A 115,343-nucleotide genomic window follows, 5' to 3' on the forward strand; every position below is an offset into this window, starting at 1 on the left:
TACGATGCGTTAAACGCCTATTCGATGAAGATGACCCGTGACGCCGAATATGACCTGGTGCACGAGATGGAAGCCAGCCTGATGGAGCTGATGTCCTCCAGCCTGAAACAGCGCCTGACGGCCGAGCCGGTCCGTTTTGTCTATCAGCGCGATATGCCGGACGCCATGGTGGAGATGCTGCGCGAGAAACTGACCATTTCGCGCTATGACTCCATCGTGCCGGGCGGTCGTTACCACAACTTTAAAGACTTTATTGGCTTCCCGAACGTCGGCAAAGCCAATCTGGTGAACAAGCCGCTGCCGCGCCTGCGCCATCTGTGGTTCGATAAATTCCGCAACGGATTCGACGCCATTCGCGAACGCGACGTGCTGCTTTACTATCCGTACCACACCTTCGAGCACGTGCTGGAGCTGCTGCGTCAGGCCTCGTTCGACCCGAGCGTGCTGGCGATCAAAATCAACATCTACCGCGTGGCAAAAGATTCCCGCATCATCGACGCGATGATCCATGCGGCGCACAACGCCAAAAAGGTCACCGTGGTGGTTGAGCTGCAGGCGCGCTTCGACGAAGAGGCCAACATTCACTGGGCGCGCCGTCTGACGGAAGCCGGTGTGCACGTCATCTTCTCCGCGCCGGGTCTGAAAATTCACGCCAAGCTGTTCCTGATTTCCCGTAAAGAGGGCGACGATGTAGTGCGTTATGCCCACATCGGTACCGGGAACTTTAACGAGAAAACGGCGCGAATTTATACCGACTACTCGCTCTTAACCGCCGACGCCCGCATCACTAACGAAGTGCGCCGGGTCTTTAACTTTATCGAAAACCCGTACCGTCCGGTGAGCTTTGACTATCTGCTGGTCTCGCCGCAGAACTCGCGCCGCCTGCTGTACGATATGATCGATAAAGAGATCGCCAATGCCCAGAAAGGGCTGTCGTCCGGCATCACGCTGAAGCTTAACAACCTGGTCGACAAAGGGCTGGTGGACAGGCTGTATGCAGCGTCCAGCTCCGGCGTGCCGGTTAACCTGCTGATCCGCGGCATGTGCTCGCTGATCCCGGAACTGGAAGGCATCAGCGACAATATTCGTGTGATCAGCATTGTTGACCGTTACCTGGAACACGATCGGATCTATATTTTTGATAATGCGGGTGATAAACAGGTCTATCTCTCTTCGGCAGACTGGATGACGCGCAATATTGACTACCGTATTGAAGTCGCGGCACCGCTGCTGGATCCGCGCCTGAAGCAGCAGATCCTCGACATCATCGAGATTCTGTTCAGCGATACCGTGAAAGCACGCTATATCGACAAAGAACTCAGTAACCGCTATGTACCGCGCGGCAACCGCCGCAAAGTGCGGTCGCAACTGGCGATTTACGACTATATCAAATCACTCGAGCAACCCGATTAACCTATGCCGATAAATGATAAGACCCCACGCCCGCAGGAATTCGCCGCGGTCGACCTTGGCTCTAACAGTTTCCACATGGTCATCGCCCGTGAGGTGGATGGCGCGCTGCAGATCATCGGTCGTCTGAAGCAGCGCGTACACCTGGCGGATGGTCTTGATGAACGCAGCATGCTCAGCGAAGAGGCGATGGAGCGCGGGTTAAACTGCCTGTCGCTGTTTGCTGAACGCCTGCAGGGCTTCTCGCCTTCCAGCGTGTGCATCGTGGGCACTCACACCCTGCGCCAGGCCCTGAACGCCCCGGAGTTCCTCAAGCGGGCCGAAAAAGTGATCCCCTACCCGATTGAGATCATCTCCGGTAACGAGGAAGCACGTCTGATTTTCATGGGCGTTGAGCACACCCAGCCGGAAAAAGGGCGCAAGCTGGTTATCGATATCGGCGGTGGCTCAACGGAGCTGGTGATCGGCGAAGACTTTGAGCCGCGCCTGGTGGAAAGCCGCCGAATGGGCTGCGTCAGCTTCGCGCAGATGTATTTCCCGGGCGGCACCATCACCCGCGAGAACTTCCAGCGCGCGCGTATGGCGGCTGTCCAGAAGCTGGAAAATCTGGCCTGGCAGTACCGTATTCAGGGCTGGAACGTGGCGCTGGGCGCGTCGGGCACCATCAAGGCGGCGCATGAAGTGCTGCTGGCGATGGGTGAAAAAGACGGGTTTATCACGCCCGAACGCCTGACGTTGCTGACCGAAGAAGTGCTGAAGCATAAAAGTTTTGACGCCTTAAGCCTGCCGGGTCTTTCCGACGAGCGTAAAGCGGTATTCGTGCCGGGGCTGGCTATTCTCTGCGGCGTGTTTGATGCCCTCGCCATAAAAGAGCTGCGTCTGTCGGACGGTGCGCTGCGTGAAGGCGTGCTGTATGAGATGGAAGGCCGCTTCCGCCATCAGGATATTCGCAGCCGCACCGCGCAAAGTCTCGCCAACCAGTACAACATCGACCGTGAACAGGCGAAGCGCGTGCTGGACACCACGGTGCAGATGTACGAACAGTGGCAGGAGCAGAATCCGAAGCTCGCGCACCCGCAGCTTGCCGCGCTGTTGAAATGGGCCGCGATGCTGCACGAGGTGGGGCTGAACATCAACCACAGTGGGATGCACCGCCATTCGGCCTATATTCTGCAAAACAGCGATCTGCCTGGCTTCAACCAGGAGCAGCAAACCATGATGGCGACCCTGGTGCGTTATCACCGCAAAGCCATCAAGCTTGACGACCTGCCGCGCTTTACGCTGTTCAAGAAAAAACAGTTCCTGCCGCTTATTCAGCTGCTGCGCCTGGGCGTGCTGCTCAATAACCAGCGTCAGGCCACCACCACGCCGCCCACGCTGAAGCTTAAAACCGACGACCATCACTGGACGCTGAGCTTCCCGCACGACTGGTTCAGCCAGAACGCGCTGGTCCTGCTGGATCTGGAAAAAGAGCAGCAGTACTGGGAAGCGGTCACCGGCTGGCTGCTCAAAATTGAAGAAGAGAGCGCCGACGTCGCCGCGTAACGGCTCAGGCGTCCGCGGTGGACGCCTCTGCTTCCAGCAGTGACTCAAGCGGTGCCGGTCTGCCAATCAGATAACCCTGCACATAATCGATGCCTAGCGCGTGAACCGCGCTACGTATCTCTTCGCTTTCGACATACTCCGCCACCACCAGCATCTTTTTCATACGCGCCAGATGGCAGATAGACGCCACAATCTGATAATCCAGGCTGTTGTTGACGATATTGCGAATAAAGCTGCCGTCAATCTTGAGAATATCCGCGTCCACGCTTTTCAGCCGCGCATAGCTCGCATAGCCGGTGCCAAAATCATCAATTGCAATACGTACCCCCATTTTCTGCAGCTGCCGGAGGATGTGTAGCGCCTGTTCCGCATTGCAAAAAGTGCTGCACTCCGTCACTTCAAAGATTAGCTGCCACGGCTCAATGGCGTATTTCGCCAGCAGGCGATTCACCTCAAGCGGAAACTGCACCCGACACACGGTCGACGGGGCAAGATTAATGGCAAAGCGCTGGCCGGGCAGTCTTTCGCGATGCGCGGCGAGAAAGCGCAGGGTGTGCTCCAGCACCCACAAATCTACCCGGGAAGAGAGACCAAACTCCTGCGCGACGGGCAGGAACTGGTCGGGGGAGATCAATAGCCCGTTGATATCCGGCATCCGGAGCAGGACTTCGTGATAGCAATCGCCACGCATGCCGCGAACGGGTTGAACCAGCAGGGTGAATTCGTCGTTATCAAGCGCCTTTTGCAGGCGGCTCATCATCGCGACTTTATCCTTCAGGCTGCGCTGCAAATGGACGGCCCCACGCTGCTGAAGGTTTTCCGGATGGTTGGAGGAGAGCGACAGGTCGGCAACCACGCCCAGCTCGCCCAGCACCAGATAAAGATGGTTAACCGGGGACCGGACATAGCAATAGCTCACGCCCACCTGCGGCTGCAGCGGCATGCCGTCCCAGACAAAGCGGAACTGCTTGATATGCTCGTCCAGGGCTTCAATCCGCTGCTGGTGCGATTCCGCGTTGAGCCGTACCGCCAGGTCATACCCGGTCAGGTGATACACCAGCTCATTGGGCTGGAGAATGCCATTCACCCACTGCGCCAGCTGCTGCTTGTACTGAATCCGCAGCAACACGCCGTAATTTCGGCCCAGAATTTCCAGCTCCGGAATGCGCAGCAGGCAGAGCGCCGACCACGGGTTTTTCGCCAGATCGCGCGACAGCGCCCGCAGGTTAGGCATATGGACGACCGGGTCGAGCAGCGCCAGCCTGCGGGAGCGTTTGTTCGCCGCGCGCTGCCGGGTCGCCAGCATCGACATATAAATCACCACGAACGAGAAGACTAGGTAACTGGAAGAGGTGATCGCCAGCTGAATGTCATACCCCGGGTTCACCGGGATATAGCGGTAAAAATAGTGAATAGACACCAGCAGTATCGGCGTCCAGATAAGCGAAATCAGCTTATAGCCAAAACGCATCGCGCCCCAGAGCATCACCGGCATCAGCAGGGAAAGAGTGTAGTTGGTGGTGAAAATGGAGCTGTTCTCATTCATCGGAATCAGCAGCAGCGAAAGCAGCCCGCCAAGCGCGATAGCCCACACCAGCAACTCAACGACCGTCACCTTTTTGTCTATCTCGGAACGGATCTGCGAGAGAAGGCTTTTGATATAGCGCGGATGTCGAAGCAGGCGGATCAGCAGATAGCTCAGCGGCACGCCCGTCAGGCCGCTGACCAGCAGCGTCTGATAGTTGATGAGCGTGCGAATATTGAGGGGGTTTAATCCCGCAAGGCTCTGGCGGCTCTCATACACGCCTAAATACACCGCAAACTGAAACAGCACCAGAAATAGCGTCGCGGGGCAGAACGCCTGCCAGAAGATGCGCTGCGCCATCAGCCGCACGTCGCCGTACGCGGTCATATTCCGTCTGGGCGCAAACACCCGGTAGCCACCCCAGCTGAGCACTAAAGGGACGACAAAATGGAGGATCCCCGCGACGGTTTCAAACATACCGACCGACGGGTAATAGCGGATAAACAGCGACAATACGATCCCGGGCAGCGCTTCCAGGCCAAAGAACATCATCAGCGAAAGCAAAAATGAGAGGGGTAAATAATAGAGTGCCGCAATGCCGTCGCCCAGCTGCGTGAATGTATTCGCGATGCTCAGCACGGGAAGTAAAACCACCGGCAAAATAAGCGGCAATGCCCACCAGCGGTTTTCATTTTTTTTCAGGAAAGCCAGAATGTTCATAGATGCCCGGTTAAACCCCTTTCGCTCCAGAGGGAAAATAAAGACAGGCATCCAACCTGACGTACGCGCCGCCCGGCGGCGTGCGGGGCGAACAGTATGGAGGAAGGATTTTAAATAACAGGGCCGGGAAGCCGTTGACTTAAATCAAACTACTTTACGCAAATAACTTTTCGCGGCGTTTTTTTGAAATTATTTTCTTCATATTATCAATATGGTAAATGCATTAATTAATTTCAATAACATTAATCAATGTAAACATTGACGGTTATTTACACACAGCAGAATTGACCCCGCCTTCCCGCTGTGCCTTAATATCCTTGTCGCCCAAAAGGGCTTATCCAGGAAAAACAGAGTGAGTCAGGTCACGCGTATGCGCAAACGACATCAATTTAATACCCGAATGACCCGCATCATACTGCTTATCAGCTTCCTGTTTTTCTTTGGCCGCTTCGTTTACTCTTCAATTGGCGCCTGGTACCACCATCAGGACAAAACCCAGTCGCAGCAATCCAGCCTGACCGTCGACACCGCTGACCGCTAAACAGCCGTAGGATGTTGCACGAGCCGAATAATGGCCGCAATCCCTTTGCTGAGGATTTTATCCTGTCGCATTACCACCGCCAGCTGCCGCTGCAGCATGGGCGTAAGCGACATCACGCATAGCCCTTCGCGATCGGCATCCTGTTCGACCGCCATTCGCGGCACAATACTGTAGCCCAGCCCCGCGCGAACCATGCGTTTGATCGCCTCGATGCTGCCAAGCTGCATCACCGGTGCGATCGCTAATCCATTAGCCGCAAACCAGCCATCGATCAGCGCCCGGGTACCGCTGCCTGATTCAAAGGCAATCAGCGGCTGAGCGTGCAGCGCCTCCGGGGTAAAATCCCTGAAAGCATCCTGCTGCTCCCGCGACGCGATAAAAACAAACTCTTCGTCCATTACCGGCATGACGTCCAGCGCTCTGCCGCTCACCGGCAGCGTCACCAGCCCCATATCGAGCCGGTTCTCTTCGATGGCCCTGACGATGTCGAGGGTGTTGCCCGTCGTCACCCCCACGCTCAGGAGCGGATAGTCTCGCCGCAGCTTCTCCAGCAGCGGCGGCAGAAGATGGATGCAGGCCGTTGCCCCCGTGCCAAGCGTAATGGTGCCGCTCACATCGTGGCTGAATGCGCTCACGGACCGGATGGCGTCATCCACCGCCAGCTGAATACGCTCCCCATGCGCCAGCAACGCCTGCCCGGCAGCCGTAGCCTTAATCCCTCGCCCGGTCCGCTCCACCAGCCGCGTTTGCAGAAACTGCTCCAGCTGACGTATTTGCAGGCTGACGGCAGGCTGGGAAATACCCAGCGCATCCGCTGCCGCTGAAAAGCTGCCGCGCTGGATCACCAGACGGAAGGTGGCGAGATAGCCCAGATTAAGCGTTGTCATTCAAAGTTTCTCTTATACCGCGCATAAGGTTGCTGCCCTGTCAGCACAATAGCGCGCGAGTTATGCTCAGGACAACTGCATAACGGAATGAAAAACAATGGAAACACCCGCCCTGCCACGCCGCCTCGCCCTCACGGCGGGATGTAATCAGCTCATCAACTGGGGGATCTCGTTTTATATGCCCGGCACCTTTGCGTTGGCGATTTCAGCCGACCGGGGATGGTCATCACCGCAGATTTACCTCGGCCTGACGCTGGCAATGCTGGTGATGGCGGCGGTTTCTCCGTTTGTCGCCCGCCTGCTGGCACGCTTTGGCGGTCAGACGGTGGTGATGAGCGGCACGTTGCTGATCGCCGCAAGCTGCGCAGGGATGGCCTATACCCAGACGCTTTTTGGCTGGTACTGCGCCTGGCTGATCGGCGGCGTAGGGATGCGCCTGTCGCTGTACGACGCGCTGTTCGCCGCGCTGGTAAACCTCTACGGGCAGCAGGCGCGAAGAACAATCTCACGCGTCACGCTGGCGGGCGGGCTGGCCTCCGCCGTTTTCTGGCCGCTGGGCGATGCTCTGCTTCAGGTCATGAGCTGGCAGGAAGCGCTGCGCGTCTACGCGCTCTTCGGCCTGCTGAGCGCGATGCTGATTCGAACGCTTCCCCGGCAGCGGCTGACGGTGACGACAAAGGTCACCGCGCCGCCGCTGAACAACGAGCGGCGTAACGGCTGGCTTTATGCCGCCTTCATTGCCCTCATCACCTTTGTCTCTAACGGCACGTCCACCCATCTGCCGGAGTTTATTGCCCACTTTGGCCTGCCGGTCGCCATCGGCATGCTGTGGGGAGTCGGCCAGACGGGCGCCCGCTCGCTGGAAGTGCTGGCGGGTGCCCGCTTAACCCCCTTCAAACTCACGCTTTTTACCGCGCTCGCCATGCCGCTCTGCTTTCTTCTGGGGATGAGCAGCGCCCTGTTTGCGTGGTGTGCAGCCGGGTTTGTGCTGGGCTACGGCGCCATCAACGGGCTGGTCACCATCGTAAAAGCCACCCTGCCGCTGGAGCTGTTTAGCACCGAAAGCTATGCCCGCCGCACGGGCATGCTGCTTATCCCCGGCCAGCTGATGGCGGCAGCCTCACCGTTTGCCTATGCGTGGCTGAATAAAACGCTGGGGATCGCAGGTGCAATGTGGGTATCAACGGGATTGACGCTGGTGATTGCCGGGCTGGCGATAGCGATTGTGCGTCGTCCAGGCAGGCAAACCGTATCGCACTGTATCCAGAGCGCCACGCTGACAAACGGGTACAAAACGCCGCCTCCGGCAAATATCTCCGATACATAAAAATGGTTTTCTTTCCCTGTCGTCATTCACAACCGATGAGGAGAGAACCCATGATTCGTCGCTATGCACTTTTCCCCCTGCTGTTCCTGGCCTCTGTAGCCCATGCCCGGACCATGCCGCTGGATAACCTGAGCGCCGCGGACGTTAACGGCCCCGCCGCCGTTGCGCCGCTGGCGCAGCCGCAGCCGCCCGCAAAGCTGATAGTCGATCCGCCGCTTGCCGGGCCGCTGAGCAAAGGCGCGGTGTTTATCCAGTACCGTGCCGAAAACCTGCGCATCGAACCGGTATTCGGCCCCGAGGCGCTCAAGGTCACGCCGCGCATCGGGCACATTCACGTGGTGGTGGATGACGCGCCGTGGCACTGGGCTGACGCCAGCGGAGAGCCGGTGATCCTCGTGGGGCTACCCGCCGGTAAACACAAGGTGACGATTATTCTGGCCGACCCGACGCACAAGCCGCTCGACCACAAAACCGTTGAATTCACCGTCCCGCCCCACGCGACGGTCCACCACTTTTAAGGAGTCTGAAGATGAAAGCACTGTCTGTAGTGACGGCAGGCCTGCTGGCGGTTTCCGCCAGCGCCTTTGCGCAGAGTAAAACCAGCGTCGTGCTGGTGCACGGCGCGTTTGCCGACGGCAGCAGCTGGAATAAGGTGATTACCCTGTTGCAGAAGCAGCACGCCGAGGTCATTGCCGTCCAGCTCCCGCTCACGTCGCTTAAGGATGACGTTGCGGCCACGCGGCGGGCCATCGCCCGCGCCCAGGGTGACGTGGTGCTGGTGGGCCACTCCTGGGGCGGCACCGTGATTAGCGAGGCGGGCAACGATGCGCGGGTAAAATCGCTGGTGTACGTGGCGGCGTTCGCGCCGGATTCCGGCCAGTCGACTGCGGATCTGGCAGGAAGCTATCCTGCCCCGCCGGGCAGCGCGGGCATTGCTAAAACGGCGGACGGCTATTTATACCTGCCGACAGGAGCTGTCAGAAAGGACTTCGCGCCTGACGTGAAGCCAGACACTCAAAACACCATTGCAGCCACGCAGGGGCCAATTAAGGCCGAGGCGTTTGGTGAAAAGGTCGCCCACGCGGCGTGGCATGATAAACCGAGCTGGTATGTGGTCAGCAAGAATGATCGAATGATCAACCCCGATCTTGAACGGGCGATGGCGAAGACGATCCATGCGAAAACCGCCGAGGTGGCGGCAAGCCACGTGTCGATGGTGAGCCAGCCGCAGATCGTCGCCCGGACGATTGAGCAGGCGATAAGCGGTAATTAACCGGAGTGACTCATTCGATCTTCTGCACTTCCGTATCCACCGGCAGCAGCGCAGTGCCGTCATGCGCTGCTGGCGCCATAAAGGGAACCGGCCTGCCCGTCCGCCTGTCGACCAGCAGCGAGTGACGCTCGCCCTGTGAAAACAGATTTTGCTCTCCCCACTGACGCAGCGCCACGATCACGGGGAAAAGACGTTCGCCTTTGTCGGTCAGAACATATTCCTGATAAGCCGTGCCGTCCGATGCCCCCTGTAACGTCAGGATTTCCGCCTCAACCAGCTTGCGAAGCCGGTCAGAAAGGATGTTGCGCGCCACCCCAAGGCTGCGCTGAAAATCCCCGAAGCGCGTCATGCCGTCAAACGCATTACGCACAATAAGAAGCGACCAGCGATCCCCGAGCAGGCCAACGCTGCGGGCAACGGGACAATATTCCTCTTTTACCGTATTTCGGGACATCACCTGTTTTCCTCGCAAAGGCCACCCTATAACTAGTTGCATTTTAAAACTGCATAGCCTAGCATTCAACCAGTTTCATTTTGAAACCAGGTTATCACAGGCGAGGATTTTGAATATGTCACTGACGTCAGCCCTTCCTTCAGCCGACATGCCGCGCAGCATGGTCTGGCTGTTCGCCACCGCCAGCGGCCTAAGCGTGGCAAACGTCTATTACGCCCAGCCTTTGCTTGACGCGCTGGCGAACGATTTCGGCATCAGCCATGCGGCCGTGGGTGGCGTGGTGACCGCGACACAAATTGGCTGCGCGCTGGCTCTTTTGCTTGTCGTTCCTCTGGGTGACAAAGTGGATCGTCGACGACTCATGGCAGTACAGCTGATTGCTCTGGTGGTGGCGCTGGTTTCCGTCAGCATGGCACAGTCCTCTTCAGCTCTGCTGATCGGTATGCTTGCGACAGGTATGTTGGGCACGGCCATGACGCAGGGGCTGATCGCCTACGCCGCCAGCGCCGCGTCGCCCCATGAACAGGGACGCGTTGTCGGCGCGGCACAGGGCGGCGTGTTCACAGGTTTGCTGCTCGCTCGCGTCTTTGCCGGTGGCATCAGCGATATCGCGGGCTGGCGCGGGGTTTATCTTTGTGCTGCCGCGCTGATGCTCATGATTGCGTTACCGCTGTGGTGGCGACTCCCCACCCTGTCAGCCGTCACTGCCACGATGAGCTATCCGCGCCTGATTGGCTCAATGCTCACGCTGCTGCGGCAGGAAAAAGTGCTGCAGATACGCGGCGTGCTGGCGCTGCTGATGTTTGCATCGTTCAACATTTTCTGGAGCGCGCTGGTGCTGCCGCTGAGCGCACCGCCGTTTAACTTTTCGCATACAGCGATTGGCGCGTTTGGACTGGCTGGCGCGGTGGGCGCGCTGGCGGCTGGCCGGGCAGGACGCTGGGCCGATCGGGGATATGCCCAACGCACCAGCGCGGCGGCGCTGAGTATCTTACTGTTAGCCTGGTGGCCCTTGTCGCTGATGGACCGTTCACTCGGGATCTTGCTTATCGGCATCATACTGCTCGACTTGGGCGGTCAGGCGCTGCACGTCACTAATCAGAGCATGATTTTCCGCACCCGTCCCGAGGCGCACAGCCGGCTGGTCGGGCTTTACATGCTGTTTTATGCCGTCGGCAGCGGGCTCGGTGCGCTCGGCACAACGATGACGTATGCCTGTGCCGGCTGGCCGGGCGTCTGCCTGCTTGGCGCCTCGGTCAGCCTGCTGGCGCTGGTGTTCTGGTGGCTAACCCGCGCTAGCCACCGCTGTCCGGGGGATAATCCCGATTAATCCACGCGTGGTCCTCTTCCCAGGTGAACATCCATTTGCGCACCGGGCCGGCCATCACGTTGAGGTAGTAGCTGTCATACCCGGCCATCGTCGCCACCGGGTGGTAGCCCTTCGGCACCATCACCACGTCACGGTTATAGACCGCCATACACTCATCCAGCGTTCTGTCGTCGGTGTAGACGCGCTGCATGCAGAACCCCTGCTCCGGGTTGAGGCGATGGTAGTAGGTCTCCTCCAGATAGGTCTCCTGCGGCGGGTTATCCGTGTCGTGCTTGTGGCTCGGATACGAGCTGGTGCAGCCCTCACTGGTCCACACCTCCACCACCAGCAGGCTGTCGGCGGGCCTGTCTTCCGGCAAAATATTATGCACGTAGCGCTGGTTATGACCTTTGCCGCGCGCTTCACCGTCGATATCCTGCGGCGCAATCAGCCGCGTCGGATACGTGCCTTTGCCCGGCGCGGCGCAGACCGCCAGCTCCAGCGTCGTCAGCGCCTTCACCTGCACCGTCTCCTGCGGGGTGACGTACACCGCCCACGGCTTAATGCGCTCGAAGGGGCTCATCCGCTCGCCGATATCGTTAAACTGCGCGGAAGGCGTGCTGATGGAGGCCCGCCCGGCGACCAGCACCAGGCAGCGCTCTTCGCTGACGGCGGGCAGCGTCAGCGTCTGCCCCTCCTGCAGCTCATACGCCTCAAAGCCGACGTAGCCCCACCCTGCGCTTTCCGGTGTAACACACTGGGTGCGCCCCTCCGCGTTCGGCTGTTGCCAGCGTGATAACAGACGTGACATGTTCCCTCCTCAAATCAGTCCGGCGTCGCGCGCCAGGCGGCTCAGGTTGTTATACCCCAGACGGGCGTAGGTCAGCGGATGGGCAATCGCCGGATCCTGCTCGGCCTCGACCACCAGCCAGCCGTGATAATCCTGCGCCTTCAGCAGCCGCATAATAGGTGGGTAATCGACGCAGCCGTCGCCCGGCACGGTAAACACGCCGCTCAGCACCGCATCGAGGAAGCTGGTTTTGCGGTTTTTCACGTCCGCCAGCACGTCGGCGCGCACGTCTTTGCAGTGAACGTGGTTGATGCGCGACGCCCAGCGCTGCGCCACCGCCAGCGGATCGGCCCCGGCAAAGGTCAGATGGCCGGTATCCAGCAGCAGTCCGACCGCCTCGCCGGTGTGGATCATCAGGTTGTCCACGTCCTCGGCGGACTCAATCACGGTGCCCATATGGTGATGGTAGGCAATCTGCACGCCCTGCTGCTGCGTATAGCGGGCAAATTCGGTGAGCTTCTCGCCGTACTCCTTCCAGCGCTCCTGCGGGAAGCGCGGGCGCAGATGCACCGGGGTCTGCTGCTCGCCGTGAATGCAGCCGCTCACTTCCGCAAACACCAGCACCTTCGCCCCCAGCTCGCGCAGCAGCGTCAGGTGCGGCTGCACGGCGGCGATCTCCTCCTCCACGCTGCGCTCCAGCAGGCGGCCAGAGTACCAGCCTGAGACCAGCTGCAGGTCGTGACGCTGCAGGATGGGGCCAAGCAGGCGCGCTTCGCGCGGGAATTTATTGCCCAGCTCGAAGCCGGCAAAACCGGCCTCTTTACCTTCGCTCAGACAGGTTTCCAGCGAGGTTTCCGCGCCGAGAGAAGGCAGATCGTCGTTCGTCCACGTCAGCGGGTTAATGCCTAATTGCACACTCATTGTCGTCTCCATTATGCGTGTCCGCGCTCGCGCCACCAGGCGATAAGCTGCAGGTAGTTGTCCCGGATGCGCGCCACCAGCTGCGCATCGTCAATATCGTGCTTCAGCCACGCGCGGGAGGCATCGCCAAACAGCGTGCGCCCCACGGCGAAGCCTTTCACTACCGTCTGCCCCGCTGCGGCTTTGAAGTCGGCGCGCAGCTGTTCCGCCGGGGCGTCCAGGCCGAGGATCACCACCCCGCGGCAGTGCGGGTCCCGGCGTTCGATAATCTCGCTCAGCGCCGTCCAGCCGTCGGCGGAGAGCGGCGGCAGCTTCCACCAGTCCGGGTAAATGCCGAGGTTGTAGAAGCGGGAGATGGCGCGCAGGTAGAGCTCGTCGCTGCGCGGCATGGTCGCAGGTAGGATCACCTCCAGCAGCAGCTCGTGCCCGGAACGGCAGCAGGCGTGGTACACCTCGGCGATTTTCTGCTCCTGCTCCAGGCGCAGGCCGTGGGCATCTTCCGGGTGGAAAAAGACCAGGCACTTCACCACGTGCTCCTGCGGCCAGCTGATAAGCTGGGTGCCGATGTTGCCGTGCTCCATCTCCAGCGGCCGGGAACCCGGCAGCTCGATGGGACGACCAATCCACCACCCTTCCCCGGTGATCGCGTTCAGCGCGTCCTGACCAAAGGTGCCGTCGCACAGAAGACCGGCTTTGCCTTCCAGCCCGGCGCGGCTCGCCGCCTCGCGGCTGGCCTGCAGGATCAGCTGCTTCAGCGCCGGAATGCGCTTAAGCGACGCGCCGCACTGCATCGCCATATCCTCAAGCTGGCTGCGGTGGTCGAAGGCCATCACGCACAGCTCCGGCCATTCGCGGCGGCGAGTGGTCACCCGGTGGAGATGGTTAAGACGCGGGTCGAGATCCGGGCGCGGCACGTTCGCGGCGCGGGAAAGATAGTCATCCAGCTCGATTTTGCTCGGCATCGCCGGGGCGCAGCCGTGGCGCGAAACCACCAGCGCGCCGCAGGCGTTGGCGTAGCGGCACGCCTGCTCCCAGCCTTCGTCGTTCAGGTAGCCGCGCAGCAGGCCGGACATAAATGCGTCCCCCGCCCCGAGGACGTTCAGCACCTCCACGCGCACGCCGGTCACCGTCAGGCCGTCGTCCAGCCGGGGCGGAATGGCGTCGGTATAGACCGAGCAGCCGAGCGCGCCGCGTTTGCAGACCAGCGCAGCGTCACTGACGGCGCGCACCTGCTCCAGCGCCTGGAGGGTATCCGTGCTGCCGCCCGCAATGTGAAACTCCTCTTCGGTGCCGACAATGACGTCGAAGAGGTGCAGAACCTCCTGCAGCTCGCGGGTGACCTTCTCGGCGGCGATAAAACGCGTTTCGCCGTCGCCTAAGGAGGTGAGCCCCCACAGCACCGGACGATAGTCGATGTCCAGCACCGTGCGCACGCCGTGACGGCGGGCATAGCCCAGCGCCGTCAGCACCGCCTCGCGGGTCTGCGGATGAGAAAGGTGAGTCCCGGTGATGGCAAGACAACGTGCGGAGGCAATGTAGCTTTCGTCCACATCGCTGGCGGTAATCGCCATATCCGCGCAGTTATCGCGATAAAAAATCAGTGGAAAGGTGTCCCGGTCTTTAATGCCGAGGAGCACCAGCGCCGTAAGTCGTTGTTTATCGGTAATCAGATGGCTGGTATCGCAGCCCACCTGGTTGAGCTCTTCCCGCAGGAAGCGGCCCATATGTTCATCGCCGACGCGCGCCAGCATCGACGAACGTAAACCCTGACGCGCGGTGCCGTACGCCACGTTACCCGACGACCCGCCGAGATATTTGGCGAAGCTCGACGCGTCCTCCAGACGGGCACCAATCTGCTGACTGTAGAGGTCTACCGCCACGCGGCCCATGCATATCACATCAAACTGCTTTTCCACGTTGATACCTCATCAGACAATGTCGTTCACGTTCAGCCAGCGGCCTTCCCGGTGCGAGAGCGCAATCGCGTCCAGCACGCGCGACACCTTCCAGCCCTCTTCGAAGTCCGGCCACATCGGCGCGTCGGCGGCAATCCCGTCCACCAGGTCGCGCACCTCCACCGTTTTTTGATCGTTAAAGCCAATCCCGTGGCCCGCGCCCATGCAGAACGCGGCGTAGTCCGGGTGCGCCGGGCCGACGAGCAGCGTGCGGAACCCCTGACGGTTCACAGGATCGTCATGCAGATAGAGCTTCAGCTCGGCCATGCGCTCCTGGGTGAAGCTGATGGCGCCTTTCGTCCCGGTGATGACGTACGAGAGCCCCATCTTGCGTCCGCAGGCAACGCGGGAGGTTTCAATCACGCCCTGCGCCCCGCCCGCGAAACGCACCATCGCGTGGGCCTGATCCTCGTTTTCAACGGCAATCATCTCAGACGATCCGGCCTTCGCCGGTCGCGCCGGGACCACGATCTTCAGATCGCCGCAGACCTGCTCGATATCCCCGACCAGGTACTGGGCCATGTTGACGATATGCGCCGCGAGGTCGCCCAGCGCCCCCAGCCCGGCGGTCTCTTTGAAGCAGTGCCAGTGAATGGGCGAAAGCGGGTCGGCCATATAGTCTTCGTTGTGGGTGCCGTAGAAGTGGATCACCTCGCCAATCTCGCCTCGCGCGATAATCTCCTTCGCCAGCTGCGCCGTCGGGTTCTTCATGTAGTTGAACCCCACCAGCGTTTTCACTCCTGCCCGCTGTGCAGCCTCAACCATTTCACGCGCGTCGTGGGCGTTCAGCGCCAGCGGCTTTTCCGAGTACACATGCTTGCCGTGGCGGATCGCCTCCAGCGCCATCTCCTTATGCAGATGGTTGGGGGAACAAATATCCACCACGTCAATGGCCGGGTCGGCCACCAGCGCCCGCCAGTCCCCGGTGGAGCGGTTGAAGCCAAACGCCTGCGCGCGCGCTGCCGCCAGCTCCGGCGTGACTTCCGCCACCATCTCGCGCACCAGCCTGCCGCGCAGGTTGAACACCGTCGGGGCCTGGGCATAGGCGATAGCGTGCGCCTTGCCGATATACCCGGTGCCAATTAATCCAATACGAACCTCTTTCATCGTGATCCTCACAGTGCGCCGCGACGGCTTTTGGCATAGGTATCGAATGCCACCGCCAGAACGATAATTAATCCGGTGATAATCTGCTGGTAGTAGGCCGAGACGTTCATCAGCACCAGGCCGTTAATCAGAATGCCCATGATGATGGAGCCGATAATGGTGCCGCCGATGCGCCCGTAGCCGCCCATCAGCGAGGTGCCGCCGATCACCACCGAGGCGATGACGCGCAGCTCAAAGGAGATCCCGGCTACCGCCTCGGCGCTCCCCAGACGCGCGCTCAGGATGAAGCCCGCCAGCCCGGCCAGACAGCCGATCAGCACGTAGACGCTGACCAGCACGCGCTTCACGTTGACCCCCGCCAGTCGCGCCGCCTCCGGGTTGCCGCCGATGGCGTAGACGAAGCGTCCCCAGCGGGTTTTATGCAGCGCCAGATAGCCGCCGACGGCGACGATGGCGAAGATCCAGATAGGAATAGAGATGCCGAGCAGCTCCCCGCGTCCCCACCAGCGGTAGCCCTGATCGAAACCGGCGATCGGCGCGCCGTCGTTAATCACCAGCGTCAGGCCGCGCCAGATTGTCATCCCGCCGAGGGTGACGATGAACGGCGGCAGGCGCAGGCGGGTGACGCCCAGGCCGTGCAGGAAGCCAATCGCCGTGCCCATCGCCAGACAAATCCCCAGCCCAATCAGCCAGCTCATGCCGCCCCAGGCGTTCGGGTCGACGGTGGTGAAGTTGTCGCCTTTGATCACGTACGCCGCGGTCATGGCGCACACCGCCAGAATGGAGCCCACGGAGAGGTCGATCCCGGCGGTGAGAATGACGAAGGTCATCCCCACGGCCATGATCCCGTAGATGGACACTTCGGTCAGGATGTTGAAAATATTGCGTTCAGAGAAAAAGTTGCTGTTCTGCGACTGGAAGAAGATCAGCAGCAGGATCATGAAAATCAGCACCCCGAAGCGCTCGAAGAAGGCGATGGGATCGATGCGTCCGGCGCGTTTGACCGGGGCCTGCGTTTTAGAAATCATCTGCGTCATGAGAAACTCCGTTATGCCGCGTTCAGGGCGTTGTGGTTGATGGCCATCATCGTCATCAGCCGTTCTTCGTTGGCATCGTCGCCGTGGATCTCGCCGGTCACCCGGCCTTCGCTGAGGGTGATGATCCGGTCAGACACCGCCATCACCTCAGGCAGATCGGAGGAGATCACGATCACCGCCACGCCCTTTTTCGCCATGTCAAACAGCACCTGGTGCACTTCCGATTTGGTCCCCACGTCGATGCCGCGCGTCGGCTCATCGACGATCAGCACCCGCGGGTTGAGCGCCATGCAGCGCGCGAGGATCACCTTTTGCTGGTTGCCGCCGGAGAGCTTGCGCACCTCCTGCGCGCTGTTGACCATTTTGATCTGCAGCGCCTTGCGGTAGGACTCAATCAGATCGTCCTCTTTGCGGGTGTTCACGAACCAGCACCACTGCAGCAGCGAGGAGAGACAGGAGAGCGACAGGTTGTCGCGGATCGACAGCCCCAGCACCGCCCCCTCTTTTTTGCGATCTTCCGGCACCAGCGCCACGCCCTGGTCGAGGGCATACAGCGGGTCGCGCGGCTGGTACGGCACGCCGTCCAGCTCAAAGCTCCCGGAGGTAAACGCGTCTGCGCCAAACAGGCAGCGCGCCACCTCGGTACGTCCCGCGCCCACCAGCCCGGCAATGCCCAGAACTTCCCCGGCGTGGACGTGGAAGCTGATGTCGTGCAGGGCGATGCCGTGCGGATCCAGCGGCGGCTTTTCGCGGCTCAGCCCCTTCACCGCCAGGCGGACGGGTTTGTCTTCATGATGCGTTTCGCTGGCCGGACGGCGGTTAAAGGCCACGTCGCGCCCGACCATCAGGCGGATCAGCTGTTCGACGTTGGTCTCCGCCACCGCGCCGGTGCCGGTAAAGCGGCCGTCCTGGAAAACGGTGAAGCGATCGCAGAGCTGGAAAACTTCGTGCAGACGGTGGGTAACGTAAATAATGCTCACGCCGCGGTTTTTAAGCTCCCGCACCACGCGGTGCAGGCTTTCCACCTCGCTGTCGCTCAGCGCGGCGGAAGGTTCGTCCATAATGATTAACCGGGCGTTGAGGGTCAGCGCCCGGGCGATCTCCACCATCTGCTGCTGGGCGACGCTCAGGCGGGCGACAGGCGTGGTCGGCGCAACGTTCAGCTGGAGGTAATCGAGAATGACCTGCGCCTCCTGGTTGACCGCCCTTTCGTCGACGATCAGGTTGCGCCTGCGCGGCTCGCGACCGAGAAACATGTTTTCCGCGACGGTCATGTTGGGCAGCAGGTTGAATTCCTGATAGATGGTGATAATGCCCTTGTTCTGGCGCGCCACCGGGGAGTCGTCCACCGGCAGCGTTTCGCCGTTGAACCAGATATCCCCGCGCGTTTGCGGCTGCGCGCCCGCGAGCGCCTTCAGCAGCGTGGATTTTCCCGCCCCGTTTTCCCCCAGCAGGGCGTGAATTTCGCCGCTGCCAACGGTCAGCTGAGCGCTGCTCAGCGCCCAGACGCCGGAAAAGCTTTTTGCCAGGTCGGTCACTTTCAGTAAGGGTTGCGACATCAGTCTGCTCCTCCTCATGATGAGCCGCCAGAGGCGGCTCGGGACATATTAGTTACCGGCCTCACCGATACGCTCAGCCTGCTGCAGGTTCTCTTTGGTGATCAGCGTCGGCGGGTAGTCGGCCCCGGTGATGGCTTTCTTCTCGCGCACGTTGGCCACCAGCTGGCTCATCGCCGTCTGCACCGCAAAGCCCGGGCGCTGATCCGCCGTTACCGCCAGCCAGCCGTCGCGCACGCGGGCCAGCGCTTCCGGCACCGCATCAAACCCGGTCACGAGGATTTCGCCCGGCTTCACGCCCTGGCTCTGCAGCGCTTCAATCGCGCCCAGCGCCATATCGTCGTTGGCGGAGAGGATCACCTGCGGGCGCTTCGGCAGCGAAGGCAGAACGCTTTCAACGATGCGCATTCCTTCAGAACGCATCCAGTTGCCGGTCTGATCGGCGACGATCTTGTACTTATCCCCGCCCGCCTTCAGGCTGTCGCGGATCCCTTTGGTGCGTTCAATGTTGGAAGAGGAGCCCGGCTGACCGGTGAGGAGAATGATGTCCGCGCCGTCGGGGAATTTGGTTTTAACGAAGTCGCCAACCGCCTGGCCGCCCTTGTAGTTGTTGGCGCCAAAGTGCGGCACTTTCTTCTGGCTGTCGACGGAGCGGTCAAGAGTGACGATCGGCAGCTTTGCATCCTGAATTTCATCCACAGCGCTGGAGACCGCGTTGACGTCGTTCGGGGAGACGATAAAGCCCTGCGCCCCGCGGGTGATGGCGTTTTCCAGGTCAGCCACCTGCTTCGGCGAGCTGCCCTGCCCGTCCAGCACCTGAAGCTTCACGCCCATCTCTTTTGCGGCTTTCACCGCCGTGCGCTGCATGTGAACTTCAAACGGCATGGCCAGGTTTGGCGTACTGAAAACGATTTGCTCGTTTTCGGCGAGGGCGGCCCCGGACGTCATGGCGATGAGGGCGGCTACGATCAGTTTTTTCATTATTATGTCTCTCTGTGTAGGGTTGTTGTGTTTAGAGGACGATCTCGCGCTGGCTGCGCAATGACTCCAGCGCTTTATCCGCAAGGTACAGCGCACGTTCACCATCATCGCCGCTGCAGTCAGGCACCGCTTCGCCGCGCAGGACCGCAACAAAGTGTTCCCATTCCGCGGCGTAAGCGGATTTGTAGCGCTGCAGGAAGAAGTGTTCCGGCAGCGCGCTGGTGCAGCCCTGTTTGCCGTAGTGCTGCACCTGGTTTTCCAGAATGTTGCCCGCGCACAGCAGCCCTTCGGAGCCGTGCAGCTCCAGGCGCTGGTCGTAGCCGTAAGATGAACGGCGGCTGTTGACGATGGTCGCCATCGCGCCGGAGGCATATTTCAGAACGATAAACGCGGTATCGATATCTCCCGCCTCGCCAATCGCCGGATCCACCAGGTTGCTGCCCTGGGCATACACCGACACCGGCTCTTCGCCCATGATGAAGCGCGCCATGTCAAAGTCGTGAATGGTCATATCGCGGAACATGCCGCCGGAGACGCGCACATACTCCGCAGGCGGCGGAGACGGGTCGCGAGAGATGATCAGCAGCGATTCCGGTTTGCCGATGCGCCCGGCCTGCGCGTCGGTTTTCACGCGGCGAAACTGCGGGTCAAAGCGGCGGTTAAAGCCGATGAACAGCGGCACGTCGTACTCTTTGACCACCTTCAGGCAGTCGCGCACGCGGGCGAGGTCGAGGTGTACCGGCTTTTCGCAGAAGATGGCCTTGCCGTGGCGGGCGGCCATTTCAATCAGGTACGCGTGGGTATCGGTGGCGGAGGCGATCAGCACGGCGTGAACGTTAGGGTCGGTCATCGCCTCGTTCAGGCTCTGCTGGCGGGCCTGATACTGCGCGGCGAGACGGGTGGCAAATTCCTGATTCGGGTCAACCACGGACCAGAGCGTGGTCGCGCCGTGGCTGGCGATGTTAGCTGCATGTACCTGGCCAATTCGGCCAGCGCCCAGTAAAGCAATGTTAAACATAACGGCTCCCGGTGTTGGTGAATGCTGTGAACTAACGACCCTATAAATAAAACATTTATTTCATTTTTATAAATAGTGAAAATTATGTTTTTGAGTGCGGGTTAACACTTTTGAGATGAATGAGATAAATTTTGTTATCAATCTCACAACATGAGTGGGCATGCGGCAACTCCCATCACCCCGGCCCTCTCCCTCAGGGAGAGGGAGTAAAAAACCGCACCGATCCGTCCCCTCTCCCTGTGGGAGAGGGTTAGGGTGAGGGGAAAACAAAAATGAAATGAAAATTTCGTTACGGCAGGAAAACTTAATACTGACGGGCTTTTTTCACCTGCGCCTGCGTTTGCTCAGCGGCCTCACGCACGGCAGACGACGCCGCCACCTGCGCATCACCGGTTCGCCACCAGGAGGCGTAGTCGTGAGTCATGGTCTTCGGCAATACCTTGATGTCCAGCAGCGTCGGGCCGGGATGCGCCCGCGACGCCTCCAGCGCCGCCAGCAGGCTTTGCTCATCGTTCACCCGCCACGCGCGGCAGCCGTAGCTTTCCGCGTTTTGCGCAAAGTCGACCTTCACCAGCGGCCCGTCGAGACGCCCGGTTTCCGGGTTGCGGTGGCGGTTTTCGGTGCCAAAGCTGCCCATGCCGTGCCCCATCTGCAGGTTATTAATGCAGCCGAAGCTGGCGTTATCAAATAGCAGAACGGTGACCTTAATGCCCTCCTGAACGGCGGTTTGCAGCTCGGAGTGCAGCATCATGTAGGAGCCATCCCCCACCATGGCGTACACCGGCTGCTCGGGTCTGGCGAGCTTCGCGCCGATGGCCGCCGCAATCTCGTAGCCCATGCAGGAGTAGCCGTACTCCAGGTGATAGCTGTCCGGCGTTTTAACCTGCCAGAGGCGCTGTAAATCCCCCGGCAGCGAACCGGCCGCGCCCACCACGATGGCGTTATCTTCAATATGCTGGTTGATCAGCCCCAGCACCCGCGTCTGGGTCAGGCGGGTGTTGAGCGTCTCGCCGTATTCCGCCAGCTGCGCATCCAGGTGCCCCGCCACTTCGGGCGCGTCGTCAGGACACCACTGGCGATCCCACAGGCGGCGGCACTCGTCGCGCCAGGCAGACTTCGCCTGAGCGATCGCCTCTCCCCAGCCGCTGCGGTAATCCCCGAGCGCGTGGGTCAAGGCCTGGAGCCCGGTTTGGGCATCGGCAATCAGCGCGGTGGCGTCCAGCTTCAGGGCATCAAACTCGGCCACGTTCAGCAGCAGGAATTCGACGTCCGGGTGGGAAAAGAGCGCCTTGGAGCCGGTGGTAAAGTCGGTAAGGCGCGTGCCGATGCCAATCACTAAATCGGCCTGCGGCGCGAGCTGGTTGGCGGCCATTCCGCCCGTCACCCCTATGCCGCCCAGGTTAAGTGGGTGGTCACTTACCAGCGCTCCCTTTCCGGCCTGGGTTTCGGCAAACGGCAGCCGCAGCGTTTCGACAAATTCGCGAAACGCCTCATGCGCGCCGGAATAGCGCACGCCGCCGCCGCACACCACCAGCGGACGACGCTTGCGGGCGATCAGCGCCCGCGCCTGCGCCAGACGCTGCGGATCGGGCGGACGGCGTTCGATGTGATGCACGCGACGCGCGAAGAAGCTCAGCGGGTAGTCCCAGGCCTCTCCCTGCACGTCCTGCGGCAGGCAGATGGTCACCGCGCCGGTATTGGCGGGGTCAGTGAGCGTTCGCATCGCGCTTAGCATGGCGCTCATCAGCTGCTCGGGGCGGTTAATCCGGTCCCAGTAGCGGGAGACCGGACGGAAGCAGTCGTTGGTGCTGATGCTGAGATCGTGATACTGCTCGATCTGCTGCAGCACCGGGTCCGGCTGGCGGCTGGCGTAGATATCGCCCGGCAGCAGCAGGAGCGGGATGCGGTTCGCCGTGGCGGTGGCCGCCGCCGTGACCATATTGGCGGCGCCCGGCCCGACGGAGGAGGTGACGGCAAAAATGCGCTGACGGCGGTGCTGTTTGGCGAATCCCGTCGCCATATGGGCAATGCCCTGCTCGTTGCAGCCCTGCATCACCTGCAGATGGCCCGGATCCTGCTCCAGCGCCTGGCCAATGCCCAGCACGTTGCCGTGCCCAAAGATGGTGGCGACACCCTCCACGAAGGGCGTTTCATCGCCATCCACGCTGACGTACTGTTGATTCAGGAACCGGACCAGCGCCTGGGCCATGGTCATACGTTCGGTTTGCATAAAATCTCCTGTCAGCCCAGCGTCGGCATGGAGAACGCAGCGCCTGTCTCCTGCTGCATTTCCGGCCAGCGCGCGGTGATGGTTTTCATTCGGGTGTAGAAGCGCACGCCGTCGCTGCCGTGAACGTTGAGCGCGCCAAAGATGGAACGTTTCCAGCCGCCGAAGCTGTGGAATGCCATCGGCACCGGGATCGGCACGTTGACGCCCACCATGCCCGCCTGCACCTCTTCGCAGAAGCGGCGCGCGCAGCCGCCGTCGCGGGTGAAGATCGCTGAACCATTACCATATTCATGGCGGTTAATCAGATCCACCGCGCTGGCGTAATCTGCTACGCGCACCACAGAAAGCACCGGGCCAAAAATCTCTTCTTTATAGATGGTCATCTCCGGGGTGACGTTATCGAACAGCGTCGGCCCGACGAAGTAGCCCTGCTCGTGGCCCTTCACGCTGAAGCCGCGACCGTCCACGCGAAGTTTCGCTCCCTGCGCTTCCCCGCTGTCGATGTAGCCCAGCACCTTGCTGCGGTGCGCGGAGGAGATGAGCGGCCCCATTTCGTTTTCCGGCGACTGGTCCAGGCCCGGTCCGACGCGCAGCGCGGCAATCTGTTTCTCCAGCCGGGCGCAGAGGTCATCGGCGGTTTTATCCCCCACCGCCAGCACCACCGAGAGCGCCATGCAGCGTTCGCCCGCCGCGCCGTAGGCCGCGCCCATGATGGCGTTAGTCGCCATCTCCATGTCGGCATCCGGCATGAGAATGCAGTGGTTTTTCGCGCCGCCCAGCGCCTGGCAGCGCTTTCCGTGGGCGGACGCGGTCTGGTAAATGTATTCCGCAATCGGCGTGGAGCCGACAAAGCTCACCGCCTGCACGCGTGGGTCGGTCAGGAGCACGTCAACGGACTCCTTATCGCCCTGCACCACGTTGAACACGCCCTCCGGCAGGCCGGCCTCTTTCAGCAGCTGCGCCAGCGCGAGCGCCAGAGAAGGATCTTTTTCCGACGGCTTCAGCACGAAGGTGTTGCCAGTCGCCAGCGCAATCGGGAACATCCACATCGGCACCATCGCCGGGAAGTTAAACGGGGCGATCCCGGCGCAGACGCCGAGCGGCTGCATCAGCGAGTGGCTGTCGACGCCGGTACCGACGTTCGCAGAGTGTTCACCCTTTTGCAGATGTGGGATGCCGCAGGCAAATTCTACTACTTCCAGGCCGCGGGTCAGTTCGCCCACCGCATCGGAGAAGACCTTGCCGTGCTCTTCGCTGATGATGCGGGCCAGTCGCTCCATGTTCTCTTCCAGCAGCGCCTTGAAGCGGAACATCACGCGCGCGCGCTTAAGCGGAGCATGGCGCGCCCACGCCGGAAACGCCTGCTGCGCGGCGGCAATCGCCTGCTCCGTTTCCTGCGCCGTACTCATCACCACCTGGCGGATCTGCTCGCCGGTGGCCGGGTTGAAGATCGCCTGAACGCGCTGGCCTGAACCGGTGACACATTCGCCGTGAATAAAATTCGCTACCGTCTCCATCCTTAACCTCTCGCTGTTGATACGTGACTGTTAACTGAACACTGTGTACTGAACACTATATATGAAACAAATATTCCATTTTAATTTGAAATAAAATAAATGATGATTATTGTGATCAAGGATGGATTTTTATGTTAACAGCCAACAACACTGACGCAGCGTGCGCTATTAAGGGATTTCGGGCGAGGAAATGACTGAAGTTTCTGTTTCATTTTTGCTGCCAGATGGATGGCCGACATTTAAAAGACGCGGTTTTGCGTTTAGAATCATAAGACTGTATTTGGGGGATAACATGACGACAGCAACCAGCCTGAACGAACTGCAGCAGCAAATCCGCGATCGCTACGATAGCCTGAGCAAGAGGCTGCAGCAGGTCTCCCGCTACGTGCTGGATAACACCAACAGCGTGGCCTTTGATACGGTTGCCGTCATTGCCGAGCGCGCCGACGTGCCGCCCTCGACGCTGATCCGCTTTGCCAACGCCTTTGACTTCACCGGCTTCAACGAAATGAAACAGCTGTTTCGCATGAACCTGGTGGAGGAGACCGCCAGCTACAGCGACCGCGCCCGGCTGTTCCGCGAGATGGAGAGCGAGGCCGTGCCGGAAACGCCGCTCGATATTCTGCAGGAGTTCGCCCGCTCGAACGCGCAGGCGCTCCAGCAGCTGGCCGCCCGCGCCGAACCGGAAATGCTGGAGCGCGCGGTACAGCTGCTGGCCGACGCCGACACCATCTACATCGCCGGACTGCGCCGCTCCTTCAGCGTCGCGGCCTACCTCACCTACGCCCTGAGCCACCTGGAGTGCCGCCCTATCCTGCTCGACGGCATGGGCGGGATGCTGCGCGAGCAGATCAGCCGCATTAAGGCGCGCGACATTGTGGTGTCGATCAGCTTCTCGCCGTACGCGGAAGAGACGGTGATGGTCAGCGAAACCGCCGCCAGCGTCGGCGCGCGGCAGATTGTGATTACGGACAGCCAGATCAGCCCGCTGGCGACGTTCAGCGATCTCTGCTTTGTGGTGAAAGAGGCGCAGGTTGATGCGTTTCGGTCACAGTCGGCAACGCTGTGCCTGGTGCAGTCGCTGGTGGTGGCGCTGGCGTATCGCCGGGATAACAGCGGAAAATAGTTCACGCCTCCGGCCCGGCACGCCGGGCCGCAGACTTTACGTTATTTTTTATATTCTTTTATTTTTGATAAATGTTCGAGCTTCTTTCGTTTCCACCATAAAGATAGCAATGAAGATGCCTCGTCATCAGTCTTATCCATAATGACTGGCTGATTGATAGACATGATGCTTAATGCCGAGGTAAATATAATCAATAAGCACACCGCAGCATTACCTTCATTATACCATGACCTTGTAAAGATCCCCGTGAGGTACAACCCGTAGCAACTACCAAGGAAAAGCATAGCATTAAGTAATAATGCAATAATTCGCCACTTTCCTAATAAATATAATTTAGCTTCAAAATATTCCATAGAGACTCCATGTTATTGGGGAACCAGATGCATCAGGCCACAATAATGTTTGGCTGAATTCTTATCTAGGAACTCTGCTCTACTTTACGCAGGAGGCGCAGGAAATGCATTCCTGTATCTAAATAACTTTGCATATTGCCTATCCACTTTAGCCCGGCTTTGTTGATTACCGGTGAATGCAATGGCAGCACTCATGAGGTAGATAAATCATCCGTCTAAGTAATCACCGCCAGCGCCATAAGGCTGCGGGAGAACTTATTTTATTCTTAATCGTTCTGGTACAGCATTATTCATTGTGACCAGAGCGTGACGCTTAGCAGGACATCCGAAAGCTAGCTCACTCAGTGACAACGGTGTGGTGGATAATCGATTCCACCGTTCGGCGGCCTGCAGCGCTGAAAACGCTTGAATGCAATTTTCCATCCCCGGCAGAAACCAAAGCGCTTGATGCTGACAAACGTATATTTTGAACATGAAGGATGATAGCGACAGCGCCGTCTGACGCTGTCTGGTGCATGTTTGCGGTAAAGCAGTATCAGCCAGAAACTCAGACTACGCAGCACAGTTACACCTCTTTCCTGAAGGTAATAACATAGTACTGCATAAATTTGACCTTACTGCCGCCAAAACAGCCCGGTCGTTCTTCAATACCGATAGTATCAACTCGCTGAAATTCCCAGCCCTGCGCTGCCCACTCGTTGACCACGTCCTCAAGGTATTGCGCAGCAATACCGATTTTGTTGTCTTTAGCCCTGACTGAAATGTTGGGTGGAACCTGGACCATTTTGTACTGAAACATTAGATTAACCTTGTTGTTCACGGTGGCTGATTATTCGCTCTGCCAGGAATAGCGACAGAGGCGTTAAATGCCGCTGGACATTTATTATTTGCATAAGCTGGCTCTGTGCACAGTGATTGCTTTACTTAACTCTTCGCACATCTGCTGTAGTACCTTCAACCTGCATTTTGTAACCTGTTCCGCTATTGTAAATTAATGCCTCCGGTCTGTATGAATACTTGTATTCATAGTGGTAGGTGCATTGCTTCCACACCTGCCCGTTAGTGAGAGTGTAAACGGTTTCGCCTTCCCATCCTTTAAATTCGCCATCAATTCGTGATTGGATGACATCAGTGATTTGTCTGACTGGTACAACTTTGTCTTTCCCATCTATCTGCAGATAAAACCGCCCATTCGCTCGTAAGAGATTGACATCAGGTCGATAGGCATAATGATACCAGTACATGTATTGCGCCTGTATCCAGTATGTCCCGTCAACAAACCTGAATAAAACCTCGTCATCAAACCCTTCGAAATCACCATCGATTTTTGTTTTGCGTACAAGTTCATATGTGCTCATGGTCATTCTCCATTGGATATAACTTTTTCACTACTACAAGCTACTCCTTTATTTGTGGTGATATCAACCGCAAATAGGAGCATGGTCTAAATATTTCGGTAAAATATTCATGACACGAATATTTTATTTTTTAAACATATTTCTTGTGAATTTTTTATGATGGAATTCGAGGCGCGTCAAATAAATTCTGGTTAGTCCGTTACGATTATTACAAACCTGGCTTATATTGCTACCAGGCAGGGCTAACAGGAAACAGGGCGATGGGTTTAATTAGAAAACTACGCAGTATTTTAGGACATCAATCTGGCAAGAGAGAACCTTCATCTACGTATGAACGCAACACGGAACTGGAGGGTAAATGGCTTACCGTGGATCACCCTTACTTCTTCGGTCACGCAAATATTTCGCCGGATAAGCGCTGGGTGGTGGGCTGCGATGATTCGGATGGTGGCAGCCTTGGAGGCCACAGGATGAAGGGCAATGGCCGTGTCATTCTTGTCGATTACCCCTCTGACAGGATTGTGTATGAGCTAAAATGTTTTGCACGCCCTGTCGATGCCGCTGTTTCTGATTCCGGTAGTTTCATAGTCCACGATTGTGGTTTCGGTAGTGCACTTAGCGGGGATGTCATCGCTATCAACACCAGCGGTGATGAAATCTACCGTCGGCATTACTGCGCCAATATCTTTAATATTGGTTTGTCCCAATGTGGCCGGTACGCAGCTGTCCAGACAGCAAATGCAGATAATAAAGACAGTAATATTTTGGAGGTTCTCGATCTTCAAAAAAGACAGCAAATGTTTACAGTTCGCCCCGTCGGGACCTGGGCAGATTGCTATTTATTCGATACAAACGCTGACGGAGAGTTATGCCAACTACGCGTCAATCTGCGTGATCTTGGATACTTCCGTTATTCCACCGCTGGTGAGTTCCTTGATGCTGAATCACTACAGATAGCCCAGTTGGACAAAGGTGATTACACCACAAAGATTATGGCCGCGCAGGAGTTGCTTAAGACGGATACCACCGAGGAAAGCGCCAGGAAAGCTCTGAGCGTCGCTGATACAGCTCTTACGCAGGGAGCCCGAGAACGATATGACTGGGGAGCGCTAGCTCACAGGATCAGAGGGGAGTCGTTTGAATCGCTTGGGCAGTTATCTGACGCTTTGGAAGCCTATGAACAGGCACTTGCAATGAATCCTAAAGTGGGTGTATTGCGCCGGGCAACCACTCTGCGTAAAAAACTTTCTGCAAAGAAATAAAACGCCCTCCTAATACGGTGCAAGTAAAATAAGTAAAGATGATGAGACGAAATGGCACGAAACCGTGATCATTTTAGCCAGCGCACAAAAACCGAACTGGCTCTTCGGGTCAGCTATCATTATTCAAAATGTAAATGTCCAACTATATGTACAAAAAAGCCCGCAGTTACGCGGGCTAAGAGTACTTTACTGTTTTTACGCGCTGGCTATTGCCAGTCGTTAAATCATTCCCACTCAATCGTAGCCGGTGGCTTACCGCTGATGTCATACACAACGCGGGAAATACCGTTCACTTCGTTGATGATGCGGTTAGACACGCGCCCTAAGAAGTCATACGGCAGGTGCGCCCAGTGCGCGGTCATGAAGTCGATGGTTTCCACCGCACGCAGGGAGACAACCCAGTCGTACTTACGGCCATCGCCCATCACGCCGACGGAGCGAACCGGCAGGAACACGGTGAACGCCTGGCTTACCTTGTTGTACAGGTCAGCTTTGTGCAGCTCTTCGATGAAGATCGCGTCCGCGCGACGCAGCAGGTCGCAGTACTCTTTCTTCACTTCGCCCAGCACGCGCACGCCCAGACCCGGACCCGGGAACGGGTGACGGTAGAGCATGTCGTACGGCAGACCCAGTTCCAGACCGATCTTACGCACTTCGTCTTTGAACAGCTCGCGCAGCGGTTCAACCAGGCCCATCTTCATCTCTTTCGGCAGGCCGCCCACGTTGTGGTGAGATTTGATGACGTGTGCTTTACCGGTTGCGGAGGCCGCAGACTCGATCACGTCAGGGTAGATGGTGCCCTGCGCCAGCCACTTCACGTCTTCCAGCTTCAGCGCCTCTTCGTCGAACACTTCCACGAACACGCGGCCGATGATTTTACGTTTGGCTTCCGGATCGTTCTCGCCTTTCAGCGCATCCAGGAAGCGTTGCTCGCCTTCCACGTGAACGATGTTCAGACCGAAGTGGTCGCCGAACATGTCCATGACCTGCTGGGCTTCGTTCAGACGCAGCAGACCGTTGTCCACGAAGACGCAGGTCAGGTTTTTGCCGATGGCGCGGTGCAGCAGCATCGCGGTCACGGAGGAGTCCACGCCGCCGGAGAGGCCGAGGATCACTTTGTCATCGCCAACCTGCTGGCGGATACGCTCAACGGCGTCGTCGATGATTTTTGCCGGGGTCCACAGGGCTTCACACTGGCAGATGTCACGCACGAAGCGCTCCAGCATGCGCATACCCTGACGGGTGTGGGTCACTTCCGGGTGGAACTGCACGCCGTAGAAGCGTTTTTCTTCGTTCGCCATGATGGCAAACGGGCAGCTTTCTGTGCTGGCAACGGTCACGAAGTCAGACGGGATGGCGGTGACTTTGTCGCCGTGGCTCATCCACACGTCCAGCAGCGGTTTGCCGTCTGCGGTCAGGGAGTCTTCGATACCGCGCACCAGCGCGCTGTCGGTGACGACTTCTACCTGTGCGTAGCCAAACTCGCGCTCGTTAGAGCCTTCTACGTGGCCGCCCAGCTGCATTGCCATGGTCTGCATACCGTAGCAAACGCCGAATACCGGCACGCCAGCTTCGAACACATACTGCGGCGCGCGCGGGCTGTTCTCTTCGGTGGTACTTTCCGGGCCGCCGGACAGGATGATGCCGCTTGGATTGAATTCGCGAATCTGTGCTTCCGTGACATCCCACGCCCACAGCTCACAGTAAACGCCCAGTTCACGTACGCGACGCGCCACCAGCTGAGTGTACTGAGAACCGAAGTCCAGGATGAGAATGCGATGTTTATGAATGTTTTCCGTCATTGACGCTAATTCCGAGGCAAGTGAAACAAAAACAGAGCGCCCGGCAGAAGCCGGGCGCGGAAACTTATCAGGAGCCCAGACGGTAGTTCGGGGACTCTTTGGTGATCGTCACGTCGTGAACGTGGCTCTCCTGGATACCCGCACCGCTGATGCGTACGAATTCCGCTTTAGTACGCAGCAGGTCAATGGTACCACAGCCGGTCAGACCCATACAGGAGCGCAGGCCGCCCATCTGCTGGTGAATGATCTCCTTCAGACGGCCTTTATAGGCAACGCGACCTTCGATACCTTCCGGTACCAGTTTGTCTGCGGCGTTATCGGTCTGGAAGTAACGGTCGGAGGAACCTTTGGACATCGCGCCCAGGGAGCCCATACCGCGGTAAGATTTGTAAGAACGGCCCTGGTAGAGTTCGATTTCACCCGGGGATTCTTCGGTACCGGCCAGCATGGAGCCTACCATTACGGCAGCTGCGCCCGCGGCGATCGCTTTGGCGATGTCGCCTGAGAAGCGGATACCGCCGTCAGCGATAACCGGAATACCGGTGCCTTCCAGCGCTTCAACCGCGTCAGACACGGCGGTGATCTGCGGAACGCCCACGCCGGTGACGATACGGGTAGTACAGATAGAGCCAGGGCCGATACCCACTTTCACCGCGCTGCAGCCAGCGTCAGCCAGCGCACGAGCGCCTGCGCCAGTGGCCACGTTACCGCCGATGATCTGCAGATCAGGGTATTTGGCACGGGTGTCGCGAATACGTTGCAGAACGCCTTCGGAGTGGCCGTGAGAGGAGTCAATCAGCAGGACGTCAACGCCCGCAGCAACCAGCGCGTCAACGCGCTCTTCGTTACCGGCACCGGCGCCAACCGCAGCGCCAACGCGCAGACGGCCATGCTCGTCTTTACAGGCGTTAGGCTTACGTTCTGCTTTCTGGAAATCTTTAACGGTGATCATGCCGCGCAGGTGGAAGCTGCCGTCAACAACCAGCGCTTTTTCAACGCGTTTTTCGTGCATTTTTGCCAGCACCACGTCGCGGGTTTCACCTTCGCGAACGGTGACCAGACGCTCTTTTGGCGTCATGTAGACGCTGACAGGCTGGTTCAGGTCAGTCACGAAACGCACGTCACGACCGGTGATGATGCCAACCAGTTCGTTCTCTTCGGTCACAACCGGGTAACCGGCGAAACCGTTACGTTCGGTCAGGGCTTTCACTTCGTGCAGCGTGGTGGTTGGCAGAACGGTCTGTGGGTCAGACACGATGCCGGATTCATGTTTCTTCACGCGGCGAACTTCTTCTGCCTGACGTTCGATAGACATGTTTTTGTGAATAAAGCCAATGCCACCTTCCTGTGCCAGGGCGATAGCCAGGCGCGCTTCAGTCACGGTGTCCATTGCCGCAGAGAGCATAGGAATGTTCAGGCGAATGGTTTTCGTCAACTGCGTGCTGAGATCGGCAGTATTCGGCAGAACAGTGGAGTGAGCGGGAACGAGGAGGACGTCGTCAAACGTCAGTGCTTCTTTAGCGATACGTAGCATGGGCAATATCTCTGACCTGGGTGGTTAAATATTGCCGTGGCATTATACAGAGCGTAACCGATTGCATCTACACTTTTTTATAAAAAAGCTTGCGATTGCCTCTCAGCAGGTTACTATCGACTGAATAACTTGCTGATTTAGAATTTGATCCCGCTCACATGTTATCCTCTCAATCTCCCTCAATTTATACCGTCAGCCGCCTGAATCAGACGGTGCGTTTGCTGCTTGAGCAGGAAATGGGGCAGGTCTGGATCAGCGGTGAGATCTCTAACTTCACGCAGCCGTCCTCCGGTCACTGGTACTTTACCTTAAAAGACGACACCGCCCAGGTGCGCTGCGCGATGTTCCGCAACAGCAACCGTCGCGTGACGTTTCGTCCTCAGCACGGCCAGCAGGTTCTGGTTCGCGCCAATATCACTCTGTATGAGCCGCGCGGCGATTATCAGATCATCGTCGAGAGCATGCAGCCTGCGGGCGAAGGCCTGCTGCAGCAGAAGTATGAACAGCTAAAAGCCCGGCTCTCTGCCGAGGGGCTGTTCGACCAGCAGTATAAAAAACCGCTGCCCTCCCCTGCCCACTGCGTTGGGGTGATCACCTCGAAAACCGGTGCGGCACTGCACGATATTTTGCACGTGCTGAAGCGTCGCGACCCTTCCCTGCCCGTCATCATCTACCCGACCGCCGTTCAGGGTGACGATGCGCCGGGCCAGATAGTTCGCGCCATTGAGCTGGCGAACGCCCGTCAGGAGTGCGACGTATTAATCGTCGGGCGCGGCGGCGGCTCGCTGGAAGACTTGTGGAGCTTTAACGACGAGCGCGTGGCGCGGGCAATCTTTGCAAGCCTTATCCCCGTGGTGAGCGCCGTCGGCCACGAAACTGACGTAACGATAGCCGATTTTGTCGCGGACCTGCGCGCGCCTACGCCGTCCGCGGCGGCGGAAGTGGTCAGCCGCAACCAGCTGGAGCTGCTGCGTCAGATTCAGAACGGCCAGCAGCGCCTTGAGATGGCGATGGACTACTTCCTTGCCAACCGTACCCGCCGCTTTACCCAGCTTCATCATCGTCTTCAGCAGCAGCACCCGCAGCTGCGTCTGGCGCGTCAGCAGACCGTGCTGGAGCGCCTGCGTCAGCGCATGAACGTTGCAGTGGACGCGCAGCTTAAGCGCGCGGTATCGCGCCAGCAGCGCGTGACGCAGCGCCTGAACCAGCAGAACCCGCAGCCGAAAATTTATCGCACGCAAACGCGGATCCAGCAGCTGGAGTATCGTCTGGCGGAGACAATCCGGGCGCGGCTGAGCGCCACCCGCGAACGTTTTGGCAATACGGTGACCCATCTTGAAGCGGTCAGCCCCCTCTCCACGCTGGCGCGCGGCTATAGCGTGACGACGGCGACGGACGGCAAAGTGCTGAAGCAGACCAAACAGGTGAATACCGGCGATGTGCTGACGACGCGTCTTTCCGACGGCTGGGTAGAAAGCGAAGTGAAATCAATTAAACCGGTGAAAAAAACGCGTCAGCGTAAAACCGGATAATTCCTCGCCGGTTACTTACTATACTGCTGCTATTCCCTTTTTTAATAAGGAGAGCAGCATGCCCCATCTTCATAGCGTTATTCCACCTTATATTCTTCGTCGTATTATCGAAAGCGGTTCCGAGCCGCAGCAGCGCTGTGCCCGTCAGACCTTAACCCACGTCCAGACGCTGATGGCCCACATGCCCGGCAAACCCGCCGCGCCGCACGTGAATAAAGCCGGACAGCTGGAGCGCGATATTTACGACGCGAAGCAAACCCAGGAGCTGCCGGGTACCCAGGTGCGTTACGAAGGCCAGCCATCGAACGGCGATGTGGCGGTGGATGAAGCCTACGATTATTTAGGTATTACCCATGATTTCTTCTGGAAAGAATATCAGCGCGATTCGCTCGATAATAAAGGGCTTATTTTGACCGGCACCGTTCACTATGGCCGGGAATATCAGAACGCCTTCTGGAACGGTCAGCAGATGGTATTTGGCGACGGCGACGGGGAAATATTTAACCGCTTTACCATCGCCATCGACGTGGTGGCGCACGAGCTGAGCCACGGCGTGACCGAGACCGAAGCCGGGCTTATCTATTTTGAACAGTCGGGCGCGCTGAACGAGTCTCTGTCGGACGTGTTTGGCTCGCTGGTTAAACAGTACCATCTGAAGCAAACCGCAGATAAGGCTGACTGGCTCATTGGTGAAGGGTTGTTGGCGAAAGGGATTAACGGCAAAGGGCTGCGCTCAATGTCTGAACCCGGCACCGCCTATGACGATCCCCTGCTCGGCAAAGACCCGCAGCCTGCGCACATGAAAGACTTCATTAAAACGCGCGAGGATAACGGCGGCGTGCACCTGAACTCCGGCATCCCCAACCGGGCATTTTATCTGGCCGCTACGGCGATCGGCGGCTACGCCTGGGAAAAAGCGGGTTATGCCTGGTACGACACGGTTTGCGATCGCAAACTGGCGCAGGATGCGGATTTTGAGGCCTTCGCAAAGCTGACGATCGCGCACGGAGAGAAACGCTCCGGCAGCGACGCTGGTGCGGCCATTAAACAAGCCTGGGAACAGGTGGGAGTGTTGTAAATGCAGGTTCCGGAACTGACGGATGACGCCGTGGTTGAGCTGGCCCGGGAAGGCGGCGTCGCTTTTATTCCCAAGCTGAGCGGACAGCGCACCATCGCGCTCTCCTCGCTCAATGAGGCCCAGCGCCAGCGCCTGGTGAGCATCCTGGAGCAGGCTTTTCCACGCGGTCTGCCGCCGGGGCAAGCCTCTTCACCCGGCAGCGGCGACCAGCGCTATTTCCGCATCCAGATTATCTGGACCGGGCAAAATCAGGCGCACTACGCCGATATCATCGTGCTGGTACCCGAGCAGGAAGCCCCCGAGTCGCTGGTCGAGCTGTGGCAGAAAGGCGAAGGCTGCGTCTGCGATTAACCTTCGGCCCGAACAAACTCCACGCGTTTTTTAGAGATAAGACCGTGGCCGTTCTGGCAGAAATAGTCCACCGCACCGCAGGCTTTTAATACCTGGAGCGGCTGATGGCACTCCGGGCAGCGGGCTTCAAGCGCAATATCTTTATTACAGCTGTCGCAGTGCGCTACCCCGTTCTGGGGCTCCAGCGGTGCCTGGCATTCCGGGCAGGTAATCGACATATTCTCTCCTGTTGGGTTTTACCGGGACAGGATAACTGCCCCGGTAGGCTGAACATTATCAGGCTTCAGCTGCCGGTTTAGTCTGCGCATTTTCCAGCATGCGGCGCACCGGAACAATAAGGACGATCAGTACCGCGGCACAAATCAGCAGCGCGATGGAGCAGCGAGCAAAGAGATCCGGCAGCATATCCAGCTGGTCGGCCTTCACGTGACCGCCAATCAGGCCCGCCGCCAGGTTACCCAGCGCGCTGGCGCAGAACCACAGCCCCATCATCTGGCCGCGCATTCTTTCCGGCGCAAGCAGCGTCATGGTCGCCAGGCCAATCGGACTCAGGCACAGTTCGCCGAGCGTCAGCATCAGGATGCTGCCCACCAGCCAGAACGGCGACACGCCCGCTCCACCGCTGCTCAGCACGTTCTGTGCCGCCAGCATCATCAGGCCAAAGCCTGCCGCCGCGCACAGAATACCAATAACAAACTTGGTGATGCTGCTCGGGCGAATGTTTTTGCTCGCGAGCTTCGGCCATGCCCAGCTAAACACCGGTGCCAGCAGGATGATGAACAGGGCGTTGATTGACTGGAACCACACCGCCGGGATTTCAAAATCACCAATCATGCGGTTAGTGTAGTCGTTGGCAAACAGGTTGAACGAGGTTGGCTTCTGCTCAAACGCGGACCAGAAGAACGCCGCTGAAATCAGCAGAATAAAGCAGACCAACAGCCTGGCGCGCTCTTTACGGTTCAGCCCCGCAAAGACAAACAGATAAATAAAGTAGAGGGCAACGGACGCCGCAATCACGTAGACCAGCACGCTGGCTACCGCGACCGGGTTAATCACAATCACGCCCTGCGCAATCAGCGTCACGATCGTTGCCACGCCTGCCGCCAGTGCCAGCAGCCAAACGCCCACGCCGTTACGCTTCACCACCGGGCTGTTCCAGGTAGAGTCGAGGCCGACTTCGCCGTCATAGCGTTTCATTGCCGGAACGGCAAACACGCGGAAGATAATCAGCGCCACCAGCATCCCGATACCGCCTATACCAAAGCCCCAGTGCCAGCCGTGGGTTTTGATCAGCCAGCCGGAAATCAGCGGCGCGATAAACGAGCCCATGTTGATGCCCATATAGAACAGCGAGAAACCGCCGTCACGACGCGCGTCGCCTTTTTTATACAGGGTGCCGACCATCACCGAGATACAGGTTTTGAACAGCCCGGAGCCAAGCACGATGAACATAAGGCCGATAAAGAACAGGTTGTTCCCCATCACCGCAGAGAGCGCGATCGACAGGTGGCCGAGCGCAATCAGGATCGAACCGTACCAGACGGCTCTCTGCTGACCGAGCCAGTTATCGGCCAGCCACCCACCCGGCAGCGCGGCCAGGTACATGGTACCGGCAAAGATGCCGACAATCGCCGAGGCGTTTTCACGCGCCAGGCCCATCCCGCCGTCATAGACGGTGGCGGCCATAAACAGGATCAGTAACGGACGAATGCCGTAAAACGAGAAGCGCTCCCACATCTCGGTGAAGAACAGGGAACCGAGCGGATACGGATGGCCGAAGAACGTTCGGCTCTCTTTTTGATTAACAGTGGATTGCATAATTCTCCCGAAAGGTATGTCGTCGTGCTTGTAAACACCAGCAGGTACGCCGGCCAGTTACGTATCTGGCCGATTTTTTACATGCGGCGAAAAGTTAGTTAACCATTTGATAACCAGGCGCTAGTTTTGTCTAGTACCAGACCCTGGACTTTAAGATGAAAATTCGACGATTGTCTACTTTCTTAGATTTAAACTTGGTTAAAAGTGAATAGTGATTGACTTCACACAGAGAAAACCGGCGGTATGATTTGGCAAAAAAAAGCCCGCGATAAACGCGGGCTTTCGTGAGGCAGGTAAAGATTATTTGCTTTTCTTAATGTGCTTAATCAAGCGCTTACGCTTACGCATCTGGTTTGGCGTCAGGGTGTTGCGCTTGTTGGCAAACGGGTTTTCCCCTTCCTTGAACTGGATACGGATAGGCGTGCCCATTACGTCCAGCGATTTACGGAAGTAGTTCATCAGATAGCGCTTGTAGGAATCCGGCAGGTCTTTCACCTGGTTGCCGTGAATTACTACGATTGGCGGGTTGTAACCACCGGCGTGGGCATATTTCAGCTTCACGCGACGGCCGCGCACCAGCGGCGGCTGATGGTCTTCAGCAGCCATATTCATGATGCGGGTCAGCATCGCGGTGCTCTGACGACGGGTGGAGCTGTCGTACGCTTCACGCACGGATTCGAACAGGTTACCCACCCCGCTGCCGTGCAGCGCAGAGATAAAGTGCACGCGGGCGAAGTCGATAAAGCCCAGACGGAAGTCGAGGGTCTCTTTCACCTGCTCGCGCACTTCATTGCTCAGGCCATCCCACTTGTTGACCACGATAACCAGTGAGCGCCCACTATTGAGGATAAAGCCGAGCAGAGAGAGATCCTGATCGGAGATACCTTCGCGTGCGTCGATGACCAGCAGCACTACGTTGGCATCTTCGATCGCCTGCAGGGTTTTGATAACGGAGAATTTTTCCACCACATCGGTGATTTTCCCGCGCTTACGCACCCCGGCGGTGTCGATGAGGACATACTCGCGCTCGTCGCGCTGCATAGGAATGTAGATACTGTCACGGGTGGTGCCCGGCATGTCGTAAACGACCACGCGCTCTTCACCCAGAATACGGTTAGTAAGCGTAGACTTACCTACGTTTGGACGACCCACGATGGCCAGCTTGATCGGCAGATCCTGCGGGTTGAAGTCGTCTTCAGGCTCTTCTTCGCCCTCTTCTCCGTCTTCAAACTGCGCCCAGTATTCAGCGTCTTCGTCCACTTCTTCCGGCGGGTTTACTTCGTCAACCCACGGCAGCAGAACGGTTTCCAGCAGGCTGGTGACGCCACGGCCATGCGATGCCGCAATCGGGTAGATTTCACCCAGACCCAGAGACCAGAAATCCGCGACGGCCTGATCGGCATCGATGCCGTCAGTTTTGTTCGCCACCAGGAAGGTCGGCTTTTCGCGTGAACGCAGGTGTTTGGCAATAGCGGAGTCCGCCGGCATCAGGCCAGCGCGCGCATCCACCATAAACAGCACCACATCCGCCTCTTCAATCGCTAGCAGCGACTGTTCCGCCATGCGGGTTTCAACGCCGTCTTCTGTGCCGTCAATACCACCGGTATCAATACAGATGAACTCGCGTCCTTCCACCTCTGCACGACCGTACTTACGGTCACGCGTCAGCCCCGGGAAATCCGCAACCAGCGCATCACGGGTGCGTGTTAAACGGTTAAAAAGAGTGGATTTTCCAACGTTAGGGCGCCCGACAAGCGCGACCACAGGTACCATGTTTGAAGCCTCATAAAATTCAAAATAACGTCGCTTTCGCGGCGTTTTTAAAAATGTCAAAACGGCTCCTGAGTGAACAGGAGCCGTTTAGTATACTACAACCGCCGGGTAATTAACGCGTGATCGCGTACAGCGTGCCGTCTTTTGCCTGAATCAGCAGTTTGCCGTCGGCCACAACCGGATCGGTCAGGAAGCCAGAGCTGTCGACTTTTTGCTGTGCAACAAAGCGGCCGTTATCCGGATCGATCCAGTGCATATACCCTTCGCTGTCGCCAACCACCAGGCTACCGTTGTACAGCGCAGGCGAGGTCAGCAGACGGTGCAGCAGATCGCTTTGCGTCCACAGCGTCACGCCGCCTTCGGTGCTCAGCGCCAGCAGACGGTCGTTCTGATCAACCATATAGATGCGGTTGCCCTCAACGATGAAATCGTTCACAGAGCCCAGCTCACGTTTCCACATGATCTGGCCGCTGCGCAGATCCAGCGCGGTCAGGTTGCCGTTATAGGCCAGCGCGTAAACCACACCGTTAACGATGACCGGCGTTGTGTCTACGTCGCTCAGACGGTCAATTTCCGTTGAGCCGGTGGCCTGAGAGATACGCTGCTGCCAGATCATCTGACCCTGCTGCATCAGCACGGCGCTCACGCGACCGTTGTCACCGCCCACAATGGCAGCACCAAATGCGGTAGCCGGTGCTGATTCACCGCGCAGAGAGAGCGCAGGCATATCCAGGTTAACGGTCCATTTCACCAGACCGTCAGCTTCGTTCAGCGCCTGCAGCTGGCCGTTGCTGGTATGAATCAGCACCAGACCGTCGCTCACCACCGGACGAGACAGGGATTCACCCGCTACGGTTGTTTGCCAGGCAATAGAGCCGTCGCTGCTGTTCAGCGCATAAACCTGCGCTTTTTCGCTGCCCACGTAAACATGGCCACCGGCAACGGTCAGACCGCCAGAGAGCAGTGCAGGTTTACGGGAGAACCAGCCGTCTTTTTCCGCCAGGTTAACGGACCATACTTCTTTCCCGTCATCGACGTTCACCGCTTTCACGGTACCTTTGCGGTCAGCGGCATAGACAACGCTGTCTGCATACGCAGGATGAAGGTTGGAATAGAAATCACCAATCCCATTGCCCACGGAGACATCCCACGCGGTGGATGGGGTAAACTGGTTTTCAACCGTCGGCAGTGGGGACATTTTCACAACGTCTTCTTCGCCACTGAACAGTGAACAACCACTCAATAACGTAACAGAAAGCAGTCCTGGCAGAAGTAATTTACGCAATTGCATCGGGTCCCTCTCAGACGGACAAATTATTTATTTTCATCTGCATCATTTCGCTCAGCGCAGGTGAAGCATTGCTCTCGACGCCAGCTTGCCACGCTTTACGCGCGCCCGCTTTGTCACCTTTGCTCAGCAGTGCTTCACCGCGCAGATCGGCAACGATGGCAGCAAAACCTTCGCCTTTGATGGTATCGAGCGTTTTCAGCGCATCGTCAGCTTTTTTCTGCTGAACCTGAATACGTGCCAGGCGCAGATTGATCACCGCTTTCAGGTTCTCATCGCTTGCCGCAGCAAGGCTCTGAGAGAGCTGTGCAGCGGCTTTATCCAGTTCGTTCTTATCAACGTACTGCTGAGCCACTTCCAGCGCAGCCAGTGCACCGTAGGTGTTTTTGTTGTCAGCCGCAAATTTTTCTGCCGCCGTCAGCGTTTGCGGCTGATCGGCACGAATTGCGCTCACGGTATTTTCATAGGACAGGGACGCGCCGCGCGCGGAATCTGCCTGATGATTGTTCCAGTAACGCCAGCCCACCAGCGCACCGACACCTAAAATAACCCCAACAACCAGCGCTTTGCCGTTTTCAACAAAGAAGCGCTTAATCGCGTCGACCTGATCGTGTTCGTTCTCGTAAATTTCCACGCAGTCCTTCTCCTTAGCCCAATAGAGTGCGCAAGTGCGCCGCAACGCCGTCCTGCGTTACCGTTGTCTGCTCACCAGAGCGCAGGTCCTTCACCACCACTTCGCCGTTAGCCACTTCGGACTCGCCCAGCACCAGTGCAATACTTGCGCCCCACTTATCGGCACGAGCAAACTGTTTTTTAAAGTTGCCGCCGCCATGGTTGGTCATCAGCTTAACGCCCGGCAGCGCATCGCGCACGCGTTCGGCAAGCTGCATCGCCGCAGACTGCGTTTCCGCGCCTGAAGCCACCAGGTATATATCGACAACGGAATCTGCTTTAAATTCCGGATTAACTGCCTGAACCAGCAAAACAAGTCGCTCAAGGCCCATCGCGAAGCCAACAGCAGGGGCTGCGCGACCGCCAAGCTGCTCAACCAGACCGTCATAACGGCCGCCCGCACATACGGTGCCCTGAGAACCGAGGCTGGTGGTCACCCACTCAAACACGGTGCGGTTGTAGTAGTCCAGACCGCGCACCAGGCGCTGATTCACGGTATAGGCGATGCCTGCCGCTTCAAGCAGCTTGCACAGGCCCGCGAAGTGTTCGCGAGATTCTTCATCCAGGTAGTCACCGAGCGCAGGCGCATCGTTCAGCAGTGCCTGAACATCCGCGTTTTTGGAATCCAGAACGCGCAGCGGGTTACTGTACATGCGACGTTTGCAGTCTTCGTCCAGCTTCTCTTTATGCTGTTCCAGGAACGCAACCAGCGCATCGCGGTAGTTAGCGCGAGCTTCCAGAGAACCGATAGAGTTCAGCTCAAGGGAAACGTGATCGGCGATACCGAGCGCACGCCACCAGCGGGCGGTCAGCATAATCAGTTCGGCGTCGATGTCCGGGCCCTGCAGACCAAAGACTTCCACACCCAGCTGATTGAACTGGCGATAACGACCTTTCTGAGGACGTTCGTGGCGGAACATCGGGCCGATATACCACAGGCGCTGCTCCTGATTGTACAGAAGACCATGTTCGATGCCGGCGCGTACGCAGCCCGCCGTACCTTCCGGACGCAGGGTCAGGCTGTCGCCGTTGCGGTCCTCAAAGGTGTACATCTCTTTTTCAACCACGTCGGTGACTTCACCGATCGCGCGTTTGAATAACGGGGTCTGCTCTACAATCGGCAAACGGATTTCGCTGTAACCGTAGCTGCCGAGCACCTGCTTCAGTGTGCCTTCAATGCGCTGCCAGATGGCGGTTTCGCCAGGCAGATAATCGTTCATGCCGCGGATGGCTTGAATGTTTTTTGCCACGTTTATTCTCTTTCTATATACAAAAAAAACCCAAAGAATGGGTTCAATCATACATGGGAAGCGGCACGCTTCCCATCACGTTATTTTTCAACCTGCTGAACGCTGATACGCTGTGTTTCGTCCATCATGGCGGCTTTGGCGCGGATGCGGGCTTCAAGCTGGTCGATCATGTCGCTATTATCCAGACGATCTTTACGAACGCCATCTTCATAGAGACCACTTTTCTTGTTACCGCCGGTTACGCCCAGGGTTGACACCAGTGCTTCACCCGGACCGTTTACCACGCAGCCGATGATGGAGACGTCCATCGGGGTGATAATGTCTTCCAGACGCTGCTCCAGGGCATTCACCGTCCCGATCACATCAAACTCCTGACGCGAGCAGGTTGGGCAGGCAATGAAGTTGATCCCACGCGCGCGAATGCGCAGCGACTTCAGGATATCGAAACCGACTTTGATCTCTTCGACCGGATCGGCCGCCAGCGAGACGCGCAGGGTGTCACCGATCCCTTCAGAGAGCAGCAGCCCCAGACCGATCGCAGATTTTACAGAGCCGCTGCGCAGGCCGCCCGCTTCGGTTATCCCGAGGTGCAGAGGCTGGTCGATCTGTTTTGCCAGCAGACGATAAGACTCCACCGCCAGGAACACGTCGGACGCTTTTACGCTGACTTTGAACTGATCGAAGTTAAGACGATCGAGATGATCGACATGACGCATCGCGGATTCGAGCAGCGCCTGTGGCGTCGGCTCGCCGTATTTTTCCTGCAGGTCTTTTTCCAGGGAACCGGCGTTAACGCCGATACGGATAGGAATATTTTTATCGCGGGCGCAGTCCACTACCATGCGGATACGCTCTTCGTTACCGATGTTGCCCGGGTTAATGCGCAGGCAATCGACGCCGTATTCGGCCACTTTCAGTGCGATGCGGTAGTCGAAGTGGATATCAGCCACCAGCGGAACGCTGACCTGCTGTTTGATCAGTTTGAACGCCTCAGCGGCATCCATGGTCGGGACGGAGACGCGAACAATGTCCGCGCCTACACGTTCTAATGCTTTGATTTGATTGACCGTCGCTTCTACATCGGTAGTGCGCGTGTTGGTCATCGACTGAACGGCGATAGGTGCCCCATCGCCGATTGGCACATTCCCAACGTAAATCCGTTTCGATTTTCTACGTTGAATCGGAGCCTGGTTATGCATGAAAAATCTCCCGCGTTGCCCGTCTGTTACTGTGCTGCTGATTGTTCGGCATTAACGGTAAGACGTGCAACCTGGTTAGTTCTGATAAAGCGGCTCAGGTCGACAGGTTTTCCTTGATACTGGATCTGTACCGCTGCCGGAGCGCCGATTTTAAGTTTATAGGGAGCCTGGCCGGTTAGGTTTAACGTGCCATCTTTACGCTGCAGGCCGCTGAACAGTTTTTTACCTGTCGCGTCAGTCACTTCCAGCCAGCAGTCGGCGCTGAAGTTCATCACCAGCGCGTTGGGATCGGCTGCTGTTGCCGTACCCGCCGGGTTGGTTGGCAGAGACGCTGCGCTATTGTCTGCAGGCTGAGTAGCCGCAGGCACGTTCGCTGCAGTATCAACATTCGCCTGAGAAGGGGCAACAACCGCATTTTGATCCTGAGCCTGCGGCGCAGCGGTGTTAGCCGTTGCTGACGGAGCCTGTGCTGCATCGGTCGCCGACGCGTCTGGCGCTGCGGTCTGTGGCTCGCTTGAGGACGCTGCACCGTCGGTATTCAGCGGCACGTTCTGGGCATTCTCACTTCCGGCCTGGTTGAGTTCAGCAGAGGATTGATCGGCCATGGTGGTGATCTCTTCCTGCTGGGCTTTGTGGTTTTGCCACCACCATGCGCCCGTCAGGCCAATCACCACAAACAGCACCAGCCAGGTAAAGCTCATCAGCCAGCCATCGCGTTTTTTACGACGTTTCCCCAGGGAGAAGGTCTGCATCGGCGCAACTTTTGCTGCACGGACCGGTGCCTGCTTCTCCATCATTGGCAGTAATTCATTTTCGGGGATATGGACCAGTTTTGCGTAAGAGCGGATATAACCGCGCAAGAACGTTGAAGCCAGATCGGCAGGCGCCTTATCTTCTTCAATATCGCGAACCGTGGAAACCTTCAGGCACAAGCGTTCCGCAACGGCTTGCTGGCTGAGTCCGAGTTGTTCACGGGCGTTGCGAAGACGAACGCCAGTGGAAAGTGCTTCATGTTGGTCGTGAGTGGCTTCAGTATTCATTCGCTACAACTACTGGTACGTGAAAAATAAGGGTTCAGGTGCCGGTGAGTCACAATGCCACCCGCACCGCGAAACTTCTGGTCAGTTAACCTTGAACAGAGAGTATAAGACTGTCAGCCCGGAGATGACAGTACAGCCCTGCCCGTACGGCTAAACTGTTGTTACGTCGTTACATACTGCCCGAAAGTCGGATGAAACGCACCGTAATTATTGTTCAGTCATAACGAATCTGACTGATTATTCAGTAAGACCAGGCTTCACGGCGCAGATAATGCGCCGTGAGTGCATAATAATCAAACAGCTTTAACCGCGATCGTCTCGCCCTGCATGCGTTTACGCAGGGTACGTTTGGTACGGTCAATAACATCACCTGCCAGCTGTCCGCATGCTGCATCAATGTCATCACCACGGGTTTTACGCACGATGGTGGTGAAACCATACTCCATCAGCACCTTGGAGAAACGGTCGATACGGCTGTTCGAGCTACGGCCATACGGCGCGCCCGGGAACGGGTTCCATGGGATCAGGTTGATTTTGCATGGCGTATCTTTCAGCAGTTCAGCCAGCTGATGCGCATGTTCGGTACCGTCGTTGACGTGGTCAAGCATCACGTACTCGATTGTGACGCGGCCCTGGTTGGCGTTGGATTTCTCCAGATAGCGACGCACCGCAGCGAGGAAGGTTTCGATATTGTACTTTTTGTTGATCGGCACAATTTCGTCACGAATTTCGTCGTTTGGTGCATGCAGGGAGATCGCCAGCGCAACGTCAATCATGTCGCCCAGCTTGTCCAGCGCAGGCACAACGCCTGAGGTAGACAGCGTTACGCGACGCTTGGACAGACCAAAACCGAAGTCATCCAGCATGATTTCCATCGCCGGAACGACGTTGGTCAGGTTCAGCAGCGGCTCACCCATCCCCATCATCACCACGTTGGTGATAGGACGCGTACCGGTTACTTTTGCCGCACCGACGATTTTCGCGGCACGCCAGACCTGGCCGATAATTTCTGACACCCGCAGGTTACGGTTAAAGCCTTGCTGCGCGGTTGAGCAGAATTTGCACTCCAGCGCACAACCTACCTGAGAGGAGACACACAGCGTGGCGCGGTCTTCTTCCGGGATGTAGACGGTCTCAACGCGCTGATCGCCGACCGCAATCGCCCATTTGATGGTGCCATCCGCTGAGCGCTGCTCTTCCACCACTTCCGGTGCGCGGATTTCAGCCACTTCCTTGAGCTTGTTGCGCAGGACCTTGTTGATGTCAGTCATGTCATCAAAATTGTCGCTGCAGTAATGGTACATCCACTTCATGACCTGATCGGCACGAAACGGCTTTTCGCCCATCTCTTTAAAGAACTCGCGCATCTGCTGACGGTTCAGATCCAGCAGGTTGATTTTTCCATTTTTATTGGGAACCGCAGGAATGGCGACTTCGGAGGTATTCACTAATTCAGACATAATATTTTCCGGCCTCGTTGTTACACGTTATGGCCCATGGAGGGTTGAATAGAAACGCCCCGGAAAGCAGTCTGCTCGTCCGGGGCGTTGCATTGTACAAAGTCTGGCGCAGGGATGCCACGTCTGGACGCGGCATTTACGAAAATAATGTGTAAACGAAACCGTTAAATTAACGGGTGCGTGGACACACTTCGCCTTCTGCGAAGAAGAAAGCGATTTCGCGTGCAGCAGATTCAACAGAGTCAGAACCGTGGGTACCGTTCTCGGTGAAGCTGTCCGCATAGTCAGCGCGCAGAGTACCTGCCAGCGCGTTGTCCGGGTTGGTTGCGCCCAGCAGGTCACGGTGACGCTGTACTGCGTTTTCGCCTTCCAGCACGGATACCACGATTGGACCGGAGGTCATGAACTCAACCAGGCCGTCAAAGAATGGGCGACCTTCGTGCTCAGCGTAGAAACCGCGAGCCTGCTCAACGGTCAGGTGCAGCATTTTGGTGCCAACAATTTTGAACCCTGCAGATTCAAAGCGAGCGAAGATGCTGCCAATAACGTTTTTTGCCACCGCGTTTGGTTTGATGATGGAAAAAGTACGTTCAATAGCCATGATAACCTCTGTCAATGTTCTGTTGTTTTGCATACCTGAGTATGGTGTGGCGCGGATTATAATGAGCAATAGCGCCATTGCCTATGGATTCAGGTAACATTTTTTTAAAATAAGACGAGTTTTAGCAACAGCTCACATCAGAAAGCTATTTTCAGGTCACTGCAGCGTAAAATTCACCGTCGCGACCTGACCGGTCTCATCCATAACGAGCAACTGATAATCGCCCGATTTATCAAGCTGTAATGTGTAAACTCTTCCCTTCACATTCAGCGGTTCACCGTTCAAAAACCACCAGCGCTCGCCGCTATTGCCGGTCGCCTGAAGCGGCAGCGAAACGCGGGATTCGCCCGGCAGACGTTTGATGACGGCCCCTTCACGCACGCCTGTCAGGATGAGTGGCGCAGGTGCGTCCTGCGACAGCGGAGGACAGGTGGTTGAGGAAGGAGGGACCCGTACCGCGCGACGCTCGGTCGCCGGCAGCCACGGCTCCAGCGGCAGCGGCCAGACATCCAGGACTTTTTCAGTTGCATCAGGGCAATCTGCCGCCACGCGTTTACCCGTTTTATCCAGCCAGACCGGGAAACGAATGCCGCGTATCCCTTCCTGTTCGGGCAATAGCAGCGTGGGCGGTTCACTCCCTTCCAGCAGCCAGGTCGACAGGCGACGCCGACAGTTTTCACTTCCTTCCGGCAGCGACTGGCCGCCCGGCCAGCAGATCACGCCCCGCCCGACGCTCTCCGGACGCGGGTCGCGCGGCAGGCGGGCTTCGTCTACCGTTGAGCGTGACTGAAGCAGGTTATTGACCTGATTTAAGAGTGGAACTGCGCTGGCGAAACCAAATTGCCCCGCTACGGGCGTGCCGTCCGGTCGTCCTGTCCAGATGCCTATTACGTAGCGGGCATTCAGACCAATGGCCCATGCATCACGGTAGCCGTAGCTGGTGCCGGTTTTCCACGCCAGCGGCGCGATCTGCGGTAACGCATTATCCGGGAGCGGCTGCGCCTCGTTCGCCAGAATACGGCGAATAATCCACGCCGAGCCTTGCGACAGCAGCGGACGTTCAATGAGCGGATCGCCCGGCTGTAACCGCAGCCTTCCCGCCTTACCGTGTCGGGCAAACGCGCTGTAGGCCGCTGTGATATCCGCCAGCCGGGCGCCTGCCCCGCCGAGGATCAGGGACAGATTCGGCTGCGCCCCGGCAGGCAGGATCAGCGGCAAGCCTGCGTTGCTCAGCATCCCGGCAAAACGTTTTGGCCCGTAGGCTTCCAGTACCTGTACCGCGGGAAGGTTGAGGGAGCGCACCAGCGCTTCACTCATGCTGACCGGTCCGTGGAACCCACTGTCAAAATTCCCGGGGCGATAATCACCGGTTTTTCTGGGAACGTCCTGGAGCAGCGAGGCGGGATGGATCAGGCCATCATCCAGCGCCATACCGTAAATAAAGGGCTTTAACACCGATCCGGGGGATCGGATCGCATTGACCATATCCACGTGGCTAAAACGCGTGTCATCGTTAATATCCACCGAGCCGACCCAGCCGCGCACTTTCATATCGGTGTGATCCACGACGATCATCGCCAGCGAGCTGCGTGCCGGCAGGCGAGATTTCCAGTTCATCGCCAGCTCTTCCAGCTGCCGCTGCAGTCCGGCATCCAGCGTGGTGACAATTTTTGCGTCGCGGCTTTTGCCGAGCATCATGCGCGCAAAGAGCGGCGCCAGCTGCGGCATCTGTCGGGGCGCCAGCCATACCGATTCTTCCCGTGATTCTTTGACCTGCTTCGCGGACCAGACGCCCTGCGTTACCATGCGGTCGAGCACTTTGTTGCGCGCCGCTTCTGCCCGTTCAGGCCATCGGTCCGGACGCAAGCGGCTGGGTGCCTGCGGCAGTACCGCCAGCAGCGCCGCTTCGGAATAGCTGAGCTGCGACGGCGGTTTGCCGAGATAGGTCCAGCTTGCCGCCCCGACGCCCTGCAGCGTGCCGCCAAACGGAGCGCGGTTGAGGTAAAGGGTGAGAATGTCGCGTTTGGAAAGATGCCACTCCAGCTGCATCGCCCGCCAGAGTTGACGAACTTTGCCGCCAAAGGTGCGCGGATGCGGGTCCAGCAGGCGTGCCACCTGCATGGTGAGCGTGCTTCCACCAGAGACGACTTTGCCAGAACTGAGATCCTGCCAGGCAGCGCGCAGGACAGAGAGCGGGTTTACGCCTGGGTGATCCCAGAACCAGCGATCTTCATACTGGATCAGCGCCTCAAGGTAGCGGGGAGAGACCTCTTCAATGGTAACCGGGTAGCGCCAGATCCCGTCGCTATCGGCAAAACGCCAGAGCGGCGTGCCCTTCTCATCTACCACCACCCGGGCGGGATTAACCTCTTTCAGAGGCAACGGCCACAGGCGGTCGGCGGCGACAATCAGCCCCCATAAAATGAGAAGCGCTCCCGCCAGCCATAGCCAGCGGGAGCGTGTCAGACGTGCCATTCGCATATTACGGAACAACAATCAGCGGGCCGCTGGCCGCCCCCGTTGCCCGCCACTGCGGAACGTACATAGACTCCACCATCGGGACCGGCACCTGATAGGTTCCCGGCGTCACGGCGCGGGCCAGATAAACCAGCGTGACCGGCTGACCTTCGTTTACCGGCACGGCAGCCACAAAGCGGTCGTCGCGGAACTCCATATGCTGAATATCCGCCTGCTGCATCTGGCTGAGCAGGTTCTGAACCTCACTGCCGCTGTCCTGCAGGCTGGCGCTGCTGCTCGCCAGGTTCTGGTTTTCGAGCTCCAGACCCGCAGGGAGCAGATCCACCACCAGCGCATCCGGCACGTTCTGGCTGGCTTTAACGTCCAGCCACACCAGCACCAGCTCACCGCTCTTCAGCGAGGAGAGCGATTTACTGCTGCCGTCGGTTGCCAGGATATGACGTTCAACCTGCAGCACGTTCGAGCTCGGCTGAGGGGCATATTCCGGATAACCGATGCTGTCCAGGCGTACCCACAGCGGCGCTGTACCGGTGTTAGTCACCTGCAGCGCGCCAAGCTGGTCGCCGCTCACGTTTTGCACCAGTGACTTATCGCCGCCTGATGCGGCCTCAGACAGCGAAGTTTTCGCCTGCCACGTACCAGACAGGGTTTGCAGCGAGCGTCCGGCCAGGAACAGCGCATTGCTCTCCTGCGTTGACAGCCAGCGCTGGCTGAAGGCCTGTTCAGACAGAGCATTCAGCAGCGTATTTTGCGCATCCGGCAGCAGCTTGTACTCCTCCAGAAGAGAGAGCATCAGCGCGTTATCGCGAAGCTGGCTGCCGTAATCGGCCATCCAGTTTTTGCTGTCGTTGCGCGGGGTTTTGAGCGCCAGATCCAGCGCCTGCTGGCTGCGCGGCGCATCGCCCATCAGTTTGAGCGCCATGCCCAGCTGCATCAGCGGCAGCCCGGAAGCCGCCTGCCCGTGGCGATCCCAGATTTCACGCAGCGCGCCCAGCGGCGCTTTTTGCTGACGTGCCAGCACCAGCGCGGCATAGGCCTGCACGGCAAACTTGCTGGCCTGAGTATCGTCGCTGTAGCGAATGGACATCATGCCCGGATCCTGCAGGTAGCGCAGCAGGCGGTTATTGGCGTTATTCACCGCATCGACGGGTACGCTGTAACCCTGCTCGCCCGCGCGCACCAGAAAGTCGGTCACGTAGGCCGTCAGCCAGTACTCTTCCGGACCGTTTTTATCCCACAGCGCAAAACCACCGTCTTCACGCTGCATCTGCAGCAGACGGGAGATGCCAATATCAATCGCTGCACGGCGCTTGTCATCGGTGTCGCCCTTGATGCCAAGTGCAGTCAGCTGCGCCGCGTTGGTGTAGAGCGACGGGAACAGGCCACTGGTGGTCTGTTCCAGGCAGCCATACGGATACGCCTGCAGCTCGCGAATATAGCGCGCCAGGTTAAGCGGTGGTTTGCCGCTCAGCAGCAGTTGTCCCTGCAGGGTAGCAGGAGAGAAACCGTTACTATGCTGCGCCGGTGCGGTCCAGGACTCACCGGGGTTCAGCATGGCACCGGTATTCACCGTCTGCGCCGGGAATGCCGGCCGCACGCCGATTTTCCAGCTCTTCTGCTGCGGTGCGAAAGTCTCGCCCGGAAGTTGCAGGCCCGTAACCTGTGCTGTCACCTCACCATCACCATAACCGTCCAGCGCTCGCACCGGAATAAACAGGGTACTGCGCGCGCCAGGAGACAACTGAACCGGCTGCGGCTGCGAGCCTTCCAGCGACAGTTTTCCTGTCGCGGTCAGGGCGACATTCAGCGTTTGCGGCTTGTCCGTCAGGTTGGTGAGGTCCAGCGTCAGCCGTGAGGTGTCCCCGCTTGCCAGGAAGCGCGGCGTGTTAAGCTCGGTAATGACCGGCGCAGCCACCACAACCTTGCTTTCGCTGCTGCCGAAATCGTCTTCCGTCCAGGCCTGCGCCATCAGACGCAGCTCGCCGTTGAAATCACCAATCGGCAGCGTAATCGTGCCTTCTCCGTTGGCATCCAGCGTAACCGGCTGTGCCTGCTGGGCAATAATGGTGACGTGGTTCACCGGCGGCTTACCGCCGCGCTTCAGCTCATCACCGTCACCACCAAAGCGCAGCGCGGCCAGGCGGCCCTGCCCTTCGATGACCTGGCCGTAGATATCGTAGATATCCGCGCCGTAGCGTTTCTGACCGAAGAAAGCCTGCCACGGATCGGGCGTAACGTAATCGGTGATGTTCAGCACGCCGCTGTCAACCGCCGAGACCAGTACGTTCACTTTCTGCGGAACCGCACCCTCTTTCACGCTGGCTTTCACCTTCACAGAGAGCGTCTGGTTTGGACGCATTTTCTGCGGGTTATCGAGCGCAATGTTCAGACGACGATTTTCATCGCCCATCGGCAGATGCAGCAGGCCGACCGCGCGTTTCGGCGTGGCGGATTTCGATTTATCCCCAGGACGAACCACCAGCGTACTCAGGTAGAGATCGTGACGTTTCCAGGCTTTGTCGACCGGGATAGCGAGATCAAGCCCGTTTGCCGGTACGTCGATCTCTTTCCACCACAGCGGCCCTTCGCTGGACTCGATCATCGCATAGCCCTTACCTGCTGCCGGCGCTGCAATGTGCAGGTTAATGGTATCGCCTGGCTGATAGGCTGGCTTATCCAGTTTCAGCGTCACGCGGTCAGGACGTGCAGCCCCGGTGCCGTCGCTGTTATCCTGCCAGCTGTAGCCTGCCCAGAAGCGCACGCTGCTGACCATCTCATCAGGCGCTTTAACCTCCAGACGGTATGAGCCCCACTCCACCGGGAAGGTGACTTTACCCGTCTCGTCGGCCTTGAGAGTCAGCTCCTGCTCGCCTTCAACCAGATCTTTCTGATCGAACTGAGACTGCCAGCCTTCGCTCTCAGACCAGTTCCAGAAGTAGTCGCGGCGCTCACGGATCAGGCGTACCTGTAAACCGGAAACCGCCTTTTTCGCTCCGCTGGCATCGGCATAAACGATGTCGAAGCTGGCGTTGCCGTTCTCGTCAACAATCGGTTGGTTGACGGTGGTATCGGTGCGGTAGTCGTAAACGGCTTTACTGGCGAACTGAGGGCGGATACCCGGCAGCTCAGCCGCTGGCCAGATGGCCTGCTCAGCGCGACGCGTCACCGGACGGCCGCCGGACTCCAGCAGGCTGGCCTGCAGAATCAGCTGCAGAGGAGAATGCACCTCTTTCCACTGGCTTTCGGTGGTTACCTGCCCACGCCCCTGCTCATCCAGCGTAAGCTGAACTTCATCCAGACTGCGGCTCAGGTTCTCCTCAGCGATATCGCCAAACTGGAAGCCCGGCAGCGCAGCCACCGCGTCACGCAGCGGACGCAGGAAAAGCTGGCCCTGCAGAGAATTACCGTTGGCCGGTGCGCCATACAGGTAATAGCCCACCACGTTAAAGTCCACGTTATCCTGCGGTGAAACCGGCGTTTTTTGTCCGCTCAGGTTGAGCGCCATACGCTCGGGCATGAAGTCTTCGACGTGGAAGTCCCACAGGCGCTGCAGGTTATCGCCCGTGTTGGCGCGGATATGCCACATACCGGTCTGCGCTCCGCTGTCCAGCGGATAGTTAAAGCGATAGAGCCCGTTCTCTGGCTTGACGACAATCGTACGCGCGACCTGTCCATCCGGGCGCAGCACGTCAAGCTTCACGGGCTGATCGGGAAGCGGCTTACCGTCACTGTCGCGCAGTAAGCCGTTGAGGATCACCGTTTCACCCGGACGATAGAGATCGCGCGGGCCAAACATAAAGAATTGCTTGCTGTAGCCGGGGCTACCGGCAATATCGAACTCCGCCAGATCCAGCGCCGGAAGCTTGAGGTCAAGCAGCGTGGTCTGGCCGTCTTTGCTCGCCAGAATCAGCGCGGCTTCTTTGTCCGTTTCAAGCTTCGCATGACCGTCGGCATCGCTCTTCGCCTCGGCGAGAGTCTGGCCTTTATCGTTCAGCAGCGTGACGGCCACGCCGGACTGCGCCGCACCGTTTTCCAGACTCTGAGTGAAGATATCCAGGCGGTTATGGTAACGGTGAGCGGACAGGCCAATATCGCTTAGGGTAAAGAGCGTTGCGGCATTGCTGTAGTTATAGTGCCCAGCCTGGTTCATGACCGCGATATAAACGCCAGACTGCTGGAGCGGTTTAATATCCTTCAGGGGCAACAGCAATTTTTCGCGCGTGTTGCGCGCCGGATTAAGATCGAATCGACCGGTGTAAACCAGCTCCGCCATCTTCAGCAGGTTATCGGATTCCCAGTTGGTCAGCGAGTTACGGTACTCCCACTGGCTGACAAGGGAGGCCAGCGATTCCGGCTTCACGCGGTAAAAGTTGACATCAACATTGTTGACGTTGAGCGCCATCACCGGCAGACCTTCCACCACTTTGCCCGGCAGCAGCGAGCCGCGGCTGGCAAAACCAACGGTGGGTTCAATGTCCCGGGTAGTCAGGGCTTTTTCATAATCAATGCCGAACGTCGCCTTGTTCAGCGCCTGCAGGTCACGTTCAACGGTGACGACCAGGTTGCGGTTAGGCTCCAGATGACGCAGGCGAAGTTCTTTCAGGTTAGGCGCAAGTTCCCACGCCCCGTCAACCTTGCCGCTTTTCTTGTCCACGACATGCACCGTTTTGGCGAAATCCTGATCGGGATTCAGCGGAACAGAAAAGGTCAGCACCAGCGTGGCGGCACCGTCGAGCTGAACTTCAGAGGTATCCAGCAGCGTCAGCGCTTTTCCCTGAGTCTGGGCAGCCAGTTTAGCCAGCGTTTCAGCATTGGGCTTTTCTGCAGCTTTCGGTGTGGATGCGGTGGATGCCGCGGGAGCCGCAGCCTGAGTTTTATCGTCGCTGTTATCACAGCCGACAAGCGTAAACGTGGTGAGCAGCGCAAGAGAGAGCGCGGCTAAGCGAAACGGTTTCATCCTTTGTCCCTGGCCCATGGAGCCTGTTGGTCGTCGTCCGGATAAGTATTATCCGCAAGTTTCATTAATTCAAAAAGGCCAATTTTAAAATCTGGAAAGCGTCTCGCAGAACGGCATCACGCCGCTACGCCGTGATGGAACCGCGATCACAGCACATAACGTCACATGTTACCTTTCAAGTCATTTGTTTTTAAAACAAGAAGATAGCTGGCTAAGCTCGCCCGAAGGCTGCTAGTTTTATGACCATGACGCACCCCGAGTGCGCGGTTCAAAAAGAGAGAAAGCCATGAAACGAGCCGTGAACGCCCTACAAAATTTCGGAAAATCATTGTACGGACCGGTACTTATTTTACCGATCGTCGGTCTGTTTATCGCCTTTGGTAACGTGCTGGGTAACGGTAATCTCGCTGAATACCTGCCGTTTCTGGGCCATCCGCTGATTCAGCACCTTGGTCAGCTTATCGCGAAATCTGCCGTGTCGGTGCTGGTCAACCTGGCGCTGGTGTTTGCCGTCGGGATCCCGATTGGTCTGGCAACGCGTGATAAAGGCTATGCCGCGCTGATTGGTCTGGTGACCTTCGTCGTGTTCATCAACGCCATGAACGTCACGCTACAGCTGCAGGGCGCGCTGGCGCCAGCGGCCCAGATGAAAGCGGCCGGGCAGACCATGTTACTGGGCGTGCAGGTGCTGGAGATGGGCGTTTTTGCCGGGATCCTGACCGGGGCGCTCTCCGGATATCTGTACAACAAATACTCCAGCGTACAGTTTAACGGCGCGATGGCGATTTACTCCGGCCACTGTTTTGTCGCCATCGTCATGCTTCCCGTCTCCATGCTGCTCGGCGTGGTGATGAGTGAACTGTGGCCGTATGCCCAGCACGGCATTAGCGCCCTGGCGCTGGCCATCAAAGGCTCCGGGCCGTTTGGCGTGGCAATCTACGGTTTCCTGGAACGTATTCTGGTCCCCACCGGCCTGCACCATCTGGTTTATACCCCGTTCCTCTATACCGAGCTGGGCGGCACGCAGGAGGTGTGCGGCGCAACCTATCAGGGCGCACGCAATATCTATTTCGCCGAGATGGCCTGCCCGGACGTGAAGCAGCTCAGCAGCACCGTGGTGTGGGACGCGCGCGGCATCAGCAAGATGTTCGGCCTGCCTGCCGCAGCCCTGGCGATGTATATGACCGCAAAGCCGGAGCGTAAAGCCATTGCGAAAGCCATTCTGATCCCGGCGGCGCTGACCTCGCTGCTGGTCGGCGTAACCGAGCCGATTGAGTTCTCCTTCCTGTTCGTCGCTCCGCTGCTCTTCGTGGTGCACGCGGTGCTGACCGGCATCGGCATGATGCTGTTCTCGCTGCTGGGCGTTCACGCCATCGGCGCCAACGGAATTATCGACTTCATCCTCTACAACCTGCCGCTCGGCACGGAGAAGTCCAACTGGCCGATGTACATCGTGGTCGGGCTGATCATGTTCGCCCTCTACTTCGTGGTGTTCCGCTTCCTGATCCTGCGCTTCAACATGAAAACGCCGGGCCGTGAGGATGACGATCGGGAGACACGCCTCTACAGCAAGCAGGAGTACCAGGCGAAGGGCAATAACGACGGGCTGGGCGAATCCATCGTGACGGGTCTGGGCGGCCGGGAAAATATTGAGGTGGTGGACAACTGCTACACCCGCTTACGCGTCACGGTGAAGGACGTCGCCATTATCGACGAGCCGCGGCTCAAGGCGACCGGCGCGAAAGGGATTATCAAACAAGGTAACAACGTTCAGGTGGTCTACGGGCTGCACGTCAAAAAAATGCGAGAAGCCGTTGAGACGTTTCTCTGAAAGGAGCTAAAGATGTTTACACCCCCATTCATTCTGTCGATTGCCGGCGGCGGCAGTACCTACACGCCGGGCATTGTAAAAAGCCTGATGGTGCGCCTGCAGGATTTCCCGCTAGCCGAAATCCGCCTTTATGACATCGACGAGGCGCGCCAGAACACCATTGCGCCCGTCGTCGAGAAGGTCATTCGCGACCACAGTCAGAGCATCAAATTTACCGTCACCGGTGATCCGGAAGTGGCGTTCAGCGGCGCGCATTTCGTCTTCGCCCAGATGCGCGTCGGCCAGTACAAGATGCGCGAGCAGGATGAGAAGATCCCGCTGCGCCACGGCGTGGTCGGCCAGGAAACGTGCGGGCCCGGTGGCCTGGCCTACGGACTGCGCACGATCCTGCCGATGGTGGAGCTTATCGATCTGGTCGATCGCTACGCGCGCGAAAAAGCCTGGATCGTGAACTACTCCAACCCGGCGGCGATCGTCGCGGAGGGCGTGCGGCGGCTGCGGCCAAATGCGCGGGTGCTGAACATCTGCGATATGCCTGTCGCCGCGATGCGCAATATGGGGGCGATTCTGGGTGTCGATCGCCGCAGGCTGGAGGTGGACTACTTCGGCCTGAACCACTTCGGCTGGTTTACCCGCGTGCTGGTGGACGGCGAAGACAAGCTTCCCGAACTGCGTAAACATATCGCGAAGTTTGGCCTGCTGACGGAAGATGCGGCTAAAACCGATCCGCAGCATTCCGATCCATCATGGGTCAAAACCTGGCGCAACATTAAGCCGATCATGGACAACTTCCCGGAGTATCTGCCGAACCCGTATCTGCAGTACTACCTGATGCCGAACCAGATCGTGGAGCATCAGAACCCGGACTATACCCGCGCCAATGAAGTGATGGACGGGCGCGAGAAAAAGCTGTTCGCCGCTGCCGAAGAATACAAGCGCACCGGGATCCTGCCGGACGCTTTCCACGTAGGCGTCCACGGCGAGTTTATCGTCGATGTCGCCTGCTCGCTGGCCTTTAACCTGCGGAGCCGCCATCTGGTGATGGTGGAAAACCGCGGGGCGATTACCAACCTGCCTTACGATGCCGTGGTGGAGGTGCCCGCTTATATCACCTCCGAAGGCCCGGAACCGATTCGCGTCGGTCAGGTGCCGCTGTTCCATCAGACCCTTTTGCAACAGCAGCTCGCCTCTGAACAGCTGCTGGTAGAGGCCACCATCGAGGGCAGCTATGAGAAAGCTCTGCAGGCGTTTACCCTCAACCGCACCGTGCCGACCATGGAACACGCGAAAGCGATTCTGGATGAGATGATCGAGGCCAACCGCGACTACTGGCCTGCGCTGCAAAAAGCCTGGCAGGACGGCGAAACGGTGAAAAAATAGGGGCTTGCTCGCGAGTTGAACGTGGTTTGCTTGTCGGTGTCAGAAAAAACACCGACAATCCTTTTTTACGGAAAAGAATGGAGGCAACCCATGTCCACCTCATATTTTGTCGCCGCCGACTGGCTGATTGAGCACGGTGACGATCCGGAAGTTCAGATTATTGACGCGCGTATGGCCCCGGCCGGGCAGGAACACCTTCGCGATATGGTCGCGGAATACCGTGCCGGACATCTGCCTGGCGCGGTATTTTTTGATATCGAAGCCCTCTCCGATCGCAACTCTCCCCTGCCGCACATGCTGCCGCGCCCGGAAGCGTTTTCTGTGGCGATGCGCGAGCTGGGCGTCAGTAAAGACAAACACCTCGTTGTTTATGATGAAGGTAACCTCTTCTCCGCACCGCGCGCGTGGTGGATGCTGAAGAACTTCGGCGTGGAAAAAGTCTCTATTCTGGCGGGCGGGCTGGCGGGCTGGAAGCGCGACGAGCTGCCGCTCCAGCAGGGTGACGTGACGCTGCCGGAAGGCGAGTTCGACGCCACGTTCGACGCGCACATGGTGAAACGCCTGACCGACGTGCTGGTCGTGAGTCATGAAAAAACGGCGCAAATCGTCGATGCTCGTCCTGCACCGCGCTTCAATGCCGAAGCGGATGAACCGCGTCCGGGGCTGAAGCGCGGACATATTCCGGGGGCGCTGAACGTGCCGTGGGGCGAGCTGGTGTTTGAGGGCGAGCTGAAAACCACCGACGAGCTGCGGGCCATTTTTGACCGTGCTGGCGTGGATTTACATCGTCCGATTATTGCCAGCTGCGGCTCCGGCGTAACGGCCTGCGTGGTGATCCTGGCGCTCGCCACGCTCGGCGCGAACGACGTCACGCTCTACGACGGCGCCTGGAGCGAATGGGGTGCGCGGGACGATCTGCCGGTTGAACCCGCGAAATAATGGATAACCGCCTGGCCACGCTGTTAACGCGCGGGACATCGCTGACCCGCGCGGAGTATCGCGTCCTCGCCCACCTCACGGAGCACCCGCTGCTGGTGGGCAACATCACGGTACGCGAGCTGGCGCAGGCGACGTTTGTTTCTACAGCCACCATCATGCGGCTGTGTCAGAAGCTGGGGTTCAGCGGCTTTAGCGAGTTTATCTGGCACTGCAAGCAGCTGCTCTCCGACACGCCGCATATTGCCGCCCAGGGGCAGTCGCTTCCTGAACTCCCGGCGCTGTTTAATCAGTTTATCGCCAACTATCAGCACACCTTCCAGTGGGTCACGCAGGAAAAGCGCCAGCAGTTTGCCGACCTGCTGCGCCAGAAAGAGAGCTTCTTTCTCTACGGGGCCGGGTTTTCCTATCTGTTTGCGGAGTACCTGACCAAGAAGCTGCAGGTGCTGGGCAAAACGGCGTTTATCTCCGGGCCGGGGGACAGCCGGAATATTTTCCTCAGCAACGCCTCACGCTATCAGGTGTTTATTGCCGTCTCGCGCAGCGGCGAAACGGAGCAGGTGCTGGATAAAGCGCGGATTGCCAAAAACGTCGGTATGACGATTGTCGCGTTTACCCGCGCCTCGGCCAATACGCTGGCGGGGATGGCGGACGTGCATTTTGCCCTCTATGACGAAGCGGTACACTTCGCCGCCGAAGCCGCGGGGGTGACGTCGTTTGAGTCGAATCTGGTGCTGCTGATGGATTTACTGCTGCTGGAAGCAACGGGGTGATATTCACCCCGCCGTAATCAGATGATGCGGTTGGTTTTGAGATCGCGCAGGAAGCCGCCCCAGCGACGCTCGTAGAACGGGGTGATGTGCTCGGTAATAAAGTGGCTGATGCCCTTCTCGCCGTTCTTCACCTGGCAGATATCAATCGGCTCATCGCCCGGCAGCGTGTCGGTCGCCACGCTTCCCGCGGCCTGAATGATATCGTCGATATCGCCGTCCGCCTCAATACCAATCAGCAGAACCGGATGCTCGTCCGCACGCTCTTTAATGGAGCAGAGAAACGCGCGTCTAACCGGTTTCAGGGTTTTGAACAGCGTCGTCAGGGAATCAATCATCTGCGCGGGCGGCTCGGCTACTTCAGACAACAGCAGCGTTTCGCCCCCTTCCAGCACTTCCTGGGTGCTGAGCGGGTTGCCTTCTTCACCTATCAGATGGCTGATTTCACGCGGGGTAAACTCTTTCCCGGTCGGCAGCTTCGCGTTAAGGAACAGCGTCTGGCCCAGCGTCATTTCGAACAGGGTACGCACCGGCATCACTACGAACGCCTGTTCGTCTTCTACCGCTTCCTGCAGGGCTTCCAGCGAGGTGAAGAACGGGATCACCGACGTGCCGTCGTCTTTCTCCCAGTGCAGCAGATCCAGCGCGCTGTCTTCGACAACCTGCTCACCTTCCGCCGCGGTGCCCGGCACCCAGACGGTGGATTCCAGCAGCGTGCGGAAAAATGCCGGACGGTGGGCGGGCTCGGTCGCCGCCTGCTCCAGCAGGGTTTCTAATTCGTTTTTGGTTTCGGACATAACAATTCCAGATGATGCATTTCCCCTCACCCCAGCCCTCTCCCTCAAGGGAGAGGGAGCAAACCATCCCCTCTCCCCTTGGGAGAGGGTTAGGGTGAGGGCAATAAAGATTACTCAGCCGTCAGCAGGTTCGCCACGGTACGCACGCCCAGACCGGTCGCGCCAGCGGACCACTGCTCAACCGCCGCTTTACGGTACGTTGCGGAACAGTCGATGTGCAGCCAGCCTTCGTGGTAGTTCTCAACGAAGTGGGACAGGAAGCCTGCCGCCGTGCTTGCACCCGCAGGGTACGCCGCGCTCGCGGTGTTGTTCAGCTCGGCAAAGTTGGACGGCAGCTGGCTGCGGTGGAACTCGGCCAGCGGCAGACGCCAGAACGGCTCGTTTTCCGCAGCGGCGCTTTCCAGCAGGCGAGCAGCCAGCTTGTCGTCAAAGCTGAACAGCGCGTGGTAGTCGTTACCCAGGGCGGTTTTTGCCGCGCCGGTCAGGGTCGCCATGTCGATAATCAGCTCTGGCTTCTGGGCAGACGCGTCGATCAGACCATCGGCCAGCACCAGACGGCCTTCGGCGTCGGTGTTCATCACTTCGACGTTTTTGCCGTTGCGGTAGCGAATGATGTCGCCCAGCTTGAAGGCGTTACCGCTCACCATGTTGTCCGCGCAGCACAGATACAGCTTCACGCGCTTGTTCAGACCGCGGGTAATGGCGAACGCCAGCGCGCCGGTGATGGTTGCCGCGCCGCCCATGTCGGACTTCATGGAGTCCATGAACGCGCTCTGCTTCAGGCTGTAGCCGCCGGTATCGAAGGTGATGCCTTTACCCACCAGGCAGGCAAAGACCGGCGCCGCTTTATCGCCGGTTGGGTTGTAATCCAGCGCCAGCAGGACCGGAGGACGCTCAGAACCACGGCCCACGGTGTGGATGCCCATGTAGTTCTGCTCGCGCAGGTCTTCACCTTTGGTGATGCGGTAGGACATTTTCTCGCCCGCCACGCCGCACAGCAGGTCAACCGCGCGCTGCGCCAGCTGCTCAGGACCGAGCTCTTCCGCCGGGGCGTTGATGGTGTCGCGCACCCAGTCGATGATTTGCAGGCGGCTTTCCAGCTCTTTCTGACCGGCTTCGTCGAGGTTAGCCCACTCGATTTTGCGGGTGCCTTTCGGCCCTTTGTAGCCAGCCCAGAATGCCCAGCTGCGGTCGGTATCCCAGCCTTCGCCTTCCAGGGACACATGCTTAATGCCCAGGCCGTCAATTTTGCGGGCGGCGCGCTGGATCAGGCCCAAATCATCTTTGCCCGTCAGGTGCAGGGTAATGCCGTCGTTATTAATGCTGTAGGTGGCTTTCTCGCCCCAGCGTGCGTCAGCAGGCTGATTCGAGAGCGTAATCTTCATCGCTTCGTTCATTTTATTTTTCCTTATTAGCAACTAGCAAACGGGCCGCCTGAAGGCAGCCCGTTATGTTATTTATTCTGCTTCATCTAACCAGACTAACAGAATCGCCTCCAGAATTTTTTCATTGGATGCGTTTGGATCGTCGTCGAAATCCTCTAAATCGCAGATCCACTGGTGCATGTCGGTGAATCGTACGGTCTTCGGATCGAGATTCGGGTTCGCGTCGTAGAGCGCTTCGCCGATTTCACGGCTGTCTGTCCACTTCAGTCCCATATCAATGCTCGCGTGCGTGGTTGATAGTGTAGCGTGGGAATTCCACGACCAGATCTTCATCGGTCACCGCGGCCTGGCAGCTCAGGCGGCTGTCAGGCTCCAGACCCCATGCTTTATCCAGCATGTCGTCTTCGTCTTCGGTGCTCTCGGCGAGAGAGTCGAAACCTTCACGCACGATGCAGTGGCAGGTGGTGCAGGCACAGGATTTTTCACAGGCGTGTTCCACTTCGATACCTGCACGCAGGGCAACATCGAGAATGGTTTCACCGGTCTTCGCTTCCAGAACAGCGCCATCCGGACAGAGGTCCGCATGAGGCAAAATAACAATCTTTGGCATATTAAACCTCGTCCACGGACTGGCCTTTCAGCGCGACGCGGACAGATTTGTCCATGCGGCGAGCAGCAAAGTCCTGGGTTTGTTTATCAACGTTTTTAATGGCTTCTTCTATTGCGTCAGCGTCATTGCCTTCTGCTACTGCGCTTAAATGCGCGGCAGCGTCGTCAATCACCTGGCGCTCAGCGGCGCTTAACAGCGCGGCATCGGCAGCGAGCGCGCCGTTCAGGCTCTCCAGCACGCGGGCGGCTTCAACTTTTTGTTCAGCCAGCATACGCGCCTTCACATCCTGTTCGGCGTAGCTCATTGAGTCCTGAATCATGGAGGCGATTTCGCCATCGGTCAGGCCGTAGGACGGCTTCACCTGAATGGACGATTCCACGCCGGTCGATTTTTCCATCGCCGTGACGCTCAGCAGACCGTCCGCATCCACCTGGAAGGTGACGCGAATATGCGCCCCGCCCGCAGGTAGCGCCGGGATACCGCGCAGCGCAAAACGCGCCAGAGAGCGGCAGTCCTGCACCAGCTCGCGCTCGCCCTGCATTACGTGGATGGACATCGCGGTCTGGCCGTCTTTGAAGGTGGTGAACTCCTGCGCGCGCGCCACCGGAATGGTGGTATTACGCGGGATCACTTTCTCCACCAGGCCGCCCATGGTTTCTAACCCGAGCGACAGCGGGATGACGTCGAGCAGCAGCATTTCGCTGTCCGGCTTGTTGCCGACCAGAATATCGGCCTGGATTGCGGCGCCCACGGCAACCACTTTGTCCGGGTCGATGGAGGTCAGCGGCGTGCGGCCAAAGAATTCGCCCACGCGCTCGCGCACCAGCGGCACGCGAGTCGAACCGCCCACCATGACCACTTCCAGCACCTCGTTCGCCTCAACGCCCGCATCTTTCAGTGCGCGACGGCAGGCCAGCAGGGTGCGTTTCACCAGCGGGGCAATCAGATCGCTGAACTGGTCGCGGGCGATCTCACCCTGCCAGCCCGCAACGTTTACGGTAACCGTCTGCGCATCGCTCAGGGCGATTTTGGCGTCGATGGCCGCATCCAGCAGTTCACGCTGCACGCGCGCATCGCTGCGATCGCTGATGCCCGCCTGCTCGCGAATATAATCCGCCAGCAGATGATCGAAGTCATCGCCGCCCAGCGCGGAATCCCCGCCGGTCGCCAGCACTTCAAATACCCCGCGGCTTAAGCGCAGGATCGAGATATCAAAGGTACCGCCGCCGAGATCGTAAACCGCGATCACCCCTTCCTGACCGGAGTCGAGGCCGTAGGCAATCGCCGCCGCCGTCGGTTCGTTCAGCAGGCGCAGCACGTGCAGGCCTGCCAGACGCGCGGCGTCTTTGGTGCCCTGACGCTGTGCATCGTCAAAATAGGCCGGAACGGTGATGACTACACCGTCCAGATCGCCGCCAAGCGTTGCCGTCGCGCGCGCCGCCAGCGCTTTGAGGATGTCGGAGGAAACGCGAATCGGGTTCAGCAGACCGGCCGCAGTCGCAATCATCGGCAGGCCGTTTTCACTGGCCTGCAGCTGATACGGCAGATGCGGATAGCGGGTCTGAATATCGGCCAGCGAGCGGCCCATCATGCGCTTTACGGAGCTGATGGTGTTGGCCGGATCGCGCGCGGCGTTGGCGCGGGCGTCATAGCCGACCGCGTGACCCTGCTGCTGGTAGTGGACCACGGAAGGCAGCAGATGGCGGCCCTGCTCGTCAGCCAGCGTTTCCGCCTGGCCGCTGCGCACGGTCGCCACGAGGGAATTGGTGGTGCCCAGATCGATACCCACCGCCAGACGACGCTGGTGCGGTGCGGCACTTAAGCCAGGCTCACTAATTTGTAATAAGGCCATAATTGCTTCCGAAATTAAAAATCGAGCAGCTTTTCTTCGAGTTGTTCAGCACTGCTTCGCAGTTTATCGAGAAAACGGAGTTTGCGCACAGTGTCTGCCGCCACGTCCCAGGTCTCGTTGTTCAGTTGCTCCACCATCTGCTGATGGCGGGTATCGAACATGCCCTTCACGCGCGTGATGAAGCTTTCCAGACGCGCTTCGTCTTTGGCCTGTTCAATCTCATCCAGCTCTTCGCGAAGCTCCAGCTGTTCCATCAGAAAAGCGGTGTCGCGTACGGTATGCTGTTCGCTCGCCAGATCGAAACCGTGGAGCGAGAGCAGATATTCTGCACGCGCCAGCGGATGGCGCAGCGTCTGCCAGGCCTGGTTGATGGTCGCAGAGTGCGATACCGCGGCCAGCTGTTCTGCCTGAGTACCACTGGCGAATTTATCCGGGTGATACTGACGCTGAAGATCCTGAAAACGAATCGTCAGCGCCTGGAGATCAATCGGGTATTGAGCGGGTAGTCCGAAGAGAGTGAAGTAATCCATAACAATCTCAGGGGTAGCCTGTTAGAAGAAACCCCACGCGCAGCAGAGCCACGGTGGGGTTATACCTTCTTACTTCGCGCTGCAGATGCGTTGTCTGCGCTCGTTCACCCCAGTCACTTACTTAAGTAAGCTCCCGGGGATTCACTCGCTTGCCGCCTTTCTGCAACGCGAATTAATCGGTATAACAGCGGAACGCGGTTAAACGTGGAAGCTTTCGCCGCAACCACACTCGTCTTTGACGTTCGGGTTCGTGAACTTGAACCCTTCGTTCAGGCCTTCTTTGACGAAGTCCAGCTGAGTGCCGTTGAGGAATTGCAGGCTTTTGCCATCGACCACCACCTTCACGCCCTTGTCTTCAAACACGGTGTCGTCAGACGCCGGCTCGTCAACAAACTCCAGTACGTAAGCCATACCAGAACAGCCGGAGGTACGTACGCCCAGTCGCAGGCCAAAGCCTTTACCACGGTTCGCCAGAAAAGAGCTTACTCGCGCGGCAGCGCTGTCGCTAAGGGTAATCGACATACTCAAACCTCAATTATTTTGCTTCACGTTTGCTTTTGTAATCCGCAATGGCGGCTTTGATCGCGTCTTCTGCCAGAATTGAACAGTGAATTTTCACCGGTGGCAGTTCGAGTTCTTCAGCAATATCCGTGTTCTTGATTGCCTGTGCTTCGTCCAGAGACTTGCCCTTCACCCATTCGGTAACCAGGGAGCTGGACGCGATAGCAGAACCGCAGCCGTAGGTCTTGAAGCGCGCGTCTTCAATGATACCTTCATTGTTGACTTTAATCTGCAACTTCATCACGTCGCCACACGCCGGTGCGCCAACCATGCCGCTACCGACAGATTCGTCGCTGTTGTCAAAAGAGCCAACGTTGCGCGGGTTTTCGTAATGATCGATGACTTTTTCGCTGTATGCCATGATTGAATTCTCCTTATGTACCGATTAGTGATGTGACCATTCAATGCTGTTCAGATCCACGCCCTGCTTGAACATTTCCCACAGTGGAGAAAGGTCGCGCAGACGGCCGATGGAGTTGCGAACCAGCTTGATGGTGTAGTCAATCTCTTCTTCGGTAGTGAAACGACCTAAAGAGAAACGGATAGAGCTGTGCGCCAGCTCGTCGGTCATGCCCAGCGCGCGCAGCACGTAGGATGGCTCCAGGCTTGCAGACGTACAGGCAGAACCGGAAGAAACGGCCAGATCTTTCAGCGCCATGATCAGCGATTCGCCTTCAACATAGTTGAAGCTGACGTTAAGGATGTTCGGTGCGCCCTGCTCGAGATCGCCGTTCAGATACACTTCTTCCATATCTTTCACGCCGTCCCACAGACGGTTACGCAGCGTGCGCAGGCGCGCCATCTCGGTTTCCATCTCTTCTTTTGCAATGCGGTACGCTTCGCCCATGCCCACGATCTGGTGAACAGGCAGCGTGCCGGAACGCATGCCGCGCTCGTGACCGCCGCCGTGCATCTGTGCTTCGATGCGGATACGCGGTTTACGACGAACGTACAGCGCGCCGATCCCTTTCGGGCCATAGATTTTGTGGCCGGAGAAGGACATCAGGTCCACTTTCAGCTGGCTCAGATCGATAGGCAGTTTGCCCACGCTCTGGGTCGCGTCAACGTGATAGATGATACCGCGCGCGCGGCACATTTCGCCGATGGTCGCGATGTCCTGAACGACGCCGATTTCGTTGTTGACGTGCATGATGGAAACCAGAATGGTGTCATCACGCATGGCCGCTTCGAGCTCTTTCAGGTCGATGATCCCGTTGCTCTGTGGCGCCAGGTAAGTCACTTCGTAACCTTCACGCTCCAGCTGGCGGCAGGTATCCAGCACGGCTTTGTGTTCGGTTTTGCTGGTGATGATGTGCTTGCCTTTTTTCTGATAAAAGTTGGCTGCACCTTTGATCGCCAGGTTGTCGGATTCGGTCGCACCGGAGGTGAATACAATCTCACGCGGGTCGGCACCCACCAGGTCTGCAATCTGATTACGGGCGATATCAACCGCCTCTTCAGCATGCCAGCCAAAACGGTGTGAACGGGAAGCTGGGTTACCAAAGTTTCCGTCCAGGGTCAGACACTGCATCATTTTCTCGGCAACACGCGGGTCCACCGGCGTGGTTGCGGAGTAATCGAGATAAATCGGTAATTTCATTGCTCTTTAAACTCCGTACATCGCTTCAATGCAAGGAATCAGGCAACCGGCTGGATGTACGACCGAGTACGCGGGGCGTGACCGCCCCGGCCTGATTCTGAAATCTTTATCGTTTTATTACGCGCGCAGTTTGACGTCGATAGCGTCCTGCGCGCGGGTGCTGCGTTGGGAATCCTGACCGTGCTGACGACCAGAGACATCCAGAACTTCCTGGTTATTGACCAGTTCACCCAGGGTGATGTTGTTCAGGAAGCCGGTGAGACGGTCGCTCAGATCGCGCCACAGCGCGTGGGTCAGGCATTTATCGCCGCCCTGGCAGCCGCCTTTACCCTGGCAACGGGTCGCGTCAACGGATTCGTCAACTGCGCTAATCACTTCACCAACTGCAATACTGCCCGCGTCTTTACCCAGCAGATAACCGCCGCCTGGGCCACGAACGCTGGAAACCAGTCCATTTTTACGCAGTCTGGAGAACAGCTGTTCCAGGTAAGAGAGGGAGATCCCTTGTCGTTCAGAAATATCAGCCAACGGAACCGGGCCCGCTTCGGAGTTGAGCGCAACGTCCAGCATCGCGGTCACGGCATAACGCCCTTTAGATGTCAGTCTCATGTCTTACTTAACCTCAAACTCGCCCCTGCCCGGGGTTTTTTATTGTAAAATGGGGGTATTGCATAGCAGGGCCAAGTCTGACATTCCTGACTAAAATGGTCAACTATTTACTTGACTGTTTTAGTCAGGTATTTAACGTTCCGTGCCTTCAAAATCCCGGTGCGGCCTGATGCCCTCACCTCAGCCCTCTCCCACGGGGAGAGGGGAAATCGACACTACTCTTTATTCTTCTGCTCAATCGACGCCAGAATCCCGCGCAGGATGTTCAGCTCCTGGCTTTCCGGGCGCGCGCGGGTAAACATGCGGCGCAGCTTGTTCATCACCTGGCCCGGGTGGCCTTCACGAATAAAGCCGGTTGAGAGCAGCGTCTGCTCCAGGTGACCGTAGAAGCGCTCAAGGTCGTCCACCAGCGGGTAGGCCGTTTCTTCTTTAGGCTCTACCTGTTTCTCCTGCGTCGCCAGCCACGCCATACGCACCTCATAGGCGATAACCTGCACCGCCATCGCCAGGTTCAGCGAGCTATATTCCGGGTTAGCCGCGATGGCGACGTGATAATGGCACTTCTGCAGCTCGTCGTTGGTCAGGCCAACGCGCTCGCGGCCAAACACCAGCGCAACCGGAGCCTGTTCCGCTTCTGAGACGCTTTTCAGGCCGCATTCGCGCGGGTCCAGCATCGGCCACGGCAGCGTGCGTGAACGCGCGCTGGTGCCAACAACGAGGCTGCAGCCGGCCAGCGCTTCGTCAAGGGTATCGACGATCTGAGCGTTGCCGATCACGTCGCTGGCACCGGCCGCCAGGGCGATAGCCTGCGAGTCAGGTTTGACCAGCGGGTTAACCAGCCACAGGTTCGTTAAGCCCATGGTTTTCATAGCGCGGGCAACGGAGCCCATGTTGCCGGTGTGCGATGTTTCGACCAGCACGATTCGAATGTTTTGCAGCATAATTTTTAATGTCTGAATTCAGCGTCTGAAGAATATTCCGGCATATTATCATAAACGGGAGACATAATCCGATCCCACTGCTATACTCTGCGCCGATTTTCCTGTTCTTTAACATCCAGTGAGAGAGACCGATGCATCCGATGCTGACCATCGCCGTGCGCGCAGCGCGCAAGGCGGGTAATGTAATTGCCAAACACTACGAAACGCCAGACTCCGTAGAAACCAGCCAGAAAGGCAGCAATGATTTCGTGACTAACGTCGATAAAGCCGCAGAAGCGATTATTATCGAAACGATCCGCAAATCTTACCCGCAGCACACCATCATCACCGAAGAAAGCGGTGAACATGAAGGTACCGATCAGGATGTTCAATGGGTTATCGATCCACTGGATGGCACCACCAACTTCGTCAAACGCCTGCCACACTTCTCTGTGTCTATCGCAGTACGCATTAAAGGCCGTACTGAAGTCGCCGTTGTTTACGATCCAATGCGTAACGAACTGTTCACCGCTACCCGCGGTCAGGGCGCACAGCTGAACGGCTACCGTCTGCGCTGCAGCAACGCACGCGATCTGGACGGCACCATTCTGGCGACCGGTTTCCCGTTCAAGGCGAAACAGCACGCGACCACCTATATGAATATCCTGGGCAAACTGTTCACCGAATGCGCGGACTTCCGCCGCACCGGTTCTGCCGCACTGGATCTGGCCTATGTAGCAACAGGCCGCGTTGACGGTTACTTCGAGCTGTCGCTGAAGCCGTGGGACTTTGCTGCGGGCGAGCTGATCGCACGTGAAGCAGGCGCCATCGTGTGTGATTTCACCGGCGGCCATAACTATATGTCTACCGGCAACGTCGTTGCGGGTAACCCACGCGTTGTTAAAGCCATGCTGGCCAACATGCGTGATGAACTGAGCGATGCGCTGAAGCGTTAATCCCGGTCATTCCCTCTCCCGTGGGAGAGGGAATCCCAACTAAAACGGCCGCAATCCTCTTCCCACCGGCATCGCGCTCATCCACATCGTCACCGCCGCAACCAGCAGAATCACCCCGCCCGCCAGCGCAAGCGTTGTCCACCCTACCTGCCGCCACAGCACCGGTGTTTTATTGCCGCTGAGTCTGACCGCAAGCTGACGGAAGCTGTGAACCAGCAGCGCTAAAGACGAAATGGTGAGAGACGTCCCTGCCGCCATCGCCAGCGCGGAAAGCATTCCCCAGCCAAACACGCCTATCACCTTGCTGAACAGCAGCACCATTATTGCCCCCGAACACGGGCGCATGCCCATCGAGAGAATAATCATCAGCCGCGCGCGCCAGTCGTCGCCGTTCTGCAACTGTTCCTGCGTGGGCAAATGCTGATGCCCGCAGCCGCAGTTTTCATCATGAACGTGAGGCGGCGTAAAGGTTTTGAATTTCGGTTTTTGCAGCAGCACGCGCAGCTTTTTCAGCGCCCGCCAGCAGAGGGTCAGCCCCAGCACGCCCACCAGCGCGTAGCTCCCCTTCTCCAGCCAGAAACTGCTCATGTGCAGCTGGCGCGCGGGAAGCTGCAACAGCGAAAGCACGACTACGACGAGCGCAATCGCCACGCTGCCCTGAAGCAGCGAGGAGGCCAGCGTCAGCCCGATACTCGATTTCAGCTTCGACGGATGGGTGGCGAGCCAGGTCGTTATCACGATTTTGCCGTGCCCCGGCCCCAGCGCGTGCAGAACGCCATAGATAAAGCTGAACGCCAGCAGGGAACCACCCGCTTTGGTCGGGTTCTCGGCCACCGCCTTCAGCAGACCGCTCATCTGCTGGTTGACCTCACGCTGCCAGACGATGCTTTTCATCATGACCTGCGGCCAGGCCTGCCAAAGCCAGAGCGAGCCGCAAACGGCCAGCAGGAGAAAAAGCGCCAGCGGCCAGAGGTGCAGCCAGCGGCGCGGTTTCCGAACCGGAGAGGAGATCACTGACATTGTAACGTCACCTCCTGCGCGAACTGTTTACCCAACTCCATGTCCTCAGGCGGTGCATCTTCCTTATCAAGCGAGACCGCAAAGTTCAGCGTCTCCTCGCTGGGTTTCGGGGTGTGAACGCCAATTTTGCAGTTTTTTTGCAGAGCGTCCGGCAATCGTACGTCGCCGTCTTTGTCATAGCGCATATCGACATAGTAGGTAGGATCAAAAGTGGAAAACGTGTAAGTTTGCCCGGCCAGCGGCTGCGGATGCGCCAGCGGGAGCACAAACGTCAGCACCGCCTGATGCCCGTCACGCGTCATCCCGTATTCCGTTGGCCGGTTCAGAAATTTAACCTTTTGCCCGTTGTGCCAGAATTCCGTGAAGTAGTGCTGGCCGAGCACGTTGGCCATCACTTCCGCCGCCAGCTTTTTCCAGATTTCATCGCCGGGCTTCGCGTTTCCCGCATCATAGAGCAGATCGGCCGAGGTGATTTCATCCATCGTCCAGCGCATCTTCAGGCCGCTCAGCTGCGTGCCGTCGGTAACCAGCTCGGTCTGGAGGTCAATAAAACTGTGAGGGTGTGCGCTGGCGGTGAAGCTGATAACCGCCAAAAATAACGCCATCGCACTTTGTTTAACTGTTTGCATCAATTCCTCACGTCAAAAATTCTGTGATGTTCCCCAGCAATCCTGAGTGAAAGGCCTGCCGGCGCGCTTTTCAGCGCTCATCCTTTAGCTATTCTTATCAAACATTCACACTGGATACCTGACAGATGATGACGACGCTTGAAATTCCATCTGTGCTTTCCAGTTCGCAGCGCCGCTGCCAGGTGCTTTTGATGCTTTACCTGCCCGATGCTGCCGTCACCGCACAGAGCATAATCGCTGCCAACGGGGTGGACGACGCGATGGCACGGCAAGATATAGCCGAGACGCGCGATGAAATCCAGCGCTATCACCGGCTGGACATCGTCACGCACCACGACGGCAGCTACCGGATTGAAGGCACAGCCCTGAATCAGCGTTTATGCCTGCTGCACTGGCTGCGCCGGGCGCTGCGGCTTTGCCCGCAGTTTGTCTCGCACCAGTTTACCCCCGCATTAAAAACCGCGCTTAAACAACACGGCATTGCGCGGCCGCTTTACGACGATGCGAACCTGCGGGCGCTGATCGGCTTCTGCTCACGCAAGCTGCAGCGCCAGTTTGAATGCCGCGACGTCCAGTTTTTACAGCTCTATCTGCAATACTGTCTTATTCAGCACCAGCTCGGGAATACGCCACAGTTTTCTCACGTTCAGCGCAGCTGGACCCAGTCGAGAGGGGAGTATTTTACGGCCCAGGAGATCGTGCGTCACTGGAGACGTCGCGTGCCGCAGGGAGCGCACGGGGATGAACAGCTGTTTCTGGCCCTGCTGTTTATGATGCTGCGCACGCCCGATCCGGTGCTCGATAAACACCAGCAGGATCAGCGCTTGCGCCGGGCCATCGTGCGCATGGTCGCCCGTTTTCGCTCGCAGACCGGGATGAACTTCAGCGATGAGCAAGGGCTGACCGATCAGCTGTATATCCATCTGGCTCAGGCGCTGGACCGCTCGCTGTTTGAAATTGGCATCGACAATAGCTTGCCGGAGGAGATCCATCGTCTCTATCCCCGGCTGTTACGCACCACAAAGGAAGCGCTGTTTGAGCTGGAAGCGGAGTTTGGGCTGCGTTTTTCTGATGAAGAGATGAGTCTTGTCGCGGTGATTTTCGGCGCCTGGCTGATGCAGGAGACCGATCTGCACGAAAAACAGGTGATCCTGCTAACGGGAGACGATAAAGCCAGCGAGGATCTGATTGAACAACAGCTTCGCGAGCTGACGCTGCTGCCGCTTAATATTCGCTATCTGACGCTGCAGGCTTTCCAGAAAGAGGGGGCACCGCGCGAAGCCGCGCTGGTTATCACCCCCTACCCTACCGTCCTGCCGCTGTTCTCGCCGCCGCTGATACATGCCGTTGAGACATTGAACGCGCAGCAGCAAGAACATATTCGCGCCATGCTGGAATCATAGCGAGGCGCGAGCGGCCACTTTCGGGCGAACAACGATGGCGGGTAAGGCGACCAGCGCCATTACCCAGAAAACCCCATGCCCCAGATGCTGGTAGAGGAACCCCGCAAAGACCGTCATGATTGCGATACTGCCCCCCATCGCGACCGCCGAGTAGACGGCCTGCAGGCGAATAACGTCTCCGCCCTCGCGCGCAGCGATATAGCGCATCGCCGCCAGATGGCACACGGTAAAGGTGCCGCAGTGAAGAATTTGCGCCACTATCAGCCACGGCAGATCGGTCGTCCAGCCCATAATGCCCCAGCGCGCCACGCCGCACACGGCGGAAAGCAGCAGGAGGTCTCGCGCACCAAAGCGACGGAACAGCTTTTTGCTCAGGGCGAAAATAATGACTTCGGCCACTACCCCCAGCGACCACAGATAGCCCACTGCGGAAGCAGAATATCCCGCCCCCTGCCAGTAGATGGCGCTGAAGCCATAGTACGCCGCATGCGCCCCCTGAAGCAGACAGACACACGCCAGAAAACGCCAGCTTTGTGCCACCAGGCTCCGCCAGGCGGGCCAGCCTGCGCTCTCCTGATGGCGGCTTTCCCCTTGCGGCATCACCGACGGACGCAGCAGCATACCCAGCAGCATAGAGGCAATACCGATACTCAGCAGGGCGAGAATGGCGCGGTAATCGTAAAGGCTGACCAGTTTGCCCACCAGCGCGGAACCAATCACAAAGGCAATTGAGCCCCACAGGCGCACGCGGCCGTAGTCCATGGTGATCTGCTTTTGCCAGGTGTTCGCCAGGGCATCCGTCAGCGGTACCAGCGGTGAGAAGAACAGGTTAAAGCCGACCATCACCACCATCAGCCAGGCAAACTGGTGGCTGACCCAGAAGCAGGCAACAAAGACCAGCGTCAGCAGAGCAAGAATGCGCACGGCCTTGATCAGTAAGGAGGGATTGCTGACGCGCGGGGCAATCAGCAGGCTGCCGAGGAAACGCGCCACCAGCCCGGCCCCCAGCAGGACACCGATGGTCTCAGGAGTCAGGCCGATCCCCTTGAGCCAGACGCTCCAGAAAGGCAGAAAAATACCGTAGCTAAAGAAATAGGTGAAATAACTGAGCGCCAGCCAGCGCGTGGAATGCAAGACCATGAATCCCTCCCGAAATCGAGGCCATAGTCTGGCGAGAATATAAAAATTAAGCAAGTAGATAGCCTGCTATAAATTAACGAAAAATTAACATCTTGTGCAGTCGTCTGGCTTATGGCAGGGAATGAAAATATGTATTACGTTTAAATTACTCCACTTGCAGAGGTTTTTCTGCCATGAACTCACTACGTTATTTCGATTTCGGTCAGTCACGTCACCTGCTGCTGCTGATTGGTCGCATCGCGCTTGTCGTGCTGTTTATCATCTTTGGCTATCCAAAACTGACGGGGTTTAGCGGCACCGTACAATATATGACCTCGCTGGGTACGCCGATGCCCATGCTGGCGGCCATTATTGCGGTGGTGATGGAAGTCCCTGCCGCCATCCTGATCGTGCTGGGCTTTTTCACCCGTCCGCTCGCGGTACTGTTTGTATTCTATACGCTGGGTACGGCGATTATCGGTCACCATTACTGGGATATGACCGGTGATGCGGTCGTACCGAATATGATTAATTTCTATAAGAACGTCAGTATTGCTGGCGCCTTTATTTTGCTGGCCATTGTTGGTCCGGGGGCTATTTCCCTCGACCGGCGTTAAGCCATAAAAAAAGGCCGCAAGCGCGGCCTTTTTTATTTCTGCAAGGCAGAGGAATTATGCGTATACCGGGAAGCGTGCGCAGATATCCAGAACTTTACCTTTGACGCGCTCGATAACCGCTTCGTCATTGATGTTGTCCAGAACGTCACACATCCAGCCAGCCAGCTCTTTCACTTCCGCTTCTTTGAAGCCGCGGCGAGTCACGGCCGGAGAACCGATACGGATACCGGAGGTCACGAACGGGCTCTTCGGATCGTTTGGCACGCTGTTTTTGTTCACGGTGATGTTGGCGCGGCCCAGGGCTGCGTCAGCTTCTTTACCGGTCAGGTTCTTATCAACCAGATCCAGCAGGAACAGGTGGTTTTCAGTACCGCCGGAGACCACTTTGTAGCCACGGTTCAGGAACACTTCCACCATCGCTTTAGCGTTCTTAGCAACCTGCTGCTGATAAACCTTGAACTCAGGCTCCATCGCTTCTTTCAGCGCAACGGCTTTAGCCGCGATAACGTGCATCAGCGGGCCGCCCTGCGCGCTTGGGAATACAGCGGAGTTCAGTTTTTTGTACAGCTCTTCGTCACCGCCTTTCGCCAGGATCAGGCCACCGCGTGGACCCGCCAGGGTTTTGTGGGTGGTGGTGGTCACAACGTGAGCGTGTGGAACCGGGTTCGGGTAAACGCCAGCGGCAATCAGACCCGCAACGTGCGCCATGTCGACGAACAGGTAAGCACCGATGCTGTCTGCGATTTCACGCATTTTTGCCCAGTCAACGATACCGGAGTAAGCAGAGAAGCCACCGATGATCATCTTCGGTTTGTGCTCTTTAGCCTGCTTCGCCATGTCTTCGTAGTCAATTTTACCGGACTCATCAATACCGTAAGGGATGATGTTGTACAGTTTGCCGGAGAAGTTAACCGGGGAGCCGTGAGTCAGGTGGCCGCCCTGCGCCAGATTCATACCCAGAACGGTATCGCCCGGCTGCAGCAGCGCGGTATAGACCGCGAAGTTAGCCTGAGAGCCAGAGTGTGGCTGCACGTTCGCGTAGTCAGCGCCAAAGAGTTCTTTCGCACGGTCGATAGCCAGCTGCTCAACGATATCCACGTACTCGCAACCGCCGTAGTAGCGTTTGCCCGGGTAACCTTCAGCATATTTGTTAGTCAGCTGAGAACCCTGCGCCTGCATGACGCGCGGGCTGGTGTAGTTTTCGGAGGCGATCAGTTCGATGTGCTCTTCCTGACGTACTTTTTCCTGCTCCATAGCCTGCCACAGTTCGGCATCATAATCGGCAATGTTCATTTCACGCTTTAACATCCGCATCTCCTGACTCAGCTAACAAGTAAATTTTGGCCTGAAAAGGCAGTCCTGTTGGACGACGGGCAACAGTATAACTGATTAGTTCTGTGATAACAGGTCTTGACAAACGATTTTACGCAAACGTTTTCCTTCGCGCCACGCAAGGGTTTGAGGAATAAAGCTCTCGCCCTTTCCAGCGGATTTCTTTTCAGGTTTGTGATGCATATTTTTCATCTTGCAAAGAACCATTTACAACGCAGGGGTATTTTTTATAAGATGCATTTAAAATACATCATTAAAGTCACATCGGAAGGAAGCTGCCATGCTCGACGCTCAAACCATCGCTACCGTTAAAGCCACCATCCCCCTGCTGGTGGAAACCGGCCCTAAACTCACCGCCCATTTCTACGATCGCATGTTCACGCATAACCCGGAGCTCAAAGAAATTTTCAACATGAGCAACCAGCGTAACGGCGATCAGCGCGAAGCGCTTTTCAACGCCATCGCGGCCTACGCCAGCAATATTGAAAACCTGGCGGCACTGCTGCCCGCGGTGGAAAAAATCGCGCAGAAACACACCAGCTTCCAGATCCAGCCCGAGCAGTACAACATTGTGGGTAGCCACCTGCTGGCAACGCTGGACGAGATGTTCAGCCCGGGCCAGGAGGTGCTGGACGCGTGGGGGAAAGCCTACGGCGTGCTGGCAAACGTGTTTATCAACCGCGAAGCGCAGATCTACAGCGAAAACGCCAGCAAGAACGGCGGCTGGGAAGGCACGCGCGCCTTCCGCATCGTTGAGAAAACGCCGCGCAGCGCGCTGATTACCAGCTTTGAATTTGAGCCAGTGGACGGACAGCCGGTTGCCGATTACCAGCCGGGCCAGTATCTGGGCGTGTGGCTGAAGCCTGAAGGTTTCCCGCATCAGGAGATCCGCCAGTATTCTCTTACCCGCAAGCCAAACGGCAAAGGCTACCGCATTGCAGTGAAGCGTGAGGACGGCGGTCAGGTATCCAACTGGCTACACAACGAAGCTAACGTGGGCGACGTGGTCCATCTGGCCGCGCCGGCGGGCGATTTCTTCATGGCGGTTGAAGCGAATACCCCGGTTACGCTGATCTCTGCGGGCGTCGGCCAAACGCCAATGCTGGCGATGCTCGATACGCTGGCGAAAGCCAACCACGGTGCGCAGGTAAACTGGTTCCACGCTGCGGATAACGGCGACGTGCACGCCTTTGCGGATGAAGTGAAAACGCTCGGGGCGTCCCTGCCGCGCTTCACCGCGCATACCTGGTATCGCCTGCCGACGGATGCAGACCGCGCGGCCGCACGGTTTGACACTGAAGGCCTGATGAATTTAAGCCAGATGGAAGGGGCGTTTAGCGCGCCGGACATGCAGTTCTACGTCTGCGGGCCGGTGGCGTTTATGCAGTATGCCGCGAAGCAGCTGGTGGAGCTGGGCGTGAACAAAGACAACATTCACTACGAATGTTTCGGGCCCCATAAGGTGCTGTAATGAAAAAGCCCCTCGTTCGAGGGGCTTTTTTTCCGCCGGGTGGTTGCACCTTACCCGGCCTACAAAACCGTTGGCATTTTTAAATCGCGGCGTCGTCTTCTTCGCCGGTACGGATACGGATCACGCGCGCCACGTCAAAGACGAAGATTTTACCGTCGCCGATTTTGCCCGTCTGCGCGGTGCGGATAATGGTATCCACGCAGGTATCGACGATATCGTCGCTGACCACGATTTCAATTTTTACTTTCGGCAGAAAGTCGACCATGTACTCTGCGCCACGGTAAAGCTCGGTGTGGCCCTTCTGACGACCAAAACCTTTCACTTCCGTCACGGTCATCCCGGTGATGCCGACTTCCGCCAGCGCTTCACGCACGTCATCCAGTTTGAAAGGTTTAATAATCGCATCAATCTTTTTCATGGTGGGTCCTTAAACTCTTGCCTGTAAGCTGCCTCGTAATCGATTGCCCACAGTACCATACGGCATTACTCTTTAAAATCGTTTGCTTCCAGCTCGTGGCGCGACAGCAGCTTGTAGAACTCGGTGCGGTTGCGTCCGGCCATGCGCGCCGCGTGGGTCACATTGCCTTTGGTTATCTGCAATAGCTTGCGCAGATAGTTCAGCTCGAACTGATTCCGCGCTTCCGCAAACGTCGGCAGGGCCGTGTTTTCCCCTTCCAGCGCCTGCTCCACCAGCGCATCGCTGATCACCGGTGAGGAGGTCAGCGCCACGCACTGCTCAATCACGTTCACCAGCTGGCGCACGTTACCCGGCCAGCCTGCGGCCATCAGCCGCTTCATCGCGTCGGTGGAAAACGCGCGCACGAACGGTTTATGGCGATCGGCCGCCTGGCGCAAAAGATGGTTCGCCAGCAGCGGAATGTCTTCCGCACGCTCCGCCAGCGCCGGGATCTTCAGATTCACCACGTTCAGACGGTAGTAGAGATCTTCGCGAAACTCGTTGCGCGCCATCACTTTTGGCAAGTCGCGGTGGGTGGCGGAAATAATGCGCACATTAATATCGATATCGCGGTTGCTGCCCAGCGGGCGAACTTTTCGCTCCTGCAACACGCGGAGCAGTTTGACCTGCAGCGGTGCGGGCATGTCGCCAATCTCGTCCAGGAACAGCGTGCCGCCTTCCGCGGCTTGGAACAGCCCTTCCCGGCTGCTCACCGCGCCGGTGAATGCGCCGCGGGCGTGTCCAAACAGTTCAGATTCGAGCAGCTGTTCCGGAAGCGCGCCGCAGTTAATGGCGATAAAGGCGTTTTTACTGCGCGGGCTGGCGTTATGGATCGCCTGCGCCAGGATCTCTTTTCCGGTTCCGCTCTGGCCGTTGATGAGCACGCTGACGTCGGACTGCGCCACCATCCGGGCCTGTTCAAGCAGACGCAGCATAATGGGGCTGCGGGTGACGATGGACTCCCGCCACGCTTCATCCCCCGCCGGGGCGGCATGTTCCAGCGCGCTGTCGATAGCCTTATACAGCGCGTCTTTGTCCACCGGCTTGGTCAGGAAGCTGAAGACCCCCTGCTGCGTCGCGGCAACCGCATCCGGGATCGACCCGTGCGCCGTCAGGATAATCACGGGCATACCCGGCTGCTGCTTCTGGATCTCCGCGAACAGCTGCAGGCCATCCATTTCGTCCATCCGCAGGTCGCTTATCACCAGATCGATTTTCTCGCGGCTGAGGATCTTCAGCCCCTCCAGCCCGCTTTCAGCGGTCACGACGCTGTAGCCTTCACTCACCAGACGCATCCCCAGCAGCTTTAACAGCCCGGGATCGTCATCCACCAGTAAAAGATGGGCAGGTTTACGGCTCGTCATGCTTCACATCCTCTTGTTTCGGCGTATCGCTGTCCGGTGCAGCGGTTGAACTCCCCGGCTGATATTTACGCGACGAGAGCTGCCTTTCGATATCCGTCAGGTTCTCCAGCTTACGCGTCGTGGTATCCAGCTGCGTACGTAAATGTTGCTGCTGTTGACGCAGCGTATCAAGCTCGCTGTCGGTTGACTGCTGTAGCTTGCTGTAGCGAGAGCGCTCTTCAGACAGCTGAAGCTGTAATGTCTGCCCATCGCGCCAGAGCTGGTATACCGGGCGTACCTGCACGGGAAGATTGACTACAAACGTGTCCAGTCGAGTCACATTGACGCGGCGTTCAACGGGGGTGATTTTCGCATCTGCGAGTAAAATCCCACGCTTGAAAGCGTCCTGCCAGGTGTCGTCATCCAGCATCGCCGCCTTCGAGCGGGCGTCTACCGGCGCCAGACGCTGGGCGCAATCTATCCCACGCAGCCAGAACAGCGGGTTGCTTTCAACGTCATGTCCTGACAGGTTCCAGATGTCGTCACAGCGGGTTGAGAGGAAGTCTGCCAGCTGGTTATCGGGCCATTTATCTTCCTGTTTATCGCTAATGGCACTTTGTGGCGCATGGGAAACACACCCAGCCAGAAATAAACAGGGCAGGCTCAGGCGAAGCGTTTTGCTGGAAAACACCGCGCGTACGGCGCGGAAAAAGACGTGTGACATACTCACCAGACATAGATTCATTTTATTGATTTTTCCGGCTCACGGGCAGTTCGATACGGAAGCAAACATCTGAACGTTCGTCCGCGGCAATGTTTAGCTCACCCTGCATGCGTCGTATGCAGTCCCGGGCGATGCTCAAGCCCAGACCGCTTCCTTTAACCGCGCCTTTCCGCTGATGACTTCCCTGGAAAAAGGGTTCGAAGATCATGGTTTTTTCGTCATCGGGGATCGGGGTGCCGGTGTTTGCGACGTCAATAAACACCCGTGAACCATTCGTATTACTTCGGATATAAATGTTACCGGATTCAGTACCATAGTGCACCGCATTGGAGTAAAGATTATCCAGAACGCTCATCAGCAGCATGGGTTCAGCCAGGCACGCAGGCGCATTCAGCTCAACGCCGGTATGCATCATTTTAGCTCTTGCTGGCAAGCTGTGGGCGGAGATCACCATATCCACCAGCGGCTCAATTTCAACGTTTTCCAGTACGACCGCCCCGTCAGCCAGCTTGCGGTTGTAATCCAGCAGTTGCTCAATCAGCTTTTGCAGATTGCGGCTGCTGTTATCCAGGATCTCGACAATTTCTTTCTGTTCTGGCGTAAGGGGCCCGGCCACTTCGTCCGCCAGCAGCTCCGTCCCTTCGCGCATGCTGGCCAGCGGCGTTTTAAGCTCATGAGAGATATGGCGCAGGAACTGATGGCGCTGTGATTCGAGCCACGCCAGGCGCTCGGACAGCCAGATAATGCGCTGGCCTACGGATCGCAACTCGCGCGGGCCTTTAAAAGCGACCGTATCCCCGAGCGATTTCCCCTCCCCCAGGCGGTTGATCATACGCTGGATACCCTTTACCGGGCCGATGATCATGCGGGTAAAGAGCAGTACCAGCCCGAGGCTCACCAGGAACAGCACCAGCGCCTGCCAGCCGAAAAACTGGCCACGCTCGGCAATCTCCTGCTGGAGCTGCTGGCCGCGAGAGAAAATCACCGCGCGCGTAGACTGCACCATCTCGGTATTGGCGCTGGCAAAAGCTTCGAGGCGCGCGGCGGCAACGGCATCCGGGCCGCTGTTGCTGCACTGCAGCTGCGCGAGATCGTTTAAATCCTGACGCAACGCCTGATAGAGCTTGTCATCAGGTAAGACCCCCGCGTGAGCGTCCAGCATTTCGCTGTAGCGTTTACGCTGGCTCTGATAAACCTTTTCCAGCGTCCGATCGTCAAGCACGCAATACTGACGATAGCTGCGCTCCATCTCCAGCGCGGCGTTGGTCATCGCTTCACTGCGTCTGGCGTCGATGAGCGTCGTACGGTTGGTCAAAGCCGCCTGCGCACTCAGCGCGTTCAGGCTTTGCCACGCCTGCCAGGCAAGGATCAGCAGCGGCAGCAGGATCAGCAGGAAGGCCATCATGACGAGCTGCCGCAGGGAGCGGGGGAAAACGGGCCAGCGTTTCAACGCATTACTCTCTTAATGGGGGTTTACGCAGAGCGTAACTGAGTCTGCCCTTCAGATACAACAAAGCCGGGTAAAAACCCGGCTTTGTCATGGAATGAGGCGGTGCCTAACTCGACGTTTCGCCCTGGCCTGATAAAGCATCGCTATGATCAGTAGTTGGACGGCAGGCACCTTTTTGTGCGTCATTCGAAGTTTATGTAGCGCGTCCCGAAGGGGCTGACATAAGAAGGTGAATGAGCCACTGGTTAATATTATGCAACACCCGTGCCAGAATGCAAAACAAAATATTAACAGTTTGAAATATATGATTTTTACTCGTTTATCACGTTAATTATCGGTTGAATGATTTTCAGGCTAAGTGTCGCTATTCAGCAACACCTTAAGGGGAACCTTACCTGACATATATAAATCAAAGAGTTAAGTGTCTCCATTTGGAGACAGCTATATTGCGGGTCTGTCGCGTAATTGCGACACAAACAAAAAAGCCCGGTCGAGCTTTCGCTTACCGGGCCTGGAAGGGGGTGGGGCTAAAACTTAACCCAGCTGCTTACGCGCGTTGCGGAAGATACGCATCCACGGGCTGTCCTCGCCCCAGTTTTCCGGGTGCCAGGAGTTGCTCACGGTACGGAATACGCGTTCCGGGTGCGGCATCATGATGGTCGCGCGACCGCTTTCGCTGGTCACTGCCGTAATACCGTTGGCGGAGCCGTTCGGGTTAGCCGGATAGGTTTCCGTCACCTTGCCGAAGTTATCGACAAAGCGCAGCGCTACCAGGCCTTTGCTCTCCAGCTGAGCCAGATGCGCAGCGTCGCGCACTTCTACCTGTCCTTCACCGTGGGAAACGGCGATTGGCATCTGTGAACCGACCATTCCCTGCAGCAGCAGAGACGGGCTTTGGGTCACTTCCACCAGGCTGAAGCGCGCCTCGAAGCGGTCAGACTGGTTGCGCACAAAGCGCGGCCAGGCTTCGCTGCCCGGGATCAGCTCGCGCAGGTTAGACATCATCTGGCAGCCGTTACACACGCCCAGCGCCAGGGTCTGCGGACGGTGGAAGAAGGTTTCGAACTCGTCGCGCACGCGGCTGTTGAACAGGATGGACTTCGCCCAGCCTTCGCCCGCGCCCAGCACGTCGCCGTAGGAGAAGCCGCCGCACGCCACCAGCGCCTGGAAATCTTCCAGACCGGTACGCCCGGCCAGCAGGTCGCTCATGTGGACGTCGATAGCGTCAAAGCCCGCGCGGTGGAAGGCGGCCGCCATCTCAACGTGGGAGTTGACGCCCTGCTCGCGCAGCACGGCCACTTTTGGACGCGCACCCGTCGCTATGTACGGCGCGGCGATGTCTTCGTTGATGTCGAAGGAGAGCTTCACGTTCAGGCCTGGATCCTGGTCATTCGCTTTCGCGTTATGCTCCTGATCGGCACATTCCGGGTTGTCACGCAGGCGCTGCATCTGCCAGGTGGTTTCTGCCCACCACATGCGCAGCGTGGTGCGGCTTTCGCTGAACACGGCGTGACCGTCTGCTTCAATGACGAAGCGGTCGCCCTGAACGGCTTTGCCCAGATAGTGCACGCAATCTGCCAGACCATGCTTCGCCAGAATCGCTTCAACCGCGTCGCGATCTGCCGCACGCACCTGAATCACGGCGCCCAGCTCTTCGTTGAACAGCGCCGCCAGACGGTCTTCGCCCAGCGTCGCAATGTTCGCTTCCACGCCGCAGTGGCCGGTGAAGGCCATCTCTGCCAGGGTCACCAGCAGGCCACCGTCGGAACGGTCGTGGTAGGCCAGCAGCTTACGCTGCGCCACCAGCGCCTGAATCGCGTCGTAGAAGCCTTTCAGCTGCGCCACGTCACGCACGTCGGCTGGCTTATCGCCGAGCTGGCGGTAAACCTGCGCCAGCGCGGTAGCACCCAGCGCGTTGTGGCCTTTGCCCAGGTCAATCAGCAGCAGGGCGTTGTCTTCGGTCGCAAGCTGCGGCGTAACGGTGTGACGCACGTCTTCCACGCGGGCAAACGCGGTGATCACCAGCGACAGCGGAGAGGTCATCTCGCGCTGTTCGTTGCCTTCCTGCCAGCGGGTTTTCATCGACATGGAGTCTTTGCCCACCGGAATGGTCAGGCCGAGGGCAGGACACAGCTCCTCGCCCACCGCTTTCACGGCTTCATACAGGCCAGCATCTTCGCCAGGGTGGCCGGCAGCGGCCATCCAGTTGGCGGAGAGCTTGATACGTTTGATATCGCCAATCTGCGTCGCGGCGATGTTGGTCAGCGCTTCACCGACCGCCAGACGGGCAGAGGCCGCGAAGTCCAGCAGCGCCACCGGGGTGCGTTCGCCGAGAGCCATCGCTTCGCCGTAGTAGCTGTCGAGGCTCGCGGTGGTCACGGCGCAGTTCGCGACCGGGATCTGCCACGGGCCGACCATCTGGTCGCGCGATACCATACCGGTCACGGTGCGGTCGCCGATGGTCACCAGGAAGGTTTTCTCTGCCACAGCAGGCAGGTGCAGCACGCGGTTTACCGCTTCTGCCACGGTGATGCCCTGGCGATCGAGCGCTTTGCCCGCCGCTTTGCGGGTGGCTACGTCGCGGGTCATCTTCGGCGTTTTACCGAGCAGCACGTCCAGCGGCAGATCGATCGGCTGGTTGTCAAAGTGGGTGTCGCTTAAGGAAAGGTGCTGCTCTTCGGTCGCTTCACCGATGACGGCATACGGCGCGCGCTCGCGGCGGCACAGCTCGTCAAACAGCGGCAGCTGGTCGGCAGCAACCGCCAGCACGTAGCGCTCCTGGGATTCGTTACACCAGATTTCCAGCGGGCTCATGCCCGGCTCATCGCTCAGGATGTCGCGCAGGTTGAAGCGCCCGCCGCGGCCACCGTCGCTCACCAGCTCCGGCATGGCGTTGGACAGACCGCCCGCGCCCACGTCGTGGATGAAGAGGATCGGGTTGGCGTCGCCCAGCTGCCAGCAGCGGTCGATCACTTCCTGGCAGCGGCGCTCCATCTCAGGGTTGTCGCGCTGCACGGAGGCGAAGTCGAGATCCGCATCAGACTGGCCGGAGGCCATAGAAGAGGCTGCGCCGCCGCCCAGACCGATGTTCATCGCCGGGCCGCCCAGTACGATCAGCTTCGCGCCGACGACGATCTCGCCTTTCTGCACGTGATCGGCACGGATGTTGCCGATCCCGCCCGCCAGCATGATCGGCTTGTGGTAGCCGCGCAGCTCTTCGCCGTTGTGGCTGTCCACTTTCTCTTCATAGGTACGGAAGTAACCGTTCAGCGCCGGACGACCAAATTCGTTGTTAAACGCCGCGCCGCCCAGCGGGCCTTCGGTCATGATATCCAGGGCGGTTACAATGCGCTCTGGCTTGCCGAAATCTTCTTCCCACGGCTGCTCAAAGCCCGGGATACGCAGGTTAGAGACGGAGAAACCGACCAGACCCGCTTTAGGTTTAGCGCCACGACCGGTCGCACCTTCATCGCGGATTTCGCCGCCGGAGCCGGTCGCCGCGCCCGGCCACGGGGAGATCGCCGTCGGGTGGTTGTGGGTTTCCACTTTCATCAGGATATGCGCGGGCTCCTGATGGAAGTCATAGCGCCCTGCTTCGCGATCGGCGAAGAAGCGGCCCACCTCGGAACCTTCCATTACCGCGGCGTTGTCTTTATAGGCAGACAGCACGTGGTCAGGGGTTTGCTCCATGGTGTTTTTGATCATTTTGAACAGCGACTTCGGCTGCTGTTCGCCGTCAATAATCCAGTCGGCGTTGAAAATCTTGTGGCGGCAGTGCTCAGAGTTAGCCTGCGCGAACATATAGAGTTCGATGTCGTTCGGGTTACGGTTGAGCTTAACAAACGCATCCTGGAGGTAGTCGATTTCGTCTTCTGCCAGCGCCAGGCCGAGACGCAGGTTGGCGTCAATCAGCGCCTGACGGCCCTGCCCCAGCAGGTCTACGCTCTGTACCGGCGCAGGCTGATGGTGAGAGAAAAGCTTCTGCGCGTCATCGAGAGAGGTAAATACGCTCTCCATCATGCGATCGTGCAGTTCAGCCGCAACCGCCTGCCACTGCGCGTCGCTCAGGGTAGAGGCTTCCACGTAGTACGCCACGCCGCGTTCCAGACGGTTAATCTGGTTCAGGCCACAGTTGTGGGCGATGTCGGTGGCTTTGGAAGACCAGGGGGAGATGGTGCCCGGACGAGGCGTCGCAAGGATCAGTTTGCCGGTTGGCGTATGGCTGCTCAGGCTTGGACCATACTTGAGCAGGCGTTCCAGCTGTACGCGCTCCTCTGCATTGAGGGGGGCATTCAGGTCAGCAAAATGGACATACTCAGCGTAAATATTGCTTACCGGAAGGTCGGCCGCCTGAAAACGTGCCAGCAGTTTAGTGATACGGAAGGCAGACAGTGCAGGCGAACCACGCAGAATTTCCATCATAAGTCTCTCGTCTTCGAAGCGCCGGGGCGCTTACAGTGTGCGCAAGGGGGGAAAACGGGCGTCATTATAGAGAATCCTGAGCGCCGACGAAACCGTTTGCGTCGAAATAAAATTTGCACAGAGATTTAACAATAGATGTGACCTGTCTCTCTAATTGGTTGCCAAGTGGCGCAAGTTTACGCAAAATGCCGCTCATTCAATGGCAAACCTTATGATTAACATGGCTACAGCAGACTGAGGCAACCGGCGTCGCAGAGAATTAACTAATTGAAAAAATTAAAGATTAATTATCTGCTCATCGGCATTGTAACGTTGCTGCTGGCAGTGGCCCTCTGGCCTTCCATCCCCTGGTTCGGCAAAGCCGAAAACCGTATCGCCGCCATTCAGGAGCGGGGGGAATTGCGCGTCAGTACCCTCAACTCGCCGCTGATTTACAGCGACGTCAACGGCAAAATCATTGGCCTGGATTATGAACTGGCACAACAGTTCGCCGATTATCTTGGCGTGAAGCTTAAAATCACCGTCCGCCAGAATATCAACCAGCTGTTTGACGACCTCGATAACGACGATGCCGATATGCTCGCCGCCGGGCTGGTGTATAACAGCGAGCGCAGCAAGAACTACCAGCCAGGCCCGACCTACTACTCCGTTTCTCAGCAGCTGGTTTACCGCGTCGGGAGCCTGCGCCCGCGCTCGCTGTCCACGATTAACGATCGGCAGCTGACGATTGCGCCCGGCCACGTGGTGATTGACGATCTGCGGGAGCTCAAGGAGAAGAAATATCCCGACCTGAGCTGGACGGTGGATCCGAAACTCGGCACGACGGAGCTGCTGGAGCAGGTAAAAGATCAGAAGGTGCCCTACACCATCGCCGATTCGGTCGCGATCAGCCTGTTCCAGCGGGTGCATCCTGAAATCGCCGTGGCGCTGGACGTCACCGACGAGCAGCCCGTGACCTGGTTTAGCCAGCTTGATGACGACCAGACCTTCTCTGCCGCGATGCTTGATTTCTTCAACACCATCAATGAAGACGGTACCCTGGCGCGTCTTGAGGAGAAGTACCTCGGGCACGGCGATGACTTTGACTACGTTGACACCCGCAGCTTCCTGCGCGCGGTAGACAGCGTCCTGCCGGACCTGCAGCCGCTGTTCGAAAAATACGCCCAGGAGATTGACTGGAAACTGCTGGCGGCTATTTCGTATCAGGAATCCCACTGGGATACCCAGGCCACGTCGCCCACGGGCGTACGCGGTTTGATGATGTTAACCAAAAATACCGCGCTGAGCCTGGGCGTGAACGATCGTACCGATGCCGAACAGAGCATCAGCGGCGGCGCGCGATACCTGCAGGACATGATGGCTAAAGTACCGGAAACGGTGCCGGAAGAAGAGCGGATCTGGTTTGCGCTGGCGGCCTACAATATGGGCTACGCGCATATGCTTGATGCGCGAGCGTTGACGGCCAAAACGAAAGGTAACCCGAACAGCTGGTCAGACGTGAAGCAGCGCCTGCCGCTGCTGAGCCAGAAGCCATGGTATAACAAGCTGACATACGGCTACGCGCGGGGACATGAAGCCTACGCCTACGTGGAAAATATCCGTAAATATCAGATTAGCCTGGTCGGGTATCTGCTGGAGAAAGAGAAAGAGGCGACGGAGGCCAAACAGCTGGCTCAAAGTTACCCGGTCGTGGCGCCGGACGAGCTTAATCGTCCGACAGCTTCAGTTCTGCCTTTTGCTGCTTTTTCTGCTGACGGCGCATTCGAAAGAAATCGCTTAATAGCCCCGAACACTCTGGTGCAAGCACCCCACCGATAGTCTTCACCTGGTGGTTCATACCCGGGTGACCCAGCACGTCCATCAGCGAACCGGCCGCACCGGTTTTTTCATCCCGCGCGCCGAAAACCAGAGTCCCGATCCGGCTGTGCACCATCGCGCCGGAGCACATCACGCACGGCTCCAGCGTCACATACAGCGTGGTATCAAGCAGGCGATAGTTTTGCAGAACCAGACCGCCCTGGCGAAGCGCCATAATTTCGGCATGCGCAGTAGGATCGTGGCGGCCAATAGGACGGTTCCACCCTTCGCCAATCACCTGGTTGTTATGAACCAGCACCGCGCCCACGGGCACTTCGCCCTCGTCCCAGGCGCGTTGAGCCAGCGTCAGCGCGTGGCGCATCCAGTATTCATGATTGTGTTCAGGGTTGGACAAAGGCTGATACTCCAGTCGAAAAGCGGGCGGCATTATACACGCCAGTTTTAGAGAAGACTATTCGAGTTGCTGAAGTTCGCCTGATGGCGTGACGCGCCAGCGGTGCTGGCAAAAATAGAGCAGCGGGTTGTCCTGCTTGCTGTCGCTGTAGCCGCTGTACAGGCGCAGCGGCGTACCGATGCGTTTCTCCAGCTGGACCACTTTTTCATGCCCCAGGCAGCGCAGGGTCAGCACCCAGCCGCCGTAACCGCGGGCAATTTGCGTGGCGATAAGATTCACGCGCGGAAGCCAGGGGGTATCAAAGTAGACCTGCTCCACCAGCGTCTGCGGGGAGCCGGTAATCAGCCAGATGTCGGCATCGTTCGCGTCGAGGTAGCTGGTCAGGCGCGCCTGCACCACCGGAAAGGCGGCGACGTGGCCGCGGAACCAGTGCGCAAAATCCTTTTCGAGCTGCTTAAGCCGCGCTTCGCTGTGCCCAAAGGTACATCCCCACAGCAGCAGACTCATCGGCCATCGCGCCGCCCGGCCTTTCACCAGCAGCGCGATCCCGATAACCGGTAAGAGCGGCAGCACGAGCAGCGCATTCAAAGGCTGACGCCGCAGCAGGTACCGCATAAACGTACCAAACATATCTTGCTGATGCAGCGTTCCATCCAGGTCGAAAAAGACAACGCGACGCGCGTGATTTGCCAAACCTTACTCCTCTGGGTCGTTGAAACCTAACAGCCAGGTAAACAGGAACCCGGCGATCACCGCTACTAAATAGCCTAACAGATAGAGCATCACTTTTCCGGTCACGATGGTTAATGCCAGCGGTAAACCGGAAAGACCAAAGGTGATCACGGTGGCGACTTTCCAGTAGCTGATCAGCGCCCCGCCTACCGCGCCCCCCAGACAGGCGGCGAGAAAAGGTTTACCCAGCGGCAGCGTAACGCCGAAAATCAGCGGCTCGCCAATGCCGAGCAGTCCGACCGGGAGCGCGCCTTTAATCATTTTTTTCAGCCGCGCGTTGCGGGTTTTCATCAGTACGGCAATCGCCGCGCCGACCTGCCCCACGCCCGCCATCGACAGGATAGGCAGCAGCGCGTTATAGCCGTGCGCCTGCACCAGCTCGACGTGGATCGGCACCAGCCCCTGATGTAGCCCCGTCAGCACCAGCGGCAGGAAAGTACCTGACAGCACCGCCCCCACCAGCAGACCGCCGCGGTCAATAGCCAGAGACGCACCGTGAGCGATGGCTTCAGAGATCCATCCGCCTAGCGGCTGGAGGGCCACAATCGCTACGCTACCGGTAATCAGCGTGGTCAACAGCGGGTTGAGAATCAGCTCGATCGAGCCAGGCAGAACCGCTCGCAGCCTTTTCTCGATCCAGCACATCAGGATGACCACCAGCAGCACGGCGATCACCCCGCCGCGCCCGGGCTGGAGCGCCTCGCCAAACAGCGTGATCTGCGCCAGCTGCGGGCTGGACAAGATGCCCGCCATGACCCCGCCCATCGCCAGCGATCCGCCAAACACCTTCGCGGTATTTACCCCGACCAGAATGTTCATGATGGCGAAAACAGCGCTGCCGAAGATCCCAAGGATCCCCAGCAGGTTTGGATAGTGCGTGGCGAAATCCCCCACGATATCCGGTCGCTTGAGGATATTGATGATCCCGGTGATCAGGCCGGAGGCAATAAACGCCGGGATCAGCGGAATGAAGACGTTTGCCAGCTGACGCAACGCATCGCTCATGGGGGCTTTGTATTTGGCCTTCGCCTGCGCCCTCGTTCGTTCCGCATCGTCAATCGACGCGCTCGCGCTTACGCCCATCAGCGCGCGCATGGCATCAACAACCTGCGCCGCTTTCCCCGGCCCGACGATCAGCTGATGCTGCTGCCCCTGTTTAACGTAGCCGCTGACGCCGGACAGCTGCTTCAGGCGCGGCACGTCGAGCTGGTCGTCGTTATGCACCTCGACGCGCACGCGCGTCATGCAGTTTTCGAGACGCTGAATATTTTTTTCCCCACCGATTCCCTGCAGGATATCGCTGGCGAGCGCTGCTGTTTTGTCCATAGACGCCTCTGTTAGTTTTCTAATGCCGCCCGTAAGAAGCCGCTATGCGCATCGAGTTTGGCTCTCGCGGTAGCCGCATCCAGCCCGCTCAGGATCATCAGAATGGCCGGTTTAACATCGTGATCGGTCTGCTTGAGTACCGCTTCTGCCTCTTCACGGCCTGCGCCTGTCGCCTCCATCACCATGCGGCAGGCTCTGTCCACCAGCTTGACGTTGGTGGCCTGCATATCCACCATCAGGTTCTGATAAACCTTGCCGAACTTCACCATCGCGCCGGTGGAGATCATATTGAGCACCAGCTTTTGCGCGGTCCCGGATTTCAGGCGCGTGGAGCCGGTGAGCGCTTCCGGCCCGACAACCGGAGAGATAGCAATAGCGGCCACCTGCGCAATCGGTGAGCCCGGATTACAGGAGATGGCCACCGTCGTGCAGCCCGTCCGGTTGGCGTATTCCAGCCCGCCAATGACGTACGGGGTACGCCCGGATGCCGCCAGCCCGACCACCAGATCCTTCGCGGTCAGATTCAGATCCTTCAGGTCATCCTCGCCCAGCGGTGCATTGTCTTCCGCTCCTTCAACGGCTTTCAGCAGCGCACCGGGTCCACCGGCAATCAGCCCAACAACCAGACCGTGCGGCACCCCAAAGGTGGGCGGACATTCTGACGCATCCAGCACCCCAAGACGCCCGCTGGTGCCCGCCCCCATGTAGATAATGCGACCGCCGGCCTTGAGGGCTTCCGCCGCCGCATCGACAGCTTTCGCCACCTCGGGTAATGTCTCTTTCACAGCCTGCGCGACCAGCGTATCCTGTTGATTAAAGCGGTTAACCAGCTCCAGGGTGGAGAGTGCATCCAGATCCATGGTTTGCGGGTTACGCGTTTCAGAAACAAGTGAGCCAAGATTCATTTTTGTACCTCAAGAATTTTTAATTCATAATAATCACACTATAATGGAATATAAAATTCATTCAGGCGAGCAAAATTCGTATTTGCGCAGATAATCACATTTTCGCCAGGAGACCCTATGAACTGTTTAATTCGCATTCGCCAGCGCTATGCAGGCTTTGCCCAAAGCGACAAGAAGCTGGCGGATTTTCTGCTTTCTCAACCCGATCGCGCGCGCCATCTCAGCTCGCAGCAGCTGGCGAGTGAAGCCGGCGTGAGCCAGTCCAGCGTGGTGAAGTTTGCCCAGAAGATTGGCTTTAAGGGATTCCCCGCCCTCAAGCTGGCGATCAGCGAAGCGCTGGTGAGCAACCCCAATCCGCAGTCCATGCCGGTGCATAATCAGATCCGCGGCGATGACCCGATGCGGCTGGTTGGCGAAAAGCTGATCAAAGAGAACGTGGCGGCCATGCACGCGACGCTCGATGTGAACACTGAAGAGAAGCTGCTGGAGAGCGTGGCGATGCTGCGCGGCGCGCGGAGGATCATTCTGACCGGTATCGGCGCGTCCGGACTTGTGGCGCGTAACTTTGGCTGGAAGCTGACGAAAATTGGGCTTAACGCCATCGTCGAGCAGGATATGCACGCCCTGCTGGCAACCGTACAGGCAATGGATCCTGACGATCTGCTGCTGGCCATCTCCTACTCCGGCGAGCGCCGTGAAATCAACATGGCAACTGATGAAGCGCTGCGCGTCGGCGGTAAAATTCTGGCGATCACCGGTTTTACACCGAATGCCCTCCAGCAGCGGGCAACGCGCTGTTTATATACCATTGCCGAGGAACAGGCCACGCGCAGCGCGGCTATCTCGTCCACCAGCGCGCAAATGATGCTGACGGACCTGCTGTTTATGGCGCTGGTGCAGCAGGATCTGGAGCGCGCGCCCGAGCGCATTCGTCACAGCGAAGAACTGGTAAAGAAACTGGTTTGACGCGTATAATGCCCCCCCGGTTTGTGTTGTTTCTGAGAATTTCCTGATGGCGCTGTTAATTACCAAAAAATGCATTAATTGCGATATGTGCGAGCCCGAATGCCCGAACCAGGCGATTTCGATGGGCGACAGCATTTATGAGATTAACAGCGACCGCTGCACGGAATGCATCGGCCACTATGAAACGCCGACCTGCCAGAAAGTGTGCCCGATCCCGAATACCATCCTGAAGGATCCGGCCCACGTCGAGAGCGAAGAGCAGCTATGGGATAAGTTTGTCCTGATGCACCACGCGGACAAACTTTAACTTTCGATGATCACCGTCGCGCTGGCATAGTGACGTTCATCCGCGATCGTCACGTGCATATGATTCACCCCCAGCTTTTCCGCCAGCTTTTGCGCTTCTCCCCACAGACGCAGGCTCGGTTTGCCCAGCTCATCGTTAAACACTTCGAACTGATTAAACGCCAGGCCGTTACGAATGCCGGTCCCGAAGGCTTTGGCCGCCGCCTCTTTTACCGCAAAGCGCTTTGCCAGAAAACGCACCGGCTGCTGATGCGCTTCCCAGATGGCCCACTCGTTATCGCTCAGCACGCGTCTTGCGAGGCGATCGCCGCTACGGGCGATCACCGCTTCAATGCGGGCTATTTCAACGATATCGGTGCCTAAGCCCAGAATGGCCATTACTGACGCGCTTCCTGCATCAGGCGTTTCATCTCTGAGACCGCCTCTTTCAGGCCGCTCATCACCGCACGGCCAATGATGGCGTGGCCGATGTTCAGCTCGTGCATTTCCGGCAGGGCGGCAATGGCCTTCACGTTGTGGTAGGTCAGGCCGTGACCGGCGTTAACCTTCAGTCCCAGGCTTGAGGCGTACGTGGCCGCTTTAGCGATACGCTCCAGCTCTTTGGCCTGTTCGGCATCGTTTTTGGCATCGGCATAGCAGCCGGTGTGGATTTCGATATACGGTGCGCCCACGTCGGCCGCCGCTTTAATCTGGGCGAAATCGGCGTCGATAAACAGAGAAACCAGGATACCGGCATCCGCCAGGCGCTTGCAGGCATCGCGCATTTTGTCGAGCTGACCGGCCACGTCCAGACCGCCTTCGGTGGTCACTTCCTGGCGTTTTTCCGGCACCAGGCAGCAGAAATGCGGCTGGGTCTCGCAGGCAATCGCCAGCATCTCTTCGGTGACCGCCATCTCCAGATTCATACGGGTGTCCAGCGTCTGGCGCAGAATGCGCACGTCGCGATCGGTGATATGGCGACGGTCTTCACGCAGGTGAACGGTAATGCCGTCAGCGCCAGCCTGTTCAGCGATAAACGCCGCCTGAACCGGATCGGGATACGCCGTGCCGCGCGCATTACGCAGCGTGGCGATGTGGTCGATGTTGACGCCTAACAGTAATTCAGCCATGACAATCCTCGGTATTTTGGTTCATTTCTCTTCCCCCTCTCCCTCCGGGAGAGGGCTGGGGTGAGGGGTAAAACGTTAACGTTTCGGCACAAACTGCCTGAATAATTCGCGGCTCTTTAAGGGCTTGCCGCCAAGATACGGCTTGAGGGCAATCCGGGTAAAGCGTTTTGCTGCGCGCAGGGTGTCCAGATCGGGAAACTCGCGCTCATACAGCGCCCGGAGCTGGCGCCCGGTAAAGGTGCTGTTGTCTATCACGATACTGGCAATGAAGCCCTTTTCTTCGCGGTAGCGGTAGGTCATAGTGTCTTCTATCTCATCACCGCTGCCCGCGCAGTGCAGAAAATCTACGCCGTATCCGAGGTGGCCCAGCAGCGCCAGTTCAAAACGACGCAAGGCGGGTTCGGGCGTGCCGGTTGCGCCAGCCAGCGACTGGATACAGTGCAGATAATCGAAGAAAAGTTCAGAGAAGCGGGTCTCATGTTCAAGAACGCGTGAGATGAGTTCGTTGACATACAGACCGCTGTAGAGCGTGATGCCGGAAAGAGGAAGCGCCAGGGAGACGGCTTCAGCACTGCGCAGGGTTTTCACTTCCCCTCGCCCACCAAAGCGTACCAGCAGCGGCGTGAAAGGCTGTAGGGCGCCTTTCAGATTAGAACGTTTGGAACGTGCGCCTTTCGCAACAAGGCGCACGCGGCCCGACTCTTCCGTGAAGACGTCCAGCATGAGGCTGGTTTCGCTCCAGGGACGACTATGCAGGACAAAGGCGCGCTGCCATCCATCCATATGCTCGTCGTCTTATGTTACTGGTCTTCGCCGTAACCGAGGCTGCGCAGAGCACGCTCATCATCGGCCCAGCCAGATTTCACTTTCACCCACAGTTCGAGGTGAACCGGTGCTTCGAACATTTCCATCATGTCCTTACGGGCTTCGATACCGATGGTTTTGATCTTGGCCCCTTTGTTGCCGATAACCATCTTCTTCTGCCCTTCGCGCTCAACGAGGATCAGGCCGTTGATATCGTAGCCACCGCGCTCGTTGGTCTGGAAACGCTCGATCTCTACCGTTACGGAGTAAGGCAGTTCAGCACCCAGGAAACGCATCAGCTTTTCACGGATGATTTCAGACGCCATAAAGCGCTGAGAGCGATCGGTGATGTAGTCTTCCGGGAAGTGATGAATCGCTTCCGGCAGATGCTTCCGCACGATGCCCGCGATGGTATCCACGTTCAGGCCGGTCTCAGCAGACAGCGGAACGATATCAAGGAAGTTCATCTGGCTACCGAGCCACTGCAGATGCGGCAGCAGGTCGGCCTTTTCCTGCACGTTATCAACTTTGTTGACCGCGAGGATGACCGGCGTTTTGCCGTCACGGAGCTTGTTCAGCACCATCTCGTCGTCCGGCGTCCAGCGGGTGCCTTCCACAACGAAAATCACCAGCTCTACGTCGCCGATCGAGCTGCTCGCCGCCTTGTTCATCAGGCGGTTGATGGCACGCTTCTCTTCCATGTGCAGGCCCGGGGTATCGACGTAGATCGCCTGATACGCGCCTTCAGTATGGATGCCGACGATGCGGTGACGCGTGGTCTGCGCCTTACGCGAGGTGATTGAAATCTTCTGCCCAAGCAGATTATTCAGCAGGGTGGATTTGCCAACGTTCGGACGTCCGACGATGGCAATAAATCCGCAATAGGTTTTCTCTTCGCTCATTCCAGCTCCAGCATTTTTAACGCCTGTTCGGCGGCAGCCTGTTCAGCCTTACGACGGCTTGAACCTGTGCCCACCACCGGTTCACTCAGGCCACTGACCTGGCAATGGATGGTAAATTCCTGATCGTGCGCTTCGCCACGCACCTGCACCACCAGATAAGACGGCAGCGGCAGATGACGACCCTGCAAATATTCCTGCAGACGCGTTTTTGGATCTTTTTGTTTATCGCCCGGGCTGATTTCGTCCAGACGGGTCTGATACCAGTTCAGGATCAGCTTTTCTACGGTCTGGATATCGCTGTCCAGGAACACACCACCAATTAATGCTTCGACCGTATCGGCAAGAATAGATTCACGACGGAAGCCGCCGCTTTTCAGTTCACCCGGTCCAAGACGCAGACATTCGCCCAGCTCAAATTCGCGCGCGATTTCCGCAAGGGTATTACCCCGAACCAGCGTGGCACGCATGCGGCTCATATCACCCTCGTCCACACGCGGGAAACGATGATAAAGCGCATTCGCAATCACGAAACTTAAAATAGAGTCGCCTAAAAACTCGAGACGCTCATTATGTTTGCTGCTGGCACTGCGGTGGGTTAATGCCTGTTGCAACAACTCCTGATGATGAAAAGTGTAGCCCAGCTTCCGTTGAAGCCGATTAATTACGATGGGGTTCATGCGATACCAATAAATGAATGCGTCAAAAATGCAGCACACGAAACCGACCTGAGAAAACCAACGCGGTTTCGTGTGCCGTGGCACCCTTGCAGGGCCAACCTTAAACTTCGGGGGAATATTCTATACACAACGACAGGGGATGTCGTTAGTTCGAAGAGATTTATCGTGGAAATAATTCACGTAGCCGCTAATTAACGCGGCTACGCGTTCATTTATTGAGAATTAATGGATTCCGCCGATACGATTCAGGCGTACACCGGTCGGCCATTCGCCTTCCTGCTTCTCAAAACTCATCCAGATGGCTGTGGCTTTGCCGACCAGATTCGCTTCCGGCACAAAGCCCCAGTAACGGCTGTCCGCAGAGTTATCGCGGTTGTCACCCATCATGAAGTAATGTCCTGGCGGTACAATCCAGCTCGCCAGCTGCTGGCCAGGCTGGCGATAGTACATACCCAGCTGATCCTGCGCGATTGGCACGGTGAGGATTCGGTGCGTCACATCGCCCAGCGTCTCTTTGCGCTCAACCAGACGGATGCCGTCCTCTTTGGTTTCACCTTTCGAAACCTGGAAGAACCCGCTGGTCGCTTCGCCGCCGTTACGACGGGCAAAGGTCTGCACAAAGTCACTTGGCTCAACGTTTGAGTAAGTGATTGGCAACGCGTTTTCACAGGCGGTACCGGAGCTGCAGCCCGGCTGAACGGTGACTTCTTTCGCAACCGGATCGTAAGTGACTTTATCACCCGGCAGACCTACCGCGCGCTTGATGTAGTCCAGGCGCGGATCTTCCGGATATTTAAACACCACGATGTCGCCACGTTTCGGATGACCGGTTTCGATCAGCGTTTTCTGGTAGATAGGATCTTTAATGCCGTAGGCAAACTTCTCTACCAGAATAAAATCACCAATCAGCAGCGTTGGCATCATTGAACCTGATGGGATTTGGAACGGCTCGTAAATAAACGAACGTACCACCAGCACAATCGCCAGCACCGGAAATACCGAGGCGCCCGTTTCCAGCCAGCCCGGTTTCGGGCCGACTTTCTTCAGGGTTTTCGCGTCAATCCCATCTCCAGTGGCTGCCTGAGCGGCAGCCTGACGTTCACGACGTTTTGGGGCGAAGATAAACTTATCCAGACACCACAGCAGACCTGTTACCAGGGTAGCAATGACCAGGATCAGGGCAAACATGTTCGCCATGCCAACTCCTTAGGGTTATTTGCCGTCTTTACCAACATGAAGGATGGCAAGGAATGCTTCCTGCGGCAGCTCGACGTTACCGACCTGCTTCATACGCTTCTTACCTTCTTTCTGCTTCTGCAGCAGCTTTTTCTTACGGCTGACGTCACCGCCATAGCACTTCGCCAGAACGTTTTTACGCAGCTGTTTCACGGTTGAACGCGCGATAATGTGGTTGCCAATCGCCGCCTGAATCGCGATATCGAACTGCTGACGCGGGATCAGATCTTTCATCTTCTCAACCAGCTCGCGGCCACGGTAAGGCGCATTGTCGTTGTGGGTGATCAGCGCCAGCGCATCCACGCGCTCGCCGTTGATCAGCACGTCCACACGCACCATGTTGGAGGCCTGGAAGCGTTTGAAGTTGTAATCCAGTGACGCGTAGCCACGGGAGGTCGACTTCAGACGGTCGAAGAAGTCGAGTACCACTTCCGCCATCGGGATCTCATAGGTCAGCGCCACCTGGTTACCGTGGTAAACCATGTTGGTCTGCACGCCACGCTTCTCAATACACAGCGTAATGACGTTCCCCAGGAATTCCTGCGGCAGCAGCATGTGACACTCTGCAATAGGCTCACGCAGCTCCTGAATGTTGTTCAGCGGCGGCAGCTTGGACGGGCTATCGACGTAGATCACTTCTTTCGAGGTGGTTTCAACTTCATAGACTACCGTCGGCGCCGTGGTGATCAGATCCAGATCGTATTCACGCTCCAGACGTTCCTGAATGATCTCCATGTGCAGCAGACCGAGGAAGCCACAGCGGAAGCCGAAGCCCAGCGCCGTTGAGCTTTCTGGCTCGTAGAACAGGGAAGCATCGTTCAGGCTCAGTTTACCGAGCGCGTCACGGAAGTTTTCGTAGTCGTCAGAGCTGACCGGGAACAGACCCGCGTAAACCTGCGGTTTCACCTTTTTAAAGCCTGGCAGCGCTTTATCTGCCGGGTTACGTGCACCGGTCAGGGTATCGCCCACAGGCGCGCCGAGGATGTCTTTAATGGCGCAGACCAGCCAGCCTACCTCGCCGCATCTCAGCTCGGTACGGTCAACCTGTTTTGGCGTAAAGATGCCCAGACGGTCTGCGTTGTAGACCTGTCCGGTACTCATTACCTTAATTTTGTCGCCTTTACGCATGGTGCCGTTTTTAATACGCACCAGAGAGACAACGCCCAGATAGTTATCGAACCAGGAGTCGATAATCAGCGCCTGCAGCGGACCATCCGGATCGCCTTCCGGGGCCGGAATGTCACGTACCAGGCGTTCCAGCACGTCGGTCACGCCCACACCGGTTTTCGCGGAGCAGCGCACGGCATCGGTCGCGTCAATGCCGACGATATCTTCAATCTCTTCCGCTACGCGTTCAGGATCGGCGGCTGGCAGGTCGATCTTGTTCAGAACCGGCACAACTTCGAGATCCATTTCCATCGCGGTGTAGCAGTTTGCCAGGGTCTGGGCTTCAACGCCCTGCCCGGCATCCACCACCAGCAGCGCGCCTTCACAGGCCGCGAGAGAGCGTGAAACCTCATAGGAGAAGTCAACGTGGCCTGGGGTGTCGATAAAGTTCAGTTGATAGGTTTCACCATCAGCCGCTTTGTAATCAAGCGTAACGCTCTGCGCTTTAATGGTGATACCGCGTTCGCGTTCCAGGTCCATGGAGTCCAGAACCTGGGCTTCCATTTCACGATCAGACAGGCCACCGCAAATCTGGATAATACGGTCAGACAGCGTCGACTTACCGTGGTCAATGTGAGCAATGATCGAAAAGTTACGTATGTTCTTCATATAGTTAAATAATTATGCCTTACGAATTCCTGGAGGCCGCTGTTCTTAGCCTGACGTTTTTCAGTGCGAAAACGCAGCATTCTACACTACATCCTCGCTACCTGGAAATGCACTTAGAAGCAGGTATAGCGTGAAGAAAGGCCGTTTTCTGTTTTAGGGTGTAAAAAATGATAAAGCCCGATGGATCACCGGGCCTCAGAAGAGAGCGTTTCAACACGAAGCTGGTCTGGTGCCAGCCCAACGCTGAGAATGACAGGCTGCCACTCCTCGCGCGCGGCGAGCGTCGGAGAGAGCCCTTTGGCAAGCCAGAATCCCCCCACGCCACCCAATGCGGCACCGCACATAGCGGCCACATCGGTACCAAACAGCATCTGAAACAGGCCGCCCATGATAAACAGGCCGACCAGCGGAGAGAGATACACCAGCATAGCGGAGCTGAGCAGGCTGCCTTCCGCGATGCCCAGTTCCACCTTCTGCCCCGCCATCAGCGGCTGTTCGCTTGGCACAGAAATCGTGTGCGATGTTTGTGGCCCGAGCTTATTCAACACGCGGCTGCCGCAGCCGGCGCGTGATGCGCAGCTATTACATGAGGCTTTAACATCGCAGCTCACCAGCGCAATGCCGTTTTGCCAGGAGACAACCGTCGCCCACTCTTTGATCATTGTGCAGCCCTGAATTTAATGCTGTCGGAGATGCGCTTCGCCGTCTGCGGAGGGAGTTCTCCCACAATGGTGATCTCTGCGTTATCGCGTACCGTTGTACTCACCGTACGGCGCCCGGTACGCAGCATTTGTTCGGCGCTGTTTGCCGTTGCGCGATTAATATTCACCGAGAAGCTGAACAAACCATCCGAATAGAGGCGCGATTCTACCGGCGTTTCAATCGTTGGCAGCTGACGACGGCTGCTGGACACTTCGCTAAACCCTTGCGGGATCCAGGCAGGTACCCAGTTGAAATTAACGGAATCCCCGGCAGGAACAGAAAGCAGCGGCGGCAGGCTGGCCTTAGCCAGATTCTGCATGCTGTTGCCAACCTGATTGTTCACGCTGAAGGAGATAACCCGGAACTGTTCCAGCGTTTCACCGTCACGGTCGAGCAGGTCAACACGCATGGGGAGTTTGGTTTCGGCATCAATCCAGACGATGTAGCTGTAGCGCGTTCCGTCCCGGGCAACAACGCGAATTACCTCGCACAGTCTGTCCGCGATGCGGGTACGCCCTACTGAAATAAAATCGTAGTAAGGGGCAAGCCGTTTGAAGTCGGTGTAAATGAGTGACGGCAGGGAATCAACGATATAGTCGCCATTCAGCGTGAAAGGCTCCAGGCCTGGCTCGAAATAGCTGATTTCATTACCACGTTGGACCACTTCCCGACGCGGGCCATCCATCTGTAAAAGCTGGGCGAGCGGCTGCTTATCAAGACGGGCATGACGATAGCGTAACGACTCGACGCCCTGCTTATTGATGCTGATAAATGCCAACTCATAATTGAGTGACTGGCTGGCCAGATTCATTTGCTGCAACAACGCCCCGGATGAAACATCAGCCGAGGCGTTGGCAGAGAAGAACAGGCTACCCGCCATCAGAGACATGGCGAACCAAAGTTGCTTCATTACTGCGATTGCGTTCCTAAAGTTTGGTTTCCGGGCACCTGCACAGCAGCTTGCTGTGTCTGCGCCTGCTCAAACTGAAGCTGTTCAGAGTGCAGACGACGCTGCAACTCGTAATCCTGCAACATCGCATTAATGCGACGGCGCTGCTCCTGAACCTGCTGTTGCTGACCGCCGCTGGCGGATGCATCAGCCGGTACGCCCAGGCTTACCGGGCTGGCTTTGCCCATCATCGGCAGTGTGTTAAACACTGGCGCTTCTGGCTGCTGATTAGTTTCAGACTGAGTATTATAGTGCTGGACGCCAACAATAACTGCAAGCGATACGCATGCAGCCACACCCATTTGGGTAAGCTGGCTGGCCCACGGACGCACCTTTTGCCAGAACGGCATTTTCTGCCATTGGTGAGGCGCGGGTTGAGCTTCAGGAATCAGCGGAGTGGTCTGATGAACAGGCTCATTCTCGATCGCCGCCATGACGCGGGCTGAGATATCGAAATGGAGAACCTCGCCGGTGTCACCGCGAAGGGTGTCACGGATGAGATGGTAACTCTCCCAGGTCTCTTGCATTTCGGGTGAATGAGACAGCTCGTTGAGCAGCTCACTATCCACCGTTTCACCATCCATTAAAGCGGAAAGTTTTTCTTTCTGCATGCCTAATACCTTTTCCAGTATCCCGCTATCGTCAACGCCTGATAAGCGGTTGAACTTTATTATCAATAGCTTCTCGCGCACGGAAAATTCGTGAACGTACCGTGCCGACCGGACAATCCATGATAGCGGCTATCTCTTCATAGCTCAGACCATCCAGCTCCCGTAACGTAATTGCCATACGTAAATCTTCCGGGAGCGACTCGATCGTGCGAAAAACGATTTGTCTCAGTTCTTCTGACAACATTAAGTTCTCAGGGTTCGAAATTTCTTTCAATGCGCCGCCGCTTTCAAAGTTTTCGGCGTCGATTGCGTCCACATCACTTGAAGGCGGACGACGGCCCTGAGCGACCAGATAATTCTTTGCCGTATTGACCGCAATACGGTACAGCCAGGTATAAAAAGCACTATCTCCCCGGAAAGAATCCAGCGCGCGATAGGCCTTAATAAAAGACTCTTGCACCACATCAGGCACATCGCCTGACGGTACATAGCGGGAAACCAGGCTCGCCACCTTATGCTGGTAGCGGACCACCAGTAGGTTAAAGGCTTTCTGATCTCCCTTCTGGACCCGTTCAACCAGGACCTGGTCCGTTAACTGCTCGCTCATCCGAGGTAATGTCTCCCCAAACCTAAATTCCACGCGTTATCGAAACGCCACTCTAAAAATACCGCACTTTGAGCAAGCACCATTTAGAGTGTCTGATCTTCAATAAGTTCCGTGACGCCTTTGTTTTTGTTCATCGCGCCGCAGACCGTTTATTTTCTCTCATTATAAGTCTGTTCACGATACGCACCACTTTATGACAAGAAACATCTTTTTCCCGCCAGAAGAGTAACGCAACACAGGCTTTATTTCACCACAAAATCTGACGCTAACGATCTGCTTCGCAAAATAATTTCACTCATTTACCCTCCGTTTACCTCCGCTTACGCGTTTAGCCATTGCGACAGCCTCTAAAAAAATACGTGCGATATATCGCATTCAGGTGCTATTCTGACCCAACACTGTTTAGTAAATTAAACAACAATCATGAACACAACACCTGAACTCCATTGTGATGTACTGATCATCGGCAGCGGCGCTGCCGGTCTCTCTCTGGCGCTGCGCCTGGCCGAGCATCAAAACGTTATCGTTCTGAGTAAAGGACCGATAAGTGAAGGTTCCACGTTTTATGCCCAGGGCGGCATTGCCGCCGTTTTTGATGAGACAGACAGCATTGCATCCCACGTCGAGGATACGCTCATTGCCGGAGCAGGGATCGTGGATGCACACGCCGCAGAGTTTGTCGCCAGCAATGCCCGTCACTGCGTTCAGTGGCTCATCGACCAGGGCGTCTTATTCGATACTCAGGTTCAACCCAACGGTGAAGAGAGCTACCACCTGACTCGCGAAGGCGGCCATAGTCACCGCCGCATCCTGCACGCAGCGGATGCCACCGGAAAAGAAGTGGAAACCACGCTGGTCAGCAAAGCGCTGAACCATCCTAATATTCGGGTTCTCGAGCGAAGCAATGCCGTTGACCTGATTATCTCTGACAAGATTGGCCTGCCCGGCACGCGTCGCGTGGTGGGCGCCTGGGTCTGGAACCGTAATAAAGAGAAGGTGGAGACCTGTCAGGCGAAGGCAGTGGTGCTGGCGACGGGCGGCGCCTCCAAGGTGTATCAATACACCACGAACCCGGACATAGCCTCCGGAGACGGTATCGCTATGGCCTGGCGCGCTGGCTGCCGGGTGGCGAACCTCGAGTTTAATCAGTTTCACCCAACCGCCCTGTTCCATCCCCAGGCGCGCAACTTCCTGCTGACGGAAGCCCTGCGCGGTGAAGGCGCGTATCTGAAACGCCCTGACGGCTCCCGCTTTATGCCCGACTTTGACGCCCGGGGTGAACTGGCCCCGCGTGACATCGTTGCCCGCGCCATCGATCATGAAATGAAGCGTCTTGGCGTGGACTGCATGTATCTCGATATCAGCCATAAGCCAGCAGAGTTCATTCGCCAGCATTTCCCGATGATTTACGAGAAGCTGCTCAACCTTGGCATTGATTTAACGAGTGACCCGGTGCCCATTGTGCCAGCGGCCCACTATACCTGCGGTGGCGTGATGGTTGACGATCATGGGCGTACTGACGTAGACGGTCTGTATGCTATCGGTGAGGTCAGCTATACCGGACTTCACGGCGCGAACCGTATGGCCTCTAACTCGCTGCTTGAGTGTCTGGTGTACGGCTGGTCGGCGGCGGAAGACATCACGAAGCGCATGCCTTACGCCCGCGAGACAGAGCGCCTGCCAGCCTGGGATGAAAGCCGCGTGGATAATCCGGACGAGCTGGTCGTGATCCAGCACAACTGGCATGAACTACGGCTGTTTATGTGGGACTACGTAGGGATTGTGCGCACCACGAAACGCCTGGAACGCGCCTTGCGCCGCATCACCATGCTGCAACAGGAAATTGATGAGTATTATGCTAATTTCCGCGTATCCAATAATCTGCTGGAGCTGCGCAATCTGGTGCAGGTTGCCGAGCTGATTGTTCGCTGCGCGATGATGCGTAAAGAGAGCCGCGGGCTGCACTATACCCTGGACTACCCGGATCAGCTTGCTGAATCCGGCCCGTCGATACTCGCCCCGCAGGTTTACATAAACAGATAAAATGCCTGGGTCAGGGCAGTGTAATCTTCGGAATAGCGCTGGTCTGGCCCACGGATCACCATTCGGTCATTAAAGCATTCACCCTCTTTTGGCGAGAGCGCCAGCAGCACGCGGTGCGGCAGTCGACCTTCCGTATCCGAAATATCGGTACGCAGACGTAACGTCCAGCCGATCTCCTGCGCGATACCGATGAACGTGTAGCCGGTACTCTCTGGCAGGACCACACAGAAAAAACCCTCTTCGGAGATGAGTTCTGCCGCGCTGGTGAGCAGCGCTTTATGATCGAGGGAGCCGGTATAACGCGCCTGTTCACGCTCGGGTGTCCCGCACTCAACGCCGGGCTCGTAGTAGGGAGGGTTGCTGACGATCAGATCGTAACGAGCGGTTTGTTCAGGCGCCCAGGCGAGCACATCTGCGCATTCCACCTTCATTCGTGCTGCCCAGGGGGATTCGGCCATATTGTCACTCGCCTGCTCTGCGGCCTGCGCGTCCAGTTCGACGGCATCAATGATGACATGTTCTTCCGTACGCTGCGCCAGCATCAGCGCCACCAGCCCGCTGCCGGTACCGATATCAAGAATACGCTTAACACCTGCGACAGGCGCCCACGCTCCCAGTAAAATACCGTCTGTACCGACCTTCATGGCACAGCGATCGTGCGCGACAAAAAATTGTTTAAACGTAAAACCATCGCGGCGCAGCTGCGCTTTGAGTTGAGACATGTCAGGGCAACCTTCTAAGTGAAACTGGAGTAGCATAGGGGAAAGCGAAGTGGCCGAAAAGCGATATCCATACAAACAGATGAAGATTACAGCCGTAACGTCTATAATCAGCGCCCCACACAGAGGTAGAACATGACTGTAACGACTTTTTCCGAACTTGAACTCGATGAAAGCCTGCTCAATGCACTTGAGAGCAAAGGCTTTACACGCCCGACCGCCATTCAGGCAGCGGCCATTCCGCCTGCGCTTGAGGGCCGCGATGTGCTCGGTTCTGCGCCAACCGGCACGGGGAAGACAGCAGCCTATTTGCTGCCTGTGTTGCAGCATCTGCTCGACTTCCCGCGTAAAAAATCTGGCCCGCCGCGTATTTTGATCCTGACGCCTACGCGCGAACTGGCAATGCAGGTTGCCGATCACGCGCGTGAACTTGCGGCAAATACTCATCTGGATATCGCCACCATCACCGGCGGCGTTGCGTACATGAACCACGCCGAAGTGTTCAGCGAAAACCAGGACATCGTCGTTGCGACGACGGGCCGCCTGCTGCAGTACATTAAAGAAGAGAACTTCGACTGCCGCGCGGTTGAAACGCTGATCCTCGACGAAGCCGACCGCATGCTGGACATGGGCTTCGCACAGGATATCGAGCACATTGCAGGGGAAACGCGCTGGCGTAACCAGACGATGCTGTTCTCTGCCACCCTCGAAGGGGAAGCGATCAAAGACTTCGCAGAGCGTCTGCTGGAAGATCCGGTGGAAGTCTCGGCGACGCCGTCCACCCGTGAGCGTAAGAAGATCCACCAGTGGTACTACCGCGCGGATAACCTTGAGCACAAGGTTGAATTGCTGAAACACCTGCTCAAACAGGAAGATGCTCTGCGCACAATCGTATTTGTGCGCAAGCGTGAGCGTGTGCACGAGCTGGCTGAGATGCTGCGTAACGCCGGGATTAACAACTGCTATCTTGAAGGCGAGATGGCTCAGATCAAGCGTACCGAAGGGATTAAGCGTCTGACCGATGGCCGCGTTAACGTGCTGGTTGCAACTGACGTTGCCGCTCGCGGGATCGACATCCCGGACGTCAGCCACGTCATTAACTTCGATATGCCGCGCAGCGGAGATACCTACCTGCACCGTATTGGCCGTACCGGCCGCGCGGGCCGCAAAGGGATTGCAATTTCACTGGTCGAAGCGCATGACTACCTGCTGCTGCAGAAAATTGGCCGCTATGTTGATGAGCCGCTGAAAGCGCGCGTTATTGACGAACTCCGCCCGACCACGCGTGCGCCGAGTGAAAAGATGACGGGTAAACCGTCCAAGAAAGCGCTTGCAAAACGTGCTGAGAGAAAAGAGAAAGAAAAAGAGAAACCGCGCGTGAAGCAGCGCCACCGCGATACCAAAAATATTGGTAAGCGCCGTAAGCCAAGCTCTGCCGCACCAGAGACGAAAACTGAAGAGTAAAAAAAAGCCGGGGAAATCCCCGGCTTTTTTATTCCCCCCTGCTGAAGCCGTTACAGGCTTTCAGTAAAGGTACGGGCGATAACGTCGCGCTGCTGTTCTGGAGTCAGTGAGTTAAAGCGAACCGCATAGCCAGACACGCGGATGGTCAGCTGTGGGTATTTTTCTGGGTGCTCAACGGCATCCATCAGCGTTTCGCGGCGCAGCACATTAACGTTCAGATGCTGCCCCCCTTCCACGCGCACTTCCGGCTGCACTTCCATAGGAACTTCACGGTATTCGATTTCGCCCAGTTTGTTTACCGGTACGATTTCATCTTCAGCAAAACCCGCTTTCGCAACGACGCAGCGCGCTTCGTTCTTCTCGCTGTCCAGCAGCCAGAAAGAATTGAGCAGATCGTCATTTGCAGCTTTAGTAATCTGGATACCTGTAATCATGTGTTGCCTCCCTTAGGCTACATTAACTCGTGTCGGCCTCTCGCGGCCAATTGGTAAAACCATTGTTGCTTGTGTGTATATATAACATTCGCACCCTGGCGATTTATTGATTTAAATCAACAAAAACACCAACCACATAAAGAGTGTGGTTTGAATTTATTGTTTTAGATCAATTTAACAGCCTTGCCAATTCAACTTACCCTGTATCTTTTCAAAATAAATTTAGCCACTTAGTACGTATTTCAGCGCGTAATTTTGCTCACCGGGGTGAAACAGGTAAGCTAGTCAGAGATTGAGATTCGCAGGAGAGCGAGATGACGACACCTTTAACCTGGCATGACGTGCTGGCAGAAGAAAAGCAGCAGCCTTATTTTATCAATACGCTCAGCACCGTTGCCGCTGAGCGTCAGTCCGGACAGACGATTTACCCGCCGCAAAAAGACGTGTTCAACGCCTTTCGCTACACCGAACTGAGCGATGTGAAAGTGGTCATTCTGGGCCAGGATCCCTATCACGGCCCCGGGCAGGCGCATGGGCTGGCGTTTTCCGTTCGTCCGGGCGTGGCTATCCCCCCTTCTCTGCTCAACATGTATAAAGAGCTTGAAGCAACCGTGCCCGGTTTTACCCGGCCAAACCACGGTTACCTGGAAAGCTGGGCGCGCCAGGGCGTGCTGTTGCTGAATACGGTGCTTACCGTACGGGCGGGTCAGGCGCACTCGCACGCCAGTCTGGGCTGGGAGACGTTTACCGATAAAGTCATTAGCCTTATCAACGAGCATCGTGAAGGGGTGGTGTTTTTACTCTGGGGTTCTCACGCGCAGAAGAAAGGGGCGATTATTGACCGTCAGCGTCATCACGTGCTGAAAGCACCGCACCCGTCACCGCTGTCTGCGCATCGCGGTTTCTTTGGCAGTAATCATTTTGTTCTGGCGAATGAATGGCTGGAAAAACGTGGCGAAAAGCCGATTGACTGGATGCCTGTATTACCGGCAGAGAGCGAGTAGTTTGAGTTTGTATGCCCGGCTCACCGGGCATACAAAAAGCATAATGGATTATGCCTTATTCTGGCGCCACCATTCGGCCAGCAGTACGCCGGTCGCAACGGATACGTTCAGACTTTCCACATTGCCTGTTCCTTCGATAGAGACGCTCAGATCCGCACTGGAGAGCGCCGCGTCAGACAGACCATCACGTTCCTGACCTAATACCAGCACCATTTTGCGCGGCAGCGTCGCTTTAAACAGCGGCGTACCGGCATGGCTTGAGGTGGTCACGATGGAATAACCCGCTTTACGGAACTGCTCGAGTGCGTCCAGAACGCTGTCGCCGGTGATCGGCTGTACGTGCTCGGCTCCGCCTTCCGCAGTACGGATCGCGGCACCGGATTCCAGCAGCGCGGCATCCTGCAACAGCACGCCTTTCACGCCAAAGTGCGCGCAGCTACGCATCATTGCACCCAGGTTGTGCGGGTTGCCCACATCTTCCAGGGCCAGCACGCAGTCATCGGCATCCGCCTGGCTGACCCACTGCTGCACGGTCGTGCCGTTACGCTTTTTGATCAGGAAGCAGACGCCGCCGTGGTGTTCAGTGCCGGACGCTTTGGTCAGCTCGGCATCATCAACCACGTGGTAGGCTTTACGGTTCGCGGCCATCCAGCGCAGCGCTTCTTTGAAGCGCGGGGTCACGCTCTGGATAAACCAGGCGCGGACGATACACTCAGGACGGCTCAGGAACAGCGCCTGGCAGGCGTTCTCGCCATACACGCGGGTCTCTTCCGCACGCTGACGGCGCAGCACTTCCGGGTCGATAAAGCTTTTACCGCTGATACCGCCGTGCTCGGCTTTTTCCGGCGTCTCATCGCCAGGGGCGCGAGAAACGGTACGCCACGGGGAGGCGTTATCACGTGAGAAGTCATCACGCGGACGATCGTCGCGTGGACGGTCACTGCGTGGGCGGTCGGAACGCGGACGGTCATCGCGTTTGCGATCGTCACGTTTGCGGTCATCACCGCGGTTATTTCTGTCATCGCGGGCGGGGCGACGGCCACCGTCTGCACGAGAAGACGCCGGACGCCCGCCACCTTTTCCGGTACGCGGATTTTGGGTGCGTTTATCAGAGTCATCATCACTGCGGACATACATCACTTTGACCTTGCCGCTTTTGTTTTTCATTTCGTCGTTCATGCTTTTCTCCACCAGCGCTGCGCGAAGCGCGCAGATTACCCGATGTGCCAGCGCATAGCCATAATTTCGTACAAAAGCCTGTGACTATTGTTCTCATTGAATAAAACGCATTGTTGTTTCAAACAGGCTCATTGATAATATGTAACATATTAGAAACATTATCGGCGTTGTGCCGCTGTCCCACGGCTCTATCAGAGGTTAGTTATGAATACCGTATGTGCCAACTGTCAGGCTTTTAATCGCATTCCGGACGATCGGATGGAAGATGGTGCGAAATGCGGACGTTGTGGCCATGAATTATTTGATGGCGATGTCATTAACGCGACGGGTGCTACGCTGGACAAACTCCTCAAGGACGATCTTCCTGTCGTGATTGATTTCTGGGCGCCATGGTGCGGCCCTTGCCGTAGCTTCGCGCCGATTTTCGAAGATGTTGCCGAAGAGCGCAGCGGAAAAATGCGGTTCGTTAAGGTCAATACCGAAGCCGAACCCGAACTGAGCGCACGTTTTCGTATTCGCAGCATCCCGACCATTATGATTTTCAAAAATGGCGAAGTGATCGATATGCTCAACGGTGCGGTTCCAAAAGCACCTTTTGAAAGCTGGTTAAACGAGTCGCTGTAACATTCACGGGGCACGTCTTGTGCCCCGCTCCCGCCTCTGCGAAAATAGCGTTTTTCCTGCATTTCGCCCATGACTGATAACGCCGTTCTTAAATTACGCGCCGAACGCCTTGCGCGCGCCACCCGACCGTTCCTCGCACGAGGCAACCGTATTCGCCGCTGTCAGCGCTGCCTGCTGCCGCTGAAGGTTTGTCTGTGCGAGACGCTCGCTCCGAGTACGGCGGAAAGCCGTTTTTGTCTGGTCATGTTCGATACCGAGCCGATGAAACCCAGCAATACGGGGCGTCTTATCGCCGATATTCTGCCGGATACCACCGCGTTTCAGTGGTCCCGTACGGAGCCACCTCAGGCCCTGCTCGATTTAGTGACCAGCCCCGACTACCAGCCGATGGTCGTCTTCCCCGCGTCATATGCAGGTGTGGATCGCCAGGTGCTTTCAGCGCCGCCATCCGGTAAACCACCGCTGTTTATCATGCTGGACGGTACCTGGACCGAAGCGCGAAAAATGTTTCGCAAAAGCCCGTATCTCGACGCGCTGCCGGTGATTTCTGTCGATCTTTCCCGCGTCTCCGCCTACCGCCTGCGTGAAGCGCATGCTGACGGGCAATACTGCACCGCCGAAGTGGCGATTGCGCTTCTGGATTTAGCGGGAGATACCGCTGCGGCTGGTGCCCTGGGCAACCATTTCTCATGCTTCCGGGAGCGCTATCTGGCGGGAAAAACCGTTCATAAGGGCAGCGTCACAGCGCCCGAGCCAGAAAGCGTTTAAAATCATCAGGTCGCTTGCATTCACAGGAGGCCTGCATGAGCCAGCGAGGGTTAGAAGCGCTACTTCGTCCTAAATCCATTGCCGTTATCGGCGCATCAATGAAGCCGGATCGTGCTGGCTATCTGATGATGCGTAATCTGCTGGCCGGGGGATTTAATGGCCCCGTCATGCCCGTCACGCCGTCCTATAAGGCCGTTCAGGGGGTACTTGCATGGCCTGATGTACAAAGCCTGCCTTTCGTGCCGGATCTTGCCGTACTCTGTACAAACGCGAAGCGCAACCCGGAACTGCTGGAATCACTCGGCAAGAAAGGGTGTAAAACCTGCATAATTCTCTCGTCTCCGCCTGAACAGAAAGCCGAGCTTCTGGCCTGCGCCAGCCGCTATCAAATGCGCATTCTTGGGCCAAACAGTCTGGGCCTGCTCGCCCCCTGGCAGGGGCTGAATGCCAGTTTCTCCCCGGTCCCGATCCGCAAAGGCAAACTGGCGTTTATCTCGCAGTCGGCTGCGGTATCGAACACCATCCTCGACTGGGCGCAGCAGCGTGAAATGGGATTCTCCTACTTCATTGCCCTGGGAGACAGCCTGGATATCGACGTTGATGAGCTGCTGGATTTTCTGGCGCGTGACGGCAAAACCAGCGCGATCCTGCTTTATCTTGAGCACCTCAGCGACGCGCGTCGTTTTGTCTCGGCTGCGCGAAGCGCTTCGCGTAATAAGCCGATCCTGGTGATCAAAAGCGGACGCAGCCCTGCGGCACAGCGTCTGCTGCATTCTCATTCCGGCATGGATCCCGCCTGGGACGCCGCCATTCAGCGCGCGGGGTTGCTGCGGGTACAGGATACGCACGAGCTTTTTTCCGCCGTTGAGACGTTAAGCCATATGCGCCCGTTGCGCGGTGAGAAGCTAATGATTGTCAGTAACGGTGCGGCGCCTGCCGCACTCGCGCTGGACGAGCTGTGGCGGCGCTTCGGCAAGCTGGCAACGCTGAGTGAAGAGACGCTGCAGCGCCTGAAAGAAGCGCTTCCGACCAGCGTGACGCCCGGCAATCCGCTTGATTTGCGCGATGACGCCAGCAGCGACCACTACATCAGGGCGATATCCATTTTGCTGGATAGCCAGGATTTCGATGCGCTGATGATTATCCACTCCCCCAGCGCGGTCGCGCCGGGCAGTGAAAGCGCGCGCGCGCTCATTGACGCCGTGCGCAACCATCCGCGAGGTAAATACGTTACCCTGCTCACCAACTGGTGCGGTGAGTTTTCCTCTCAGGAGGCGCGGCGCTTGTTCAGCGAGGCCGGGCTGCCAACCTACCGCACGCCGGAAGGCACCATCACCGCGTTTATGCATATGGTGGAATATCGCCGCAACCAGAAACAGCTGCGTGAGACGCCGGCTTTGCCGGGGAATCTGACGGCGAACACCGTCGACGTTCACCGGCTGTTGCAGCAGGCTATCGAAGAGGGCGCGACCTCGCTTGATACGCATGAAGTGCAGCCCATTCTGGGCAGCTACGGGATGCAAACCCTGCCGACCTGGATCGCCAGCGACAGCGCTGAGGCCGTGCATATTGCTGAACAGATTGGCTATCCGGTGGCCCTGAAGCTCCGCTCCCCGGATATCCCGCATAAGTCTGATGTTCAGGGGGTTATGTTATACCTGCGTACGGCGACTGAGGTGCAGCAGGCAGCTGATGCCATTTTTGATCGGGTCAAAATGGCCTGGCCGCAGGCAAGGATCCACGGATTGCTGGTGCAAAGCATGGCAAACCGCGCAGGGGCTCAGGAATTACGGGTGGTGGTTGAACACGATCCCGTCTTCGGCCCGCTCATCATGCTGGGAGAGGGTGGCGTTGAGTGGCGTCCGGAGGAGCAGGCCGTGGTGGCGTTACCGCCGCTGAACATGAACCTGGCGCGTTATATGATCATCCAGGCGATTAAAAGTAAAAAGATCCGTGGCCGGAGTGCGCTGCGCCCGCTTGATATAGCCGGGTTAAGTCAGTTCCTGGTGCAGGTGTCTAACCTGATTGTGGATTGTGCCGAAATCCAGCGGCTGGACATTCATCCGCTGCTCGCCTCGGGCAATGAGTTTACGGCGCTGGACGTGACCCTGGATATCGCGCCATTCGAAGGAGACAGAGAGAGCCGTCTGGCGATCCGCCCGTATCCCCTGCAGCTGGAAGAGTGGGTTGAGATGAAGAATGGGGAACGCGCCTTGTTCCGCCCTATTCTGCCGGAAGATGAGCCCCAGCTGCGGGCCTTTATCTCTCAGGTCACGAAAGAGGATCTTTATTATCGCTATTTTAGCGAAATCAACGAATTTACCCACGATGATTTAGCCAATATGACCCAGATCGACTACGATCGAGAAATGGCGTTTGTTGCCGTTCGTCGCTCCGATAAGGGGGATGAGATCCTCGGCGTCACGCGTGCTATTTCTGACCCGGATAACGTCGATGCGGAGTTTGCGGTGCTGGTGCGCTCCGATCTTAAAGGCCTGGGTCTGGGCAGACGGCTGCTGGAAAAACTTATCAGTTATACGCGAGATCACGGATTGTTACGCCTCAATGGCATTACTATGCCTAACAATCGCGGTATGGTGACCCTTGCGCGAAAACTTGGGTTTGACGTTGATATTCAGCTGGACGAAGGTATTGTGGCCTTGTCCCTCAGTCTGACATCAGCAGACAAACGCGAGTAAGCTACTGGAAATGTTACCCACTTTGGACGGGACTGGTGGTATCATTGTCCGCTTATGTTGTTTGCATGGTACAGACAACCCTTCAATGAACAGAGAAGAAACGCACTGTGATGTTGTCAAAATTTAAGCGTAATAAACATCAACAACACCTTGCTCAACTACCGAAGATTTCTCAGTCAGTTGATGATGTAGAGTTCTTTTACGCTCCCGCTCATTTTCGGGAGACGCTTCTGGAAAAGATTGCCAGCGCCACGCGACGCATTTGCATTGTAGCGCTCTATCTTGAACAGGATGAAGGTGGGCGCGCGATCCTGAACGCGCTCTATGAAGCCAAACGTCAGCGTCCGGAACTTGATGTTCGCGTGCTGGTAGACTGGCATCGCGCTCAGCGTGGCCGTATTGGCGCTGCCGCCTCAAACACCAATGCTGACTGGTATTGCCGCACGGCGCAGGAAAATCCTGGCGTTGATGTGCCTGTTTATGGCGTCCCGGTTAATACCCGTGAAGCGCTCGGCGTCCTTCATTTCAAGGGATTCATCATTGATGACAGCGTGCTTTACAGCGGCGCAAGTCTGAATGATGTTTACCTTCATCAGCTCGATAAATATCGCTACGACCGCTACCATCTGATCCGTAATCCGCAGATGGCCGATATCATGTTTAACTGGGTTGATAAAAATCTGGTCCATGGCCGCGGTGTTAATCGCCTTGACGATCCTGAGCGTCCTAAAAGCCCGGAAATCAAAAACGATGTTCGCGCCTTCCGCCAGGAGCTGCGTGATGCGGTCTATCATTTCCAGGGTGATGCGAACAACGAAGAGTTATCCGTTACCCCGCTGGTAGGGCTCGGTAAATCAAGCCTGCTGAACAAAACGATATTCCATCTGATGCCGTGCGCGGAGCAGAAACTCACCATCTGTACGCCGTACTTCAACCTTCCTGCCGTGCTGGTGCGTAATATCATTCAGCTGCTGCGCGACGGTAAAAAAGTGGAAATCATCGTTGGTGATAAAACCGCAAACGACTTTTTCATTCCTGAAGATCAGCCGTTCAAAATCATCGGTGCGCTGCCTTATCTCTATGAGATCAACCTGCGCCGTTTCCTGAGCCGTTTACAGTATTACGTAAACACTGACCAGCTGGTTGTGCGTCTCTGGAAAGATGAGGACAACACTTACCATCTGAAAGGAATGTGGGTCGACGATGAGTGGATGCTGCTGACCGGTAATAACCTGAACCCACGCGCGTGGCGACTGGATCTGGAAAACGCTATCCTAATCCATGACCCGCAGCACGAGTTAGCCGCAAAACGTGAACGTGAGCTGGAGCTGATTCGCACGCATACCACTGTAGTTAATCATTACCGCGAACTGCAGAGCATTGCCGATTATCCGGTAAAAGTCCGCAAGCTTATCCGCCGCTTACGTCGTATCCGTATCGACCGACTTATCAGCCGCATTCTGTAATGTCCAGGCCCTGCCACCCGCAGGGCTTTTTTATGGAGCCGTTGATGCGTATTCCTCTGTTACTTAGCGTCCTCTTTCTGACTGGCTGTAGCCATATGGCCAACGATAACTGGTCCGGACAGGATAAAGCCCAGCATTTCCTCGCTTCCGCGATGTTGTCCGCAGCCGGCAATGAATATGCGCAGCATCAGGGATACAGCCGGGATCGTAGCGCGGCGATAGGGTTGATGTTCTCAGTCAGTCTTGGAGCATCAAAAGAACTGTGGGATAGCCGCCCCGCAGGGAGCGGCTGGAGCTGGAAAGATTTCGCCTGGGATGTCGCCGGCGCAACGACCGGCTATGCCGTGTGGCAGATGGCGCGCTATTAAAGTCGAATGCCTTTCCCTTTGCGATGCAACATCAGGGAAACAATAAAGGCCAGTGCGCCCATTATCGTTACGTACCAGAAGAATGTCGTTTCACTTCCCCATGATTTAAGCGATAACGCAACGTACTCCGCCGATCCGCCAAACAACGCATTAGCTACCGCATAAGAGAGCCCTACCCCTAAAGCACGTACCTGCGCCGGGAACATTTCGGCTTTCAGTATTCCGCTAATAGAGGTATAGAAACTGACAATCACCATCGCCAGCATCACCAGCGCAAACGCGGCATATGGCGAAGTCACATGCTGAAGGGCAGACAGAATAGGTACGGTACATAACGCCGACAGCCCGCCAAAAATCAGCATCGACGTTCGTCGACCGATTTTATCCGAGAGCGCACCGATAATAGGTTGTATGAGCATAAAGACAAACAGCGCCACGGTCATGACTACGCTGGCAACGTTTGCGTGCATGCCGGTGGTGTTCACAAGGTACTTCTGCATATAGGTGGTGAACGTGTAGAAACTAAGAGAGCCGCCCGCAGTAAAGCCCAGCACCATAAGGAAAGCTTTGCGGTTACGCCATAACCCTTTGAATGTTCCAGCCTCCTTCAGCGTTCTGACTTCCTTCTGAGAGGTTTCATCTAACTGACGGCGTAGCCAAAGTGCGACCACCGCCAGTACTGCACCCATCGCGAAAGGAATTCGCCATCCCCAGGCGTGAAGTTGTTCGTCCGTCAGGATTTGCTGCAGGATCACCACCACAAGAATGGCCAGCAGTTGACCACCAATCAGCGTGACATACTGGAATGAGGCGTAAAAACCTTTACGGCCTTCCAGTGCAATCTCACTCATGTAGGTCGCACTGGTACCGTATTCTCCGCCCACCGATAATCCCTGAAATAAGCGGGCCAGTAAAAGTAGCGCCGGTGCCCAGGTACCAATCGATTCATATCCCGGCAAGCAGGCGATCACCAGAGAACCAAAGCACATCATGCACACCGAGATCAGCATAGAAGCCTTTCGGCCGCGACGATCCGCAATGCGACCGAACAGCCAACCCCCGATGGGTCGCATTAAAAACCCTGCGGCAAAAACCCCCGCTGTTTGTAGCAGCTGCGTTGTGGTGTTGCCGGATGGGAAGAAAATATGTGCGAAGTAGAGTGAACAGAATGAGTAGACGTAAAAGTCGAACCATTCAACCAGATTCCCTGAAGAGGCGCTGACGATTGCCCATACCCTTCTTCGGGTATCACTGTTAGCCAGCGTCCCGTTTGATGTAATGCTTTCTGTCATTGTGATTATGCTCCTGCCATAAACAGCGGCGTATTGAGCCAGGAGACTCAATTACCTCGTAAATGAAATGTTATAATTTTGTTATAAATAACATTGCGACAGGGATCACACATTCCATTAGCAGGATAAGGGATTAAGAGAAAGGCCAGAGAGGATAAGCACAAAGCAAAAAACCCCGCACCTTACGGTACGGGGTTCTTCTAATTGATGCCTGGCAGTTCCCTACTCTCACATGGGGAGACCCCACACTACCATCGGCGCTACGGCGTTTCACTTCTGAGTTCGGCATGGGGTCAGGTGGGACCACCGCGCTAAAGCCGCCAGGCAAATTCTGTTAATCTGTATCAGGCTGAAAATCATGTCTGTCTCTTCGCCGAAACAGCTTCGGCGTTGTAAGGTTAAGCCTCACGGTTCATTAGTATCGGTTAGCTCAACGCATCGCTGCGCTTACACACCCGACCTATCAACGTCGTAGTCTTCAACGTTCCTTCAGGACCCTTAAAGGGTCAGGGAGAACTCATCTCGGGGCAAGTTTCGTGCTTAGATGCTTTCAGCACTTATCTTTTCCGCATTTAGCTACCGGGCAGTGCCATTGGCATGACAACCCGAACACCAGTGATGCGTCCACTCCGGTCCTCTCGTACTAGGAGCAGCCCCCCTCAATTCTCCAGCGCCCACGGCAGATAGGGACCGAACTGTCTCACGACGTTCTAAACCCAGCTCGCGTACCACTTTAAATGGCGAACAGCCATACCCTTGGGACCTACTTCAGCCCCAGGATGTGATGAGCCGACATCGAGGTGCCAAACACCGCCGTCGATATGAACTCTTGGGCGGTATCAGCCTGTTATCCCCGGAGTACCTTTTATCCGTTGAGCGATGGCCCTTCCATTCAGAACCACCGGATCACTATGACCTGCTTTCGCACCTGCTCGAGCCGTCACTCTCGCAGTCAAGCTAGCTTATGCCATTGCACTAACCTCCTGATGTCCGACCAGGATTAGCTAACCTTCGTGCTCCTCCGTTACTCTTTGGGAGGAGACCGCCCCAGTCAAACTACCCACCAGACACTGTCCGCAACCCGGATCACGGGTCTACGTTAGAACACCAGCCATTAAAGGGTGGTATTTCAAGGTTGGCTCCACGCAGACTGGCGTCCACGCTTCAAAGCCTCCCACCTATCCTACACATCAAGGACCAGTGTTCAGTGTCAAGCTATAGTAAAGGTTCACGGGGTCTTTCCGTCTTGCCGCGGGTACACTGCATCTTCACAGCGAGTTCAATTTCACTGAGTCTCGGGTGGAGACAGCCTGGCCATCATTACGCCATTCGTGCAGGTCGGAACTTACCCGACAAGGAATTTCGCTACCTTAGGACCGTTATAGTTACGGCCGCCGTTTACCGGGGCTTCGATCAAGAGCTTCGCGTTGCCGCTAACCCCATCAATTAACCTTCCGGCACCGGGCAGGCGTCACACCGTATACGTCCACTTTCGTGTTTGCACAGTGCTGTGTTTTTAATAAACAGTTGCAGCCAGCTGGTATCTTCGACTGATTTCAGCTCCACCCGCAGGGGCTTCACCTACATATCAGCGTGCCTTCTCCCGAAGTTACGGCACCATTTTGCCTAGTTCCTTCACCCGAGTTCTCTCAAGCGCCTTGGTATTCTCTACCTGACCACCTGTGTCGGTTTGGGGTACGATTT

At 57.4% G+C, this 115,343-nt stretch carries 102 protein-coding genes and 2 rRNA genes (2 of these 104 only partly in view); 31 read left to right on the forward strand and 73 right to left on the reverse strand.

Features of this window, described 5'->3' with window-relative positions:
- Positions 1-1,413, forward strand: the 3' portion of a protein-coding gene (ppk1, locus tag LBF07_RS05245; protein ID WP_033146179.1) for a polyphosphate kinase 1. 648 nt of this gene lie to the left of the window's left edge; the window shows 1,413 of its 2,061 coding nt (coding positions 649-2,061); the start codon falls outside the window, past its left edge; the stop codon is at positions 1,411-1,413.
- Positions 1,414-1,416: 3 nt separating this feature from the next.
- Positions 1,417-2,955 carry an exopolyphosphatase gene (gene ppx, locus LBF07_RS05250; protein ID WP_023308773.1) on the forward strand — a complete coding sequence of 513 codons (1,539 nt, stop codon included), beginning with the start codon at positions 1,417-1,419 and terminating at the stop codon, positions 2,953-2,955.
- Positions 2,956-2,959: 4 nt separating this feature from the next.
- On the opposite strand, the gene LBF07_RS05255 is transcribed toward ppx, so the two are convergent.
- Positions 2,960-5,200: an EAL domain-containing protein gene (locus LBF07_RS05255; protein ID WP_094934584.1), complete on the reverse strand. Its 2,241-nt coding sequence runs from the start codon at positions 5,198-5,200 to the stop codon at positions 2,960-2,962.
- Positions 5,201-5,552: 352 nt separating this feature from the next.
- Here LBF07_RS05255 and LBF07_RS05260 point away from each other — a divergent pair, with 352 nt between their 5' ends.
- Positions 5,553-5,741 carry a YfgG family protein gene (locus tag LBF07_RS05260; protein WP_029739958.1) on the forward strand — a complete coding sequence of 63 codons (189 nt, stop codon included), beginning with the start codon at positions 5,553-5,555 and terminating at the stop codon, positions 5,739-5,741.
- Here the strand turns inward: LBF07_RS05260 and LBF07_RS05265 are convergent.
- Complete coding sequence (locus LBF07_RS05265) at positions 5,738-6,628, reverse strand: LysR family transcriptional regulator (protein WP_094934585.1); 891 nt, start codon at positions 6,626-6,628, stop codon at positions 5,738-5,740. The genes LBF07_RS05260 and LBF07_RS05265 overlap by 4 nt on opposite strands.
- A gap of 97 nt (positions 6,629-6,725) precedes the next feature.
- Here LBF07_RS05265 and LBF07_RS05270 point away from each other — a divergent pair, with 97 nt between their 5' ends.
- The 3 genes from LBF07_RS05270 to LBF07_RS05280 are packed head-to-tail and all read left to right on the forward strand — an operon-like array spanning position 6,726 to position 9,228.
- The gene (locus LBF07_RS05270; RefSeq protein WP_094934586.1) at positions 6,726-7,955 is read left to right on the forward strand and encodes an MFS transporter; all 1,230 of its coding nucleotides are present in this window, start codon (positions 6,726-6,728) and stop codon (positions 7,953-7,955) included.
- Positions 7,956-8,005: 50 nt separating this feature from the next.
- On the forward strand, positions 8,006-8,473 hold the full coding sequence (locus tag LBF07_RS05275) for a DUF6130 family protein (protein WP_094934587.1): 468 nt from the start codon (positions 8,006-8,008) through the stop codon (positions 8,471-8,473).
- An 11-nt stretch (positions 8,474-8,484) separates the two neighbouring features.
- Positions 8,485-9,228, forward strand: coding sequence for an alpha/beta fold hydrolase (locus LBF07_RS05280; protein ID WP_094934588.1), 744 nt, complete (start codon positions 8,485-8,487; stop codon positions 9,226-9,228).
- A gap of 10 nt (positions 9,229-9,238) precedes the next feature.
- Here the strand turns inward: LBF07_RS05280 and LBF07_RS05285 are convergent, their stop codons facing one another.
- Positions 9,239-9,682 carry a helix-turn-helix domain-containing protein gene (locus LBF07_RS05285; protein WP_094934589.1) on the reverse strand — a complete coding sequence of 148 codons (444 nt, stop codon included), beginning with the start codon at positions 9,680-9,682 and terminating at the stop codon, positions 9,239-9,241.
- A 115-nt stretch (positions 9,683-9,797) separates the two neighbouring features.
- Here LBF07_RS05285 and LBF07_RS05290 point away from each other — a divergent pair, with 115 nt between their 5' ends.
- Positions 9,798-11,012, forward strand: a complete 1,215-nt coding sequence (locus LBF07_RS05290) for an MFS transporter (RefSeq protein WP_094934590.1) — start codon at positions 9,798-9,800, stop codon at positions 11,010-11,012.
- Here LBF07_RS05290 and iolB read toward each other — a convergent pair.
- From iolB to LBF07_RS05340, 10 genes are all read right to left on the reverse strand, one after another.
- On the reverse strand, positions 10,978-11,802 hold the full coding sequence (iolB, locus tag LBF07_RS05295) for a 5-deoxy-glucuronate isomerase (RefSeq protein WP_094934591.1): 825 nt from the start codon (positions 11,800-11,802) through the stop codon (positions 10,978-10,980). The genes LBF07_RS05290 and iolB overlap by 35 nt on opposite strands.
- 9 nt (positions 11,803-11,811) lie before the next feature.
- Positions 11,812-12,702 (reverse strand): myo-inosose-2 dehydratase, encoded by an 891-nt coding sequence (iolE, locus tag LBF07_RS05300; protein ID WP_094934592.1) that lies wholly within the window; start codon positions 12,700-12,702, stop codon positions 11,812-11,814.
- An 11-nt stretch (positions 12,703-12,713) separates the two neighbouring features.
- A complete protein-coding gene (gene iolC / locus LBF07_RS05305) occupies positions 12,714-14,618 on the reverse strand; it encodes a 5-dehydro-2-deoxygluconokinase (protein WP_094934593.1) in 1,905 nt (634 codons plus the stop codon).
- A 12-nt stretch (positions 14,619-14,630) separates the two neighbouring features.
- Entirely contained in the window at positions 14,631-15,764 is a 1,134-nt protein-coding gene (locus LBF07_RS05310; protein WP_047060731.1) for a Gfo/Idh/MocA family protein, read from the reverse strand.
- 8 nt (positions 15,765-15,772) lie between these two features.
- Positions 15,773-16,801 (reverse strand): ABC transporter permease, encoded by a 1,029-nt coding sequence (locus tag LBF07_RS05315; RefSeq protein ID WP_013098254.1) that lies wholly within the window; start codon positions 16,799-16,801, stop codon positions 15,773-15,775.
- 11 nt (positions 16,802-16,812) lie between these two features.
- The gene (locus LBF07_RS05320) at positions 16,813-18,360 is read right to left on the reverse strand and encodes a sugar ABC transporter ATP-binding protein (protein ID WP_094934594.1); all 1,548 of its coding nucleotides are present in this window, start codon (positions 18,358-18,360) and stop codon (positions 16,813-16,815) included.
- Positions 18,361-18,408: 48 nt separating this feature from the next.
- Positions 18,409-19,338: a substrate-binding domain-containing protein gene (locus tag LBF07_RS05325; protein ID WP_033146190.1), complete on the reverse strand. Its 930-nt coding sequence runs from the start codon at positions 19,336-19,338 to the stop codon at positions 18,409-18,411.
- A 31-nt stretch (positions 19,339-19,369) separates the two neighbouring features.
- Positions 19,370-20,356 (reverse strand): inositol 2-dehydrogenase, encoded by a 987-nt coding sequence (iolG, locus tag LBF07_RS05330; RefSeq protein WP_094934595.1) that lies wholly within the window; start codon positions 20,354-20,356, stop codon positions 19,370-19,372.
- A 304-nt stretch (positions 20,357-20,660) separates the two neighbouring features.
- Positions 20,661-22,586 carry a 3D-(3,5/4)-trihydroxycyclohexane-1,2-dione acylhydrolase (decyclizing) gene (iolD, locus tag LBF07_RS05335; protein ID WP_094934596.1) on the reverse strand — a complete coding sequence of 642 codons (1,926 nt, stop codon included), beginning with the start codon at positions 22,584-22,586 and terminating at the stop codon, positions 20,661-20,663.
- Positions 22,587-22,597: 11 nt separating this feature from the next.
- On the reverse strand, positions 22,598-24,103 hold the full coding sequence (locus LBF07_RS05340) for a CoA-acylating methylmalonate-semialdehyde dehydrogenase (RefSeq protein WP_112778092.1): 1,506 nt from the start codon (positions 24,101-24,103) through the stop codon (positions 22,598-22,600).
- A 292-nt stretch (positions 24,104-24,395) separates the two neighbouring features.
- Between LBF07_RS05340 and LBF07_RS05345 the strand changes: the two genes are divergently transcribed.
- A complete protein-coding gene (locus LBF07_RS05345; RefSeq protein WP_023333015.1) occupies positions 24,396-25,229 on the forward strand; it encodes a MurR/RpiR family transcriptional regulator in 834 nt (277 codons plus the stop codon).
- A gap of 41 nt (positions 25,230-25,270) precedes the next feature.
- Here LBF07_RS05345 and LBF07_RS05350 read toward each other — a convergent pair whose 3' ends face one another.
- From LBF07_RS05350 to LBF07_RS05365, 4 genes are all read right to left on the reverse strand, one after another.
- A complete protein-coding gene (locus LBF07_RS05350) occupies positions 25,271-25,582 on the reverse strand; it encodes a hypothetical protein (protein ID WP_094934598.1) in 312 nt (103 codons plus the stop codon).
- Between the two features lie 341 nt (positions 25,583-25,923).
- Positions 25,924-26,145 (reverse strand): membrane protein insertion efficiency factor YidD, encoded by a 222-nt coding sequence (gene yidD, locus LBF07_RS24690; protein ID WP_072051685.1) that lies wholly within the window; start codon positions 26,143-26,145, stop codon positions 25,924-25,926.
- A gap of 2 nt (positions 26,146-26,147) precedes the next feature.
- Positions 26,148-26,381 carry a hypothetical protein gene (locus LBF07_RS05360; protein WP_045260197.1) on the reverse strand — a complete coding sequence of 78 codons (234 nt, stop codon included), beginning with the start codon at positions 26,379-26,381 and terminating at the stop codon, positions 26,148-26,150.
- Positions 26,382-26,502: 121 nt separating this feature from the next.
- Positions 26,503-26,940, reverse strand: coding sequence for a hypothetical protein (locus tag LBF07_RS05365; RefSeq protein ID WP_080328432.1), 438 nt, complete (start codon positions 26,938-26,940; stop codon positions 26,503-26,505).
- Between the two features lie 260 nt (positions 26,941-27,200).
- Between LBF07_RS05365 and LBF07_RS05370 the strand changes: the two genes are divergently transcribed.
- Positions 27,201-28,202 (forward strand): hypothetical protein, encoded by a 1,002-nt coding sequence (locus tag LBF07_RS05370; protein WP_058841769.1) that lies wholly within the window; start codon positions 27,201-27,203, stop codon positions 28,200-28,202.
- A 224-nt stretch (positions 28,203-28,426) separates the two neighbouring features.
- Here LBF07_RS05370 and guaA read toward each other — a convergent pair whose 3' ends face one another.
- Both guaA and guaB read right to left on the reverse strand, forming a co-directional pair.
- Positions 28,427-30,004 (reverse strand): glutamine-hydrolyzing GMP synthase, encoded by a 1,578-nt coding sequence (gene guaA, locus LBF07_RS05375; RefSeq protein ID WP_006811514.1) that lies wholly within the window; start codon positions 30,002-30,004, stop codon positions 28,427-28,429.
- A gap of 67 nt (positions 30,005-30,071) precedes the next feature.
- A complete protein-coding gene (gene guaB, locus LBF07_RS05380; RefSeq protein WP_094934599.1) occupies positions 30,072-31,538 on the reverse strand; it encodes an IMP dehydrogenase in 1,467 nt (488 codons plus the stop codon).
- A 158-nt stretch (positions 31,539-31,696) separates the two neighbouring features.
- Between guaB and xseA the strand changes: the two genes are divergently transcribed.
- The 3 genes from xseA to LBF07_RS05395 are packed head-to-tail and all read left to right on the forward strand — an operon-like array spanning position 31,697 to position 34,499.
- A complete protein-coding gene (gene xseA, locus LBF07_RS05385) occupies positions 31,697-33,070 on the forward strand; it encodes an exodeoxyribonuclease VII large subunit (RefSeq protein ID WP_094934600.1) in 1,374 nt (457 codons plus the stop codon).
- Positions 33,071-33,128: 58 nt separating this feature from the next.
- Positions 33,129-34,148 carry a M4 family metallopeptidase gene (locus tag LBF07_RS05390; protein WP_033146197.1) on the forward strand — a complete coding sequence of 340 codons (1,020 nt, stop codon included), beginning with the start codon at positions 33,129-33,131 and terminating at the stop codon, positions 34,146-34,148.
- Positions 34,149-34,499, forward strand: a complete 351-nt coding sequence (locus LBF07_RS05395; protein WP_094934601.1) for a protealysin inhibitor emfourin — start codon at positions 34,149-34,151, stop codon at positions 34,497-34,499. It abuts the gene before it with no gap.
- Here the strand turns inward: LBF07_RS05395 and LBF07_RS05400 are convergent.
- The 12 genes from LBF07_RS05400 to LBF07_RS05455 all read right to left on the reverse strand — a co-directional run bounded on the left by LBF07_RS05400 (position 34,496) and on the right by LBF07_RS05455 (position 53,035).
- Positions 34,496-34,717, reverse strand: coding sequence for a zinc ribbon domain-containing protein (locus tag LBF07_RS05400; RefSeq protein WP_023308796.1), 222 nt, complete (start codon positions 34,715-34,717; stop codon positions 34,496-34,498). The two genes, LBF07_RS05395 and LBF07_RS05400, sit on opposite strands and share 4 nt — an antisense overlap.
- A 58-nt stretch (positions 34,718-34,775) precedes the next feature.
- Complete coding sequence (locus LBF07_RS05405) at positions 34,776-36,317, reverse strand: peptide MFS transporter (protein WP_023308797.1); 1,542 nt, start codon at positions 36,315-36,317, stop codon at positions 34,776-34,778.
- Positions 36,318-36,617: 300 nt separating this feature from the next.
- Positions 36,618-38,090 carry a ribosome biogenesis GTPase Der gene (der, locus tag LBF07_RS05410; protein WP_023308811.1) on the reverse strand — a complete coding sequence of 491 codons (1,473 nt, stop codon included), beginning with the start codon at positions 38,088-38,090 and terminating at the stop codon, positions 36,618-36,620.
- A gap of 112 nt (positions 38,091-38,202) precedes the next feature.
- On the reverse strand, positions 38,203-39,381 hold the full coding sequence (gene bamB / locus LBF07_RS05415; RefSeq protein ID WP_094934602.1) for an outer membrane protein assembly factor BamB: 1,179 nt from the start codon (positions 39,379-39,381) through the stop codon (positions 38,203-38,205).
- A 10-nt stretch (positions 39,382-39,391) separates the two neighbouring features.
- On the reverse strand, positions 39,392-40,012 hold the full coding sequence (locus LBF07_RS05420) for a YfgM family protein (protein WP_033146211.1): 621 nt from the start codon (positions 40,010-40,012) through the stop codon (positions 39,392-39,394).
- Between the two features lie 13 nt (positions 40,013-40,025).
- The gene (hisS, locus tag LBF07_RS05425; RefSeq protein ID WP_032622984.1) at positions 40,026-41,300 is read right to left on the reverse strand and encodes a histidine--tRNA ligase; all 1,275 of its coding nucleotides are present in this window, start codon (positions 41,298-41,300) and stop codon (positions 40,026-40,028) included.
- An 80-nt stretch (positions 41,301-41,380) separates the two neighbouring features.
- Positions 41,381-42,499, reverse strand: coding sequence for a flavodoxin-dependent (E)-4-hydroxy-3-methylbut-2-enyl-diphosphate synthase (gene ispG, locus LBF07_RS05430; RefSeq protein WP_023308814.1), 1,119 nt, complete (start codon positions 42,497-42,499; stop codon positions 41,381-41,383).
- Between the two features lie 26 nt (positions 42,500-42,525).
- Complete coding sequence (rodZ, locus tag LBF07_RS05435) at positions 42,526-43,539, reverse strand: cytoskeleton protein RodZ (RefSeq protein ID WP_094934603.1); 1,014 nt, start codon at positions 43,537-43,539, stop codon at positions 42,526-42,528.
- Between the two features lie 293 nt (positions 43,540-43,832).
- Positions 43,833-44,999 carry a bifunctional tRNA (adenosine(37)-C2)-methyltransferase TrmG/ribosomal RNA large subunit methyltransferase RlmN gene (locus LBF07_RS05440; protein ID WP_014171168.1) on the reverse strand — a complete coding sequence of 389 codons (1,167 nt, stop codon included), beginning with the start codon at positions 44,997-44,999 and terminating at the stop codon, positions 43,833-43,835.
- Between the two features lie 169 nt (positions 45,000-45,168).
- Positions 45,169-45,600 (reverse strand): nucleoside-diphosphate kinase, encoded by a 432-nt coding sequence (gene ndk, locus LBF07_RS05445; protein WP_003860625.1) that lies wholly within the window; start codon positions 45,598-45,600, stop codon positions 45,169-45,171.
- Between the two features lie 156 nt (positions 45,601-45,756).
- Positions 45,757-48,081, reverse strand: coding sequence for a peptidoglycan glycosyltransferase PbpC (gene pbpC, locus LBF07_RS05450; protein WP_094934604.1), 2,325 nt, complete (start codon positions 48,079-48,081; stop codon positions 45,757-45,759).
- A gap of 1 nt (position 48,082) precedes the next feature.
- Complete coding sequence (locus tag LBF07_RS05455; protein WP_094934605.1) at positions 48,083-53,035, reverse strand: alpha-2-macroglobulin; 4,953 nt, start codon at positions 53,033-53,035, stop codon at positions 48,083-48,085.
- Between the two features lie 286 nt (positions 53,036-53,321).
- Here LBF07_RS05455 and LBF07_RS05460 point away from each other — a divergent pair, with 286 nt between their 5' ends.
- The 4 genes from LBF07_RS05460 to LBF07_RS05475 all read left to right on the forward strand — a co-directional run bounded on the left by LBF07_RS05460 (position 53,322) and on the right by LBF07_RS05475 (position 57,955).
- The gene (locus tag LBF07_RS05460) at positions 53,322-54,866 is read left to right on the forward strand and encodes a PTS transporter subunit EIIC (RefSeq protein WP_094934606.1); all 1,545 of its coding nucleotides are present in this window, start codon (positions 53,322-53,324) and stop codon (positions 54,864-54,866) included.
- 12 nt (positions 54,867-54,878) lie between these two features.
- Entirely contained in the window at positions 54,879-56,246 is a 1,368-nt protein-coding gene (locus LBF07_RS05465) for a 6-phospho-alpha-glucosidase (protein ID WP_094934607.1), read from the forward strand.
- Positions 56,247-56,336: 90 nt separating this feature from the next.
- Entirely contained in the window at positions 56,337-57,185 is an 849-nt protein-coding gene (sseA, locus tag LBF07_RS05470; RefSeq protein ID WP_094934608.1) for a 3-mercaptopyruvate sulfurtransferase, read from the forward strand.
- Positions 57,185-57,955, forward strand: coding sequence for a MurR/RpiR family transcriptional regulator (locus LBF07_RS05475; protein ID WP_094934609.1), 771 nt, complete (start codon positions 57,185-57,187; stop codon positions 57,953-57,955). The genes sseA and LBF07_RS05475 overlap by 1 nt, the downstream gene beginning before the upstream one ends.
- Before the next feature lie 17 nt (positions 57,956-57,972).
- On the opposite strand, the gene sseB is transcribed toward LBF07_RS05475, so the two are convergent.
- From sseB to trmJ, 11 genes are all read right to left on the reverse strand, one after another.
- A complete protein-coding gene (gene sseB, locus LBF07_RS05480; RefSeq protein WP_023333036.1) occupies positions 57,973-58,749 on the reverse strand; it encodes an enhanced serine sensitivity protein SseB in 777 nt (258 codons plus the stop codon).
- 110 nt (positions 58,750-58,859) lie between these two features.
- Positions 58,860-60,146 (reverse strand): aminopeptidase PepB, encoded by a 1,287-nt coding sequence (pepB, locus tag LBF07_RS05485; RefSeq protein WP_094934610.1) that lies wholly within the window; start codon positions 60,144-60,146, stop codon positions 58,860-58,862.
- A gap of 60 nt (positions 60,147-60,206) precedes the next feature.
- Positions 60,207-60,407, reverse strand: coding sequence for a Fe-S cluster assembly protein IscX (gene iscX / locus LBF07_RS05490; protein ID WP_094934611.1), 201 nt, complete (start codon positions 60,405-60,407; stop codon positions 60,207-60,209).
- Position 60,408: 1 nt separating this feature from the next.
- The gene (gene fdx, locus LBF07_RS05495) at positions 60,409-60,744 is read right to left on the reverse strand and encodes an ISC system 2Fe-2S type ferredoxin (protein ID WP_003860652.1); all 336 of its coding nucleotides are present in this window, start codon (positions 60,742-60,744) and stop codon (positions 60,409-60,411) included.
- A gap of 1 nt (position 60,745) precedes the next feature.
- Entirely contained in the window at positions 60,746-62,596 is a 1,851-nt protein-coding gene (hscA, locus tag LBF07_RS05500; protein WP_033146222.1) for a Fe-S protein assembly chaperone HscA, read from the reverse strand.
- Between the two features lie 14 nt (positions 62,597-62,610).
- The gene (hscB, locus tag LBF07_RS05505) at positions 62,611-63,126 is read right to left on the reverse strand and encodes a co-chaperone HscB (protein ID WP_024908642.1); all 516 of its coding nucleotides are present in this window, start codon (positions 63,124-63,126) and stop codon (positions 62,611-62,613) included.
- Positions 63,127-63,324: 198 nt separating this feature from the next.
- On the reverse strand, positions 63,325-63,648 hold the full coding sequence (iscA, locus tag LBF07_RS05510; RefSeq protein WP_003860659.1) for an iron-sulfur cluster assembly protein IscA: 324 nt from the start codon (positions 63,646-63,648) through the stop codon (positions 63,325-63,327).
- Between the two features lie 13 nt (positions 63,649-63,661).
- Positions 63,662-64,048, reverse strand: coding sequence for a Fe-S cluster assembly scaffold IscU (iscU, locus tag LBF07_RS05515; protein ID WP_003860661.1), 387 nt, complete (start codon positions 64,046-64,048; stop codon positions 63,662-63,664).
- A 24-nt stretch (positions 64,049-64,072) separates the two neighbouring features.
- The gene (gene iscS, locus LBF07_RS05520; protein ID WP_008502157.1) at positions 64,073-65,287 is read right to left on the reverse strand and encodes a cysteine desulfurase; all 1,215 of its coding nucleotides are present in this window, start codon (positions 65,285-65,287) and stop codon (positions 64,073-64,075) included.
- 117 nt (positions 65,288-65,404) lie between these two features.
- Positions 65,405-65,896, reverse strand: coding sequence for a Fe-S cluster assembly transcriptional regulator IscR (iscR, locus tag LBF07_RS05525; RefSeq protein ID WP_023308826.1), 492 nt, complete (start codon positions 65,894-65,896; stop codon positions 65,405-65,407).
- Between the two features lie 215 nt (positions 65,897-66,111).
- Complete coding sequence (gene trmJ / locus LBF07_RS05530) at positions 66,112-66,837, reverse strand: tRNA (cytosine(32)/uridine(32)-2'-O)-methyltransferase TrmJ (RefSeq protein WP_033146224.1); 726 nt, start codon at positions 66,835-66,837, stop codon at positions 66,112-66,114.
- Positions 66,838-66,968: 131 nt separating this feature from the next.
- Between trmJ and suhB the strand changes: the two genes are divergently transcribed.
- A complete protein-coding gene (gene suhB / locus LBF07_RS05535; RefSeq protein ID WP_023308828.1) occupies positions 66,969-67,772 on the forward strand; it encodes an inositol-1-monophosphatase in 804 nt (267 codons plus the stop codon).
- Between the two features lie 39 nt (positions 67,773-67,811).
- Here the strand turns inward: suhB and LBF07_RS05540 are convergent, their stop codons facing one another.
- Together LBF07_RS05540 and LBF07_RS05545 are read right to left on the reverse strand one after the other, a co-directional pair.
- The gene (locus LBF07_RS05540) at positions 67,812-68,792 is read right to left on the reverse strand and encodes a nickel/cobalt transporter (protein WP_094934612.1); all 981 of its coding nucleotides are present in this window, start codon (positions 68,790-68,792) and stop codon (positions 67,812-67,814) included.
- Positions 68,783-69,421: a DUF1007 family protein gene (locus LBF07_RS05545; RefSeq protein ID WP_033146226.1), complete on the reverse strand. Its 639-nt coding sequence runs from the start codon at positions 69,419-69,421 to the stop codon at positions 68,783-68,785. Before LBF07_RS05545 ends, LBF07_RS05540 begins: the two co-directional genes overlap by 10 nt.
- Before the next feature lie 125 nt (positions 69,422-69,546).
- On the opposite strand from LBF07_RS05545, the gene csiE reads away from it, so the two are divergent.
- On the forward strand, positions 69,547-70,824 hold the full coding sequence (gene csiE / locus LBF07_RS05550; RefSeq protein WP_047173875.1) for a stationary phase inducible protein CsiE: 1,278 nt from the start codon (positions 69,547-69,549) through the stop codon (positions 70,822-70,824).
- Here the strand turns inward: csiE and LBF07_RS05555 are convergent.
- On the reverse strand, positions 70,819-71,964 hold the full coding sequence (locus LBF07_RS05555; RefSeq protein ID WP_094934613.1) for a 3-phenylpropionate MFS transporter: 1,146 nt from the start codon (positions 71,962-71,964) through the stop codon (positions 70,819-70,821). The two genes, csiE and LBF07_RS05555, sit on opposite strands and share 6 nt — an antisense overlap.
- Positions 71,965-72,137: 173 nt before the next feature.
- On the opposite strand from LBF07_RS05555, the gene LBF07_RS05560 reads away from it, so the two are divergent.
- Positions 72,138-72,560 (forward strand): DoxX family protein, encoded by a 423-nt coding sequence (locus tag LBF07_RS05560; RefSeq protein WP_029741147.1) that lies wholly within the window; start codon positions 72,138-72,140, stop codon positions 72,558-72,560.
- 54 nt (positions 72,561-72,614) lie between these two features.
- Here the strand turns inward: LBF07_RS05560 and glyA are convergent, their stop codons facing one another.
- Positions 72,615-73,868, reverse strand: a complete 1,254-nt coding sequence (glyA, locus tag LBF07_RS05565; RefSeq protein ID WP_008502165.1) for a serine hydroxymethyltransferase — start codon at positions 73,866-73,868, stop codon at positions 72,615-72,617.
- A 304-nt stretch (positions 73,869-74,172) separates the two neighbouring features.
- On the opposite strand from glyA, the gene hmpA reads away from it, so the two are divergent.
- A complete protein-coding gene (hmpA, locus tag LBF07_RS05570; RefSeq protein ID WP_112778091.1) occupies positions 74,173-75,363 on the forward strand; it encodes an NO-inducible flavohemoprotein in 1,191 nt (396 codons plus the stop codon).
- Between the two features lie 79 nt (positions 75,364-75,442).
- On the opposite strand, the gene glnB is transcribed toward hmpA, so the two are convergent.
- From glnB to purL, 5 genes are all read right to left on the reverse strand, one after another.
- Positions 75,443-75,781 carry a nitrogen regulatory protein P-II gene (gene glnB / locus LBF07_RS05575; protein ID WP_003860685.1) on the reverse strand — a complete coding sequence of 113 codons (339 nt, stop codon included), beginning with the start codon at positions 75,779-75,781 and terminating at the stop codon, positions 75,443-75,445.
- Positions 75,782-75,846: 65 nt separating this feature from the next.
- Positions 75,847-77,184, reverse strand: a complete 1,338-nt coding sequence (gene glrR / locus LBF07_RS05580; protein WP_023308835.1) for a two-component system response regulator GlrR — start codon at positions 77,182-77,184, stop codon at positions 75,847-75,849.
- Entirely contained in the window at positions 77,171-77,908 is a 738-nt protein-coding gene (gene qseG, locus LBF07_RS05585) for a two-component system QseEF-associated lipoprotein QseG (RefSeq protein WP_094934615.1), read from the reverse strand. Before qseG ends, glrR begins: the two co-directional genes overlap by 14 nt.
- 1 nt (position 77,909) lies before the next feature.
- The gene (gene qseE / locus LBF07_RS05590; RefSeq protein ID WP_033146231.1) at positions 77,910-79,337 is read right to left on the reverse strand and encodes a two component system sensor histidine kinase QseE/GlrK; all 1,428 of its coding nucleotides are present in this window, start codon (positions 79,335-79,337) and stop codon (positions 77,910-77,912) included.
- Between the two features lie 534 nt (positions 79,338-79,871).
- Positions 79,872-83,759, reverse strand: coding sequence for a phosphoribosylformylglycinamidine synthase (gene purL, locus LBF07_RS05595; protein ID WP_094934616.1), 3,888 nt, complete (start codon positions 83,757-83,759; stop codon positions 79,872-79,874).
- Between the two features lie 267 nt (positions 83,760-84,026).
- Between purL and mltF the strand changes: the two genes are divergently transcribed.
- Positions 84,027-85,577 (forward strand): membrane-bound lytic murein transglycosylase MltF, encoded by a 1,551-nt coding sequence (gene mltF, locus LBF07_RS05600; RefSeq protein ID WP_094934617.1) that lies wholly within the window; start codon positions 84,027-84,029, stop codon positions 85,575-85,577.
- Here mltF and tadA read toward each other — a convergent pair.
- The 4 genes from tadA to murQ are packed head-to-tail and all read right to left on the reverse strand — an operon-like array spanning position 85,465 to position 88,934.
- Positions 85,465-86,004, reverse strand: coding sequence for a tRNA adenosine(34) deaminase TadA (gene tadA / locus LBF07_RS05605; protein WP_045888303.1), 540 nt, complete (start codon positions 86,002-86,004; stop codon positions 85,465-85,467). The genes mltF and tadA overlap by 113 nt on opposite strands.
- Positions 86,005-86,028: 24 nt before the next feature.
- Positions 86,029-86,664 carry a phosphatidylglycerophosphatase C gene (yfhb, locus tag LBF07_RS05610; RefSeq protein ID WP_039263757.1) on the reverse strand — a complete coding sequence of 212 codons (636 nt, stop codon included), beginning with the start codon at positions 86,662-86,664 and terminating at the stop codon, positions 86,029-86,031.
- A gap of 3 nt (positions 86,665-86,667) precedes the next feature.
- Positions 86,668-88,029 (reverse strand): PTS transporter subunit EIIC, encoded by a 1,362-nt coding sequence (locus tag LBF07_RS05615; protein WP_094934618.1) that lies wholly within the window; start codon positions 88,027-88,029, stop codon positions 86,668-86,670.
- Between the two features lie 11 nt (positions 88,030-88,040).
- On the reverse strand, positions 88,041-88,934 hold the full coding sequence (gene murQ, locus LBF07_RS05620) for an N-acetylmuramic acid 6-phosphate etherase (protein WP_094934619.1): 894 nt from the start codon (positions 88,932-88,934) through the stop codon (positions 88,041-88,043).
- Positions 88,935-89,051: 117 nt separating this feature from the next.
- Here murQ and LBF07_RS05625 point away from each other — a divergent pair, with 117 nt between their 5' ends.
- Together LBF07_RS05625 and LBF07_RS05630 are read left to right on the forward strand one after the other, a co-directional pair.
- Positions 89,052-89,900: a MurR/RpiR family transcriptional regulator gene (locus LBF07_RS05625; protein ID WP_023333056.1), complete on the forward strand. Its 849-nt coding sequence runs from the start codon at positions 89,052-89,054 to the stop codon at positions 89,898-89,900.
- A 46-nt stretch (positions 89,901-89,946) separates the two neighbouring features.
- Positions 89,947-90,207: a YfhL family 4Fe-4S dicluster ferredoxin gene (locus LBF07_RS05630; RefSeq protein ID WP_008502177.1), complete on the forward strand. Its 261-nt coding sequence runs from the start codon at positions 89,947-89,949 to the stop codon at positions 90,205-90,207.
- Here LBF07_RS05630 and acpS read toward each other — a convergent pair.
- The 12 genes from acpS to rseD form a co-directional block, all read right to left on the reverse strand.
- Positions 90,204-90,584 carry a holo-ACP synthase gene (acpS, locus tag LBF07_RS05635; protein ID WP_023294331.1) on the reverse strand — a complete coding sequence of 127 codons (381 nt, stop codon included), beginning with the start codon at positions 90,582-90,584 and terminating at the stop codon, positions 90,204-90,206. The genes LBF07_RS05630 and acpS overlap by 4 nt on opposite strands.
- Complete coding sequence (gene pdxJ, locus LBF07_RS05640; RefSeq protein WP_032659491.1) at positions 90,584-91,315, reverse strand: pyridoxine 5'-phosphate synthase; 732 nt, start codon at positions 91,313-91,315, stop codon at positions 90,584-90,586. Before pdxJ ends, acpS begins: the two co-directional genes overlap by 1 nt.
- 75 nt (positions 91,316-91,390) lie before the next feature.
- Positions 91,391-92,098, reverse strand: a complete 708-nt coding sequence (gene recO, locus LBF07_RS05645; protein ID WP_039263761.1) for a DNA repair protein RecO — start codon at positions 92,096-92,098, stop codon at positions 91,391-91,393.
- Between the two features lie 17 nt (positions 92,099-92,115).
- Positions 92,116-93,021, reverse strand: a complete 906-nt coding sequence (gene era / locus LBF07_RS05650) for a GTPase Era (protein ID WP_006176722.1) — start codon at positions 93,019-93,021, stop codon at positions 92,116-92,118.
- Positions 93,018-93,698, reverse strand: a complete 681-nt coding sequence (gene rnc, locus LBF07_RS05655) for a ribonuclease III (RefSeq protein WP_003860711.1) — start codon at positions 93,696-93,698, stop codon at positions 93,018-93,020. The genes era and rnc overlap by 4 nt, the downstream gene beginning before the upstream one ends.
- Positions 93,699-93,920: 222 nt before the next feature.
- Positions 93,921-94,895, reverse strand: coding sequence for a signal peptidase I (gene lepB / locus LBF07_RS05660; protein WP_069303186.1), 975 nt, complete (start codon positions 94,893-94,895; stop codon positions 93,921-93,923).
- Between the two features lie 15 nt (positions 94,896-94,910).
- The gene (gene lepA / locus LBF07_RS05665) at positions 94,911-96,710 is read right to left on the reverse strand and encodes a translation elongation factor 4 (protein ID WP_032659499.1); all 1,800 of its coding nucleotides are present in this window, start codon (positions 96,708-96,710) and stop codon (positions 94,911-94,913) included.
- A 185-nt stretch (positions 96,711-96,895) separates the two neighbouring features.
- Entirely contained in the window at positions 96,896-97,372 is a 477-nt protein-coding gene (rseC, locus tag LBF07_RS05670; RefSeq protein ID WP_023308850.1) for a SoxR-reducing system protein RseC, read from the reverse strand.
- Positions 97,369-98,322: a sigma-E factor regulatory protein RseB gene (rseB, locus tag LBF07_RS05675; protein WP_033146239.1), complete on the reverse strand. Its 954-nt coding sequence runs from the start codon at positions 98,320-98,322 to the stop codon at positions 97,369-97,371. Before rseB ends, rseC begins: the two co-directional genes overlap by 4 nt.
- Positions 98,322-98,972 (reverse strand): anti-sigma-E factor RseA, encoded by a 651-nt coding sequence (gene rseA, locus LBF07_RS05680; protein ID WP_008502186.1) that lies wholly within the window; start codon positions 98,970-98,972, stop codon positions 98,322-98,324. Before rseA ends, rseB begins: the two co-directional genes overlap by 1 nt.
- 31 nt (positions 98,973-99,003) lie before the next feature.
- Positions 99,004-99,579, reverse strand: coding sequence for an RNA polymerase sigma factor RpoE (rpoE, locus tag LBF07_RS05685; RefSeq protein ID WP_006176728.1), 576 nt, complete (start codon positions 99,577-99,579; stop codon positions 99,004-99,006).
- The gene (rseD, locus tag LBF07_RS24695) at positions 99,576-99,662 is read right to left on the reverse strand and encodes a rpoE leader peptide RseD (protein WP_223862639.1); all 87 of its coding nucleotides are present in this window, start codon (positions 99,660-99,662) and stop codon (positions 99,576-99,578) included. Before rseD ends, rpoE begins: the two co-directional genes overlap by 4 nt.
- Before the next feature lie 340 nt (positions 99,663-100,002).
- On the opposite strand from rseD, the gene nadB reads away from it, so the two are divergent.
- Complete coding sequence (nadB, locus tag LBF07_RS05695; protein ID WP_094935801.1) at positions 100,003-101,622, forward strand: L-aspartate oxidase; 1,620 nt, start codon at positions 100,003-100,005, stop codon at positions 101,620-101,622.
- Here nadB and LBF07_RS05700 read toward each other — a convergent pair.
- Positions 101,607-102,344 carry a tRNA1(Val) (adenine(37)-N6)-methyltransferase gene (locus tag LBF07_RS05700; protein ID WP_094935802.1) on the reverse strand — a complete coding sequence of 246 codons (738 nt, stop codon included), beginning with the start codon at positions 102,342-102,344 and terminating at the stop codon, positions 101,607-101,609. The genes nadB and LBF07_RS05700 overlap by 16 nt on opposite strands.
- Positions 102,345-102,476: 132 nt before the next feature.
- Between LBF07_RS05700 and srmB the strand changes: the two genes are divergently transcribed.
- On the forward strand, positions 102,477-103,805 hold the full coding sequence (gene srmB, locus LBF07_RS05705) for an ATP-dependent RNA helicase SrmB (protein WP_023308854.1): 1,329 nt from the start codon (positions 102,477-102,479) through the stop codon (positions 103,803-103,805).
- A gap of 50 nt (positions 103,806-103,855) precedes the next feature.
- Here the strand turns inward: srmB and grcA are convergent, their stop codons facing one another.
- Positions 103,856-104,239, reverse strand: coding sequence for an autonomous glycyl radical cofactor GrcA (gene grcA / locus LBF07_RS05710; RefSeq protein ID WP_029741127.1), 384 nt, complete (start codon positions 104,237-104,239; stop codon positions 103,856-103,858).
- Positions 104,240-104,553: 314 nt separating this feature from the next.
- Between grcA and ung the strand changes: the two genes are divergently transcribed.
- Positions 104,554-105,243: a uracil-DNA glycosylase gene (ung, locus tag LBF07_RS05715; protein WP_023308856.1), complete on the forward strand. Its 690-nt coding sequence runs from the start codon at positions 104,554-104,556 to the stop codon at positions 105,241-105,243.
- Between the two features lie 48 nt (positions 105,244-105,291).
- Here the strand turns inward: ung and LBF07_RS05720 are convergent, their stop codons facing one another.
- A complete protein-coding gene (locus LBF07_RS05720) occupies positions 105,292-106,422 on the reverse strand; it encodes a tRNA/rRNA methyltransferase (protein ID WP_094935803.1) in 1,131 nt (376 codons plus the stop codon).
- A gap of 204 nt (positions 106,423-106,626) precedes the next feature.
- Here LBF07_RS05720 and trxC point away from each other — a divergent pair, with 204 nt between their 5' ends.
- The 5 genes from trxC to LBF07_RS05750 all read left to right on the forward strand — a co-directional run bounded on the left by trxC (position 106,627) and on the right by LBF07_RS05750 (position 112,347).
- The gene (gene trxC, locus LBF07_RS05725) at positions 106,627-107,046 is read left to right on the forward strand and encodes a thioredoxin TrxC (protein ID WP_094935804.1); all 420 of its coding nucleotides are present in this window, start codon (positions 106,627-106,629) and stop codon (positions 107,044-107,046) included.
- Between the two features lie 69 nt (positions 107,047-107,115).
- Positions 107,116-107,814 carry a tRNA-uridine aminocarboxypropyltransferase gene (locus LBF07_RS05730; protein ID WP_094935805.1) on the forward strand — a complete coding sequence of 233 codons (699 nt, stop codon included), beginning with the start codon at positions 107,116-107,118 and terminating at the stop codon, positions 107,812-107,814.
- A 35-nt stretch (positions 107,815-107,849) separates the two neighbouring features.
- Positions 107,850-110,513 (forward strand): protein lysine acetyltransferase, encoded by a 2,664-nt coding sequence (pat, locus tag LBF07_RS05735; RefSeq protein WP_094935806.1) that lies wholly within the window; start codon positions 107,850-107,852, stop codon positions 110,511-110,513.
- 110 nt (positions 110,514-110,623) lie between these two features.
- The gene (gene pssA, locus LBF07_RS05745) at positions 110,624-111,979 is read left to right on the forward strand and encodes a CDP-diacylglycerol--serine O-phosphatidyltransferase (RefSeq protein WP_023333068.1); all 1,356 of its coding nucleotides are present in this window, start codon (positions 110,624-110,626) and stop codon (positions 111,977-111,979) included.
- Positions 111,980-112,023: 44 nt separating this feature from the next.
- Positions 112,024-112,347: a YfiM family lipoprotein gene (locus LBF07_RS05750; protein WP_033146245.1), complete on the forward strand. Its 324-nt coding sequence runs from the start codon at positions 112,024-112,026 to the stop codon at positions 112,345-112,347.
- Here the strand turns inward: LBF07_RS05750 and LBF07_RS05755 are convergent.
- From LBF07_RS05755 to LBF07_RS05765, 3 genes are all read right to left on the reverse strand, one after another.
- Positions 112,344-113,639, reverse strand: coding sequence for an MFS transporter (locus LBF07_RS05755; protein WP_029741120.1), 1,296 nt, complete (start codon positions 113,637-113,639; stop codon positions 112,344-112,346). The two genes, LBF07_RS05750 and LBF07_RS05755, sit on opposite strands and share 4 nt — an antisense overlap.
- Positions 113,640-113,848: 209 nt before the next feature.
- Positions 113,849-113,964 (reverse strand): 5S ribosomal RNA (gene rrf, locus LBF07_RS05760).
- Between the two features lie 69 nt (positions 113,965-114,033).
- A 23S ribosomal RNA gene (locus tag LBF07_RS05765) occupies positions 114,034-115,343 on the reverse strand (it continues 1,595 nt past the right edge of the window).

This window comes from Enterobacter cloacae complex sp. ECL352 (assembly GCF_020149545.1).
GTDB classification, from domain to species: domain Bacteria; phylum Pseudomonadota; class Gammaproteobacteria; order Enterobacterales; family Enterobacteriaceae; genus Enterobacter; species Enterobacter asburiae_B.

What these genes read in the sequence shown, in the direction of transcription:
- guaB (WP_094934599.1), bottom strand. Translation starts at nt 31,538, where the DNA reads ATGCTACGTATCGCTAAAGAAGCACTGACGTTTGACGACGTCCTCCTC.
- LBF07_RS05370 (WP_058841769.1), top strand. Translation starts at nt 27,201, where the DNA reads ATGGGTTTAATTAGAAAACTACGCAGTATTTTAGGACATCAATCTGGC.
- pdxJ (WP_032659491.1), bottom strand. Translation starts at nt 91,315, where the DNA reads ATGGCTGAATTACTGTTAGGCGTCAACATCGACCACATCGCCACGCTG.
- LBF07_RS05615 (WP_094934618.1), bottom strand. Translation starts at nt 88,029, where the DNA reads ATGGACAAAACAGCAGCGCTCGCCAGCGATATCCTGCAGGGAATCGGT.
- acpS (WP_023294331.1), bottom strand. Translation starts at nt 90,584, where the DNA reads ATGGCCATTCTGGGCTTAGGCACCGATATCGTTGAAATAGCCCGCATT.
- LBF07_RS05315 (WP_013098254.1), bottom strand. Translation starts at nt 16,801, where the DNA reads ATGACGCAGATGATTTCTAAAACGCAGGCCCCGGTCAAACGCGCCGGA.
- LBF07_RS05540 (WP_094934612.1), bottom strand. Translation starts at nt 68,792, where the DNA reads ATGTCAGTGATCTCCTCTCCGGTTCGGAAACCGCGCCGCTGGCTGCAC.
- pat (WP_094935806.1), top strand. Translation starts at nt 107,850, where the DNA reads ATGAGCCAGCGAGGGTTAGAAGCGCTACTTCGTCCTAAATCCATTGCC.
- LBF07_RS05350 (WP_094934598.1), bottom strand. Translation starts at nt 25,582, where the DNA reads ATGGAATATTTTGAAGCTAAATTATATTTATTAGGAAAGTGGCGAATT.
- ndk (WP_003860625.1), bottom strand. Translation starts at nt 45,600, where the DNA reads ATGGCTATTGAACGTACTTTTTCCATCATCAAACCAAACGCGGTGGCA.
- tadA (WP_045888303.1), bottom strand. Translation starts at nt 86,004, where the DNA reads ATGCCGCCCGCTTTTCGACTGGAGTATCAGCCTTTGTCCAACCCTGAA.
- rseB (WP_033146239.1), bottom strand. Translation starts at nt 98,322, where the DNA reads ATGAAGCAACTTTGGTTCGCCATGTCTCTGATGGCGGGTAGCCTGTTC.
- murQ (WP_094934619.1), bottom strand. Translation starts at nt 88,934, where the DNA reads ATGAATCTTGGCTCACTTGTTTCTGAAACGCGTAACCCGCAAACCATG.
- iolG (WP_094934595.1), bottom strand. Translation starts at nt 20,356, where the DNA reads ATGTTTAACATTGCTTTACTGGGCGCTGGCCGAATTGGCCAGGTACAT.
- LBF07_RS05280 (WP_094934588.1), top strand. Translation starts at nt 8,485, where the DNA reads ATGAAAGCACTGTCTGTAGTGACGGCAGGCCTGCTGGCGGTTTCCGCC.
- glnB (WP_003860685.1), bottom strand. Translation starts at nt 75,781, where the DNA reads ATGAAAAAGATTGATGCGATTATTAAACCTTTCAAACTGGATGACGTG.
- era (WP_006176722.1), bottom strand. Translation starts at nt 93,021, where the DNA reads ATGAGCGAAGAGAAAACCTATTGCGGATTTATTGCCATCGTCGGACGT.
- srmB (WP_023308854.1), top strand. Translation starts at nt 102,477, where the DNA reads ATGACTGTAACGACTTTTTCCGAACTTGAACTCGATGAAAGCCTGCTC.
- LBF07_RS05290 (WP_094934590.1), top strand. Translation starts at nt 9,798, where the DNA reads ATGTCACTGACGTCAGCCCTTCCTTCAGCCGACATGCCGCGCAGCATG.
- LBF07_RS05360 (WP_045260197.1), bottom strand. Translation starts at nt 26,381, where the DNA reads ATGTTTCAGTACAAAATGGTCCAGGTTCCACCCAACATTTCAGTCAGG.
- lepB (WP_069303186.1), bottom strand. Translation starts at nt 94,895, where the DNA reads ATGGCGAACATGTTTGCCCTGATCCTGGTCATTGCTACCCTGGTAACA.
- LBF07_RS05720 (WP_094935803.1), bottom strand. Translation starts at nt 106,422, where the DNA reads ATGAACGACGAAATGAAAAACAAAAGCGGCAAGGTCAAAGTGATGTAT.
- iscR (WP_023308826.1), bottom strand. Translation starts at nt 65,896, where the DNA reads ATGAGACTGACATCTAAAGGGCGTTATGCCGTGACCGCGATGCTGGAC.
- LBF07_RS05630 (WP_008502177.1), top strand. Translation starts at nt 89,947, where the DNA reads ATGGCGCTGTTAATTACCAAAAAATGCATTAATTGCGATATGTGCGAG.
- LBF07_RS05345 (WP_023333015.1), top strand. Translation starts at nt 24,396, where the DNA reads ATGACGACAGCAACCAGCCTGAACGAACTGCAGCAGCAAATCCGCGAT.
- glyA (WP_008502165.1), bottom strand. Translation starts at nt 73,868, where the DNA reads ATGTTAAAGCGTGAAATGAACATTGCCGATTATGATGCCGAACTGTGG.
- LBF07_RS05465 (WP_094934607.1), top strand. Translation starts at nt 54,879, where the DNA reads ATGTTTACACCCCCATTCATTCTGTCGATTGCCGGCGGCGGCAGTACC.
- rseD (WP_223862639.1), bottom strand. Translation starts at nt 99,662, where the DNA reads ATGGTGCTTGCTCAAAGTGCGGTATTTTTAGAGTGGCGTTTCGATAAC.
- sseB (WP_023333036.1), bottom strand. Translation starts at nt 58,749, where the DNA reads ATGTCCGAAACCAAAAACGAATTAGAAACCCTGCTGGAGCAGGCGGCG.
- LBF07_RS05755 (WP_029741120.1), bottom strand. Translation starts at nt 113,639, where the DNA reads ATGACAGAAAGCATTACATCAAACGGGACGCTGGCTAACAGTGATACC.
- hscB (WP_024908642.1), bottom strand. Translation starts at nt 63,126, where the DNA reads ATGGATTACTTCACTCTCTTCGGACTACCCGCTCAATACCCGATTGAT.
- LBF07_RS05460 (WP_094934606.1), top strand. Translation starts at nt 53,322, where the DNA reads ATGAAACGAGCCGTGAACGCCCTACAAAATTTCGGAAAATCATTGTAC.
- trmJ (WP_033146224.1), bottom strand. Translation starts at nt 66,837, where the DNA reads ATGCTGCAAAACATTCGAATCGTGCTGGTCGAAACATCGCACACCGGC.
- guaA (WP_006811514.1), bottom strand. Translation starts at nt 30,004, where the DNA reads ATGACGGAAAACATTCATAAACATCGCATTCTCATCCTGGACTTCGGT.
- iolD (WP_094934596.1), bottom strand. Translation starts at nt 22,586, where the DNA reads ATGCAAACCGAACGTATGACCATGGCCCAGGCGCTGGTCCGGTTCCTG.
- xseA (WP_094934600.1), top strand. Translation starts at nt 31,697, where the DNA reads ATGTTATCCTCTCAATCTCCCTCAATTTATACCGTCAGCCGCCTGAAT.
- LBF07_RS05310 (WP_047060731.1), bottom strand. Translation starts at nt 15,764, where the DNA reads ATGAAAGAGGTTCGTATTGGATTAATTGGCACCGGGTATATCGGCAAG.
- iscU (WP_003860661.1), bottom strand. Translation starts at nt 64,048, where the DNA reads ATGGCATACAGCGAAAAAGTCATCGATCATTACGAAAACCCGCGCAAC.
- LBF07_RS05440 (WP_014171168.1), bottom strand. Translation starts at nt 44,999, where the DNA reads ATGTCTGAATTAGTGAATACCTCCGAAGTCGCCATTCCTGCGGTTCCC.
- LBF07_RS05255 (WP_094934584.1), bottom strand. Translation starts at nt 5,200, where the DNA reads ATGAACATTCTGGCTTTCCTGAAAAAAAATGAAAACCGCTGGTGGGCA.
- qseG (WP_094934615.1), bottom strand. Translation starts at nt 77,908, where the DNA reads ATGAATCTATGTCTGGTGAGTATGTCACACGTCTTTTTCCGCGCCGTA.
- rseA (WP_008502186.1), bottom strand. Translation starts at nt 98,972, where the DNA reads ATGCAGAAAGAAAAACTTTCCGCTTTAATGGATGGTGAAACGGTGGAT.
- LBF07_RS05455 (WP_094934605.1), bottom strand. Translation starts at nt 53,035, where the DNA reads ATGAAACCGTTTCGCTTAGCCGCGCTCTCTCTTGCGCTGCTCACCACG.
- hscA (WP_033146222.1), bottom strand. Translation starts at nt 62,596, where the DNA reads ATGGCCTTATTACAAATTAGTGAGCCTGGCTTAAGTGCCGCACCGCAC.
- LBF07_RS05730 (WP_094935805.1), top strand. Translation starts at nt 107,116, where the DNA reads ATGACTGATAACGCCGTTCTTAAATTACGCGCCGAACGCCTTGCGCGC.
- LBF07_RS05340 (WP_112778092.1), bottom strand. Translation starts at nt 24,103, where the DNA reads ATGGAGACGGTAGCGAATTTTATTCACGGCGAATGTGTCACCGGTTCA.
- LBF07_RS05750 (WP_033146245.1), top strand. Translation starts at nt 112,024, where the DNA reads ATGCGTATTCCTCTGTTACTTAGCGTCCTCTTTCTGACTGGCTGTAGC.
- LBF07_RS05475 (WP_094934609.1), top strand. Translation starts at nt 57,185, where the DNA reads ATGGATAACCGCCTGGCCACGCTGTTAACGCGCGGGACATCGCTGACC.
- sseA (WP_094934608.1), top strand. Translation starts at nt 56,337, where the DNA reads ATGTCCACCTCATATTTTGTCGCCGCCGACTGGCTGATTGAGCACGGT.
- rodZ (WP_094934603.1), bottom strand. Translation starts at nt 43,539, where the DNA reads ATGAATACTGAAGCCACTCACGACCAACATGAAGCACTTTCCACTGGC.
- iolB (WP_094934591.1), bottom strand. Translation starts at nt 11,802, where the DNA reads ATGTCACGTCTGTTATCACGCTGGCAACAGCCGAACGCGGAGGGGCGC.
- nadB (WP_094935801.1), top strand. Translation starts at nt 100,003, where the DNA reads ATGAACACAACACCTGAACTCCATTGTGATGTACTGATCATCGGCAGC.
- hmpA (WP_112778091.1), top strand. Translation starts at nt 74,173, where the DNA reads ATGCTCGACGCTCAAACCATCGCTACCGTTAAAGCCACCATCCCCCTG.
- LBF07_RS05555 (WP_094934613.1), bottom strand. Translation starts at nt 71,964, where the DNA reads ATGGTCTTGCATTCCACGCGCTGGCTGGCGCTCAGTTATTTCACCTAT.
- iscX (WP_094934611.1), bottom strand. Translation starts at nt 60,407, where the DNA reads ATGGGACTGAAGTGGACAGACAGCCGTGAAATCGGCGAAGCGCTCTAC.
- purL (WP_094934616.1), bottom strand. Translation starts at nt 83,759, where the DNA reads ATGATGGAAATTCTGCGTGGTTCGCCTGCACTGTCTGCCTTCCGTATC.
- LBF07_RS05365 (WP_080328432.1), bottom strand. Translation starts at nt 26,940, where the DNA reads ATGAGCACATATGAACTTGTACGCAAAACAAAAATCGATGGTGATTTC.
- LBF07_RS05325 (WP_033146190.1), bottom strand. Translation starts at nt 19,338, where the DNA reads ATGAAAAAACTGATCGTAGCCGCCCTCATCGCCATGACGTCCGGGGCC.
- pbpC (WP_094934604.1), bottom strand. Translation starts at nt 48,081, where the DNA reads ATGCGAATGGCACGTCTGACACGCTCCCGCTGGCTATGGCTGGCGGGA.
- LBF07_RS05395 (WP_094934601.1), top strand. Translation starts at nt 34,149, where the DNA reads ATGCAGGTTCCGGAACTGACGGATGACGCCGTGGTTGAGCTGGCCCGG.
- glrR (WP_023308835.1), bottom strand. Translation starts at nt 77,184, where the DNA reads ATGACGAGCCGTAAACCTGCCCATCTTTTACTGGTGGATGACGATCCC.
- LBF07_RS05390 (WP_033146197.1), top strand. Translation starts at nt 33,129, where the DNA reads ATGCCCCATCTTCATAGCGTTATTCCACCTTATATTCTTCGTCGTATT.
- suhB (WP_023308828.1), top strand. Translation starts at nt 66,969, where the DNA reads ATGCATCCGATGCTGACCATCGCCGTGCGCGCAGCGCGCAAGGCGGGT.
- pepB (WP_094934610.1), bottom strand. Translation starts at nt 60,146, where the DNA reads ATGAACGAAGCGATGAAGATTACGCTCTCGAATCAGCCTGCTGACGCA.
- LBF07_RS05700 (WP_094935802.1), bottom strand. Translation starts at nt 102,344, where the DNA reads ATGTCTCAACTCAAAGCGCAGCTGCGCCGCGATGGTTTTACGTTTAAA.
- ispG (WP_023308814.1), bottom strand. Translation starts at nt 42,499, where the DNA reads ATGCATAACCAGGCTCCGATTCAACGTAGAAAATCGAAACGGATTTAC.
- csiE (WP_047173875.1), top strand. Translation starts at nt 69,547, where the DNA reads ATGATGACGACGCTTGAAATTCCATCTGTGCTTTCCAGTTCGCAGCGC.
- fdx (WP_003860652.1), bottom strand. Translation starts at nt 60,744, where the DNA reads ATGCCAAAGATTGTTATTTTGCCTCATGCGGACCTCTGTCCGGATGGC.
- LBF07_RS05320 (WP_094934594.1), bottom strand. Translation starts at nt 18,360, where the DNA reads ATGTCGCAACCCTTACTGAAAGTGACCGACCTGGCAAAAAGCTTTTCC.
- LBF07_RS05545 (WP_033146226.1), bottom strand. Translation starts at nt 69,421, where the DNA reads ATGCAAACAGTTAAACAAAGTGCGATGGCGTTATTTTTGGCGGTTATC.
- LBF07_RS05285 (WP_094934589.1), bottom strand. Translation starts at nt 9,682, where the DNA reads ATGTCCCGAAATACGGTAAAAGAGGAATATTGTCCCGTTGCCCGCAGC.
- rseC (WP_023308850.1), bottom strand. Translation starts at nt 97,372, where the DNA reads ATGATCAAAGAGTGGGCGACGGTTGTCTCCTGGCAAAACGGCATTGCG.
- LBF07_RS05275 (WP_094934587.1), top strand. Translation starts at nt 8,006, where the DNA reads ATGATTCGTCGCTATGCACTTTTCCCCCTGCTGTTCCTGGCCTCTGTA.
- der (WP_023308811.1), bottom strand. Translation starts at nt 38,090, where the DNA reads ATGGTACCTGTGGTCGCGCTTGTCGGGCGCCCTAACGTTGGAAAATCC.
- ung (WP_023308856.1), top strand. Translation starts at nt 104,554, where the DNA reads ATGACGACACCTTTAACCTGGCATGACGTGCTGGCAGAAGAAAAGCAG.
- bamB (WP_094934602.1), bottom strand. Translation starts at nt 39,381, where the DNA reads ATGCAATTGCGTAAATTACTTCTGCCAGGACTGCTTTCTGTTACGTTA.
- LBF07_RS05400 (WP_023308796.1), bottom strand. Translation starts at nt 34,717, where the DNA reads ATGTCGATTACCTGCCCGGAATGCCAGGCACCGCTGGAGCCCCAGAAC.
- pssA (WP_023333068.1), top strand. Translation starts at nt 110,624, where the DNA reads ATGTTGTCAAAATTTAAGCGTAATAAACATCAACAACACCTTGCTCAA.
- LBF07_RS05270 (WP_094934586.1), top strand. Translation starts at nt 6,726, where the DNA reads ATGGAAACACCCGCCCTGCCACGCCGCCTCGCCCTCACGGCGGGATGT.
- iscA (WP_003860659.1), bottom strand. Translation starts at nt 63,648, where the DNA reads ATGTCGATTACCCTTAGCGACAGCGCTGCCGCGCGAGTAAGCTCTTTT.
- LBF07_RS05560 (WP_029741147.1), top strand. Translation starts at nt 72,138, where the DNA reads ATGAACTCACTACGTTATTTCGATTTCGGTCAGTCACGTCACCTGCTG.
- lepA (WP_032659499.1), bottom strand. Translation starts at nt 96,710, where the DNA reads ATGAAGAACATACGTAACTTTTCGATCATTGCTCACATTGACCACGGT.
- rpoE (WP_006176728.1), bottom strand. Translation starts at nt 99,579, where the DNA reads ATGAGCGAGCAGTTAACGGACCAGGTCCTGGTTGAACGGGTCCAGAAG.
- rnc (WP_003860711.1), bottom strand. Translation starts at nt 93,698, where the DNA reads ATGAACCCCATCGTAATTAATCGGCTTCAACGGAAGCTGGGCTACACT.
- grcA (WP_029741127.1), bottom strand. Translation starts at nt 104,239, where the DNA reads ATGATTACAGGTATCCAGATTACTAAAGCTGCAAATGACGATCTGCTC.
- trxC (WP_094935804.1), top strand. Translation starts at nt 106,627, where the DNA reads ATGAATACCGTATGTGCCAACTGTCAGGCTTTTAATCGCATTCCGGAC.
- iolE (WP_094934592.1), bottom strand. Translation starts at nt 12,702, where the DNA reads ATGAGTGTGCAATTAGGCATTAACCCGCTGACGTGGACGAACGACGAT.
- LBF07_RS05625 (WP_023333056.1), top strand. Translation starts at nt 89,052, where the DNA reads ATGAACTGTTTAATTCGCATTCGCCAGCGCTATGCAGGCTTTGCCCAA.
- recO (WP_039263761.1), bottom strand. Translation starts at nt 92,098, where the DNA reads ATGGATGGATGGCAGCGCGCCTTTGTCCTGCATAGTCGTCCCTGGAGC.
- iscS (WP_008502157.1), bottom strand. Translation starts at nt 65,287, where the DNA reads ATGAAATTACCGATTTATCTCGATTACTCCGCAACCACGCCGGTGGAC.
- LBF07_RS05265 (WP_094934585.1), bottom strand. Translation starts at nt 6,628, where the DNA reads ATGACAACGCTTAATCTGGGCTATCTCGCCACCTTCCGTCTGGTGATC.
- ppx (WP_023308773.1), top strand. Translation starts at nt 1,417, where the DNA reads ATGCCGATAAATGATAAGACCCCACGCCCGCAGGAATTCGCCGCGGTC.
- LBF07_RS05405 (WP_023308797.1), bottom strand. Translation starts at nt 36,317, where the DNA reads ATGCAATCCACTGTTAATCAAAAAGAGAGCCGAACGTTCTTCGGCCAT.